The sequence below is a fragment of the Melaminivora jejuensis genome (assembly GCF_017811175.1).
Classification (GTDB): Bacteria; Pseudomonadota; Gammaproteobacteria; order Burkholderiales; family Burkholderiaceae_C; genus Melaminivora; species Melaminivora jejuensis.
In genome coordinates this window covers 561,917-673,032 of record NZ_JACWIJ010000002.1, presented here as the reverse complement: position 1 = coordinate 673,032, position 111,116 = coordinate 561,917, and the positions used below count along the sequence as shown (strand labels likewise).

Genomic DNA, 111,116 nt, shown 5'->3' with positions numbered 1-111,116 from the left:
AAGGACGTGGTGGACAAGATCCGCGCCGTGGCCACTGGCAACCGCGGAATGCACCAGAACGTCCCGACCACGCCCGTGGTCATCGAGTCGGCCAAAGTGGTCGATGCCAAGTAACCCTCCATCCCCGAACATTCCTTGAAAGGACACCCGCCATGAGCACCACCAACCCCGAAGTCGAGCTGCACGTCACCATTACCGAGGGCGACACCACCACCAATGGCGTCATCACCCTGGAGCTGGACGCCCAGCGCGCACCCAAGACGGTGCAGAACTTCATGAACTACGTGAACCAGGGCTTCTACGACGGCACCATCTTTCACCGTGTCATCAAGGGGTTCATGATCCAGGGCGGCGGCTTCACCCCTGACATGCAGCAAAAGCCCACCGAGGCGCCCATCGAGAACGAAGCGCAAAACGGTCTGGCCAACGACAAGTACACCGTCGCCATGGCGCGCACGGGCGACCCGCACAGCGCCACTGCGCAGTTCTTCATCAACACCGTGGACAACGCCTTCCTGAACCACACCTCGCCCTCGCCGCAGGGCTGGGGCTATGCCGTATTCGGCAAGGTGACCAAGGGCCAGGACGTGGTGGACGCCATCCGCAAGGTGCGTACCACCAGGAAGGGCTACCACGACGACGTGCCGTTCGACTCGGTGGTCATCGACAAGGCCGTCGCCGTCCAGGCCTGAGCGCCCTGCCCCGTCGTCTGCCCGCCATGCCTGCCCCCGCGCCCGCCATTGCCGAGCTGAGCGCCCCGGCGCACTGGCGCGCAGTGGACTGCCTGTCCGACCTGCACCTGGAGCCGGGCACGCCGGATGCGCTGGCGGCGCTGCTGCGGCATCTGCACGCCACGGCTGCCGATGCCGTGTTCATCCTGGGCGACCTGTTCGAGGTCTGGGTGGGCGACGATGCGCTGGATGAGCCGGGCGGCTTTGAAGCGCACTGCGCCGCCCTGCTGGGCCAGGCGGCGCGGCTGCGGCCCACCTTCTTCATGCACGGCAACCGGGATTTCCTGATCGGCCCGGCCTTTGCCGAGCGCACCGGCATCGCGCTGCTGGCCGACCCGACGCTGCTGCAGTTGGCCGGGCGGCGCTGGCTGCTGACGCATGGCGATGCGCTGTGCCTGGATGACGTGGCCTACCAGCGCTTTCGCGCCCTGGCACGCGATCCGGCCTGGCAGGCGCAGCTACTGGCTCGTCCCCTGCACGAGCGCCGCGCCACAGGCCGCAGCGCACGCGACGAGAGCGAGGCCAGGAAACAGGCTGGCACGGCAGTCCTGGCCGATGTCGATGCCCAGTCCGTGCAGGACTGGCTGCAGGCAGCCCGCGCCGACGCCCTGATCCACGGCCACACGCATCTGCCCGCCGACCATGCCCTGCCCGGCGGCGCCACGCGCCATGTGCTGACCGATTGGGATCTGACAGCCACCCCACCACGCGCCGGCGTGCTGCGCCTGGACGCCAGCGGCAGCTACCGCCTGCCGCTGGCCGGCTGATCCGCTCATCATGGCCGGCTGGCTGAACCGGCTGCTGCAGCGCGTACGCCGCAGCGTCGCGCCGGTGCCCGACATCCCGGCGCAGCTATGGCTGGACACCGTGGCGCGCTATCCCTTCATCGCCCGGCTGCCGCTGCACGACTTGGCCAAGCTGCGTGCGCTCAGCGCACTGTTCCTGCAGCGCAAGCAGTTCACCGGGGCGCATGGCCTGCAGGTCAGCGACGACATGGCGCTGGCCATCGCCGCCCAGGCCTGCCTGCCGCTGCTGCACTGGGGCGCGCCGCAGCAGGCGCTGCTGTGGTATGACGATTTCGTCGGCATCGTGGTGCATCCAGCCGAAGCCGTGGCGCGGCGCCGCGCAGTGGACGAAGCTGGTGTCGTACACCACTACCATGAGGTGCTGCAGGGCGAGGCCATGCAGGGCGGGCCGGTCATGCTGAGCTGGCCGGCAGTGGACGCAGCCGGCAGCGCGGCGGCTGGCGAGTACGCCACCAGCGTGGTCATCCACGAGTTCATGCACAAGATCGACATGCAGGGCGGCCAGGCCGATGGCTGCCCACCCCTGCCGCCGGGTTATCTGGGCACGGACAGCGTGCGCGCTGCCCGCGAGGCCTGGCACGCCGCCTGGCAGCCGGCCTATGAGCAATTTCGCGAGCAGGTCATCATTGCCGAGCGCTTCGGCGGCACCCGGCCCTGGCTGGATGCCTATGGCGCCACGGCACCGGCGGAATTTTTCGCCGTGGCCTGCGAGGCCTGGTTCGTACACCGCGAGCGCTTCAGCCAAGAGTTCCCGACACTGGCGCCGCTGCTGCAAGCCTTCTTCCAGCCCGCGCCGACTACTGCTGCACCTTGACGCCGGTGGCCACGCGCTGGCGCACTTGGACTAGCACGGCCTTGAGGCGCCGGGCGTTGTCCAGCCCCATGCGCAGCAGCAGCTTGTGGCCGCTGCTCAGGGCCTGCAGTTGCGGGTCAACAAACTCATAGCGCACCCAGGGCCGCAGCGATGGCACTTCGCCTTCGACGGGCGTGAGCTGCACGGCCAGCGGCTGCGCCGGCTCGGGCGCTGCCAGCAGATGATCCAGCACCTGCACCAGCCGGTCGTTGAAATGGCGGCCCGGATAGCCCAGCTCTTCATAGGCCGTCTGGAACAGTGGATACAGACGGGCATACAACTGCACTGCGGGATCCAGCGGCACGGCCTCAGCAAAGGTGATGAAGGCGCGGTAACGGTCGGCGTTGTCGGCAGCGATGGTCTGCGGCCCTTGTTGTGGTGTGTCATCGACGGCGAAGCGCCCCGGCGTGGGCTGCACCGGCCACAGCCGGGCCACCGCCTGGGGCCGGGCCAGGTTGTCCACCGTGACCACAGCACGGCGCGCGAAGCCGTCGGTCAGCAGGAAGGTGGCAACCTGCTGCGCACCCAGCAGGGCTGTCAACTCGTCCTGCACCCGGCTGTCGGCATCGGCGGGAGCCGGCAGATCGGCAGCCGGCGCCGCCAGTGCCTCCACGGGGTGGTGCTCCAGGGGCAGCAAATCCGCTTGGCTCTCTGGCGCAGCAGTGGGTGGCGGATCGGCGGGATCGGCAGGAGCCGTGGCTGTGGCCGGGCCGGCTGGGGCAGTCATGCCGGGAGCCAGGCCCGGGCGCCACCAGAGCCACCAGGCCACCGCTACAACAACCACAGTCAGCAGCAGCCAGCCGAGGGCGGGGAAAAGGGAAGAGCGGCGCGGCGGCACAAAGCCTGCGCTGCGTGATCGGGGTTGGGTCATGGGCACTCCAGGCAGACAGCTGGCGGCGGCACAGACAGGCCGCCCAGGTTGTCCATCGTGCGAGTGCGAAGCCTGCGTGGTGTTCCCGCAAGGCGCCATACAGACAAAAGGCCTTGCACCGAAATGATGCAAGGCCTTGATTTCATTGGTCGGAGCGGCGGGATTCGAACTCGCGACCCTCTGCTCCCAAAGCAGATGCGCTACCAGGCTGCGCTACGCTCCGACAGCTGGCATTCTAACCCGTCAAAACGCAGTGCCCAGCGAGCCAGCGCATTATTTTCCTGATCAACGCCGGTGGGGAGCATTGGGGCCGGGGCCGCGCCCGGGCAGGTGGCGGAAGGTGATGCGGCCCTTGGTCAGGTCGTAGGGCGACATTTCCAGCGAAACCTTGTCGCCGGCCAGGATGCGAATGTGGTGCTTGCGCATCTTGCCGCCGGTGTAGGCAATGAGCTGGTGCCCATTGTCCAGCGTCACGCGAAAGCGTGAGTCGGGCAGCACTTCAGTGACGCTGCCCTGCATCTCGATGAGTTCTTCTTTGGCCATGAATGATGATGATTCTGTGAAACGGTTTGCGGGAGAGCCCGAAGTCTGAAGCGCCCGTAGGCCGGGAACCACGCAGACCCTTCGCGGGCGCGAAGCACGGTGCAATGCAGGCTGGAAAAAACTCTGCACCCGCAGGTGCAGGGAGCCGGTGCGGCCCATGGCAGCGAAAGATGCTCCGGGCGCGCAGCCGCAGCAGCTTTCGTGGCAGCAGCAGGCGTGGCGCTGTGCTAAACCGGTCAATTGTAGCGCCTTGATCTGCAAGACGCCACGCTTGCCCTTATTGCGCCACGGCCCGCGCCAGCGCACGCACCAGATCCGTCTGGGTGATGATGCCCACCAGTTGGCCTTCTCGATCGACCACCGGGAAGTGATGGTGCCCGGCCTCGGAGAACAGCGGCACCAGCGCCATGACCGGCTGCTCGGTCTGCACCTGCTGCGCCGGTGTGCTCATCAGGTTGCGCACCTTCTCGGGTTGCCTGGGACGCCCCAGGATCAGCGAGCGCAAGCGCTGCCCCATGCCTTCGTGCGCATCCAGATTTGCCAGGCGCATGAAGTCGGCCATGGTGATGATGCCCACGACTTCACCGTGTTCGCCCACCACCGGCAGCGCCTTGATGGCCTCACGGCGCATGAGCTTCCAGGCATCGGCCAGCGCGATATCCGGTGCCACGGCATGTACGGGAGCCGACATGATGTCCTGGCAGCGCAGCTCCCCAAAAGTGCGCTGGAAGGCTGCCCGGCTGGCCAACTGCAGCAGGCCTTCCAGGTCGGCCCGGCTGATGTCCAGCACTTCGTCGTAGTGCGCCAGCGCGGCGTCCAGATCGGCCGAGGTGAAGGCGCCGCTGCCTGCCGAGGCGCTGCCTGCAGCAATCTTCTGGGCGTGCGGGTAGCTGCGCCCCGTCAGGTGGTTGTAGACGGTGGCCGTGAGCACCAGCACACCTACATTGAGCAGCAACGGCCCCGCAGCCGATAGCGTGGCCTCCGGTGGATGCAGCACGGCAAACAGCGCCATGGCTCCTCCGGGCGGATGCAGGCAGCGCAGCGTCAGCATGGCAGCGACTGCCAGCCCCACGGCCAGCGCGCAGGCCACGACCACATTGCCGATCCAGGCCGCGCAGCCGATGCCGATCAGGAAAGACAGCACGGTGCCGGCCAGCACCGGCCAAGGCTGGGCCAGGGGCTGGCAGGCACGGCAATCACCAAGGCCGCGCTGGCCCCTATGGACGCCACCAGCCAGGGCGCCGGCAGGGTGGTCTCCAGTTCATGCGCCAGCACTGCCACGGCGGCAACGCTCAGCGCGATACCGGCCACAATGCGCAGGCGCTCGCGCCAGGTGATGCCCACCGGTTGCGGAAAGAACAGCCGCAGCCATTGCAGGCAGCGGCGCACACGGGCGCGCACTGCGCCGCTGGAGGCAGGCACGCCGGTGAAACGAAAGGTGGGCATGGGAGCTTGCACCACCCGGCGGGCAATGCGAGTCAAACGCGAAAAACCCGCCATTATCTGCCTGCCCGGCAGTGTCTGCAGGGTTCCACAGAAAGCAGCCGGCCCGGCCTCTACAATCGCAGCACCCTCCACGAAGCCAATGCCGCCACGTGTCTGACCGCCTCGCCGTCCTGCCCCAATACCTGCTGCCGAAACAAGCCCTGACTGTCCTGGCCGGAAAATTTGCCTCGGCCCGCGCCGGCGCGCTGACCACGGCAGTCATTCGCCGCTTCGTGGCCCGTTACCGGGTGGACATGCACGAGGCTGCCGATCCGGACATTGCGAGCTACGCGACGTTCAATGATTTCTTCACCCGTGCCCTGCGCCCCGGCGTCCGGCCCATGGACGAAGCCGATGTCATCTGCCCGGTCGATGGCGCGGTCAGCCAACTGGGGGGCATCGAGGGCGACCAGATCTTCCAGGCCAAGGGTCATCACTACAGCACCACGGCGCTGCTGGCCGGCGACGAAAACCTGGCGGCTACTTTCCGGGACGGCAGTTTTGCCACCATCTACCTGAGCCCGCGTGACTACCATCGCATCCACATGCCCTGCGATGGAAGGCTACTGCGCATGGAATACGTGCCGGGTTCGCTGTTTTCCGTCAGTCAGGTGACGGCGCGCGGCGTGCCGGGCCTGTTTGCCCGCAACGAGCGCGTGGTCTGCCTGTTCGAGACTGCGCTGGGCCCCATGGCGCTGATACTGGTCGGGGCAACCATCGTCGGCAGCATGGCCACTGCCTGGCATGGGCAGGTGAATCCACCGCGCCCGGGCCGGCTGCGCCGCTGGGACTATGCCGATCAAAGAATCGTGCTCCAGCAGGGCCAGGAGATGGGGCGGTTCCTGCTCGGCTCCACGGTCGTACTGCTGTTCCAGCGTTCAGCAGTGCAGTTTGAACCGGGTTGGGAGGGGCAGCGCGCGGTGCGCCTGGGCGAGGCCATGGCACGGGCGCAGAGCCACGGCGTGCGTGACACGCCCTAGAAACGCGGGCCGGTCGATACTACGCGCCGGGTGGTGAAAACCGTCGGCTCTATCTCGATGAGCAGCGACTTGACCGGATCGGTGCGGCCCACCAGATACACCATCAGATCGTGGCGCCGCAGGGCGATGTGGCTGATCGTTTCCCACGAGCCACGGTGGCGCACGCGCGCGCCCGGCTTGTACAGCGGCATCCGAAAACGCTCGCTCCAGCCCCAGGGCGCCTCGGGGCTGTCGGCTATGGCAAGGGAGGAGGCAGGAGCATTCATGGCAATGATTTTACCGGCTGCCATGCCACCAGTCCCAGGACTGGGCAGGGTGCCGGGATATGTCCTGCAGAGCCCCCAGACAGCTTTTATATAATCGACCTCTTATGCTTCGCTGGCTGCTCACCCTGATCTCCCTGCAGTTCCTGCTGGGCCTGGGAGTGTCCGCATGGGCGAATACCGCGCATCCCGGCCCGGCATGGCCGATGGCGCACAGCACCGCGCAATGCGCAGCCAAGCCTCCAGCTCCGGTGCTGGAGGCGCCGTCTGCGTCTGCACAGATACCCGGCAGCCCTAGCGACAGCAGCACTGCCGACTCCACCGACAGCACTGTCGGCAGCGTCGATCTGCCCGATGACCTGGAGTTCCAGCGCACTGCCGCCACTGACGCAGCGCTGCGTTTTCCCTGTCCGACCCAGCCCGGACTCTGGCTGATCTCCCAGCCTGCGCATCGCCAACTGCGCCCACCACGCGCCTGAAAGGCCTGCCGGCCCTGTCGCCTTCTGGCGACAAGCAGCCTGGCCCCTGGCCCTTTGTTCGGCTGGACTGCCTGCCCCACTCATGGCGCGCAGACCCCGGCCCTCGCCTTGCCTGCCTTTCGGAGTTCCCATCATGCGATTGACCACACGCGGCAAACTTGCCGTCACTGCCCTGACCGACCTGGCCCTGCACTCGGGAGGCCAGCCCGTCGCCCTGCCTGCCATCAGCGCGCGCCAGAGCATCTCCCTGTCCCATCTGGAGGACATCTTCAGCGCCCTGCGCCGTGCCGGACTGGTGGCCAGCAGCCGCGGCCCGGGCGGCGGCTACCGGCTGACCTGCCCCCCCAGACATTGACGGTGGCACAAATCATCCAGGCCGCCGAGGCCGCCCTGCCGGCTCCCAGGCCACGCCGTCCCCAGCACGCCGCCAACACCGACATGACTGCCGAACTCTGGAGCAGCTTTCAGGGCCGGGTGATGGACTATCTGCAATCGGTCACCCTGGCCGATCTGCTAGCCCAGCAGCCACGCGCTTCGGTCTCAGTGGCCAGTCGGCGGGGCGCCTCCCGCACGCGCCCGGTGCGCCAGATTCCGGCGCAGGATGTGCCCAACTCGGTGTTCGCCCTGGGCCTGACACCATCTTGATGGGGTTGACCCATCGCCACAGCCGCCGCTGAAGAAACTCACTACCGTTGCCGACAGGCATCCATCGGGAAAAACCCTGAGATTACCTACAATCGCCCGCTTCATGGCCGGAACCCACCGCCCGGCTGGACAACAGTGGAGGTCGCAGGTCTTGTCCTCAGTGGTTCTTCAACAGCAGACGGCAACAGCAAGCCCGCAGACTCGGCCCAGCCTGGCCTACAACCCGGCGCTGGACGGCCTGCGCGCCGTTGCCATCGTGCTGGTCATCCTGTCGCACGCCCATGCACCACTGTTCGACGGAGCTTTCTACGGCGTCGATGTGTTCTTCGTGCTCAGCGGCTTTCTGATTTCCACGCTGCTGCTGATCGAGCTGGAGGGCACAGGCCGGCTGCACTACTGGCGCTTTTGCCGCCGCCGGCTGTTTCGCCTGACGCCGGCGCTGGCGCTGTTTCTGGGCACCTACTGCCTGCTGGCCCCCTCCATCTGGCCGGGTCTGGACGATGTCTATCAGGACGCCCTGGTATCGCTGCTGTACCTGGCAGACTACGGCATCGCCTTCTTCGACAGCCCCGGCACGCTGCTGCACATGTGGTCGCTGTCGGTGGAGGAGCATTTCTATCTGCTGTGGCCGCTGACACTCGCGCTGCTGGTGCGCTGGACGGCACCGGGCCGGCGCTGGCGCCCGATTGCCGCGCTGCTGCTGTTGGCCTGGGCCTGGCGCGTGCTGTGGGTGCTGCGCGGCCAGCAGTTCTACGAAATCTTCTTTCGCTTCGACACCCGCGCCACCGGCCTGCTCATGGGCGCCTTGCTGGCGGCGCTGGTGCGCGAGCAACCGGCGTGGTTCATCGCCCTGCGCGTGCGCCTGTCGCACGGCATGTGGTTCGTGCTGGCAGTGCCACTGCTCATGGCGCAGACCTGGGACGACATGAACGTGCTGGCCTGGGGCATCACCGTGGTCGAGTGCGCCACCGTCATCGTGTTGATGGCGGTGCTGCAGCGCCGCGGCACGGCATACGAGGCTCTCAGCGCCCCGGCGCTGGTCTGGCTGGGGCGCATGTCCTATGGCATCTATCTGTGGCACTACCCCATCGTGCGCCTGCTGCGCGCCGACCAGCCTTGGCCGGTGACGGTGCTGCTGGGCCTGGCGCTGTCATCGGCGCTGGCTGCGCTGTCGTACTACACCGTCGAGCGCTGGGCCTTGCGCTGGCGCGATGGGACGCGCCGCCCCACTCGCCCGGCGCAGCCAGCCCTCAGCGCGGATTGACGTAAACCATGGTGGCCTGCATCAGGGCGACCACCTTGGGCGCAGCCGCATCGCCGCCCTCTGCCGCATGGGCCAGCACCTCGCCGGTGACCACGGCCAACTGTCGCCCGGCATTGACCACCCGACCCACGGCGACAAAGCGCTGGCCGATGGCCGGGCGCAGGAAATTGGTCTTGAACTCCGCCGTCACGACCTCGCAGCCTACCGGCCCGCGGGTCAGCGCAGCGTAGCCGCAAGCACTGTCCACGATGCTGGTGATGGCGCCGGCATGGGCATAGCCATGCTGCTGCGACAGGCCGGGCGCGAAGGGCATGTCGATCTGCACTTCACCGTCCTGCACGCGCACCAGGCGCGCGCCCAGCGTGGCCATCAGGCCCTGGGCGTTGAAACTGGCGGCGATGCGCTGGTGGAGGTCGTTCATGGCGTACCGTTTTTGTGTTTTTTTGGGGGAGCGGGTCAGGTCAGGTTCAGCCCGCCGTCCAGCAGCAGGACTTCTCCGGTCAGATAGTCGCTGGCGGCCAGCAGGGCGATGGCCTGCGCCACGTCGGCCGGCTGGGCGGCGCGGCGCAGCGGGGCGCGGTCGCGCCACAGCGCCTGGGCCTGCGTCCAGTCGGCCGTCAGGGGCGTGTCGACCAGGCCGGGCGCCACGGCGTTCACCCGGATGCGCGGCGCCAGCGACAGCGCCAGCAGCCGCGTCATGTGGTTGAGCGCCGCCTTGGAAGTGGCGTAGGGAATGGACGCGCCCTTGGGCCGCACGCCAGCGTGCGAGCTGACGTTGATGACGCAACCGGCGCGCCCGCGCCCGGCCGCCGCCTCCAGCGCCGCACGCGCCTGGGCCACCAGACGGAACGGGGCGACCACGTTGACCTCGTGCAGCTCGTGCCAGAGGTCTGGTGTGGCAGCAAGCAGATCGTCGTGTGGCACCACGCGGCTGATGCCGGCGTTGTTCACCAGCACGTCCAGCCGGCCCCAGGCGGCCTCGGCCTCGCGCACCAGGCGCACGCGGTCGGCATCCACCGCCAGGTCGGCCTGGATGTAGACCGCGCGGCCCAGCTCGGCGGCCAGCGCCTGGCCGGCCTGCGCCGAGCTGCGGGAATGCACGATGACCGCGTAGCCCTCGTGCGCCAGGCGGCGCGCGGCGGCGGCGCCGATGCCCGACGTCGACCCGGTGACCAGGGCGACGGGCGCGGTGGCGCTCAATCGAGCAGCGACAGGTCGCGCACGGCGCCCTTGTCGGCGCTGGTGACCAGCTTGGCATAAGCCTTCAGCGCTGCGGACACCTTGCGCGGACGCGGCTCGGCGGGCTTCCAGCCCCGGGCGTCCTGCTCGGCGCGGCGGCGCGCCAGCTCCTCATCGCTCACCAGCACATCGATGGTGCGGCCCGGGATGTCGATGCGGATGCGGTCGCCATTGCGCACCAAGCCGATGGCGCCGCCCGCCGCTGCCTCGGGCGAGACGTGGCCGATGGACAGGCCGGACGTGCCGCCGGAAAAACGTCCATCCGTCAGTAGCGCGCAGCACTTGCCCAGACCCTTGGACTTGATGTAGCTGGTCGGATACAGCATTTCCTGCATCCCCGGCCCGCCCTTGGGGCCTTCGTAGCGCACCACCACCACATCGCCAGCCTTGACCTGATCGCTCAGGATGTGCTCGACGGCTTCGTCCTGCGACTCGACCACGTGCGCCGGGCCTTCGAAGACCAGGATGGACTCATCCACGCCCGCCGTCTTGACCACGCAGCCATCGAGCGCGATGTTGCCGTGCAGCACGGCCAGCCCGCCCTCCTTGCTGTAGGCGTGCTCATAGGAGCGGATGCAGCCATGCTCGCGATCCAGATCCAGGCTGGGCCAGCGGCTGTCCTGGCTGAAGGCGGTCTGCGTCGGGATGCCACCCGGGCCGGCCAGGTACATGCGCTGCACGGCCTCGTCCTGGGTGCGCGTGACATCCCACTGCTCCAGCGCCTCGCCCAGCGTCCTGGCGTGTACCGTGGGCACGTCGGTATGCAGCTTGCCGGCGCGGTCGAGTTCGCCCAGGATGGCCATGATGCCGCCAGCGCGGTGTACGTCCTCGATGTGGTATTTGTCGGTATTGGGCGCCACCTTGCACAGCTGCGGCACCTCCAGCGACAGGCGGTCGATGTCCTTCATGGTGAAGGCGATCTCCGCCTCCTGGGCAATAGCCAGCAGGTGCAGGATGGTGTTGGTGGAGCCGCCCATGGCGATGTCCAGCGTGATGGCATTCTCGAACGCCGGCAGGCCCACCGAGCGCGGCAGGATGCGCTCGTCGCCCTGCTCGTAGTACTGGCGGGCCAGCTCCACGATGCGCCGACCGGCGCGCTTGAACAGCTCCTCGCGGTCGGCGTGCGTGGCCAGCAGCGTGCCATTGCCCGGCAGCGACAGGCCCAGGGCCTCGGTCAGGCAGTTCATGGAGTTGGCGGTGAACATGCCCGAGCACGAGCCGCAGGTCGGGCAGGCCGAGCGCTCGACCTCGGCCAGGTCGGCATCGCTGACCTGCTCATCGGCGGCCATGACCATGGCATCCACCAGGTCGAGCTTCTTGGTGATGGTGATGGTGGCCTTGCCGGGCATGGCCAGCTGCGCCTTACCTGCCTCCATCGGCCCGCCGGAGATGAAGATGACCGGGATGTTCAGCCGCATGGCGGCCATCAACATGCCGGGGGTGATCTTGTCGCAGTTGGAGATGCACACCATGGCGTCGGCGCAGTGGGCATTCACCATGTACTCGACGCTGTCGGCGATGATTTCGCGGCTGGGCAGCGAGTACAACATGCCGTCGTGACCCATGGCGATGCCGTCATCGACGGCGATGGTGTTGAACTCCTTGGCCACGCCGCCGGCAGCCTCGATCTGGCGCGCCACCAGCTGTCCCAAGTCCTTCAGATGCACGTGGCCGGGCACAAACTGCGTGAACGAGTTGACCACTGCGATGATGGGTTTCTGGAAATCGGCATCCTTCATGCCGGTGGCACGCCACAGCGCGCGCGCGCCTGCCATGTTGCGGCCGGCAGTGGAGGTCTTGGAACGGTATTCGGGCATCGTGAAACCTGGACGGGAAAGAGGGCGAAACAAGCGGGGGAGCAGCCACCTGGCCGGGCCGGCATGTATGCGCTGGGCAGCAAGTGGCTGAACATGGCCCGCACCAGGCCTCTTGAGCCAGGGCGGGCAAAGCAAATGATTATGTCGCAGCACTCCGGTGGCACCGGCAACGCGGGCATACTGGCACGCCTGTCCGACCCGCCTGCCTCTGCCTTTGTTCAGCCCTGTCCAGCCATGACCCAGCAGCCCCGCGCCCAGCAGCCCATCGGCGTATTCGACAGCGGCATTGGCGGCCTGAGTGTGCTGGCAGCATTGCGCGAGGAGCTGCCGCACGAGCGCTTTGTCTATCTGGCCGACAGCGCCCACGCCCCTTATGGCGAAAAAGGCGATGCCTTCGTCATCCGCCGCACCCTGGTCATCGGACGCTGGCTGCAGCGCAAGTACGGCATCAAGGCGTTGGTCGTGGCCTGCAATACCGCCACTGCCGCTGCGGTAGAGCGGCTGCGCGCTGCCCTGCCAGCGCTGCCGATCATTGGCGTCGAGCCGGCCCTCAAGCCCGCCGCCGAGCGCACCCGCACCGGCCAGGTCGGCGTGCTCGCCACGCGCGGCACGGTACACAGCGCCCGCTTTGCCCGGCTGCGCGAGGCCCATGCGTCACGGGTGCGCTTTGCCGTACAGGCCTGCGACGGCCTGGCCCAGGCCATCGAGCAAAGCACGGTGCCGGCATGGTCGGCGCGAGAGGAAGCACACAGGCGCATTCGCGAGCTGTGTACACGCTATGTCGCGGCGCTGGGGAACTTCGGCAGTGGGGCCGGGAAAATCGATACCCTGGTGCTGGGCTGCACGCACTATGTCTTCGTGCGGCCTATGCTGCGTGAACTGGTGGGGCCTGATGTCCAGCTCATCGACACCGGCCCGGCAGTGGCGCGGCAGACGCGGCGCCTGCTGGCCGTGCAGCAGGCGCTGGCGCCCCAGCCCTGCACGGGCGATGCCTGCGATGCCACATCCGGCAATGCGCCGGTCTTGTTGCATACCACGGGCGCAGCAGGTGCCCTGCAGGCGGCTGTCGACCGCTGGCTGCAACTGCCCTCGGCCCACAGCAGCACCGTGGCAATCGCCTGATACCGAAAAAAGGATAAAAACCGGGTTTCCCCCTTTGCCAGCAAGCGGTGACAGCTCTTTTTTCAGGAGCAAAAGACCACCGGATCCACCTGTGCTGGGGCTGTCGCTGTCAGTGCAGATGCCGTGGGCGGCGACCGCCGCCATGCCCGGCATTGCCACCTGGACCGCCACTGCCGCGCGGTGGCTTGCCGATCTCCAGCGAATTGACCAGCGCGTCGAAGCGCTCGGTGAACAATTTGTCGATCTCACCGACCACGCCGCCGAGCTCGGCGCCGTCGAAGTGGCGCTCCATCAGGTTGACGACATCCTGCACCAGAAGGTCACGCTGCACCTGCATGATGGCTGCCGGCGTGGGGCCGACGAAGAGCAACAGGAAGTCATCGCGCGCGTCGGCCTCATCATCGGCTTCGTCCTCGTCGAACTCGGCATCGTAGAAGCTGACCTCGATGGCTGCGCCCTGCTGGGCCAGCTCGTTGAGGCCCATGCACATGTCGTCCAACGACTGGCGGAAATCATCGCCGCCGCGCACCGTCCAGCACATCTGCAGCACGCGCTCTTTGGGGTCGAACTGGATGCCGGGCTCGTCTTCGTAGGCGCTCTCGGCGCCATCGGCCAGCGAGCGGGCGCCAGCGTACTTCCACAGCGGCTTGAGAGCTTCCTGCAGCTGGTTGAAATCCACCTCCGGGCGCAGCTGCACCTGGCCGTGGACGTGAATCTCGAAGGGAGCGTTGTAATGTGACATGTGGATTCCAATGGTGCCCCGGGCCGGGATTGAACCGGCACGCCCCTTTGCAGGAAAGCGGCGGATTTTAAGTCCGCAGTGTCTACCAATTTCACCACCGGGGCGGCTGGCCTGCAGATGACTGGCCGGCGAAGTGACCAGCGTAACTGCCTGGGACAGGGGATGCAATGGCTCCCGCGTCGACTGGCAGACAACTGCTTGCAAGCAATAAAAAAGGGAAGCCTGAGCTTCCCTTTTGCATGACTGGAGCGGGAAATCGGTCTCGAACCGACGACCTCAACCTTGGCAAGGTTGCGCTCTACCAACTGAGCTATTCCCGCATATTTTCCTGATTGCCTGCTGATCGCAGCGCGCTCTGGAAAGACTGAAATTCTAGCACGTCTTTTTGCCCATTTTGCGAACCAGTCAAGATTATCTTTGCTGGCGCCGCATGGATGTGGCAAAAAACTGGAGGCGCGGGCCGGAGTCGAACCGGCCTCATCGGATTTGCAATCCGGTGCATAACCGCTTTGCTACCGCGCCAAACCTCACACTGTAAAAAAGGGGAGCCACAGCACCCCTTTTCACAAAACTGGAGCGGGAAATCGGTCTCGAACCGACGACCTCAACCTTGGCAAGGTTGCGCTCTACCAACTGAGCTATTCCCGCATTTACCGAAGCCTCACATTCTACAACGCTTGGCATCGATGGATGGAAGTTTAACGCATTTTTTGCCCTACATCGGGGAAAGCACCAAATTTTTCTCCCATCCCGACCACCAGTGCGCGTCAGTGAGGCACCGCGCCTGCGCCTCCGGCATGGCCGGAGACTGGTGCAGACACGGCTGCTGCGGCTTGGGCGGCCACCTCCTCCTCGGTCAAAGGCTCGGGCTTGCGCTCCAGGGCCACTTCCAGCACCTTGTCGATCCACTTGACGGGCACGATCTCCAGGCCGCTCTTGACGTTGTCCGGGATGTCCTGCAGATCCTTGACGTTCTCTTGCGGGATCAACACCGTCCTGATGCCCCCGCGCAGCGCCGCCAGGAGTTTTTCCTTGAGGCCACCGATAGCCGTGATCTCGCCGCGCAGCGTGATCTCGCCGGTCATGGCCACGTCGGCGCGCACCGGGATGCCCGTGAGCGCCGAGACGATGGCCGTGGCCATGGCGGCGCCGGCGCTGGGGCCATCCTTGGGCGTGGCGCCATCGGGTACGTGGATGTGCAGGTCGCGCTTGTCGAATGCCTCATCCTTGATGCCCAGCAGGCGCGCGCGGCTGCGCACCACCGTGCGTGCCGCCTCGACGGACTCCTTCATCACGTCGCCCAGCGAACCGGTGCGGGTGATGCTGCCCTTGCCCGGCATGGTGGCCACTTCGATGGTCAGCAAGTCGCCGCCGACTTCCGTCCAGGCCAGGCCCACGACCTGGCCGACCTGGTTGTCGTGCTCGGCGCGGCCATAGGTGTACTTGCGCACGCCCAGGTACTCATGCAGGTTCTCGGGCGTGACCTCGACCGGGCCGCTGGTCTGCTTGAGCTGCACGGCCTTGACCACCTTGCGGCAGATCTTGGACAACTCGCGCTCCAGCGAGCGCACGCCAGCCTCGCGGGTGTAGTAGCGCACGATGTCGCGCACGGCGGCCTCGGTGATTTCCAGCTCGCCCGCACGCACGCCGTTGTTCTCCATCTGCTTGGGCAGCAGATATTTCAACGCGATGTTGGTCTTCTCGTCCTCGGTGTAGCCCGACAGGCGGATGACTTCCATGCGATCGAGCAGCGCCGGCGGAATGTTCATGGAGTTCGATGTCGCCACGAACATGACGTCCGACAGGTCGAAGTCCACCTCGACATAGTGATCGCCGAACTTGTGGTTCTGCTCGGGGTCGAGCACCTCCAGCAGCGCGCTGGACGGGTCGCCCCGGAAATCCATGCCCAGCTTGTCGATCTCGTCGAGCAGGAACAGCGGGTTGCGCGTGCCGACCTTGTTCAGGTTCTGCAGCACCTTGCCGGGCATGGCACCGATGTAGGTGCGACGGTGGCCCCGGATTTCCGCCTCGTCGCGCATTCCGCCCAGCGCCATGCGCACGTACTTGCGGCCCGTGGCCTTGGCGATCGACCGGCCCAGCGAAGTCTTGCCTACGCCCGGCGGCCCGACCAGGCACAGAATGGGGGCCTTGAGCTTGTCCACGCGCTGCTGCACGGCCAGATACTCCAGGATGCGATCCTTGACTTTCTCCAGGCCATAGTGGTCTTCGTTGAGCACGTCCTCGGCCAGCGCCAGGTCGTGGCGCACCTTGGTCTTCTTGCTCCAGGGCAGGCCGACCAGCACATCGATGTAGTTGCGCACCACCGTCGCCTCGGCGGACATGGGCGACATCAGCTTGAGCTTCTTCAGCTCGGCTTCGGCCTTCTTGCGCGCCTCGGCGGGCATCTTGGCGGACTTGATCTTTTTCTCGATCTCCTCGATATCCGCGCCTTCCTCGCCCTCGCCCAGTTCCTTCTGGATGGCCTTGACCTGCTCGTTCAGGTAGAAATCGCGCTGGTTTTTCTCCATCTGGCGCTTGACACGTCCCCGGATGCGCTTGTCCACGTTGAGGATGTCCACCTCGCGTTCGAGCTGCTCAAACAGATTCTCCAGCCGCTCCTTGACGTCGGCCAGACCCAGCACGACCTGCTTGTTGTCCAGCTTGAGCGGCAGGTGCGCAGCGATGGTGTCGGCCAGGCGACCGGCATCCTCAATGCTGGCGATCGAAGCGAGGATTTCTGAAGGAATCTTCTTGTTCAGTTTGACGTACTGGTCGAACTGCTGCATCACCGCGCGGCGCAGCGCCTCGACTTCGCTGGTTGCGCCCGCCTCGGCCACTGGTAGTGGACGCAAGGTGGCAGTGAAAAGCGCTTCGCTTTCCTCGACCTGCACCACGGCAGCGCGCTGCTGGCCCTCGACCAGCACCTTCACGGTGCCGTCGGGCAGCTTGAGCATCTGCAAGATGGTGGAGACACAGCCGACCTCGAACAGATCAGCCACCTGCGGCTCGTCCTTGGCGGCAGTTTTCTGCGCCACCAGCATGATGCGGCGATCGGCCTCCATGGCCTGCTCCAGCGCCTTGATGCTCTTGGCGCGGCCCACGAACAGCGGGATCACCATGTGGGGAAAGACCACCACGTCGCGCAGGGGCAGCAGCGGCAGGTCTATGGGGGTATCGGGCAAAGGGGTGAGTCCGGACATTGCAATCCTTGAATAGCTCCATGGCATATGGGCCAGGAGCGAATGGTTTCAACCCGCAGCGGCTTGCGCTGCGGGATCTGCCGGCCTCCGGGACGGCGCCCGCGTCAGGCCTTCTTGGCGGCTTCGCGATAGACCAGCAGCGGCGCCTTGCCCTCTTCGATCGTGGCCTCGTCAACCACCACCTTCTCGACGTTGGAGGCGTTGGGCAAGTCGAACATGGTGCCGATCAGGGCGTGCTCCAGGATGGAGCGCAGACCGCGTGCGCCGGTCTTGCGCGCAATCGCCTTACGGGCGATGGCCTTGAGCGCCGTGGGGCGGATCTCCAGATCCACGCCTTCCATGGCCAGCAGCTTGCTGTACTGCTTGACCAGTGCATTCTTGGGTTCGGTCAGGATCTGCACCAGGGCGTCCTCGCCCAGCTCGGCCAGGGCCGTGACCACGGGCATCCGACCCACCAGCTCGGGGATCAGGCCGAACTTGATCAAATCCTCAGGCTCAATGTCCTGGAACAGCTCGGTCAACGAGCGCTGCGACTTGCTCTTGACCGCCGCGCCAAAGCCGATGCCGGAGGCCTCGGTGCGCGCCTCGATGACCTTGTCCAGGCCGGCGAAGGCACCGCCGCAGATGAACAGGATGTTGGTCGTGTCGATCTGCAGGAAGTCCTGGTTGGGGTGCTTGCGCCCGCCCTGCGGCGGCACGCTGGCCAGCGTGCCCTCGATGAGCTTCAGCAGCGCCTGTTGCACGCCCTCGCCCGAGACGTCGCGGGTGATGCTGGGGTTGTCGCTCTTCCTGCTGATCTTGTCGATCTCGTCGATATAGACGATGCCGCGCTGGGCACGCTCGACCTCGTAGTTGCAGCTTTGCAGCAGCTTGCTGATGATGTTTTCCACGTCCTCGCCGACGTAGCCGGCCTCGGTCAGCGTGGTGGCATCGGCCATGACGAAGGGCACATCGAGCTGGCGTGCCAGGGTTTGCGCCAGCAGCGTCTTGCCCGAGCCGGTCGGGCCGATCAGCAGGATGTTGCTCTTGGACAGCTCGACATCGTCCTTGCCCGCCTTGTCCTTGTGGCGCAGGCGCTTGTAGTGGTTATAGACGGCCACGGCCAGCGTGCGCTTGGCTTTTTCCTGGCCGATGACATAGCTGTCCAGATTGGCCTTGATCTCGGCAGGCGCGGGCAGGTCGCCGCGTGCGTCGCGCGCGCTCTCGCCCGGTGGCAATTCGTCGCGGATGATCTCATTGCACAGGTCGATGCACTCGTCGCAGATGAACACGGACGGCCCGGCGATCAACTTCTTCACCTCATGCTGGCTCTTGCCGCAAAAGGAGCAATACAGGGTCTTCTCGCTGGATGAGCCTTTTTTCTCGGCCATGAATGAAAGTGCCTCGCGACTGGGTAACTGGATAAAGCTGCCATCGATGATAGCGAAATAAAAACGGCGCTTCCCGTGCAGGAAACGCCGCATTCGGCGCAGGAAAAACCTGGCGCGTGTCTTCGCTCAGGGGCGCTTGGCGATGACTTGATCGACGATGCCGTAGTCCTTGGCTTCGCCCGCTGTCATGAAGTAGTCGCGCTCGGTGTCGGTCTTGATCTTGTCCAGAGGCTGTCCGGTGCGCTCGGCCAGGATGCGGTTCATCTGATCCTTGGTGCGCAGGATGTCGCGGGCATGGATCTCGATGTCGGTCGCCTGGCCGCGTGCGCCGCCCAGCACCTGGTGGATCATGATCTTCGAATTCGGCAGCGAGAAGCGCTTGCCCTTGGCGCCAGCGGCCAGCAGGAACGCCCCCATGCTGGCAGCAAAGCCGCAGCACAGCGTGGACACGTCGGGCTTGATGAACTGCATGGTGTCGTAGATGGCCATGCCCGCCGTGACGCTGCCGCCGGGCGAGTTGATGTAGAACGAGATGTCCTTGTCCGGGTTCTCGCTCTCCAGGAACAGCAACTGCGCCACCACCAGGTTGGCCGTCTGGTCGTTGACTTCGCCGACCAGGAAGATGACCCGCTCCTTGAGCAGGCGCGAATAGATGTCATAAGACCGCTCGCCGCGGCCCGACTGCTCGATGACCATGGGGATCATGCCCAGGGCCTGGGTGTCCAGTGCGCTCATGTGTCGTTTTCTCCGTTGCCGTACAGATTCACCAAAGGAAATGGGGCTTGTGCCGCAAAGCACAAGCCCCGCAAGCATGGCGCTGGCTGCCGTGTCGGCCAGCGTTCAGGCTGATCAGCCCTGCTGGCCCATCAGCTCGTCAAAGCCCAGCGCCTTGTCGTTGACGCGAGCCTTGGACATGACGTAGTCGGTCACATTGTTCTCGATGACCACGGCCTCGACCTCGCCCATGCGGTTGCGGTCGCTGTAGTACCAGCGCACCACATCCTCGGGCTGCTCGTAGCTGGCCGACAGCTCGTCGATGTGGGCCTTGACCTGCTCGGGCTTGGCCTGCAGTTCGTTGGACTTGACCAGCTCGGCCACCACCAGACCCAGGCGCACGCGGCGCTCGGCCTGCGGGCGGAAGATATCGTCGGGGATGTCGGCCTTGTCGGCGTCCTTGATGCCACGCTGCTTGAGGTCGGCGCGGGCAGCGTCGCGCAAGCGCTCGATCTCGGACTGCACAGCGGCGTTGGGCAGATCCAGCTCGGCCTTGGACAGCAGCGCCTCCATGGCGGCCTGCTTGTTGCGCGCCAGCAGGCGGAACTTGACCTCGCGCTCCAGGTTCTTCCTGATGTCGTCGCGCAGGGCCTGCACCGAACCGTCCTCGATGCCCAGGGACTTGACCATCTCCTCGTCCACCTCGGGCAGGTGCGCGGCCTCGATGTTCTTCACCGTAACCAGGAAGTCCGCCGTCTTGCCGGCCACCTCCTTGCCGTGGTAGTCCTCGGGGAAGGCCAGCGGGAAGGTCTTGCTCTCGCCCGCCTTCATGCCGCGCACGGCATCCTCGAACTCCTTGAGCATCTGGCCCTCGCCGACCAGGAACTGGAAGTCCTCAGCCTTGCCGCCAGCAAAGGGTTCGCCGTCGATCTTGCCCTCGAAGTCCACGCTGACGCGGTCGCCGTCTTCGGCAGGCTGGCCTTCGGCGCGCTGGCTGAAGGTGCGGCGCTGCTTGCGCAGGATGTCGATGGTCTTGTCGATGGCCTCGTCGGTCACCTCGGCGCTGGTGCGCTCGACCTCGGCCTCGGACAGATCGCCGATCTTGACCTCGGGGAAGACCTCGAACACGGCGTCGAAGCTGACCTCACCCTCGGGCGCGCCGTCCTTTTCGGTGATGCGCGGCTGGCCGGCCACGCGCAGCTGCGCCTCGCTGGCGGCCTGGGCAAAGGCCTCGCCCACTTTGTCGTTGAGCACCTCGTACTGCACCGAGTAGCCGTAGCGTTGCTGCACCACGCTCATGGGCACCTTGCCGGGGCGAAAGCCGTCCATCTTGACGGTGCGCGCCAGGCGCTTGAGGCGCGCCTCGACCTCGCTCTGGATGGCGGACAGGGGCAGGTTCAGCGTGATCTTGCGCTCAAGCTTTTCGAGGGTCTCAACATTTACGGCCATGGTGTTTCCTGGTGTCGGTTGCTTCGGATGCGTCGAAATAGGGGCCGTGACAGCGAGCCGCGCAGGCTCCTGGCCTGGTTGTGGCTGCAGCTTGGTCAGCGTGTCACGTTGGTGCGCGGGGGGGACTCGAACCCCCACAGTGTTGCCACCGTCAGGACCTAAACCTGGTGCGTCTACCAATTTCGCCACCCGCGCGGTTTTGGCCAGCCCGGTGCGCGCATGGGGCGCACATCTGCCCGGGCTGGCAGGTCAAACGGCAGATTTTACCCTGATGTTTCAGCCCGGCCCGGCAAGCCGCACGCGCAGGCCGGCCAGCCCACCCAGGCCCGACAATCGCCGGCGTGAAGACTTCGCCCCCAACCACGCCGGCCCCGCCCCTGGCCCCGCGCCGGTCTCGCACTACGAGAACTTCCCCGTCGCCTCGCTGCTGTGCCCGGCACCGCTGCGCGCGCCGATCGCCGCGCTGTACGCCTTTGCCCGCACCGCCGACGACCTGGCCGACGAGGGCACGGCCAGCAGCGCCGCACGTCTGGCCGACCTGCAGGCCTACCGCCGCGACCTGCAGGCCAGCGCCGCCGGCCAGGCCCCCAGCCCACGCTGGGCGCGCGTGTTCATCCCGCTGGCCGCCGTGCTGCGCAGCCACGCCCTGCCGCTGCCGCTGCTGCACGACCTGCTGGACGCCTTCGAGCAGGACGTCCGCATGACCGCCGCCGGCAGTACCCACGCCGACCGCGCGGCGCTGCTGGACTACTGCCGCCGCTCGGCCACCCCGGTCGGGCGGCTGCTGCTGCACCTGTACGGCGTGCAGGATCGGGCTGCGCTGGCGCAAAGCGACGCCATCTGCTCGGCGCTGCAGCTCATCAACTTCTGGCAAGACCTGAGCGTCGATCTGCCGCGCGGGCGGCACTATCTCAGCGATGCCGACTGCGCCGCCTTCGCCGTGCCGCGCACCGAACTGGCCGCGCAGCGGCGCAGCCCGGCCAGCGACGCGCTGATCCTGGACTGCGCCGCCTGGGCGCGTACGCTGATGCTGCAGGGCGCGCCGCTGGCGCGTGCCCTGCCCGGCCGCGCCGGCTGGGAGCTGCGCCTGGTCGTGCAAGGCGGCCTGCGCATCCTGGACAAGGTACAGGCCCTGGGCGGCGCCAGCCTGCTGCAGCGCCCAGTCCTGCGCGCGCCGGACTGGGCGCTGATGCTGCTGCGCGCCGCGCGCATGTAGCCGCCAGCCTCCCGCAACTCATTTATTGATAGCTATCAGCGCTTGCCTGGATTGAAAAAACCGGGATTTTTATCTGAAAACACCCGTCTCCAGGGCGCGTCGCGCCACATGGGACAATCCACGCCCGATGACTCCCCAGCAGTACGTTCAGCACAAGGCCGCCGCTTCGGGCAGCAGCTTTTACTACGCCTTCCTGTTCCTGCCGCGCGAGCGACGGGCGGCCATCACGGCGTTCTATGCCTTTTGCCGCGAGGTGGACGACGTGGTCGATGAGGTCAGCGACCCGGGCGTGGCCGCTGCCAAGCTCGACTGGTGGAGCGGCGAGGTCGCCAAGACCTTTGCCGGCGCGCCCAGCCACCCGGCCACCCAGGCGCTGGCGCCGCACATCACCCCTTTTGGCCTACAGCAGCGCCAGCTGCAGGCGGTGATCGACGGCTGCCGCATGGACTTGACGCAGACGCGCTACCTGGACTTTGCCGACCTGCAGCGCTACTGCCACTTGGTGGCCGGCGTGGTCGGCGAGGTGGCCGCGCGCATCTTCGGCCAGAGCCAGGAGGCGACGACCGAGTACGCACACCGGCTGGGCCTGGCCTTCCAGCTCACCAACATCATCCGCGACGTGGGCGAGGACGCCATGCGCGGGCGCGTCTATCTGCCCGTCAGCGAGCTGCAGCAGTTCGACGTGAAGATCAGCGAGATCACCCAGCGCCAGCACTCCGAGCGCTTTGCCGCGCTGATGCGCTTCCAGTGCGCGCGCGCGCAGCAGACCTACGACGAGGCGCTGGCGCTGCTGCCCGCAGCCGACCGGCGCGCGCAAAAGCCCGGCCTGATGATGGCCAGCATCTACCGCACGCTGCTGGCCGAGATCGAGGCCGACGGCTTTCGGGTGCTGCACCAGCGCACCAGCCTGACCCCTTGCGCAAGCTGTGGCTGGCCTGGAAGGTGCAGGCGCTGGGCCGGATGTAGGCCCGGCCACAGCACGGCGGACACAACGCAAATGACGATGAGGGTTGCCGTCATCGGCGCCGGCTGGGGCGGCATGGCCGCTGCCGTGCGCGCCGCCCAGGCCGGCCACGCCGTCACCGTGCTGGAGGCCAGCCGCAGCCTGGGCGGGCGCGCACGCACCGTGCCGGCCACGCTGGCCGACGGGCGCAGCGTGCAGCTGGACAACGGCCAGCACATCCTGATCGGCGCCTACACCGAGTGCCTGGACTTGCTGCAGACCATTGGCGTGTCGGCGCAGCAAGCCTTGCTGCGCCTGCCGCTGACGCTGCGCTTTGCCGACGGCAGCGGCCTGGCCCTGCCCGATGCCGCCCCGCCCTGGGACGCGCTGCTGGGCATCGCCCGCGCGCGCGGCTGGAGCGCTCGCGAGCGCCTGGCCCTGCTGGGGCGCGCGGCGCGCTGGCGCCTGTCCGGCTTTCGCTGCGCGCCGCAGGCCAGCGTGGCCGAGCTGTGCGCCGGCCTGCCGGCGCGACTGATGCACGAATTCATCGAGCCGCTGTGCGTCTCAGCCTTGAACACGCCGGCAGGGCAGGCCTGCGGCCAGACCTTCTTGCGCGTGCTGCACGACAGCCTGTTTGCCGGGCGCGGCGGCTCCAACCTGCTGGTGCCGCGCACCGACCTGGGCGCGCTGCTGCCCGAGCCGGCTGCCGACTGGCTGCGCGCACGCGGCCACAGCGTCCACCTGGGCCGGCGCGTGCAGACCCTGGCGCGCGCGCCCGGCGGCGCGGGCTGGCTGATCGATGGCGCCGGTACTGGTGTTGGTGCAGGCCAGGCGGGCGACGGCACGGCAAAGGACGGCGGCAGCGGCGCGGCCCACTTCGACGCCGTGCTGCTGGCCACCAGCAGCCAGGAAGCGGCCCGGCTGGCCGCCAGCGCGCAAGTCCCCGCCACCGAACGCCAGCCTCTGCAGACCTGGGCGCAGACAGCGCAGGCGCTGCGCTTTGGCGCCATTGCCACGGTCTATGCCGAGCTGCACCACTCACCGCAGTCCCTGCCGCAGCCCTCGCCGCAGTCCCCGGCCCAGGAGCGCACCGCCCTGCTGCCCGCCCCCATGCTGGCGCTGCGCAGCGGCCCGGCGCAATTCGCCTTCGATCGCGGCCAGCTCGACGGCACGCATGGGCTGCTGGCCTTTGTCGTCAGTGCCTTTGCCGGCGAGCGCGTCGCGCTGGAGCAGCAGGTATTGGCGCAGGCCAGCCGCGAACTCGCCCTGCCGCCGCTGCGCGTGCTGCAAACCGTGGTCGAGCGGCGGGCGACGTTCCTGTGTACGCCACAGCTGGCCCGCCCGCCGCAGGCCATCGCCCCCGGCCTGCTGGCCTGCGGCGACTACGTGGCCGGGCCGTATCCGGCGACGCTGGAAGGAGCGGTGCTGCACGGCGCGGCAGCCGTGGCGGCGCTGGGCCAGTGATTCACCTGAGGATTGCTACCCTTTAAATAGCTGCCAGCGCTTGCCCAGCAAGGGTTTCGACGGTATTTCATATCAATTACAGGCAGGTAGCCGGCGTCCACCGCCACACGCGCTGCCCGCCCTTGCCACTGCCCTCAGCGCACCTCCAGCACCTGCACCCAGCCATCGCCCAGGCGCACGGACAGCAGCAACAAGCTGTCCTCGACCTGCGTCCACATCGCCTGCCCGGCCCGATCAGCCGGGGCCGGCTGCAGCGCCAGCCGGGGCGTGAGCGCATAGCCCTGTCCGCCCAGCGTTGCCAGCGCCGTGCCGTCGGGCTGCACCTGCAGCGTGGCCTGGCCGTGCGCCGCGCGCAGCAGCGCCAGCAGGCCCAGCGTGCCGGTGTTCTCCAGCCGCCAAGTAGCCTTCCTGGCTCGTCCTGTTTTTGCAAAAAACCGCCAAAATCTTTGACAGTCAAGCGCTGACAGCTATTTTTTCAATAGCATACCCGGCACCTGCTGGAGCGCCGGCATACGGCCCAGCACGTCGGCCAGGGTCAGCAGCTCCAGCCCCGTGTGGTGCCAGAAGGCCTCCAGCGCCGGCTCGCGCGCCAGCAGCAGGCGCTGCACCAGCGGCTGCATGAAAGTCTCGCCCGGCTGCGCCAGCAGCACGTAGCGCGCGTCCTGGGTGTCGGGCGCGCCGGCGGCGGTTTCGTTGAGCTGCGCCACCCAGTCCAAGCTGGCCAGCGCGTCCAGCACCGGCACCAGCTGCAGCGCATCGACGCGCAGCGCGTGCGCCAGTTGCGCGGCGCTCAGGCCGTGGGCCGCGCCCTGGCGGGCGGCGTGCAACTGCTGCAGCGTCTCCACCGCCAGGGTGAACGTCCAGCCACGCCCGCCCGCCGAGCGCGCCACCCCGGCCAGCAGGCTGGGCAGGTAGGCCGCCACCACCGCGCCCAGCAGCACGATGACCCAGGCGACATAGACCCACAGCAGCAAGATGGGCAGGGTGACGAAGGTGCCGTAGAGCACCGAGTACGTCGGCACCGTCGCCAGATACAGCACCAGCACGTTCTTGGCCAGCGAGATGCCGCAGGCGACGAACACCCACCGGCCCAGGCGTGGCGCCACTGCACCTGGGTGTTGGGCACGTAGTGGTACAGCGCCGCCATGCCGCTGGTCAGCACGAAAAATTCGATGCCGTCGAACAGCAGCCGCGCCGCGCCGGGCAGGGCCGAGCCCAGGCCGCGCGAGGCTGCCGAGGCCACCGCGCCGGTCAGCGCCAGACTGCCGGCCAGCACCAGCGGCCCCAGCGTCAGCGTGGCCCAGTAGATCAGCACGCGCTGGCCCAGCGGGCGCAGACGGCGCACGCGCCAGATGTTGTTGAGCGTGCGGTCGATGGTCAGCACCAGGGTCAGCGCGGTCAGCGTCAGAAAGCTGAAGCCGGCCACGCCCAGGCTGCTGGCCTGCGCGGCGAACTGGGTGATGTAGTCCAGCACCTGGCGCGCGATGGTCAGGGGGATCAGGCTGTCGATCAGCCAGCGCTCCAGCACTTGCTGCATCCGCGCGAACATCGGGAAGGCCGTGAACACCGCCAGCGCCACGGTGGCCAGCGGCACCAGCGCCAGCAGCGTGGTGAAAGTGAGGCTGGCCGCTGTCAGGCCCAGGCGATCCTCGCGGTAGCGCTCGCGCAGCGTGTGTACCGTCGGGCGCCAGGGGAACTGCGACAGCTGCAGCAGCCAGGCTTCCAGGCGTTGCGCGCCGCGCTGTGGGGACAAGGACATGGCCGATATGATGCCAGCCCCATGCCTGCGCCTGCCTCCCCTGCTGCCTCCCCCGCTTCCGCCGCTGCCCCGGCTTCTTGTGCCCCCGTCGCCACCGATGTCGCCGCCACGCGCTGGCTGGCCGTGGGCAGTCTGCTGGGCCTGGTCGTGCTGTGTACGGCCTGGGAGCTGTGGCTGGCCCCGCTGCGCCCGGGCGGCTCCTGGCTGGCGCTGAAAGCCCTGCCGCTCGCCGTGCCGCTGGCCGGCCTGCTCAAGCGGCGCATGTACACCTACCGCTGGGTCAGCCTGCTGGTCTGGCTGTATTTCACCGAAGGCGTGGTGCGCGCCTGGAGCGATGCCGCCCCAGGCCGCTGGCTGGCGCTGGCCGAGATCGCCCTGTGCCTGCTGCTGTTTGCCGCCTGCGCGCTGCACGTGCGCCTGCGCCTGCGTGCCGGTCGTGCCGCCGCTGCCGCCTGAAGGCAGCCGCAGGGCGCATCGCCTGGACTGCCTGCGTTTCCTATTCCTCCACCTCCCTGCCCTGCCATGACCGCTGCTGCCCTGCTCGACACCCTGCGCCAGACCGTTGGCGCCGCCCACGTCCTGACCGAGGGCGATCTGACCGCCTGGGAGCAGGACTGGCGCCAGCGCGAGCGGGGCCGCGCCCTGGCCGTGGTGCGGCCAGCCGATACCGCCGAAGTCGCCGCCGTGGTGCGTGCCTGCGCGGCCAGCGGCACGCCCATCGTGCCCCAGGGCGGCAACACCGGCCTGTCGGTGGGCAGCACGCCCGACGCCAGCGGCGCAGCCATCGTGCTCAGCCTGGCGCGCCTGAACCGCGTGCGCGCCCTCGACCCGGCCAACCTGACGCTGACCGTGGAGGCCGGCTGCATCCTGCAGAGCGTGCAGCAGGCGGCGGCGCAGGCGGGCCTGCTGTTTCCACTGTCGCTGGCCGCCGAGGGTAGCTGCACCATCGGCGGCAACCTGGCGACGAATGCCGGCGGCACGCAGGTCGTGCGCTATGGCAATGCGCGCGAGCTGTGCCTGGGCCTGGAGGTGGTCACCGCCCAGGGCGAGGTCTGGGACGGCCTGTCGGGCCTGAGGAAGGACAACACCGGCTACGACCTGCGCAACCTGCTGATCGGCAGCGAGGGCACGCTGGGCATCATCACGGCGGCGACCATGAAGCTGTTTCCCCAGCCGGTCGCGCGCCTGACGGCCTGGGCGGCGGTGCCGTCCATGCAGGCCGCCGTGCAGTTGCTGATGCTGGCGCACCGGCATCTGGGCGCGGGGCTGACGGGCTTCGAGGTCATGAACCAGTTCTCGCTGTCGCTGGTGGCGCGCCACATGCCGCAGCTGCGCGTGCCTTTCGTGGGGCTGGCGGATGCGCCCTGGTGCGTGCTGCTGGAAAACAGCGACAGCGAAAGCGAGGAGCACGCCCGCGCCCGCTTCGAGCACCTGATGGAGCTGGCCTTCGAGGACGGCTGTGTGCTCGACGCCGTGGTGGCGGAGAGCATCGCCCAGGCGCGCGAGCTGTGGCATGTGCGCGAGAGCATCCCGCTGGCGCAGGCGCAGGAGGGGCTGAACATCAAGCACGACATCTCGGTGGCAGCCTCGCGCATCCCGGACTTCGTGGCGCACACCGACGCCCTGCTGGCGCGCGAGGTGCCGGGCGCGCGCCTGGTCACCTTCGGCCATCTGGGCGATGGCAATCTGCACTACAACGTGCAGGCACCCGAAGGCGGCGATGCGGCGGCATTCCTGCGCGAGCAGGAGCCGCGCGTCAACGAGCTGGTCTATGACGCAGTGGCGCAGCATGGCGGCTCGTTTTCTGCCGAGCACGGCGTGGGCCGGCTCAAGGCGCAGACGCTGGCGCACTACAAGTCGCCGGTGGCGCTGGGCATGATGCGCGCCGTCAAGGCAGCGCTTGATCCGCAGGGCATTCTGAACCCGGGTTGCTTGCTATTTAAATAATAGCTTCCATCGCTTTTCCAGCAAGGGTTTAGGCCGTTTTTCACTGAAATTCAGCGCACCCCTGCATTGCCCTGCATGGTGCGCACGTCGGTGGGCCAGTCGAGCTGGGCGCCTGGCGGGTCGGTGAATTCCTGGCTCTGGCCGGCGTGCTGCAGCCATACGCGCAGCAGATTCCTGTGCGGGTCGAAGGCAATGGCCGCCGTCTCGGCGCCGCCCTCGTGCTGGCGGTTGCCGGTGATGTACCAGACCTCGCCCTCCTGCGACAGCGGGCCACAGACTTGCAGGTTTTGCAGCAGCGTGTCGTATTCCTGCGGGCTCAGCAGGGTGCGCAGGCGCTCGGCCAGCGCGCCCTGGCGCAGGTAGTCCGTGCCGTCGTGCGGGTAGCGGCCCAGATGGGGTTGCAGGCTGATCAGGGCAGCGCCGGCGGTGGCGGTCATGGGTTGCGGCTCGGGCGCGGCTGGCGGCGCTGCCGGTGCCGGTGCCGAGGCGGCTGGCGGCTGCGGTGCAGCAGCGGGCGCATCGGCAGGCCTGTCGCCGCACGCAACCAGCAGGGCGGCTGCGGCTGCGGCCACGAAGGCGCGCCAAGGGTGCAAGAGGGTGTTGTGCTGGGCGGCATCGGTGGGAATCATGCGCATGGAGCTTTCAGTCGATTTTTCAGGCTTGGGGTTTTTTTGGGGGTTTTGCCGAAATCGATTGTCGATCGGCCTGCCTTCAGCCTGCGTGGGACAATCGCCGGTTTTTGCCTTGCCCGCCACTGCCGCATCTGCCGCACCTGCTGTTGCCTGCCCTATGACCACCCGCCCTGCCCCTCCCAGTACGAAGACTTCATGCGCCACGTCTTCGAGCATGGCTGCGCCAAGGGCGACCGTACCGGCACCGGCACGCGCAGCGTTTTCGGGCACCAGATGCGCTTCGATCTGCGCGCGGGCTTTCCGCTCGTCACCACCAAACGCGTGCATTTCAAGAGCGTGGCGCTGGAGCTGCTGTGGTTTCTGCGCGGCAGCAGCAACGCCCGCTGGCTGCAGGAGCGCGGCGTCAGCATCTGGGACGAGTGGGCTGACGAGAGCGGCGAGCTGGGCCCCATCTACGGCGTGCAGTGGCGCAGCTGGCCAACCCCGGACGGCGGCCACATCGACCAGATCGCCCAGGTCATCGACACTCTGCGCCGCAACCCCGATTCGCGCCGCATCCTGGTCAGCGCCTGGAACGTGGCCGAGCTTGACCAGATGGCCCTCATGCCTTGCCACGCGCTGTTCCAGTTCTATGTGGCAGGCGGGCGGCTGTCGTGCCAGCTGTACCAAAGAAGCGCCGACATCTTCCTGGGCGTGCCCTTCAACATCGCCAGCTATGCGCTGCTGACGCACATGGTGGCGCAGCAGTGCGACCTGGAGGTGGGCGACTTCATCTGGGTAGGCGGGGATTGCCATATTTATTCCAACCACTTCGAGCAGGTGCGCACGCAACTGGCGCGTACGCCCTACCCCTTCCCCGAGCTGCGCATCCGGCGCCGGCCCGCGTCCATCTTCGACTACGAATTCGAGGATTTCGAGCTCGCCGGCTACGAGCACCACCCGGCCATCAAGGCGCCGGTGGCCGTCTGAAGCCATCCCATCTTTGAGCACTCCATGGAAATCGCACTGATTTATGCCAGCTCGGCCAACGGCGTCATCGGCAAGGACGGCACCATGCCCTGGCACCTGCCCGAAGACCTGGCGCGCTTCAAGGCGCTGACGCTGGGCCAGCCGGTCATCATGGGCCGCAAGACCTGGGACTCGCTGCCGCCGCGCTTTCGGCCACTGCCGGGGCGCGCCAACATCGTGGTCACGCGCCAGGACGATTGGCAGGCGGACGGCGCGCTGCGCGCCGCCAGCCTGGATGCGGCGCTGGAGCTGGCGCGGCGCGAGGGCGCAGCCACGGCCTGGGTCATCGGCGGGGCGCAGCTTTTTGCGCTGGCCCTGCCGCTGGCCGAGCGCATCGAGGCTACCGAGATCGGGCGCGCCTTCGAGGGCGACACCTTCCTGGCGCCGCCCGCCCCTGCCCAGTGGCGGGAGGTCGAGCGCAGCCAGCACACCAGCGCCCAAGGGCTGCCCTTCAACTTCGTGCAGTACCGCCGCCGGGCCTGACGGATCCACCCCTGCTTTTTCATCATTTTTGATAGCTGCTCGCGCTTGTCCAGCAAGGGTTCAGCAAGGATTTGAGCCTCAAATATGCAGATCGCCACCTGGAACATCAATTCGCTCACCGTGCGTCTGCCGCAGGTGCTGGACTGGCTGGCCGCCAATCCACAGGTGGACGCCCTGGGCCTGCAGGAGCTGAAGCTGGTCGATGAGAAGTTTCCGCACGAGGCGTTCGGCGAGCTGGGCTATCAGGCCGTGAGCTTTGGCCAGAAGACCTACAACGGCGTGGCCATCGTCAGCCGCCTGCCCCTGGGCGAGGTGGTGCGCAACATCCCCGGCCACGGCGACGAGCAGGCGCGCATCATCGCCGCCACGCTGCAGGCGCCGGGCGGGCCGCTGCGCCTGGTCAATGCCTACTTCGTCAACGGCCAGGCGCCGGGCAGCGACAAGTTCGCCTACAAGCTGCAGTGGCTGCAGGCGCTGCACGACTGGCTGCGCGGCGAGCTGCAGCAGCACCCGCGCCTGGTGCTGATGGGCGACTTCAACGTCGCGCCCGAAGACCGCGACAGCTTCGATCCCGTGGGCCTGGCCGGCACCATCCATCACACGGACGAGGAGCGCGCGCACTTTGGCGCCCTGCTGGAGCTGGGCCTGAGCGACGCCTTTCGCCTGTTCGAGCAGCCGGACAAGAGCTTTTCCTGGTGGGACTACCGGATGCTGGGTTTTCAGAAGAACCGTGGCCTGCGCATCGACCACATCCTGGTCAGCGAAGCTTTGCGCGGCCATGTCACGGCCTGCCACATCGACCGCGCGCCGCGCAAGAACAAGCAGCCCAGCGACCATACGCCGGTGGTGGCAACGCTGGCCGGCTGAGGCTGCAGCACAGACGCAAGAAAGCCAGCCCGGTTGCCTGGGCTGGCTTTCTCTCGGGAGGCTGTGCGTCGCGCGTGGCGTCAAACGCCAGGCGCACAACGCTAGACCACGCTCACGAAGCGGCGTTGTAGCGGTCGCGCAGCGCCTTGATCTCGTCGTGGTTGCGCTGCACGCCCTGCGCCTGGCGCTCGACCAGGGCGCGGACGTTGGCCGGCAGGGCGGCCTTGAGCGCCTTGCGGTAGCGCGCCACGGCGCTGTCCTCGCCGCGCTCGACTTCGTTGAGCACGGCCTTGTCGTCGTTGGTGCTCATGGCCGTCTTGACCGAAACCCAGCCCCGGTGCAGCGCCCCGGTCATGGTGCCGCCAGACGAGGGCTCGCCCCCGTGGGCGCGGATCTCGCGCTCCAGCTCGGCAGCGGCGCCGGCGCACTCCTGGGCGTGGCGCAGCAGGAGCTGCTTGAGCTGCGGGTCATCGGCGCGCTCCGCCGAGGTGCGGAAGCCGTACTCGCCGTCGCGGCTGCACTCCAGCAGGTCATCGAGCACATCGACCACGTCGTCGTTGTCCACCGTGCCATGGAGCGTAGTGCCGTCGGTGGCGATGGGTGCGGCGCCAGCGCTGTTGCGCCGGGCGCGCTCCCAGGCGGCCTGAGTGGCCGGGCGGGCGTGCTCCCACTCCAGCGGGCTGGTGCCACGGGCAGCCCCCAGTCGCGCGACAGGCTGGGCTCGACGGCGGCAAAGTCGCCTTCATAGCGGTCGGCGGAACTCCAGCCCAGCTCATAGGCCGGGCGGTATTCATCGTAGGTGCGGCCCGATTGGTAGTAGGGCTCACGCTGGTAGCTTTCGCGCCAGTAGGCGTCCTCGACCGTGGGGTTGACCGATTCGGCCGCTGCCTTGCCGGCCAGGCCGCCGATCACCGCCCCGGCAATGCCGCCCACCGCTGCACCGATGGGGCCGCCGAACGAGCCGGCAGCAGCGCCGGCCACTGCGCCGCCGGCAGCGCCGACGCCGGTCCCCAGCGGATGGGAACCGGGTTCGTTGGTCAGGGGGTCGCGGTTGGCATCCTTGAAATCCGCCATGGAATATCTCCGGTTGGTTGAACGATGGAGACATTCTCAAAGGCGGCTTTCGCCGCTCGGGTCAGCATGGCCAGCGCCCAGGTGTAGGACGCAGGCCGGGCAGAGGCGGTCAGCGCTGTGCGCCGCACCCAGGCACAGCAGGGCAATTTGCTACTGTTTCAATAGCTGTCAGCGCTTGTCCTGCAAGGGTTTAGGCCGTTTTTCATTGAAAATCTTCGTGTCTGCCATGTACGCGCCGGAGCCAGCGGGAATCCACAGGCAGCACAAACGGCGGGACAAACGGTGGAACAAGCGGCACGGCACCCGCGCGCCTTGCTGGCTCACTTGTTCAAGCGGCCCAGTTCGCGGCGGATGCCGGCGACGTCGGCCTCGGCACGGGCCACACCGGCCTTGAGCTCCGCCGTGCGCTCGCTGTAGGCCTGCGGATTGTTCAGCTCCAGCGCGGTGCGCTGGGGTTCGCCGTTGTTGTAGTCGCGGCGCAGGTCGGCCAGGCGCGTCTCGGCCTTGCGCAACTCGTCTTCCAGGATGGCGCGGGCATCGGCGTCGCGCGCCCGCTGGTCGGCACTGGCCACGCGCGGAGCGCCGGGCGGCGAGGAGGTGCTGGCCGTGCCGGCTCCCGGGCTGGCCGCCGGCGCTGCCGAGGAGGGGCTTGCTGCGGGCGCTGCCGGGCGTGGCGCGCCCTGCAGCACGGTGACGTTGCCGCCTTCCACCAGCCGGCAGCCGCGCTCCTTGGCCTGGGTGGCGTTGTTGGTGTATTCGTTGCCGCAGCGGTAGATGCGATCCTGCGCGCTCACTGGTGCAGCCATCGCCGCCAGAGTTGCAAGCAGAACGATCAGGGTATGTCTCATGTAGGTGAATCCTTGCAGGCGGCGCGTATGCCGGGCACGGCGCGCCGGATGCCGGTGAGTATCCATGAATCGCTTCGCCCGGCGCACAAGCCCGGCCTACAGGGAGTAGTACATGTCGTATTCGACCGGGTGCGTGGCCATGCGCAGGCGCTGCACCTCGGCCATCTTGAGTTCGATGTAGGCGTCCAGCATTCCGTCGGAAAACACCCCACCCTTGGTCAGAAAGCCGCGATCCCTGTCCAGCGCCTCCAGCGCCTGATCGAGGCTGTGGCAGACGGTGGGCACGCGCCGGTCTTCCTCGGGCGGCAGGTGGTAGAGATCCTTGGTGGCGGCCTCGCCGGGGTGGATGCGGTTTTCCACGCCATCCAGGCCGGCCATCATCAGTGCCGAGAAGCACAGGTAGGGGTTGGCCAGCGGGTCGGGAAAGCGCGCCTCGATGCGCCGGCCCTTGGGGTTGGCGACGTAGGGGATGCGGATGGAGGCCGAGCGGTTGCGCGAGCTGTAGGCCAGCTTGACCGGCGCCTCGTAGCCGGGCACCAGGCGCTTGTAGCTGTTGGTGCCGGGGTTGGTGATGGCGTTGAGGGCGCGCGCGTGCTGGATCAGGCCGCCGATGTAGTACAGCGCGAAGTCCGACAGGCCGGCATAGCCGTCGCCGGCGAACAGGTTCTTGCCGTCCTTCCAGATGGACTGGTGGACGTGCATTCCCGAGCCGTTGTCGCCCGGATAGGGCTTGGGCATGAAAGTGGCCGTCTTGCCGTAGGTGTTGGCGACGTTCCAGATCACGTACTTCATGGTCTGCGTCCAGTCGGCGCGCTCGACCAAGGTGGAAAAGCGCGTGCCGATCTCGTTCTGGCCAGCGCCGCCCACTTCGTGATGCAAGACCTCGACGGGGATGCCCAGCTGTTCCAGCACCAGCGCCATCTCGGCGCGCATGTCCTGCGTGCTGTCCACCGGCGGCACGGGCATGTAGCCGCCCTTGTTGCCCGGGCGATGGCCACGGTTGCCGCCTTCCAGGCGCGCGCCGCTGTTCCAGGGCGCTTCGTACTCGTCGATTTCGTAGGAGGTGTGGCCGGGCTCGGTGTTCCAGCGCACACCGTCGAAGATGAAGAATTCCGGCTCGGGGCCGAAGTAGGCGGTGTCGCCCAGGCCGGAGGCTTTCAAATAGGCCTCGGCACGCCGGGCGATGGAGCGCGGGTCGCGGTCATAGGCCTTGCCGTCGCCGGGTTCGACCACATCGCACTGCAGAAACAGCGTGGTTTCCTCGAAGAAGGGGTCGATGTTGGCAGTGGCCGGGTCGGGCATGAGCTGCATATCCGACGCTTCGACGCCCTTCCAGCCGGGCATGGACGAGCCATCGAAGGCATGGCCCTGGTGGAATTTGTCTTCATCGAAATGCGACACCGGCACAGTGACATGGTGCTCTTTGCCCCGGGTATCGGAAAAACGCAAGTCCACGAACCGGACTTCGTTTTCCTCGATCATGTTCATCACGTCGGCAACGGTTTTGGCCATTCAATCTCTCCAGGGTGGGTCGGTTTGCCCTGTGCCTTGGCGTGGCATCAGGGAAAAACCGCATTTTCACGCCAGCAGCCTGCCGTTCAGGGCAGCGTGCGTGTCTGCAACAAAAAAGCCAGTGCGGGCTGGCTTCAACGCTCGCGTATCAGTTGCGGGCCGGTGTCCAGGCCCAACTGCAGCAAGGCATCATGCAGTTCGCGCCAGGCTGCCGGGACATGCTCGACCGCGCCCTTGACACCCAGCTCGATGTGCCGGCCATGCACGGGATGATCGACGCTGGGCAGGCTGAAGACCCTGACGCCGGGATGCGCGGCCTCGATGCGCTCCATCAGCGGCGTGAGAGCAGACTCCATGGCGGCATACAGGACGATGGAGTGCTCGCGCTGCGGTGCCTGGTAGAACCACTGCGCACAGGCGCCGTCCAGGACGGCCTCGATCATGGGCCAGGCCATGACGGGAAAGCCCGGCAGGAAATGCACCACGCCGCCGCCTGGGCCATCGCAGGAAAAACCGGGAATGCGGTTGTACGGGTTGTCGATGATGCGCGCGCCCTCGGGCAGGACGCCCATCTGCAGGCGCTGCAGGTTGTCGGCGCGCTCGGGCTCGAACGGCTGGCCTTGTTCTCGCGCCATGTCCTGCAGGCGTTGCACGATCAGGGCCTGCGCCTGGGGGTGCGGCAGCAATGGGCGGCCCAGGGCTGCAGCAGCACACTGGCGCGTGTGGTCGTCTGGCGTGGCGCCGATGCCGCCGCAGCAGAAAACGATGTCCGCCGCATCAAAGGCCCGGCGCAGTGTGGCAGTCAGCCGAGGCCGGTCGTCGCCCACATACTGGGCATGGGCAAGCGTCAGGCCGCGTGCGCCCAACAGTTCAATGACTTTGGCAAGGTGCTTGTCGGCACGCTTGCCCGAGAGGATTTCATCGCCGACGATGATGAGGCCAAAGGCGGGAATCATGGCGCGCAAGCATACCAATTCAAGACAGCAACTTGAGATCTGCCTCGCTGAGCCAGCGCCACTGGCCTGGCGGCAAATCCTGGGGTAACTCCAGCGCGCCAATACGCCGGCGGTGCAGGGATTCCACCCGGTTGCCAACGGCGGCAACCATGCGCTTGACCTGGTGGTATTTGCCTTCGGTCAAGGTGAGATCAAACATATTCGAGCTGCGCTGTACGCAGTCCTGGGCACGCACCGGACGCGGATCATCATCCAGCACGACGCCTTCGAGCAGACGCTGGATTTGCTGCCGCGTCACCTCATGCCGGGCAGTGACCTGATAGACCTTGGGAACGTGCTTGCGCGGCGAGGTCATGCGATGGATGAACTGGCCATCATCGCTAAGCAGGAGCAGACCGGTCGTGTCCTGATCCAGACGCCCGACCGCTTGCACTCCGGCAACAGCACTCTTGCTGGGCCGCTGCCGAAGCGGTGCGGGAAGCAGCGTGTAAATGCTGGGATGGGCGGAGGGCTTTTGCGAGCATTCAAAACCTGCAGGCTTGTGCAGCATCACATAAGCCTTGGCGTGGTATTGCCATTCAACACCTTGAACACAAAAACGCAGACCTTCGATATCAACCTCCTGCGCTGCGTCTTCGGACAACACCATGTCTGACATTCTCCGCTCTTGCACGGTGACCAGCCCCTGCTGGACAAGACCGGCACAAATGCGGCGCGTACCAAAGCCCTGAGAGTACAAAACGTCGTGTAGCTGCATGTGCTGATGAGGTCGATAAAAATGCTCCAAACGCACCAACGCCCTTCAATCGCGAGACTGAAGGGCGTGTTGTGTTGGTGAGTTGTGGGTTAGCCTGACGATGACCTACTTTCACACGGGTATCCGCACTATCATTGGCGCGAAGTCGTTTCACGGTCCTGTTCGGGATGGGAAGGGGTGGTTCCGACTTGCTATGGTCGTCAGGCTTTAAAGGGTAGCGTGCGGCTGATGTGGAGGTCAGTGGGCACGCGAGATTCACAGAAAGTCGGTTTGTCTCTGTTGAGGGAGACGTCAGCGTTTGTCTGGCTTGATTGCGTTGGCACAACTTGTGTGTGTTGTGGTCTTTGCTTGTGTTGATGTGCTGTGCTCATCAAAGTTATAGGGTCAAGCCGCACGGGCAATTAGTACTGGTTAGCTGCGTGCATTGCTGCACTTGCACACCCAGCCTATCAACGTCGTGGTCTACAACGACCCTTCAGGGGCTCGGGGGCCCCGGCAGATCTCATCTTGAAACGAGTTTCCCGCTTAGATGCTTTCAGCGGTTATCTCTTCCACACTTAGCTACTCGGCGATGCCACTGGCGTGACAACCGATACACCAGAGGTGTGTCCACTCCGGTCCTCTCGTACTAGGAGCAGGCTTCCTCAAATCTGCAGCGCCCACGGAAGATAGGGACCAAACTGTCTCACGACGTTTTAAACCCAGCTCACGTACCTCTTTAAATGGCGAACAGCCATACCCTTGGGACCGACTACAGCCCCAGGATGAGATGAGCCGACATCGAGGTGCCAAACACCGCCGTCGATATGAACTCTTGGGCGGTATCAGCCTGTTATCCCCAGAGTACCTTTTATCCGTTGAGCGATGGCCCTTCCATACAGAACCACCGGATCACTATGTCCTGCTTTCGCATCTGCTCGACTTGTCAGTCTCGCAGTTAAGCACGCTTATGCCATTGCACTATCGCCACGATGTCCGACCGTAGCTAGCGTACCTTCGAACTCCTCCGTTACGCTTTAGGAGGAGACCGCCCCAGTCAAACTGCCCACCATGCACTGTCCCCGATCCCGATAAGGGACCTGGGTTAGAACCTCAAACGCACCAGGGTGGTATTTCAAGGATGGCTCCATGTGAACTGGCGTCCACACTTCAAAGCCTCCCACCTATCCTACACAGATCCGTTCAAAGTCCAATACAAAGCTACAGTAAAGGTTCATGGGGTCTTTCCGTCTTTCCGCGGGGAGATTGCATCATCACAAACATTTCAACTTCGCTGAGTCTCAGGAGGAGACAGCGTGGCCATCGTTACGCCATTCGTGCAGGTCGGAACTTACCCGACAAGGAATTTCGCTACCTTAGGACCGTTATAGTTACGGCCGCCGTTTACTGGGACTTCAATCAAGAGCTTGCACCCCATCATTTAATCTTCCAGCACCGGGCAGGCGTCACACCCTATACGTCCACTTTCGTGTTTGCAGAGTGCTGTGTTTTTATTAAACAGTCGCAGCCACCGATTTATTGCAACCGCTTTGGGCTCCCCTTGTACAGGTTCACCTACTTGCGGCATACCTTCTCCCGAAGTTACGGTATCAATTTGCCGAGTTCCTTCTCCTGAGTTCTCTCAAGCGCCTTAGAATACTCATCTCGCGCACCAGTGTCGGTTTGCGGTACGGTCGTCAATAGCTGAAGCTTAGTGGCTTTTCCTGGAAGCAGGGTATCACTCACTTCGGCAGCAAGCTGCCTCGTTATCACCCCTCATCTCAGCCCGGCGGATTTGCCTACCAGGCACGACTACAGGCTTGAACCACCTATTCCAACAGGTGGCTGAGCTAACCTTCTCCGTCCCCACATCGCACTATTGAGCGGTACAGGAATATTGACCTGTTTCCCATCAGCTACGCATCTCTGCCTCGCCTTAGGGGCCGACTCACCCTACGCCGATGAACGTTGCGTAGGAAACCTTGCGCTTACGGCGAGCGGGCTTTTCACCCGCTTTAACGCTACTCATGTCAGCATTCGCACTTGTGATACCTCCAGCAGCCTTCCCAGGCCACCTTCACAGGCTTACACAACGCTCTCCTACCACGCACAGTAAACTGTGCATCCGCAGCTTCGGTAACTGGCTTGAGCCCCGTTACATCTTCCGCGCAGGACGACTCGATCAGTGAGCTATTACGCTTTCTTTAAATGATGGCTGCTTCTAAGCCAACATCCTGACTGTTTTAGCCTTCCCACTTCGTTTCCCACTTAGCCAATTTTAGGGACCTTAGCTGGCGGTCTGGGTTGTTTCCCTCTTGAGTCCGGACGTTAGCACCCGGTGCTCTGTCTCCCGCGCTGTACTCTTCGGTATTCGGAGTTTGCCTTGGTTTGGTAAGTCGCCATGACCCCTAGCCAAAACAGTGCTCTACCCCCGAAGGTAATACGCGAGGCACTACCTAAATAGTTTTCGGAGAGAACCAGCTATTTCCAAGTTTGTTTAGCCTTTCACCCCTATCCACAGCTCATCCGCTACTTTTGCAACAGTAGTCGGTTCGGACCTCCAGTACCTGTTACGGCACCTTCATCCTGGCCATGGATAGATCACTTGGTTTCGGGTCTACACCCAGCGACTGAAGTTCGCCCTGTTCGGACTCGGTTTCCCTGCGCCTCCCCTATTCGGTTAAGCTTGCCACTGAATGTAAGTCGCTGACCCATTATACAAAAGGTACGCAGTCACCCCAAAGGGCTCCTACTTTTTGTAAGCATGCGGTTTCAGGATCTATTTCACTCCCCTCCCGGGGTTCTTTTCGCCTTTCCCTCACGGTACTGGTTCACTATCGGTCGATGATGAGTATTTAGCCTTGGAGGATGGTCCCCCCATGTTCAGACAGGGTTTCTCGTGCCCCGCCCTACTTGTCTCTAGCCTAGTACCACCAAACGGTTTTCGCATACGGGGCTATCACCCACTATGGCCGGCCTTTCCATGCCGCTTTGCTAACCACTTGACTATCACTAGAAGGCTCTTGCAATTTCGCTCGCCACTACTTTCGCAATCTCGGTTGATGTCTTTTCCTCTGGGTACTTAGATGTTTCAGTTCCCCAGGTTCGCCTCCAAGCCCTATGTATTCAGACTTGGATACCCTTGCGGGTGGGTTTCCCCATTCAGATATCTCCGGATCAATGCTTATTTGCCAGCTCCCCGAAGCTTTTCGCAGGCTATCACGTCTTTCGTCGCCTATCATCGCCAAGGCATCCACCACATGCTCTTAGTCACTTGACCCTATAACTTTGACCTCTTGACCTTGCAGCCAAGAGCTCTCCATCACACCGGATCAAAGACCACTTGCGAGGTCTCGCACCTCGCGCGTTAAGTTGTGCCGTAATGCCAAATGTGCTTTTCCAAGTGCATTTCTGCCCTCGAGAACATTCGTCATTACTGAACTATCCAATTGTCCATTGAATCGTTCGCTTTGACGCAATCAAACTAGGTTGCTGATGGCACGGTGCATCCCTTGCAGGATGCTTTCCATCAGCAACGCTGATTTCGACTTTCTGTGAATTTTTAAGGAACAGCCGATTGAGGCGAACTATCTCGCTTCAACAACGAAGCAGCCTTTGTGCAAAGCCGCTTGGGTGTTGAGTGTTGTGTGTTTCAGGTCAGGTCAGGCGCTCGCTGCACCAAAGCAGGTGGTGGAGGATGACGGGATCGAACCGACGACCCCCTGCTTGCAAAGCAGGTGCTCTCCCAGCTGAGCTAATCCCCCGTGTGCCTTGGCCTGCCCAACCCTTGCGGGTTGGCGCTTGCACAGAAAGATCTAGATGGTGGGTCTAGTTGGACTCGAACCAACGACCCCCGCCTTATCAAGACGGTGCTCTAACCAGCTGAGCTACAGACCCGTTTGCCTTCGGCAGCATCTCTGCTGGCTCAGCATTCGGCCAACTGTCCTTTTCTGACAACCGATAAGTGTGGGCGTTCAATACAGTGCAAGTCCTGCTCTGGTGTTTCCAGAAAGGAGGTGATCCAGCCGCACCTTCCGATACGGCTACCTTGTTACGACTTCACCCCAGTCACGAACCCCGCCGTGGTAAGCGCCCTCCTTGCGGTTAGGCTACCCACTTCTGGCGAGACCCGCTCCCATGGTGTGACGGGCGGTGTGTACAAGACCCGGGAACGTATTCACCGCGACATTCTGATCCGCGATTACTAGCGATTCCGACTTCACGCAGTCGAGTTGCAGACTGCGATCCGGACTACGACTGGCTTTGTGGGATTGGCTCCCCCTCGCGGGTTGGCAACCCTCTGTACCAGCCATTGTATGACGTGTGTAGCCCCACCTATAAGGGCCATGAGGACTTGACGTCATCCCCACCTTCCTCCGGTTTGTCACCGGCAGTCCCATTAGAGTGCCCTTTCGTAGCAACTAATGGCAAGGGTTGCGCTCGTTGCGGGACTTAACCCAACATCTCACGACACGAGCTGACGACAGCCATGCAGCACCTGTGTGTCGGCTCTCTTTCGAGCACCCCCGCATCTCTGCAGGGTTCCGACCATGTCAAAGGTGGGTAAGGTTCTTCGCGTAGCATCGAATTAAACCACATCATCCACCGCTTGTGCGGGTCCCCGTCAATTCCTTTGAGTTTCAACCTTGCGGCCGTACTCCCCAGGCGGTCAACTTCACGCGTTAGCTTCGTTACTGAAGAAATAAATCCCCAACAACCAGTTGACATCGTTTAGGGCGTGGACTACCAGGGTATCTAATCCTGTTTGCTCCCCACGCTTTCGTGCATGAGCGTCAGTGCAGGCCCAGGGGATTGCCTTCGCCATCGGTGTTCCTCCGCATATCTACGCATTTCACTGCTACACGCGGAATTCCATCCCCCTCTGCCGCACTCCAGCCATGCAGTCACAATGGCAGTTCCCAGGTTGAGCCCGGGGATTTCACCACTGTCTTGCATGGCCGCCTGCGCACGCTTTACGCCCAGTAATTCCGATTAACGCTTGCACCCTACGTATTACCGCGGCTGCTGGCACGTAGTTAGCCGGTGCTTATTCTTACGGTACCGTCATGTTCCCCAGGTATTAACCGAAGACTTTTCGTTCCGTACAAAAGCAGTTTACAACCCGAAGGCCTTCGTCCTGCACGCGGCATGGCTGGATCAGGGTTGCCCCCATTGTCCAAAATTCCCCACTGCTGCCTCCCGTAGGAGTCTGGGCCGTGTCTCAGTCCCAGTGTGGCTGATCATCCTCTCAGACCAGCTACAGATCGCAGGCTTGGTAGGCTCTTATCCCACCAACTACCTAATCTGCCATCGGCCGCTCCAGGAGCGCAAGGCCCGAAGGTCCCCTGCTTTCATCCTGAGATCGTATGCGGTATTAGCAAAGCTTTCGCCTCGTTATCCCCCACTCTTGGGCACGTTCCGATGTATTACTCACCCGTTCGCCACTCGTCAGCAGACCGAAGTCCCTGTTACCGTTCGACTTGCATGTGTAAGGCATGCCGCCAGCGTTCAATCTGAGCCAGGATCAAACTCTACAGTTCGATCTTGAATGCACTCATCTGACGGAATTGAAAGATGAAAAATCATCCCTCAATACTGTTTCCATGAGCGTTTGCTTGAGGCCCGAAGACCTCGTTTTCAACAGGTCTGCCCTGCCATCAAACGCCCACGCTTATCGGCTGTGTGTTGTTAAAGCACTTGCAAGATGCGAAGCAGAACTTCTTTTCTTGCGAACCCCGCTGCGATCAGCGAAGCCTTGAACTATAACAGGTTTCAAAGTAACCTGTCAAACTTGAAGGTCTTTCGACCCGATCTTGCGATCGTCGCTTCCAACTAACTGCAGCGCCTTAGCACTGCCGCCCTGTCAGAAGCGAAGCCTTGAACTATACACCAGAAATCCAGGAAGCTGCAAGACTTGGAAGAAATTTTTGAAGGCCTGCAAAACAAACTCTCGGGACTTCTTCCCTTGCCGCACTGGCTTGCCGGTTCACCCGGCTGCTCCACTGCAGCAAGCCTGCTAGTATAGCTGGAAAAATCGGGGCGGGAAGAAATCTGGCAAAATTTTTGAAATTCCGTGTTTGCCAGGGCTGACCTCTCTCCCACTGACGCTACGGGTCAAGTGGCTCTGCCCCCTCAGAGCTGCCACTTCTCCAGCAGCTTGTCCGGCGCCAGATTGTCATAGCCTTCGAACGGCTGATGGATCCAGGGGTTGGTCGGCAAAAATTCGACCGAGTAGTCTGGCGTGAAGGTGGAAAAGCCCTTAGTCCAGATGACGGCGCTGCGCAGCTCGGTGATGGGTGCATAGTTGGTCTTGAGCATCTGGATGACCGCATTCAGGGTATGCCCAGAATCTGCCAGGTCATCGACCAGCAGTACGCGCCCGGCGAGCTCTCCCCTGGGCGTGGTGATGAAGCGCGCAATATCCAGATGCCCCTGCACTGTTCCCGCCTCGGCTCGGTAGGAGCTGGTGGACATGATGGCCAGCGGCTTGTCGAAGATGCGGCTCAGGATGTCGCCAGGGCGCAACCCCCCGCGCGCCAGGCACAGGATGGTGTCGAACTCCCAGCCCGACTGATGCACCTTGAGCGCCAGCTTCTCGATCAGGTTGTGGTATTCGTCATAGCTCACATACAGGTGCTTGCCGTCTTCAGTCAACATTGCGCGCTCCAAAATTAATAGCTACTCACGCTTGCCCATCAAGGGCAAACGCCGGTTTTCTCTTGAATCAGGCGTCCGCCTTGTAAGGGTCGCGCATCAGGATGGTGTGATCGCGATCGGGGCTGGTGGAGACCATGGCGATCGGCACCCCGGTGACCTGCTCGATACGCTCCAGGTAGCGGCGTGCGTTTGCCGGCAGATCTGCGTAGCGCGTGACGCCCACGGTGGTTTCGCTCCAGCCGGGGACTTGCTCGTAGATGGGCTTGCAGCGGGCGATTTCCTCGGCACCCATGGGCAGCAGGTCGATGCGCTCGCCGTCAAGCTCATAGCCCACACACAGGGACAGCTCCTGCAGACCATCGAGTACATCCAGCTTGGTGATGCACAGGCCGGACAAGCCGTTGACCTGTGCGCTGCGCTTGAGCAGCGCCGCATCGAACCAGCCACAGCGGCGGCTGCGCCCGGTGGTCACGCCGCGCTCGGCACCCACGGTGCTCATGTGGTAGCCGGGCGTGCCAGGGGTCTCCCAGTCCAGCTCGGTCGGGAACGGCCCGCCGCCCACCCGGGTGCAGTACGCCTTGGTGATGCCCAGGACATAGTGCAGCAGGCCAGGGCCGACGCCCGAGCCGGCAGCGGCATTGCCAGCCACGCAGTTGCTGGAGGTGACATAGGGATAGGTGCCGTGATCGACATCCAGCAAGGTGCCCTGGGCGCCCTCGAACAGCAAATTGCCGCCGCTGGCATGTGTCTCATTGAGCTCGCGCGACACATCCGCCATCATGGGGCGCAGCAGTTCGGCATGGCGCATGGCCTCCTCATATACCGGCTCGAACTGCACCCGGCCTTCGTGGAGATAGGGCTTGAGCGCGTCGCCAAACTGGAATTTTTCCGAACCCAGGAAGGTGGCCAGCACATGGTTGTGCAGCGCCAGCAGTTCACGCAGCTTGACGGCAAAACGCTGTGGATCCTTCAAGTCCTGCACCCGCAGGGCGCGGCGGGCAATCTTGTCCTCGTAGGCCGGGCCGATGCCCCGGCCTGTGGTGCCGATTTTTTCGGCGCCACTTTCCTCGCGGGCCGCTTCGCGCGCCACGTCCAGTGCGACATGAAAGGGCAGGATCAGCGGGCAGGCCTCGCTGACCCGCAGGCGCGAGCGCACTTCGACGCCAGCGCGCTCCAGCCCGGTGATTTCCTCGAACAGCTTGGCTGCGGACAGCACCACGCCATTGCCGATGTAGCACTTGACGCCCGGGCGCATGATGCCGCTGGGGATCAAGTGCAGCGCCGTCTTGACGCCATTGATGACCAGCGTGTGCCCGGCGTTGTGGCCTCCTTGGAAACGCACCACGCCCTGGGCGCTCTCCGTGAGCCAGTCCACCAGCTTGCCCTTGCCCTCATCGCCCCATTGCGTACCAACGACAACGACGTTGCGCCCTTTGCTTGCCTGCATGTCAAACCCGATCCAAAACAGAAAGAAAACGAATTCAGAACGTCAAAGTGGCCGCACCTGCCACTGACCACCTGTATGCACCAACTCCCGGTCGCAGAGGAATTCATCGACCTCGCTGCCATGCTCGGACAGCATGCATACCACGGTCTCGCCCTGCTGACGCAGTGCGGCGATGGCCTCGGCAATGCCGGCCTCGCCGGCCCAGGGCGCGCGGATGGCGGCGCGCAACGGACGCGGGGCCACCACACTCACGAGCTGCTTCACATCCAGACTGAAACCTGCCGCCGGGCGGTTGCGTCCGAAAGCGGCGCCGACCTCGTCGTAGCGCCCGCCGCGTACCAAGGCATCGCTGGCCCCCGGCGTGTAAATGCCGAAACGCGCCCCGCTGTAGTAGGCGTAACCGCGCAAATCGGCCAGATCGAAGGTCACGCGCGCACCTTCCACCCGGGCTGCGATGGCCTTCAAATCTGATAGCGCCTGCCGCAGGCTGGACGTGGGTTTGAGAGCTTTTTCAGCCTCATCCAGCACTTTTTCGTCACCATAGAGCTGCAGCAGCGCCAGCAGCCCCTGGCGCGAGGCCTGCGGGAAGTCGCGGGTCAGCCGCGTCAGCTCGCTGGCGTCCTTGGCGGCCAGCGCCGCGTGTACCTGGCTGAGATGGCTCAACCCAACCGGTACGCCGGCCAGCAGACTACGCACGATGCGCACATCAGCCAGATCGACGCTGACACCAGGCACCTGGGTCGCCCGCAGACACTGCAGGGCCAGCTGCACGGCCTCGATATCAGCTTCCAGGCCTGCATGGCCGTAAATCTCGGCGCCGAACTGCAGCGGCTCGCGCGTCGTGTGTGGCCTGTCCGGGCGTGCGTGCAGCACCGGGCCGCAGTAGCACAACCGAGTGACGCCACGGCGGTTGAGCAAATGGGCATCGATGCGAGCCACCTGCTGCGTCGTGTCGGCGCGCAGGCCCAGGGAGCGGCCAGACAGCTGATCGACCAGCTTGAAGGTCTGCAGATCCAGCGCTTCCCCGGCACCGCTGAGCAGCGATTCCAGATGTTCGAGCAGCGGTGGGATGACCAACTCATAGCCGTAGCTGCGCGCCGTGTCCAGCAGGCTGCGACGCAGTTCTTCGATGTGCCGGGCCTCGGAGGGCAGAACATCGGCAATGTGATCCGGCAAGACCCAGACAGACATGGAATAGGCAGACTGTTGAAAAGGAGATTTTACCGACAGGGCCAGGACAGCCCTGCCCGAGACGTCAGCGCAGGAGGCGTCAGAGCAGCCACAGCAGACCTACTCCGGCCAGGATGGACAGCAGCGCGCAAAAGCGTATCTGTCCGTCGCGCAGTTGGGCGATCTGCGAGAACATGCGCCGCCAGCCCGCCGGGGAGATGAAGGGCAACAGGCCCTCCAGCACCAGCACCATGCCCAGGGCGGCCCACAGGCTGGTGGCCCAGCTCATGGCTCAGCGACTACTGCTGCCAGCAGCCGCCGTGCCGCCCACGCCGCGCATGGCCTTGAAGAACTCCGAGGATGCCGGATCGACGACCATCACGTCGCCCTTGCGGTTGAAGCTGGCCTTGTAGGCCTCCAGGCTGCGGTAGAACTGCGCAAACTGCGCATCCCGGCCAAAGGCCTCGCCATAGGTGCGAGCCGCCTCGGCGTCGCCTTCGCCCTTGATCTTCTGCGCGTCGCGGTAGGCGTTGGCGATGGTGATCTCGCGCTGGCGGTCGGCGTCGGCGCGGATCTTCTCACCCTCGGCCGCCCCGGTGGAGCGCAGTTCATTGGCCACGCGCTTGCGCTCGGCCTCCATGCGGCGATAGACCGACTCGGTGATGGCTTCCACATAGTCCACGCGGGTGATGCGCACGTCCACCACGTCCACACCCCAGGGCTTGGCGCCGCGCACCGCTTCCAGTACCTCGCGCTTGACGTCCGACATCAGCGCATCGCGCTTGGTGGAGATCAGCTCACGCACCGTGCGGCGGTTGACTTCTTCTTGAAAGGCGTTGCGCACCACGCGGTTGAGCTGCAGCGCGCCGGCATTCTCGTCGAGGCCTACATTGCGGATGTACTCGGACGGGTCAGTGATGCGCCAGCGCACGTACCAGTCGATGACCACGCGCTGCTTTTCCGCCGTCAGCATGGACTCGGTGTCCGAGCTGTCCAGGGTGAGCAGGCGCTTGTCGATGTAGCGCACGTTCTGGAACGGTGGCGGCAGCTTGAAGTTCAGGCCCGGCTCGGTGATGACTTCCTTGATCTGGCCAAGGGCATAGACCACGCCGAACTGGCGCTGATCGACCACGAACAGCATGGAGCTGAGCAGGGCCAGCAGCACCAGGGCGCTGGTGGCGATGAAACCGATTCTGTTCACGCGACGATTCTCCTATCGGGTCTCACGCTCGCGCGAGCGGGCATCGCGCGCACGCGGGTCGCCTGCCAGCGCGCCGGCGGGCGGCAGAGTTGCCGGCGTCGATGGCGCGGCAGTCGCTGCTTCAGGATTGGCCACTGCACTGCCGCCCTGGGCCACGCTCTGCATGATCTTGTCCAGTGGCAAATACAGCAGGTTGGAGCCTTGGCGCGAGTCCACCATGACCTTGGTGACGTTGCTGTAGATCTGCTGCATGGTCTCCAGATACATGCGGTCGCGCGTGACCTGGGGGGCGCGCTGGTATTCGTTGAGCACCGAGGTGAAGCGCTGCGCATCACCCTGGGCCTGGGCCACGATGCGTGCCTTGTAGGCTGCGGCCTCCTCGCCCAGGCGCGAGGCGGTACCGACGGCGCGCGGCACTACATCGTTGGCGTAGGCCTGGGCCTCGTTCTTGGCGCGCTCGCGCTCCTGCCCGGCCTTGAGCACGTCGTCAAAGGCGGCCTGCACCTGCTCGGGCGGACGTACGCCGCCCTGCTGCAGATTGATGCCTACGACTTCGACGCCTACCTTGTAGCGATCCAGGATGGCCTGCATGAGATTGCGCACGCGCGGCGCGATCTGGTCGCGCTCCTCGGCCAGGGCGCTGTCCATGCGCATCTTGCCGACCACCTCGCGCACGGCGGTCTCGGCGGCCTGCACCACGGCATCGCCCGGGTTGCGGCTCTCGAACAGCCAAGCGCGCGCGTCGTTCAGGCGATACTGCACGGCGAATTTGATCTCGACGATGTTTTCGTCCTCGGTCAGCATGGCCGACTCGCGCAGGCCGGTGCTCTTGATGATGCTGTCGCGGCCCACGTCCACCGAGCGGATCTGCGTGACGAACACCAGTTCATGGCGCTGGATGGGATAGGGCAGGCGCCAGTTGAAGCCGGCATTGACCGTGCTCTTGTACTTGCCGAACTGCGTGATGACCGCCTGCTGGCCCTCCTGCACGATGAAAAAACCCGTGCCCAGCCAGATCAGCACGGCAATGGCCGCGATCAGACCCAGGCCGACGCCGGCATTCTTCATGTCGGGCTGGAAGTTGCCACCACCCACGGGTTGCCTGCCGCCGCCACCGCCGCGCCCGCCGAACATGCCGCTGAGCTTGCGGTTGAGGTCACGCCACAATTCATCCAGGTCTGGCGGCTGGCCGCCAGGGCCGCCCGGGCCACCACGGTTGCCGCGCGGCGGCTCGTTGCTCGGGCGCTCGGGTGGCTCGGGGCGGGAAGCGCCCTCGCTGCCGTCCTCGCCGCGTCCCCAGCGGGGGTCGTTGAGATTGAACATCCCCGGATGCGCGCCGGCAACAGGGCCTGGCGCCAGGAGCGGTTAGGAAAGTCCATGCGCTTGGGTTCTCTTGGTCTTGGAAATTTCGAAAAAACAGCCGGCATTGTGCCCAATCAGCCCGGCGTCCCCGGCAATTCAGTGCCTGCAGCAGGGGGCATCGGGGCACGCGCAGCCAAGGCCATGCGCGCCAGCTGCTCACGCAGCGCCGCCATGCCGGTGCCGCTGCGGGCGCTCACGAACAGGCGCGGCACGGGGCGGCCTTCGATCTCGTACTCGTCTTGCAGCACGATCGGCGCGCTGCCCGGCGCAATCGCATCGAGCTTGTTGAAGACCAGCAGCTGAGGGATGTCGGCAGCGCCGATCTCGTGCAGGACTTTTTGCACCTGCACAATCTGCTCGGGATAGCCGGGGTTGGAAGCATCGACCACATGCAGCAGCAGATCGGCATCGACGGCCTCCTGCAGCGTGGCCTCGAAGGCATCGACCAGGCCATGCGGCAGGTCGCGAATGAAGCCCACTGTGTCCGACAGCGACACCGTGCCCACCTCCGCACCCAGATAAAGCTGGCGCGTGGTGGTGTCCAGCGTGGCAAACAGCTGGTTGGCCGCATAGGCGCGCGCCTTGACCAGAGCATTGAACAGCGTGGACTTGCCGGCGTTGGTGTAGCCGACGATGGAGATGTTGACGGTCTCGCGGCGCTCGCGCTGGCGACGCTGGGTGCCGCGCTGGCGCTTGACCCGGATCAGGCGCTCGCGCGTGCGCTTGATGGCGTCATCGATCATGCGCCGGTCGAGTTCGATCTGGCGCTCGCCCGGGCCGCCGCGCGCGCCGATGCCGCCACGCTGGCGCTCCAGGTGCGACCAGCGGCGCACCAGGCGGGTGGAGAGGTACTGCAGCCGCGCCAGTTCGACCTGCAGCTTGCCTTCGTGGCTGCGCGCGCGCTGGGCGAAGATCTCCAGGATCAGCAGCGTGCGGTCGTTGACCGGCAAGCCGATATGGCGCTCCAGGTTGCGCTGCTGCGCCGGGCTCAGCGCCTGGTCGAACAACACCTCCTGGGCGCCATGCATCTGCGCCAGGGTACGGATCTCGTCGGCCTTGCCGCTGCCCACGAACAGGGCGGCATCGGGCACCTTGCGCTTGCAGGCCAGCCGGGCAACCGGGTCGAGACCAGCTGTCTGCGCCAGCAGACCCAGCTCTTCGAGTTCGCCGTCGAAGTGGGGCAGGCCAAAATCCACGCCAACCAGCAGGACTGGCGTGGGCGGGCCATCGGGAAAGTGTTCGGAAGTGCTCAAGACCGCAGGCGCCGGAAGGTCATGGCGCCGGGTAGGCGGCGCAGCCATGCACCGCCAGGCTGATGTTGATGATGTTCAGCGATTGTTGCCGTTGCCCGCTTCCGGGGTCTCGGCTGTGGTGAAGTTGACGGCGCGCCCCGGCACGATGGTCGAGATGGCGTGCTTGTAGACCATCTGCGTGACCGTGTTGCGCAGCAGCACGACGTATTGGTCGAAGGACTCGATCTGGCCCTGCAGCTTGATGCCGTTGACCAGGTAGATGGACACCGGCACATGCTCGCGGCGCAGCGCGTTCAGGAAGGGATCTTGCAGAAGCTGACCTTTGTTGCTCACGATATTCTCCGTGTTCAAGAGTGTTGTTGTGGTGCGGCACCTTACCACAGCCATGCTGGCCTGCCGGGCCTGGGGCTGCCCGGCTTCAGCTGCTGCCCTTGTCGGCAAAAGGATTGGCCTGCGTCTTCATCTCGATGCGCAGCGGCGTGCCCACCAAGTCGAACTCCTTGCGAAAACGCCCTTCCAGAAAGCGCTTGTAGGCATCGGTGACATGCTCCAGCGAGTTGCCATGCACCACGATGATGGGCGGATTCATGCCGCCCTGATGGGCATAGCGCAGCTTGGGCCGAAAGCTCCCCGAGCGCTTGGGCGCCTGAAACTGCACGGCTTCGAGCAGCACGCGCGTGAGTACCGGCGTGGGCATCTTGCGCGTGGCCGCCTTATAGGCCTGGGTCAGCGACGCCCACAGCGGCGCCAGGCCCTGGCGCTTTTGCGCCGAGATGAAATGCAGCGAGGCGAATTTCAAAAACGACAGTCGCGTCTCAATGGAGCGCTCCAGTTGCTGGCGCTCGTAGCTGTCCACGGCATCCCACTTGTTGACCGCCACCACCACGGCGCGGCCGCTCTCCAGGATATAGCCGGCAATGTGCGCGTCCTGGTCAGTCACGCCCTGCGTGGCGTCCAGCAGCAGCAGAACGACATGCGCCGACTCGATGGCCTGCAGCGTCTTGACCACGGAAAATTTCTCGATGGCCTCGAACACCCGGCCCTTGCGGCGCAGGCCGGCCGTGTCGATCAGCTCGAATTTCTGGCCGCCGCGCTCCAGCGGCACGCTGATGGCGTCGCGCGTGGTGCCGGGCAGGTCGAAGGCGACCAGGCGCTCCTCGCCCAGCCAGGCGTTGATCAGCGTGGACTTGCCGACGTTGGGCCGGCCCGCCACGGCCAAGCGGATGACGTCCGCCTCGCCGGCCTCGGCCTCGCCGGCCTCCTCAGGCTCGGGGATGTGCTCCAGTGCCTGGTCGAGCAGGCTGCGCACGCCCTGGCCGTGGGCGGCGGAGACCGGAAAGACCTCGCCCAGGCCCAGCTCGTAGAACTCGGCCAGCTGCATCCCGCCCTGCATACCTTCGGCCTTGTTGCCGGCCAGCACGCAGGGCTTGCCCAGGCGGCGCAGGTAGTTGGCAATGTCGTGATCCTGGGCCGAGACGCCGGCGCGCACATCGACCACGAAGACGACCACGTCCGCCTCGGCCACGGCCTGCTGCGTCTGGCGCGCCATCTCGCGAAAGATGCCGCTGCCCGCATCGGGCTCGAAGCCGCCGGTGTCGATGACAATGAACTCGCGCTTGCCCTGTCGGCCATTGCCGTAGTGGCGGTCGCGCGTGAGGCCGGCGAAGTCGGCCACGATCGCATCGCGCGAACGCGTCATGCGGTTGAACAGGGTGGATTTGCCCACGTTGGGCCGCCCCACCAGGGCGATGATGGGTTTCATCCCGGGCCTTTTCTCTCTTCAGTCGGTCGCGTCGCGCTCACTCGGGACGAAAACCGTACACCCCGCCCTTGCGCGTGACGACAACCAGGGTGTCGGCAGCCACCACCGGGGTGGCGGCAATGGGCGAGCCATCGGTGGCCAAGCGGTTCAGGGGCGCTGCATCCTCGCGCGACAGCAGGTGTACCAGCCCGCTCTCGTCGCCTACCACCACCGAGCGGCCCAGCAGCAGCGGCGCCGTCAGGCGGCGCCACTGCAGGCGGTCGCTGGCCCAGGCGCGCGTGCCGTCGGTGCGGCGCCAGGCGACCACGCTGCCATTGCCCTCGCTGCCGAACAGCATGGCGTCGTCGCCATCGATGCCCTCGCCGCCGCTGGCCGGCTGCGTCCAGGCCACCGTGCCGCGCGTGGTGTCGATGCAGCCCACGGCAGCCTGGAAGGCGCGCGCGCAGAGGCTGGAGCCGACGCGGCTGGTGTGGCCGACCATCTCGACCAGGCGCTCCACATCGTTGGTGCCTCGCGGACTGGCCAGGGGCGCCTCCCAGCGCACACTGCCGCTGTCCGGGTTGAGGCCGACCAGCCGCCCGGACAGGCCGGCCACCAGCGTGTCGCCCACGGCCATGAGCACCCCGCCCTGGCGCAGGATCAAAGGCTCGCCCGGGCGCTGCTGGCGCCACAGCTGGTAGCCCGTAGCGGCGTCAAAGGCCTGCACCGAGCGATCGGCAGCCAGCACAAAGATGCGTTCGCCGGCCACCAGCGGCGCCGTATAGGCTTGCGCCGGCAGCGGCTTGCGCCAGATTTCGCGCCCGCCCTCCAAGGCGATGAGCTCACCTGTCTTGGCAGTCACCGCCGTCCAGCGGCCATCGCTGCCCACGCCCGAAGCCAGCGGCACGCCCAGGCGCGTGCGCCAGACATCGGCGCCCGTGGCGGCGTTCAGCGCCACCACTTCGCCACCGGCAGAAGCCAGCAGCACCGTGCCATCCACCACGCGCACATCCAGGGCCACGCCCTGGGTGCTGCCGATCTGGCTCGTCCAGGCCTGGCGCACGCCCAGCACCGGCACGTTGGGGCCAAGTTCAGCCGGCTTGGGCCGCGACGAGCCGCCCCAGGGCATCATGTTGCCCAGCGACGAGCAGCCCCCCAAGGCCAGCAGGCAGGCCAGCAGCGCAGCCGGGCGCAGCATCCGGGTCGCCCTGGCCATCATTGCGCTGCCCCTGCAGAGGGCGCTGCCGCCACGGTCTGCACCTGCGCGCCGAGGGCGTTGAGCTTGGCTTCGACCAGGCGGCGGTAGTCGGCGCGCTCGTCGAGCTTGTCCCAGGCGCGGCGGTATTCCTCGATGGCCTGCGCCTTCTTGTCCTGCAGCTGCAGCACGTCGCCCTTGCGGTCGGCAGCCAGCGCGGCAAATTCCGCCGGCATGGCGGCCGAGACCTGCGCCAGCGCCTCGTCATAGGATTTCTGCTCGACCAGCAGGCCGGCCAGGCGCAAGCGGGCGATGGCGCGCAGGCCTTCGTCCTCTCCCTTGTCAGCCACCCAGGCCAGCATGGCCCGGGCATCGTCGGCCTTGTCGGCATCGACCAGGGCCTTGGCGGCCAGCAAGGCGGCCTGCGCGGCCTGCACGGTGCCGCCGTAGCCGGACTTGAGGTCGGCAAAGGCCTGCTGCACGCGCGCCGTGTCGCCGGCAAGCACCGCAATGTCCACCGCCTCGGCCAGCGCCGTGGCCTGCTGGGCCTGGCGGCTTTGCCACAGGCGCCAGCCGTTCCAGGCGGCAAAGGCGCCCATGACGACGATCAGCACCCAAGTGATCAGGTTGCCCCAGGTCTTCCAGAAGTGCTTGAGCTCCTCAAGCTGCTCCTGCTCTTGCAGGTCGAAATTGTTGGCCATGTGCGTACCGGTTCCTGTCGTTCTCAGCGCGAAGATTGTAGGGTGGCGGCCCAGTTGCTCAGCTCGGCCAGCGCTCGCTCGACCTGCTCGCCTGCCTGGCGCAGCGGCTTGACGGTGACCGCGCCGCGCGCCCACTCGTCCGGCCCGAAGACCAGCGCATGGCGCGCGCCGCTGGCGTCGGCCTTCTTGAACTGCGACTTCATGCTGCCCATGCCCTCGCCGGCTGCCGTGGGCGCGTGCATCTGCACCGCCACGCCCAGGGCGCGCAACTGCTGCAGGTGGGCCATGACCTGCGGCAAGATGGCTGCGTCGGGCACCACGGCGTAGGCGTCGGCCACGGCCTCGGGGGCAGCCAGGCCCTGCTCCTTGAGCAGCTCCAGCACGCGCTCCACGCCGATGGCCCAGCCCACGGCGGGGGCTGGCTTGCCGCCGATCTGCTCGATCAGATAGTCGTAGCGCCCGCCGCCGCAAACCGTCCCCTGCGAACCCAGGCGGTCGGTGATGAACTCGAACACCGTCAGGTTGTAGTAGTCCATGCCGCGCACCAGGCGCGGGTTGAGGCGCCAGGCCACGCCGTTGGCGTCCAGAATGGCCTTCACAGCCTCGAAGTGCGCCAGCGACGCCTCGCCCAGGAAGTCCATCAGCCGGGGTGCGCCTTCGACCAAGGCCTGCATGGCGGGGTTCTTTGTGTCCAGGATGCGCAGCGGGTTGCTGTACAGGCGTCGGCGCGCGTCCTCGTCGAGCTGCTCCTGGTGCTGCTCCAGGTATGCGATCAGCGCGGCGCGGTGGGCGCGGCGCTCCTCGGGCTGGCCCAGACTGTTGAGCTCCAGCCGCACATCCTGCAGGCCCAGCTCCTGCCATAGCGCGTGCGCCAGCAGAATCAGCTCGGCATCGGCGTGCGCGCCGGGAAAGCCCAGCGCCTCGGCGCCGATCTGGTGGAACTGCCGATAGCGCCCGCGCTGGGGCCGCTCGTGGCGGAACATCGGCCCCATGTAGTACAGCCGCTTGCCGCCGTCGTACAGCATGGAGTGCTCGACCACGGCGCGCACCACGCCGGCCGTGGCCTCGGGGCGCAAGGTGAGCTGCTCGCCGTTGAGCCGATCCTCGAAGGAGTACATCTCCTTTTCCACGATGTCGGTGACCTCGCCCAGGCCGCGCACGAACAGCGGCGTGGGTTCGACGATGGGCGTGCGGATGTTGCGGTACGCATGGCGCGCCATGAGCGAGCGCACCTTCTCTTCCAGCCACTCCCAGCGCGCCGACTCGGGCGGCAGGATGTCGTTCATGCCCTTGATGGCAACCAGTTTGTGCATCTTGTCGTTGTTCTCAAATATTGATGAAATCGGCCTCAAACTCTTGCCAGGCAAGCGCTGACAGCTATCATTTTTGAACTCAAGCAGAAGCACTGCCGAAGCGCCGAGCCACGTAGTCATCGACGATGGCCTGGAACTCCCGGGCGATGCCCTCGCCGCGCAGCGTCATGGCCTTTTCGCCGTCGATATAGACCGGGGCGGCAGGCGCCTCGCCCGTGCCCGGCAGGCTGATGCCGATGTCGGCGTGCCGGCTCTCGCCCGGGCCGTTGACGATGCAGCCCATGACGGCCACCTTCATCGCCTCGACGCCGGGGTAGCGCGCGCGCCACAGCGGCATCTGCGCGCGCAGGTAGTCGTCGATCTGCTTGGCCAGCTCCTGGAAGGTGGTGCTGGTGGTGCGCCCGCAGCCCGGGCAGGCCGTGACGCTGGGCACGAAGGCGCGCAGGCCCAGCGCCTGCAGGATTTCGGCGGCCACCACCACCTCCTGCGTGCGCGCCTCGCCCGGCTGGGGCGTGAGCGAGACGCGGATGGTGTCGCCTATGCCCTCTTGCAGCAAGATGGCCAGCGAAGCCGCCGAGGCCACCGTGCCCTTGGTGCCCATGCCGGCTTCGGTCAGGCCCAGGTGCAGCGCGTAGTCGCAGCGGCGGCTGAGTGCGCGATAGACGGCAATCAAGTCCTGCACGCCGCTGACCTTGCACGACAGGATGATCTGCTCGCCAGCGAGACCCATGCTCTCGGCCAGGCGCGCCGAATCGATGGCCGAGGTGATCAAGGCCTCGTACATGACCTGGCGCGCGTCCCAGGGCTGGGCGCGGCGGCTGTTGGCGTCCATCAGGCGGGCCAGCAGCTCCTGATCCAGGCTGCCCCAGTTGACGCCGATGCGCACCGCCTTGTCCCAGCGCACGGCTGCTTCGATCATCTGGCCGAACTGGCGGTCGCGCTTATCGCCCTTGCCGACGTTGCCGGGGTTGATGCGGTACTTGGACAGCGCCTGCGCGCAATCGGGGAATTCGCTCAGCAGCCGGTGGCCGTTGTAGTGAAAGTCGCCCACCAGCGGCACGTCGATGCCCATGCGGTCGAGCTGCTCGCGCACGTAGGGCACGGCCTGCGCCGCCTCGGGCGTGTTGACGGTGATGCGCACCAGCTCCGAGCCGGCCTGCGCCAGCTCCTTGACCTGAATGGCCGTGGCAATCGCGTCCACCGTGTCGGTGTTGGTCATGGACTGGATGCGCACCGGTGCATCGCCCCCTACCGTCACCACGCGGTTGCCCCAGACCACCCGCGCCTGGCGCGTGCGCCGTGGCAGCGGGGCGGCCAGCTCGATCGGCTGCTCCTCTTGAAACGGGTTCATGGCCTGGTTCATTTCACCTCGAAGCGGGCGACGTTGTCGCGCGCCAGCGTTTTCAAATCCATGGGCTGGCCGCGCACGATGACTTCGGTGGCATCGGCCCGGCCGATGACCACCGACCACGGCGCAGTGCCGGGCACCGCCACGCTCTCGCCAGCCTCCAAGGTCTTTTGCAGCACCACGGCGCCGCCGCTGCGCACCTGCACCCAGGACTGCTCGCGGGCGCGCAGCACCAGGTCGGCGTTGGGTGCAGCCGCCGGCGCGCTGGCGGCTGGCGCTGCAACAGTGGCGGCTGTCGCTGGCGCAGAGGCAGCGGGAACCGAACCGGAGGGGCAGCGGCGGCGTCGGATGCTGCTGGCACTGGCACTGGCACTGGCGCTGGCACTGGCGTTGGCGTTGGCGCAGCCGGCACCTCGGTCTGCGGTGCAGGTGCGGCAGGGCCAGGCGGCTGGCCTGCTGCCTCGGGCAATGCAAATTGTGCTGGCTGGCTTGGCGGCTCGGCTGTCAGCGCCGGCGCCTGGCTGGCCGTGCGCCCGGGCAGCAGCTGATCCAGGGTCAGGCCCGCCGGCCACACGATGATGGCCAGCGCCCCAAGCAGCAGCAGCGCCACGGCGGCCAGCAGCAGGCGCGAGCGCGGTGCCTCGCCGCCACCCGTGAAGCTGCCGCGCAGAGGCGTATCCCGGATCGAGGCATTGATGCCCTGGTGGATGCGCAGCGGCGCCGGCGCCCCACCAGGCAGCAGCGCCAGGATGGGGGCAGGGTCGTGCTTGAGCACGCGACAGGCACCAGCGGCCAGCGCACGCATGAAGACGTGATCCTTGAAGTCCTCGTAGCGATCGGCCTCCAGCGCCTCCAGCCGCTCCACCGGCACCTTGAGCGTGGTCGCCAGCGCGGCGATGTGCATACCCGCAGCCTGGCGCATCTGGCGCAGGAGCTGGCCGGCACTGCTGCCAGCCCCGGCGGGGCTTGCTGCGCCGCCATCCTCGCCCTCTCCTGGTGGCGCAGTGAACTCACTCATCGAAGTTCCCCTTGTCCAGCGCCCTGACCTGGCGCGAGTCTGGGAAGCGCTTGCGCAGCTGCTCGGCCAGCTGGCGCATGGCCAATGTGTCGCCCAGAGCGCGCTCGATCCTGATGCCCAGCCAGAGGGATTCGGCGCTGCCGAATTCGCCGTTGTTCACGCGGCGCGCGTAGAACTGCGCACGCCCGATGTCGCCCCGGGCGAAGATGATCGATGCCAGGTGATAGCCAATCACCGGATTGCCAGCGTCGATCTCGTAGGCGCGCAGCAGCGTCTGCTCGGCCAGCTCGACCTGGCCGGCGCGCTGCTGGCATACGCCCAGCGACATCAGCGTCTTGCTGCGGCTGGTGTAGCCGGGGATGGCCAGCGCACGCTCGAACAGCTCGCCGGCCTGCTCGTAGTGTTCGCGCTGGCACTGCAGCCAGCCCAGGTTGTGCAGGATGTCGGGGTCGCGCGGCTTCATGTCCTGGGCGCGGCGCAGGCTGTGCTCGGCCTTGGCCATGTCGCCCTGCGCCATGTGCGCCAGCCCGCGCACGTGGTAGGCATCGGCATTGTCGGGGTCGGCGGCCAGCGCCTGGCGCACCTCTTCGAGCGCCACCTGGGGCTGGCCATGCTGCAGATAGTTGACCGCCAGCTCCAGGCGGATCCTGGCGCGCCGGCGCGCCTCGGTCTCGTTCTGGCCGGCTGCAGCACTGTCCAGGCCGGCCTCGCTGTCCCGGGCGAGTGATGAACAGCCAGCCAGGCTGGCCATGCAGGCCAGCAGACAGGCTCCCGCCAGCAAGCGCCAGCGCCCTGCCCCGTTGCTCAAGATCATGAACTGCCTCCCCTGCTGCTCTTTGGTCTTTGGATGTCGTGCTCCCGGCGTCATGGCGCCGGGACTATCGGTATGGTGCGCAATCTGGCCATGCGCTCACCCACACGGGTGCGATCCTGCACGTCGCCGGCCAGCTGGCCGCAGGCGGCGTCGATGTCGTCGCCGCGCGTCTTGCGCACAGTGGTGACGATGCCGGCGTCGCTCAGTATCTTGGCGAAAGTTGCCACGGCGGCATTGCTGGAGCGGCGCAGGCCCGAGGCTGGAAACGGGTTGAACGGAATCAGGTTGAACTTGCAGGCCACACGTGTGCCGGCGCTGCCGTTGACCAGGGCAATCAACTGGCGCGCGTGCTCGGGCTGGTCGTTGACGCCATCGAGCATGCAGTATTCGAAAGTGATGAAATCGCGCGGCGCGTGCTCCAGGTAGCGCCGGCAGGCAGCCAACAGCTCGGCCAGCGGGTATTTGCGGTTCAGCGGTACCAGGTTGTCGCGCAGCGCGTCTTGCGGGGCGTGCAGTGATACCGCCAGCGCCACCGGGCAGTCCTGCGCCAGCCGGTCGATCATGGGCACCACGCCCGAGGTCGAGACCGTGACGCGGCGGCGCGACAGACCATATGCGTGGTCGTCCAGCATGACGCGCAGCGCCGGCACCAGGGCCGAGTAGTTCTGCAGCGGCTCGCCCATGCCCATCATGACCACGTTGGAGATGATGCGTTCACTGCGCCCGAGGCGCTGGCGCAGGGCGTGCTCGGCGAACCACAGCTGGGCGATGATCTCGCCGGTGGTCAGGTTGCGGCTGAAGCCCTGGTGGCCGGTGGAGCAGAAGCGGCAGCCCACGGCGCAGCCGGCCTGCGAGGAAATGCACAGCGTGCCGCGGTCGTCCTCGGGGATGAAGACGGTCTCCACCGCATTGCCGCCGCCGACATCGAACAGCCATTTGACGGTGCCGTCCGCCGAGGTGTGCTCGCTGATGGCGGGCAGGGCCGCAACGTGCGCGCAACCCTTGAGCTTTTCGCGCAGCGACTTGGCCAGATCGCTCATCTGGTCGAAGTCGGCCACGCCGCGCTGGTGGATCCAGCGAAACAGCTGCGTGGCACGAAAGCGCTTCTCGCCGAGCTGGCCGCAGAAGGCGGCAATACCGTCGAGATCCAGTTCCAGAAGACTTGTGGTCATAGCGCTTTCAGTGCCACGCGGCAGAACCCGCATGGCAGGGTCTTGCCGACCCCGCCAGCTGCGGGCGCTGCATCAGCGGGCGTAGATGTTCAGGCCGGGGAAGAAGAAGGCGATTTCGACCTGCGCGGTCTCGGCAGCGTCCGAGCCATGCACGGCGTTGGCGTCGATGCTGTCGGCGAAATCGGCGCGGATGGTGCCGGCAGCAGCCTGCTTGGGGTCGGTGGCGCCCATCAGCTCACGGTTCTTCAGGATGGCGTTCTCGCCCTCCAGCACCTGCACCATGACCGGGCCGGAGATCATGAAATCCACCAGATCCTTGAAGAAGGGGCGCTCCTTATGCACGCCGTAGAACTGCTCGGCCTCGGCGCGCGAGAGGTGGATCATGCGGGCGGCGGCAATCTTCAGGCCGGCGGCCTCGAAGCGGGCGTAGATCTGGCCAATGACGTTTTTGGCAACGGCGTCGGGCTTGATGATGGATAGGGTGCGTTCGACGGTCATGATGGATTTTTCCTTGAGTAGGGTGTTTCGGATGTTTCGTTGATTTTTTGCCAACCTGGCAAAACGGCGGATTTTAACTTTTGTGCGGACGGCTATCGGCCCCCGCGCCGCTGCCCCGGGCGGCCCCGCTGTTTTTGCTGCTGGCGCTGGCGCATCAGGCTGTCGGCGCCGATGTAGCCGACCGAGGTTTTCATGGGGTCGGGCTGGCTGGAGGGCTGAGGCCTGGGTGCGGCCCGAGGCGGGCGTGCCGGAGCGCCGCCCGAGCGGTCGGGACTGCGGCCGCGCCGGCCACCTGCGTTCGGAGCGCGCGGTACCTGCGGCGGCGTGTAGTCCACAGCCTGCATCAGCGCCTGGATGTCGCGCTCGTCCAGCTCCAGCCAGGCGCCGCGCTTGAGGCCGCGTGGCAGCACCATGGCACCGTAGCGGATGCGGATCAAGCGGCTGACGGCGTGGCCTACGGCCTCGAACATGCGCCGCACCTCGCGGTTGCGCCCCTCGGAGATGGTCACGCGGTACCAGCAATTGGCGCCCTCGCCGCCACCGTCCTCGATGGAGCCGAAGGCCGCCGCGCCATCGTCGAGCTGCACGCCATCGAGCAGGCGCTGGCGCTCCTCGTCGCTGAGCGCCCCCAGCACGCGCACGGCGTATTCGCGCGTCAGGCCAAAGCGCGGATGCATCAGCCGGTTGGCCAACTCGCCCGAGCTGGTCAGCAGCAGCAGGCCTTCGGTATTCAGATCAAGACGGCCCACGGATTGCCACTTGCCGTGGGCCAGGCGTGGCAGCTTGCGAAACACCGTGGGGCGGTTTTGCGGATCGTCGTGCGTGACCACCTCGCCCGTGGGCTTGTGGTAGGCCAGCACCCGCGCCGGCGGCGGCGCGATGCGAAAGCGGATGGGCTTGCCGTTGACCTTGATCTGGTCACCGTACTGCACGCGCTGGCCGATGTGCGCCGGCTCGTTGTTGACCGAGATGCGTCCTTCCAGGATCAGCTGCTCCATCTCCAGGCGCGAACCCATGCCGGCCTGTGCCAGCACCTTGTGCAGCTTGGGACTCTCCGCATGGGGCTGAAGGACGCGCTTGGGCAGCTCGACCACGCCGCTGTCGGCATCCTGGTCGAGCTGGCCGGACACCACGTCGGCGAAGCGGTAGCCGTCGCCCAGCTCATCCACTCTGGGCTGGGCTGGGGGCAGCGTGCCCTGGAGCGCTTTCTGGCCCAGGGTTTCCTGGGCGGGCGCGGCTGCGTCGCGGGACGTGCGGGCCGCTGCCGGCTGGCGCGCACGGCTGGACGGCTGGGAGCGCTCCTGGCGACCTTGGCGATCCTGTTGGGCAGGCTGAGTCCGGCGCGGGCGCTTGGCGGGGGGGTCATGGGGTTTCTTCCTTTGCGACAGCGCCAGGGCCATCGTCGTTGTTGGCGTTGTCGGGTTGCCCGGACAGCATATCGAGCGCCTCGGCGGAGCTGGTGGCGCTGACCAATGGCGGCAGCTGATCAAGCGAGTGCAGGCCCAGATCGTCCAGGAACTGCCGCGTGGTGGCAAGCAGCGCGGGCCGGCCCACGGTTTCGCGGTGGCCGATGACCTCCACCCAGCCCCGGTCTTCGAGCTGTTTGATGATCAGACTGTTGACGGTGACGCCGCGAATGTCCTCGATATCGCCGCGCGTGACCGGCTGGCGGTAGGCAATGATGGCCAGCGTCTCCAGCACCGCGCGCGAGTAGCGCGGCGGCTTTTCCGGCTGCAGCCGCTCCAGATAAGGGCGCATCTCGGGCCGGCTCTGAAAGCGCCAGCCGCTGGCCACGGCCACCAGTTCCACCCCGCGTTGCGTCCACTCCTGCTGCAGCTGCAGCAACAGCGCCTTGATGGAATCGGCACTCAGCACGTCGTCGAACAGCAGGCGCAGCTCGCGCACTGGCACCGGCTGGCCAGCGCAGATCAGTGCGGTCTCAAGGATACGTTTGGCGTCCACCGGGTTCATGGCAGCTGGCGACTGGCAAGGCAGGGGCAGCACATGTGTTCAACGACATGGCGGCAATGCAGAAAAAAGAAAGGGTGGAGTCAGGCGGGCACCTTCCCAGGTGTCGCGGGCGCCGGCGGCTTCGGCGCGGTGCCAGGCGCAAGGCTCAGGCGGCAAAGGCGCGATTGTAGGCGCTGGCGTCCAACCCCCAGGCTGCGAGGGCCTGGCCCATGTCCGGCGGCAGGGCGGCGCGCAGCGTCAGCGCCTGTCCGGTCATGGGGTGGACGAAGGCCAGGCGGAAGGCGTGCAGTGCCTGGCGCTGCAAGCCGCCACCGGCACTGCCGCCATACAGCGCATCGGCCACCAGCGGATGGCGCAGCGACGCCATGTGGACACGAATCTGGTGCGTGCGCCCGGTATGCAGCGTACAGCGCACCAGGCTGACCTGTTCGTTGCCCGCCAGCAGCTCGAAATCCGTGCGTGCCGGCTTGCCCGGATGCTGGGCCAGATCGACCGCCGCCATGCGCAGCCGGTTGCGCGGATCGCGCCCTATGGCGGCCTGCACGCTTTGCTGCGTCGGGCCGCGCCAGGCGCCCCAGGCCAGCGCCAGGTATTGGCGGCTGACCTGGCGTGCCGCAATCATCTGCACCAGCGCGTCCATGGCTGCGCGGCTGCGCGCCACGACCATCAGGCCGCTGGTGTCCTTGTCCAGGCGATGCACGATGCCGGCGCGCGGCACCTGCGCGGCGCGCGCATCGCGCCCCAGCAGGGCGTTGAGCAGCGTGCCGCTCCAGTTGCCCGGTGCCGGATGCACGACCAGTCCGGCAGGCTTGTTGACCACCAGCAGGTGCTCATCCTCATGCACCACGTCCAGCGGCAGGTTTTCTGGCCGGAAGGCCTGGCTTTGCAGCGTCGGGCGCAACTCGATGTCGATGCAATCGCCGGCATGGACGCGCGCTGCCGGCTTGAGCGCCGGGCGGCCTTGCACCTGCACGGCGCCCTGGACCAATAGCTGCTGCAGGTAGCTGCGCGAGAACTCGGGCACCAGCTGCGCCAGCGCCTTGTCCAGGCGCTGCTGGTGCAGCGCCTCGGGTATGGTCAGCGCGCGCAGCTCGGGCGCGGCGCCGACATCGTCAGCACCGCCGACGCCTTCTTCCTCCTCGCCTGTATCCAGGGGCAGGCCCGGCGTCTCGCTCACAGGGCCAGCGCTCAACGGGCTGGCAGATAGCGCGCCGGATCGACCGGCTTGCCCTGGCGGCGCACCTCGAAATGCAGCTTCACCCGATCGGCATCAGTGCTGCCCATCTCGGCAATCTTCTGGCCACGGCGCACGTTCTGGTCTTCCTTGACCAGCAGCGTCTGGTTGTGCGCGTAGGCCGTCAGATAGGTGTTGTTGTGCTTGAGGATGATCAGGTTGCCGTAGCCGCGCAGGCCGGCGCCGGCATAGACCACCCGGCCATCGGCAGCGGCGACCACCGGATCGCCCGCCTTGCCGGCGATGTCCAGGCCCTTGTTGCGGGCCTCGTCGAAGCCGGCGATCAGCGCGCCCGATGAAGGCCAGATGAAGCTGACCGTATCCGCACCCGCCGCTGCCTGCGTGTCGGGCGCAGCACCTGCCGGCGGCAGCGGCGTGCCCGCAGCAGCCGATGCGCCCGGCTTGGGCGCTGCCCCCTCCGGCGCCACAGTCGGTGGCGCGATGGGCCGCGTGACCACGCCGGTATCGCCGGCCACCGCCTGCGGGGAGGCTGGAGGCACGACGCGCAGCACCTGCCCGATCTCGATCAGGTTGGCGTTTTCCAGGTTGTTCCAGCGCGCCAGATCCTTCCAGCTCTGGCCGTTTTCCAGGCCGATGCGGATCAGCGTGTCACCCGCCTTGACGGTGTAGTAGCCCGGCTTGCCGGCGTTTTCCCAACCCGGGGGGCCGCGATGCTCGGAATCTGCGGGCACCACCGTGGCCGGCACGCCGGTGCCGGCAAAAGTACCCCGATCCTCCACCGGCGCCCGGTTCACCGGAGTGCCACAACCCGCCACAAACGCAGCAGCGGCTGCCGCCACGACGACCAGCTTCAGAGTTTCGCAAGCACGCAAGACCGACACCGACATAGACAGCACTTCCCTTCAGGCAATCCCTGATTTTAGGGGGACGAAATGCACACTCTCCAGCACCGACTGTTTCAGGCCCTGCGCCGTGCGATCGACCACCAGCAGCACTTGCTGCCCGCCCGCCCCCGCCATGGGCGCGACCAGGCGGCCGCCGACAGCCAGCTGCTCACACCAGGCCGGCGGCAGCGCATCGCCTCCGGCGGCGGCAATGATGCCGGCATAGGGCGCCCCGCGCGGGTAGCCCAACATCCCGTCGCCCAGGATCAGATGCACATTGTTCAGCCGCAGCGGCCGCAGGTTCTCGCGCGCCTTCTCGTGCAGGCCGCGCAGGCGCTCGATGGTATGGACTTCGCGCGCTACGCAGGCCAGCACGGCGGCCTGGTAGCCGCAGCCGGTGCCGATCTCCAGCACCCGGCCCAGCCCGCCCTGGCCGCGCACGCATTCGGCCTCCAGCAGCAGCTGCACCATGCGCGCCACGACGCTGGGCTTGGAGATGGTCTGCGCCAAGCCGATGGGCAGACTGGTGTCCTCGTAGGCCTGGTTGGCCAGGGCGCTGTCCACGAAGCGGTGCCGCTGCACCGTGCCCATGGCCTGTAGGACGGCCTGGGCATCCACCCCGCCTGCCGCCAGGCGCTGCACCATGCGCGCGCGCACGGCAGCCGAGTCCAGGCCCACTCCCTGCGGCATGGGCGGCGCCGGTGCCGGGCGCCAACTGCCGGCAGCGGGCGCGGCAGCGGGCGTGGCGCGCGGCGGCTGCAGGCCATCGATGCGGGCCGGAAAACCGGGGCGGCGCGGCTGCATCAGCGCACCTCGGGCGGCTGCGCCGTTGCCATCTGGCGCACCGTCTGCGCCCAGTAGCCCAGGCCGTCGTGGTCGGTCAGGTCGATCTTCAGCGGCGTGACCGCAACATGGCCGTTGGCCGTGGCGTGGAAGTCCGTGCCCTCGGCATCGTCCTTGGCCGCGCCGGCGCCGCCGATCCAGTACATGAGCTCGCCGCGCGGGCTTTGCTGCTCGATGACGCGCTCGGCGGCGTGGCGCCGGCCCAGGCGGCACAGGCGCAGCGGGCGCAGCGCCTGCAGCGGCAGGTTGGGGATGTTGACGTTGAGCAGCCAGGGCGCCTCACCCACCAGGCTCTGGCGCTGCATCTGCTCGACCATCCGGCGCGCCGTCTGCGCCGCCGCCTCCAGCTCGCCCCAGCCCTTGTCCACCTGCGAGAAGGCAATCGACGGAATGCCGAACAGATAGCCCTCCATGGCCGCGCCCACGGTGCCGGAGTAGATCGTGTCGTCGCCCATGTTGGCGCCGTTGTTGATGCCCGAGACCACCAGATCGGGCCGGTAGCCCAGCAGCCCCGTCAGGGCGATATGCACGCAGTCGGCAGGCGTGCCGTTGACGTAGCGAAAGCCGTTGGCCGCGCGCTGCACGTACAGCGGCGAGTGCAGGGTCAGCGCGTTGGACTTGGCGCTGTTGTTGTGCTCGGGCGCCACGACCTCGACATCGGCAATGGCCTTGAGGGCATCGTGCAGGGCGACGATGCCGGGCGCCTGGTAGCCATCGTCGTTGGAAATCAGGATTTTCATGAAACTCGCGAAAAAGATCGCGGCATTGTAGGAGCCGCCCGACGCCGCCCGCACCGAAGCCGGCGGGTCGCGCAAGGGACAAGAAGCCCATCCGCGCCACTCCTATCATTTGATCCGGCTCAACACCCCTCACACCGAATTCCATAGGAGATCACACATGCACGCCTGGCTTTGCAGCGACCCGACCGGGGTCGAAGCCCTGACCTGGACTGAACAGCCCACCCCGCGCCCAAGGCCGGCGAGGTACTGGTCGAGATCCACGCCGCCAGCCTGAACTTTCCCGACCTGCTGATGGTGCAGAACAAGTACCAGATCAAGCCGCCGCTGCCCTTCGTGCCCGGCGCCGAGTGGGCCGGCGTGGTGCAGGCGGTGGGCGAAGGCGTGCAGCACCTGCGGCCCGGCCAAAGCGTCGCCTGCCTGAGCGGCACCGGCGGCTTTGCTACCCATGTCATAGCGCCTGCCGCACGCTGTATGCCGCTTCCAGACGGTTTTCCTGCTGTCGATGCCGCCGCTTTCATCATGACTTACGCTACCTCGCACCACGCGCTGATGGATCGCGCCGCGCTGCGCGCCGGCGAGACGGTGCTGGTGCTGGGCGCTGCCGGCGGCGTGGGCAGCGCCGCCATCCAGATCGCCAAGGCAGCCGGCGCGCGCGTGATCGCCGCCGCCTCCAGCGAAGAAAAATGCAATCTGTGCCTGAAGATCGGCGCCGATGCCGTCATCGACTACAGCCGCCAGGATTTGCGCGAGGCCGTCAAGGCGCTATCCGAGGGCAAGGGCCCGGACGTGATCTACGACCCCGTGGGCGGCGAGCTGGCCGAGCCGGCGTTTCGCTCCATCGCCTGGCGCGGGCGCTACCTGGTGGTGGGCTTTGCCGCCGGCCCCATCCCGGCGCTGCCGCTGAATCTGCCGCTGCTCAAGGGCGCCAGCATCGTCGGCGTCTTCTGGGGCGAATTTGCCAAGCGCGAGCCCAAGGCCAACGCCGCCATGATGGCCGAGCTGGCCCAGTGGTACGGCCAGGGCCGCATCAAGCCGGTCATCGACCGCACCATGCCCATGAGCCAGTTGCCGGCAGCGTTTGCGCACATGGCGTCGCGCTCGGTCATGGGCAAGCTGGTGCTGGTGAACTGACCCGGTGCGCGGCAAGCCTCGGCCTTCAGGCCGGGGCAGGACGGCGCGGACGGCATAGCCGTCCTCAAACAACTGTAGATTTAGCCAGCCATGCAACGCCTGCAAGCCTTCAAATACGAACTGCGCCCAGACGGCCAGCAAGCACGCCAGATGGTGCGTTTTGCTGGCTCCTGCCGCTTCGTGTTCAACAAGGCGCTGGCGTTGCACAAAGAACGCTACGAGCGGGGCGAGAAGAAGCTCGGCTATGCAGCCCTGTGCAAGCTGCTCACCGAGTGGCGGGGACAAGCTGACCTGGACTGGGGGAATGCTGATTGCCGTGCCGCCGCACAACACCAGCAGAACCTGCCCCGAGTGTGGCTGCGTGAGCGCGGACAACCGCAAAACGCAGGCCGTGTTCAGGTGCGTCGAATGCGGGCGCGAAGGCCATGCCGATCACACCGGCGCGATCAACATACTGAGGCGGGGACACCGCGTAGCAGCCTGTGGAGAGGACGTCAGCCGCGCAAGGCCCGCAAGGGCCAAGCGTGCAGCCTCGGCGAAGCAGGAACCCGCTGAGGCGACTGGTTCAGGCGTTGCGCCTGCAATGAGCGCGGTAGGAATCCCACGCCTTTAGGCGGGGAGGATGTCAAACCGACAAGGGCTTGCGGCCTGGGCCGGGCCGGCCTGCTGCTCTGTCACACTGCGGGCTTTCAGACACCCGTCGTCCATGCAGATGGCCGCCCATAAGAGTCTCAACCCCTCCGACATCGCCCGCGAAACCCTGCGCCAGCTGGCCCAGCGCCGGCTGGCGCCCACGCCGCAGAACTATCAGGCGCTGTACGACGAAATCGCCGGCAGTCCCAGCCTGGCGCCGTTTCCGCAGTTACAGCTACGCGCCATCCAGCGCGTACTGCCGGCGCAGACGCCCGAGCAAAAGCGCCTGCTCGACCAGTTCGAGCGCGCCGTCACCGAGCACCACTGGCCCAGTCTGCAAAGCACGCTGGTGGGCTATGCCAATTTGGCCATCCCCTCCACTGTCGCCACCGTCGCCGACGAGCTGGACGACGCAGCCCAGCAGCCCCTGCCCCCCGCCTGGGCGAGGAGCTGGCGCGGCTGGTGGACAACCTGCTGCCCGCCCTGGGCGAGGAAGACGCGCGCCTGCAGGAGATGGCCGCCGACCTGAGCGGCCTGCTGCGCAGCCCGCTGCCACGCACCGGCCCGCTGCAGGCCCGGCTGGCCGATTTCAGCCACCGCCTGTCCTTTGCCGCGCAGGATCAGGGCGCCCTGCGCACCAGCCTGCTGGCGCTGCTGCGCCTGACGTTCGAGAACATCGCCGCGCTGTCGCTGGACGACGAGTGGCTGCACGGCCAGATCGAAGCCCTGGTGGCCGCCTCCACCCCGCCGCTGAACCTGCGCCGGCTCGATGAGATCGAGATCCGCCTGAAGGACGTGATCTACAAGCAGACCGACGCTAAGGAGCACATGCTGCAGGCCCAGGCCCAGCTGCGCGAGCTGCTGGCCACCTTCATCGAGCGGCTGGCGCGCATGGACGAGTCCAGCAGCAGCTACCACCAGCAGCTGGAGCAGTACGCCGAGCGCATCAGCCAGGCCACCCGGCCCCAGGAGATCGCGCCGCTGCTGCAGGAGGTCATCGAAGCCACCCAGGCCATGGCCTTGAACAGCCGCATCGTGCATGGGGAGCTGCACGAGCTGCGCATCAGGGTCGAGGAGCGCCACGCCGAGGTCGAGCAACTGCGCCAGGAGCTCGACCGCGCCAGCGCCCTGGCACGCCACGATGCGCTGACCGGCTCGCTCAACCGCAAGGGCCTGGACGAAGCCCTGGCGCGTGAGATGGCGCGCGCGCAGCGCCAGGGCAGTCCGCTGTGCCTGGCATTGCTGGACATCGACAATTTCAAGGCCATCAACGACCGCCTCGGCCACGCCGCCGGCGACGAGGCGCTGGCGCACCTGGCGCAAGTGACCCGCCAGGTGCTGCGCCCGCAGGATCAGCTGGCGCGCTACGGCGGCGAGGAGTTCGTCATCGTGCTGCCCGACACCACGCCAGACGCTGCCGGCGACATCATGCGCCGCCTGCAGCGCGAGCTGACCACGCGCTACTTCCTGAAGGACGGCGAACGCGTGCTCATCACCTTCAGCGCCGGCGTCACCCGCGTGCAGGACGAGGCTGACATGCAAGACGCCCTGCGCCGCGCCGACGACGCCATGTACCTGGCCAAGCGCAGCGGCAAGAACCGGGTCATCACGGCCTGAGGGAAGGCGGGCCGGCCCGGCCCTGACCCAGGCCCGCTGCGACACCGCAGAAATACCAGCCAAAAGCGGTGTAAACCCAATACAGTCAAGCGCTGGCAGCTATCAAAAAAACAGATTCATGGACACCACCAACCTCAGCGCCCATACGCCCATGATGGCCCAATATCTGGCCATCAAGGCGCAGCATCCGGACACCCTGCTGCTGTACCGCATGGGCGATTTCTACGAGCTGTTCTACGCCGACGCCGAGCGCGCCGCGCAGCTGCTGGACATCACGCTGACCCAGCGCGGCCAGTCTGCCGGGCAGCCGGTGCTGATGGCCGGCGTGCCGTTTCACGCGCTGGAGCAGCACCTGGCGCGGCTGGTGCGCCTGGGCGAGTCGGTGGCGATTGCCGAGCAGGTCGGCGAGGTCGGCGCCGGCAAGGGGCCGGTGGAGCGCAAGGTGGTGCGCGTGGTCACCCCCGGCACGCTCACGGACAGCGAATTGCTGTCCGACAAGACCGAAGCCGTGCTGCTGGCGCTGCACCAGGGCGCACGCGGGCGCTGCGGCCTGGCCTGGATGAGCGTGACGCACGGCCTGGTGCAGCTGGCCGAGTGCCGCCAGGACGAGTTGGGTGACTGGCTGGCGCGCCTGACACCCAGCGAGCTGCTGCACGCCAGCGGCCTCGGCCCTGGCCTGCAGGAGCTGCTGGCCGGCCTGCGCCAGTCGGGCCGGCTGGCCTGCCCGGTCGCCAGCCGGCCCGACTGGCAGTTCGACGCCGGCCTGGGCGAGCGCAAACTGCTGCAGGCGCTGGGCGCGGCCAGTCTGCAGGCCTGGCAGGCCGACGGTCTGGCGCAGGCCCACGCCGCCGCCGCCGCGCTGCTGCACTACGCCGAGCACACCCAGGGCGGCGCCAGCGTGCCCATCCACGGCGTGCGCGTGCAGCGCCCGCAGGAGCTGATCGACCTGCCGCCCAGCACCCGGCGCAACCTGGAACTGGTCAAGACGCTGCGCGGCGAGGACGGGCCGACGCTGCTGTCGCTGCTGGACACCTGCATGACCGGCATGGGCAGCCGTCTGCTGCGCGCCTGGCTGCTGGAGCCGCAGCGCGAGCGCAGCGCAGCGCGCCAGCGGCTGGCCGCCACGGCGGCGCTGCAAGGCTCCCTGGCCGGGCGCAGTCGCTGGCAGGACTTGCGTGCCGAGCTGCGCGGCGTATGCGACGTGCAGCGCATCACCGCCCGCATTGCCCTGCAGCAGGTGCGCCCGCGCGAGCTGCTGGCGCTAGCCCAGTCGCTACAAAAATCAGAGCTTCTGGCGCTTGCCACACAAGGGCTGGAGCCGTATTTGACTGAAATTTCAGAACAGTTGCAGCCGCCTGCAGCGTGCGTGCAGCTGCTGCGCGCCGCCATCGCCGCCGAGGCGCCGGCGCTGCTGCAGGCCGGCGGCGTGATTGCGCCGGGCTTCGATGCCGAACTCGATGAGCTGCGCACCATCCGCGACCACTGCGACGACTTCCTGCTGCAGCTCGAAGCACGCGAGCGCGAACGCACCGGCATCCCCAATCTGCGCGTGCAGTTCAACCGGGTACACGGTTTTTACATCGAAGTCACCGCCAGCCACGCCGACAAGGTGCCGCCCGAGTGGCGCCGGCGCCAGACGCTGAAGAACGCCGAGCGCTACATCACGCCCGAGCTGAAGGCCTTCGAGGACAAGGCGCTATCGGCGCAGGAGCGCGCCCTGGCGCGCGAGAAATGGCTGTACGAGCAGCTGCTGCAGCAACTGCAGCCGCACGTGCCGCAGCTGGCCCGCCTGGGCTTGGCGCTGGCGGCGCTGGACGTGCTGTGTACCCTGGCCGAGCGCGCGCTGACGCTGTCGTGGTGCGCGCCGCAGTTCGTGCCCGAGCCGTGCATCGAGATCGAGGCCGGGCGCCATCCGGTGGTCGAGGCACGGCTGGCCGAGACATCAAACGGCGCCTTCATCGCCAACCACACGCGCTTGAGTGCCAGCACGCGGATGCAGATCATCACCGGCCCCAACATGGGCGGCAAATCGACCTACATGCGCCAGGTGGCGCTGATCGTGCTGCTGGCCAGCATGGGCAGCCATGTGCCGGCAACGAGCTGCCGCCTGGGGCCGATCGATGCCATTCACACGCGCATCGGCGCCGCCGACGACCTGGCCAACGCCCAGTCCACCTTCATGCTGGAGATGACCGAGGCGGCGCAGATCCTGCACAGCGCCACGGCGCAGTCGCTGGTGCTGATGGACGAGATCGGGCGCGGCACCAGTACCTTCGACGGTCTGGCGCTGGCCAGCGGCATCGCCGCGCATCTGCACGACAAAACGCGCGCCTTCACCCTGTTTGCCACGCACTACTTCGAGCTGACCGAGCTGGCGACGCGCCATCCGCACGCCGTGAACGTACACGTGGGCGCAGCCGAATCGGGCCATGACATCGTGTTCCTGCACGAGATCCAGCCCGGCCCGGCCAGCCGCAGCCACGGCGTGCAGGTGGCGCGCCTGGCCGGTGTGCCGGCCCCGGTGCTGCAGCACGCGCGCCGCGTGCTGGCCGAGCTGGAAGAGCGAGCCGGGCGTGACGATTTGCAGATCGACCTGTTTGCCAGCCCGGTGCAGCCCGATGCTACCGAAGCTCCGCCGCAAGCCGCCCTGCCCCATGCCGTGCAGCGCCTGCTGGCCGAGCTCGACCCCGACAGCCTGAGCCCGCGCCAGGCGCTGGAGGCGCTGTATCAGCTCAAGCAACTGGCGCAGCAGTCGCAGCAGACGCAGCAGGTGGCGCGGGATGCGGGCTGAAGCACCGGTGGGCACGGCAGCGGCTGCCACTTCCAGCCCCGCCCCGGCGCTCGCGGCCCCTGGCCAGCCCGCCCTGCCCTGGCGCGCCGCGCTGGCCGCAGCGGCGCTGTATGCACTGGTCTGGTCGCTGCTGCCGCCGCTGCTGGAATCGAGCTTCCCACTGGACGTGGTGGAGAGCCTCACCTGGGGCCGCGAGTGGCAGTGGGGCTATTACAAGCACCCGCCGCTGTCGCCCTGGGCGCTGCATGTGTTTCACCGGGCGTTTGGCGATGTCGGGCCGTTCCTGCTCAGCCAAACCTGCATTGCGGCGACGCTGTGGCTGGTCTGGCTGACGGGCCGGCGGCTGGTGGACAGGCAGCGCGCCTTCATCGGCACGGCGCTGACCCTGGGCGTGGTCTTCTACACCCGCCCGGCGCTGGAGTTCAACCACAACATCGCCCAGATGCCGCTGTGGGCGGCGCTGGCCTGGGCCATGCTGGCGGCGCTGCAGGACGGGCGGCTGCGCCAGTGGCTGCTGCTGGGCCTGCTGGCCGGCCTGGGGATGCTGACCAAGTATTCGATGGCCATCATCCTGGCCTGCCTGGCGCTGTACCTGCTGGCCAGCCCGGCGCGGCGCACCCTGCTGCGGCCCGGGCCGTGGCTGGCGCTGCTGGTGCTGGCGCTGGTGCTGGCGCCGCACCTGTGGTGGCTGCAGCAAAGCGGCTGGCTGCCCATGAGCTACGCCAGCGAGCGCTCGGCCACCAGCAGCCGCCACCCGCATCTGGCGGCACTAGGCTTTCTGGGGGTGCAGGTGCTCAACCACGTGCCGCTGCTGGTGATCGCCCTGGTGGCGGCGCTGCGCGCGCGCACCCGGGTGATGGCCAGTCCCGAGCAGGAAAGCGGGCGGGCCGGTCTGGTGCAGCCCCCGTCCAAACTGCACACGGCCTGGCCCGGCTATCTGCTGACCATCGCCTTGCTGCCGGGCCTGCTGGTCACGCTGCTAGGCCTGGTGCTGGGCCTGCGCATCCGCGACATGTGGGGCGTGCCCATGTGGGCCTTCAGCGGCCTGCTGCTGGCCGCCTGGCTGCCGCATCGCTGGCTGGCCGCCATGCGCGCGCCGCTGCTGCGCGGCGTACTGGTTTGGCTGGCGCTGGCCACGCTGCTGTCGCTGGGCTGGCTGGCCTGGGGCGCGCAGTGGCGCGGGCGCCCCGCGCGCACCGACTGGCCGCAGGCCGCGCTGGCGGCGCAGGCGCAGGCGCAGTGGGCCGGGCTGTCGCATTGCCCGCTGCGCGTGGTGGCTGGCAACTACTGGCTGGCCGGGCTGGTGGCAGTGCCTGCTGGGCCGCAAACTTCGGTGCTGATCACCGGCGACGCGCGCTATTCGCCCTGGGTCACGCGCGCGCGGCTGCTGGAGCAAGGCGCCCTGTGGCTGCGCGAGGGCAATGAGGCGGACGAGCCGCCGGCGCCGCTGGACGGCATCGCAGCCGGCCCGGACGGTTCACCGGATGAGGCAGCAGGCATGGTGACCCGGGACGGCACCTGGCAACTGCCCTGGCCGCACGCTCCGGCCGGGCCGCCGCTGGTGCTGCATTGGCGTATTTATGTGCCGGCAGCCTGCGCGCGCGTTGCTGCAGGCGATCAGGGGCAGCAGTCCAGCGCGTCGGCGTCGGCATCCTGAGCGCTGGCCGGCGGCAGCGGATACTGCACCGTGCCATCGTGCGCCACGACCGCCCCGGGCGTGAGCCTGACCGGCTCCACCCGCCCCGGCGCCATGATGTGGAAGACCGCCTCGCCACGCGCCACCAGCCAGTCGGCCACGATGCGCCGGTGGCAGCGCCACCACACGGCCTCCGAGCACATGAAGGCCACGCGCTCGCGCCGGCCCAGGGCGATCAGCTCCTGCAGCCCTTGGGCAAACGGCGGCGTGAGCGCGTAGTCGGCGTAGCGATGGAAGCTGGCATTGGTCCAGAAGCCATTGACCTCGCGCGCCACGCCCCCGACCTTGCCCCGCAACCCGCCCAGGCGCGCCAGATGCACATAGGCCACGCCGTGCAGCGCCAGCGCGGCGGGCATGGCGTCCTCGTTGAACTGCGGATTGGCGCGCGAGCGCGCAATCTTGCGGATGTCCACCACGCGCTGCACGCCTGCCTGCTGCAGCAGCAGCAGGAACTCTTCCAGGCTGCGGCTGGAGTGGCCAATGGTGAAGAACGGCAGGTGCTCGCTCATGGGATGCCTGCGCTCGCGCTCAGGAAATCCGGTGCAGCGCACTGCCCTTGTGCGCCGCGATGTGGTCGGTCTTGTCGCTCTTGATCTCGTACTGGGGCTCGTCCGGGCTAGCGCGGTGGGTATGGCCCTTGTAGTCAAAATCGCGGGTATGCACGGTGACAATCGTGCCCGACACGTGGCCCGCCTCGGAATTCCAGCGCACGTGGTCGCCCACCTTGAACTTCTCAGTCATCCCTGATCCTCCTGTGTCGCTGCCCGCCAGTCTTGCGCCGCACCGTGCCGCGCCTCTGAACGCCTATCAGCACGACCTGGTGCATCCGCCGCAGCCGGCCAGCCAGCCCGCCTGAGCCGTTCGCTGCCCGTCCTGCAGAACGGCAGACAGGCCCCTTGCGCTGCGGCCCGCCACTGCAGCACCGGCGCGCAGACCTTGCGCGACGTTCTTGCGATCCAGATGTCTTGTGGAGTCTCTCGCCATGTCCGAGACCCTTGTTCACCCGTGCCTGACCTGTGGGGCCTGCTGCCACCACTACCGCGTCGAGTTTTCCGTCTATGAACTGGCCAGCATGGGGGGCAGTGTGCCCGATGCCCTGGCGCACGAAGTCAGCGGAAACCGCTGGCGCATGAACGGCACTGCCGCGCGTCCCGTGCGCTGCGTGGCCCTGAGCGGGCTGTGCGGGCAGGAGTCGATCTGCAGCATCTACGAGGCCCGGCCCAGCGCCTGCCGCGCCTTCGAGATGGGCAGCGAACGCTGCGCCCAGGCCCGCGCCGCGCACGGCCTGCCCGGGCTGACCCTGCCGTGGCCGCAGGGTGATGGCCTGACGCCTGTTGTGCCGCCCGAGCTGCCGCTAGCCGCCTGAAGCGGACGATGCCTGCCCACCATGTCCGACGACTGCCTGAACTGCGGCGCCTGCTGCGCCAGCTTCCGCGTGGATTTCTCCGTGTGCGAGACCGAGGAGCTGGGCGGCTGCGTGCCCACTGGCCTGGCCGTGGAGGTCAACCAGCACACGGCCCGGATGCGCGGCACTGACCACGCCCAGCCCCGCTGCGCAGCGCTGACCGGCCAGGTCGGCCAGCGCGCTGCCTGCGCCATCTACGAGTGGCGCCCTTCGCCCTGCCGCGAGTTCGAGCCAGGCAGCGCCGCCTGCCAGCGCGCGCGGGCGCGGCACGGCCTGCCCGTTTTGCCCGACCTGTGAATCATGTGAATGATTTTGGCCTCAAAACCAATACTGGCAAGCGCTTTCAGCTATTGATTGAATAGCAAATTTATTGCCGCTGCAGAACAGCGGCAGGCACAGGCTCAGGCCCGCTCACTGCTTGACGGCCTCGATCTGCGCCACGATGCGCACCTTCTTTGGAAAACCAAAGTCCAGGCCGTAATCGACGCCAAAGGCCGTGCGGTCGATGGTCGTCTCGAAGTCGCCGCCGCAGACCTCGGCCTTGAGCATGGGGCTGTCGTAGCAGGTGAACTGGTGCGCCTTGAAAGTGGCTGGCCGGGTCTTGCCCTTGATGGTCATGCTGCCGCTGACCGACACCAACTTGTCGCCCTTGAACTTGAACTGCTCGCCCACGAAGCGCGCCGTCGGAAACTGCGCGGCGTCGAAAATTTCCGCACTGCGCAGGTGCTCATCAAACGGCGGCGTGCCGGTGTTGATGGAGTCGATGTGGAAGGTGATGTCCACCTTGCCAGTCCGGGCCACCTTGTCGTAGAGCACAAAGCCTTCCTTCTTCTCGAAGCGGCCCCGGTTCACGCTGGCGCCGAAGTGCCCGATCTCGAAGGTGGCGAAGGTGTGTGTCGGGTCGATGGCATAGCTGGCCGGCTCGGCCTGGGCGGCGGTGGCAAGGGCGGTGGCAGCAAGCGCCAAAGCCAGGGCATGAATTCGCATGGGTCAATCCTCGGTGAAGTTGCAGGGCAGGCAATGGATGAAGGAAAAGCCTGAAAAGAGCCTGAGAGCGTGTTTACGATCCCCGCGCGGGTGCGCGAGCGCGGCCTCGGGCGGTCTGCGGCGTTGCAAATCCTCGCGATAGCACGGGCTATCGCTGCGGTTTGCGCCTGGCAACCCATCCCGATCCGCACCCGCGCCCCTGCGCGCGGAGATCGTAAACACGCTCTGAGAAACAGCCTCATGACAGAGCGCAAAGCCTGGCGCAAGTTTCAGTCGCCCGGGCCGCACGCCCTGAAAAGTGGCAAAGCGCCATGGCACACCAGCGCCCGCACGTCAGCGCTGGTCGGCACGCGCATGTCATCATCCCGGCTGACGACGTCTGTCCATTGCGCCCTCTCCTCTTTTTTTGCCATGACTTCCACCGTCCCTTCCACAACTTCGCTTCAACCTGCCGCCGCAGGCACCCACTACGCCACCGTCTATGGCACCGAGGACATCCTGGTATCGCTGTGCAACTCGGTCACCCGCGTACTGTCGGTGGCCATGCAGGGGCCGGTGCATTACTCGGCCATGGTGCAGCGCATCACCAAGACCTGCCTCAAGCCCGACATCGGCTGTTTCGTGCTGTTCGACGGGGGCTTTTCCGGCCTGGTCATCCTGAATTTTTCTGCCGATGCGGCCATGGAGGTCTATGAGCGCTACATGCTCAGCATGGGCATGTCGAGCGACGACCTGGCATCCTCCTTCACTTCCGACGAGGTCAGCAACGTGCTGGGCGAGCTGATGAACCAGGTAGTGGGTGATTTCGTGAGCAAGATCCGGCGCGAGCTGCAGACGCATATCCGCCAGAACCAGCCCAAGATGCTGGTGCTGAACCAGCCGGTCGTGCTGAGCGTGGACGCCAACCTGGATCAGCCCGAGGCGCGCCGCGTCACCTTCTACACGAACAACAACAACATCTTCTACCTGGAGCTGGCCATGGATCGCACCCAGTTCGTCAAGGTCTGCGACTTTGAGCCACAGGCAGCCCCGGATCCGGACGCGCTGATGGAGCAGGTGGCCGGCAGCGACGCCGCCCCTTCTCCCGCCAGCGGCCCCGATGACGAGACCGAGGCCCTGCTGCGCTCCCTGGGCATGTGACATGCGTCTGGGCGCCAGCCCTGGCCAACGCTGCCGGCAGGACTGGCACTTCCTACAGTCCCAGCGACCAATGTCCGACGCAACCGGGCTGGGGCGCGCCTAGGCTGCGGGCTATCCACATCAGCACCGGAGAGCTGCCATGCCGCAAGCAGCCTGGAGCGCCAAGCGCGAACGCCAATACGAGCACATCAAGGACAGCGCCCAAAAGCGCGGAGAGAGCGAAAAACGGGCCGAGGAAATAGCGGCCCGCACTGTGAACAAGGAACGCGCCCAGCACGGCGAGGCCAGGTCTGCCAATCCCAAGACCCTCAAGGACACCCCTGCCCCGGTACGTGGCGGTCAGCGTTCGCACAGTGGTGCCCAAGGCCGCACGCGCGAGCAACTCTATGAGGAAGCACGGCGCAAGAACATTGCCGGTCGCTCGAAGATGAACAAGGCCGAGCTGGCCGAGGCCGTAGCTGATTGAACGGCAGCAGCGATCGCCCGCGCGCTTTGTCCCTCGCACCCACCGGTGCCGCATACAATGCACGGCTGTCCCATGGAGACTTGGGTGAGTGGTTTAAACCAGCAGTCTTGAAAACTGCCGACGGGCAACCGTCCGTGAGTTCGAATCTCACAGTCTCCGCCAGAATATAGCCCAAGTGATTGATTTACTTGGGCTTTTTTTTGGATTTTTGAATCTACCCACGTTTTTACCCATGTTGAAAACATCGGTAGCATCGGATGTGCAACGCAGTTCAACGAGGTCGCCCCCTTCGAGTGCACGAGGCTGAAGCCTTGCCTGCCATGGGCGACACCCGAGCTGGAGGTCGGCAGGTGCCATGCAGCCTGGACTGCTCTGCAGTGAGCCACCTCCTTGTGCCGTCATGGATCGCCAAGCCAGCCTCCTTTCGAAAAAGGAGCCTGTCCGAGCATCTTTCGACCGGCCAAATTTGGCCGGTCGCCTGGCGACGATCGTTTTCAGCAAGTCGCCCGGCAACTGTCAGCCTCATGCGTCGGCGTTGATCGCCTCGGCTGGTTCGGCATACACTCCCGGGCGTTGTGCCCCTCTCTTGGCTTCGATGTTGAAGCTCGCCCTCAAGAAAGAGAGAGAACATGCACACCCACGCGATCTCCCCCATCCACGCCCTGCTGGCCCTGCCCGAAATCGGCTCCCAGGGCATCGAGCGCAGCGTCATCTTTCCCCAGCTTCCGGCAGCCACCCAAGCAGCCATCCGCGCGGCCGCCAACGAAACCGACAAGCGCCAACTGGCAGCTCAGGCAGGTGACGCTCTGCCCGTCATCCTGGAGATGTACGGGCACTACATCACCCAGCCACAACAGCGCTGCCGCGCCGGCCTGGCCTTCCCCACCCTCACTGACTTGGGGAATTTCCCTCTGCCTGGCGTCCTGCACACGCACGACCGCTCATGGCTGCGCACCGGCCAGCAAATCACAGCCATCGAGCTCACCCAGGCGTCCTCGCCTGCCCGCTGCTGGCAGATCCTCGTTCGCTACGCAGACGGTGAGCAGCGCTTGGCTGCCGGCAGCGACGGTGAAAGTTGTTTTTCATCCTCCGCCGACGCAATGGCGCTCGCGCAACACGTCAGAGCTGCGGCGTTCATTCTGGGTAACCTGATCGACTGAAAAAACGCAAGTCCACCGTCAGTCCGGCATCTCCAGCAACATGGGCGCAGGTGCCGGGCATCTTCGCTTGAGCGGCTGACTGAAGCGTTCCATGCACCGCAGGCAGATGGCAACGCAGACGAGCTTGAGCAAGAACAGATAGAAGTCCAGTTGCCGCTCGAAGCGAATGCGCTCTGTTTGCCAAAGCCCGCCAGCCAGGTATGCGCGCCCTCCACCGCCCAGCGATGGCACGTTGGCAGCTGGCTGTTGTGCACGCCACACCGTGCGGTGCGCGCCGGCCCCCATTGGCGCAGGCGACGCCGGCACGTCATGCCCCTGCCAAAGCGCAGCTCCTGGGGCAGCTCTTCCCAGGGGATGCCGGTCATTGGGACGGACAAGTTGCCGCGGAAGACGGCGCGATCATTCAACCGAGGATTGCTTTCCTTGGATGAGGGCTGGGCAGCAAGCACCAGCGGCTCCAGCTCTTCCCAGGGTTTTTGGCTGATCAAAGCGCGCCTCATCAGGGCAGAAACTACGAGCCTTCGTACAGGTTCCTGGTTTTGTTGACCACTCTTGGGGCTGAGAGGATGCCACCTGTCCAAGCTTGGGGCGTGCGACCCGGGTGGCCAAGGGTGGGCGAGGTGGGGAGTAAGAGGGACGACCGGCCAAATTTGGCCGGTCGCTCGGAATCTGACCCCAGGCACAGGCGGGGAAGCAATCGAAAGCCCGCCTTGGATGCTGTCCAGGCACTGGCTATCGCATCGGTTGCCCGAGCGCGGCAAGCGGTTGCCATCACGCAGCACCGGCTAAATTTGGCCGGTCGTCACGGCATCAACCTTGATCCTCGGGCTGCACCGGCTGCCGTCAGCCCGATCGGAGGCCGCTTTTGTGGTCAGCGCAGGCTCAAGTGTCGAAAGATGGCTTCTTTGCGTCGGCTTTTGACCGGCCAAATTTGGCCGGTCGTCCCTTTTACGCCCCTCCCCGCCCGCCCTTGGCCACCCGGGCCGCACGCCCCAGGACTGAGAACGTGTTCACGGTCTTCTGAGTAATAGAGCCAAGAATGCCAGATGGACGAACTGCAAACTGGTGTTGAGCCAGCGCTCGCAGTTCTTCCAAAGGCGCCGGTTCTTCTCCCGCCACGCAAAGCTGCGCTCGACGATCCAGCGCTTGGGCAAGACTTTGAAGGTGTGCATCTCGCTCCTCTTGGCGATCCACACCGTTGCGTGATCACCCAAAATCTCTCGTACGCCCTGCGCAAAGGGCTGGCCCACGTAGCCGTTATCGCCCAGCAACCGCCTGCGGGCGGTTTTTTGTTTCAGCATGACTCCAGCCCGGTACTTCGCTGGACTGCGCCATAGCTCGATACAGCAGGTTTATCAAGAACTTACGCGCGTCCATCATATGCCGGTGCTTTCTGAAACTTGACCCGGTTTTCCTTCGCGCCGCTCCTATCTGGCTCTTGGAATTCGGGTCGTTCCAAGGAGTCATCATGGCTAAGATCAAGCTCACCAAGACCGCCGTAGAGTCAGCGCAACCCCAGGCCAAGGACATCGAACTACGGGATACCGTGGTGCCGGGCTTCCTGTGCAAGATTACCCCGAAGGGCCGCCGGGTGTTCATGCTCCAGTACCGCACAAACTCCGGGCAGCCTCGCAAGCCTTCGCTGGGCCTGTTCGGGGAACTGACCGTGGAGCAGGCCCGCGTCATGGCGCAGGACTGGCTGGCCGAGGTTCGCCGGGGCGGCGACCCCGGCGGTGCCAAGGCCGAAGCGCGCAAGGCGCCCACGGTCGAAGCGTTGTGCAAGAAGTTCATGGAGGACTACTCCAAGAAGCGCAACAAGCCCAGCACGCAGCGTGGCTATCAGGCCGTCATCGACCGCTGCATCGTCCCGCTGCTGGGCCGCAAGAAGGTGCATGAGGTGAAGCGGCCCGATATTGCCGGGCTGATGGAAAAGCTGGCCTACAAGCCGACCGAGGCGAACAAGACCTTCGGTGTGCTGCGCAAGATGTTCAACATGGCCGAAGTGTGGGGCTACCGCCCGGATGGCACGAATCCGTGCCGCCACGTCCCAATGTATCCGCCGGGCAAGGAAACCCGGCTCATCGTGGACGAGGAAATGGTGAGGATCTTTCGCCAGTTGGAGAAGCTGGAGGCGGAAGGGCTGGAGAACTACGTCATTCCGCTGGCGATCCGGCTGCAATTCGAGTTTGCCGCCCGGCGCTCCGAAATCTGCCCGCTCGAATGGAGCTGGCTGGACTTCGAGAACCGGCGTGTGGTGTGGCCCGACAGCAAGGTCGGTGGCATTTCAAAGCCCATGAGCGAGGAAGCGTATCGGCTGCTTTCGACGACACCGCGCAGGGAGGACTGCCCCTATGTCCTGCCGTCGCCGAACGACCCGGCCAAGCACCTGACCTTTGGCGAGCACTATGGCGGCTGGTGCCGGGTGCTCAAGGCCGCCAGCGTCCCGCACGTCGGCACGCACGGCATCCGCCATCGCTCGACCACTGACATTGCCAATTCGGGCGTGCCGACCAAGGTAGGCATGAAGCTGACGGGCCACAAGACCGTGGCGATGTTCATGCACTACGTCCACACCGAGGACAAGCCGGTACGCGATGCGGCCGAGCTGGTGGCCAGCCGGCGTCAGGCCATCACGGGCGCGCGCCAGCTTGCGGAGGCGGCAGTATGAACACGCGCCGGTCATCCGTGGCATCGCCCGCAGCGCCGTCGGCGCTGCTGGGCGACATTCGGGTACTGATTGAGGCGGCGCGGCAACGCGCCGCCTCGGCGGTGAATAGCGAGCTGACGATGCTCTACTGGCGTATCGGCCAGCGTATCCGCACGCAAGTCCTGGAGGGCCGGCGAGCCGACTACGGCGAGGAAGTATTGCCTACCCTGGCGGCGCAGTTGGTGAAGGAGTACGGCAGCAGTTTTGCGGTCAAGAACCTGCGCCGCATGGTGCAGTTTGCCGCCACCTTCCCCGAGGAGCAGATTGTCGTATCACTGATACGACAATTGAGTTGGACGCACTTCATTGCTCTGATCCCGCTGAAAGATCCGCTCCAGCGGGACTACTACGCGCAGATGGCCAGCGCCGAACGCTGGAGCGTGCGGACGTTGCGCGAGCGCATCAACTCGATGCTGTACGAGCGCACAGCGCTGTCCAAGAAGCCGGGCGAGACGATTGCGCAGGAGCTGGCGACGATGCGCGACGCGCAGCGCATGTCGCCCGCCTTGGTCATGCGCGACCCATACATCCTCGACTTCCTGGGGCTGCGGGACACTTGGCAGGAAGGCGACTTGGAGGCGGCGATCATCCGCGAAATGGAGTCGTTCTTGCTGGAGCTAGGCGCGGGGTTCAGCTTCGTGGCCCGACAGAAGCGCATCCCGATTGACGACGAGGATTTCCACCTCGACCTGCTGTTCTACAACCGCAAGCTGCGACGGCTGGTGGCGGTGGAGTTGAAGGTCGGTGACTTCAAGGCGGCCTACAAGGGACAGATGGAGCTTTATCTTCGCTGGCTCGACAAGCATGAACGCGAGCCGGAGGAAGCCTCGCCATTAGGGATCATCCTTTGCACCGGCAAGAAGCGTGAGCAGATCGAGTTGCTGGAGCTGGACAAGTCGGGCATCCACGTTGCCGAATACCTGACCGCCTTGCCTCCGAGGGGCGTGCTGGTGGAGCGGCTGCAACAGGCAACGCAGCGGGCGCAGTTGCAGATCGAGCAGCGCAAGACAGACAACGGGTAGTTCTGTCCCAAGCATTCGGGCGTCCCGGCGTGCCGCCGTCGGGTTCGCGGGCTGCGCCCCGCGCTTCGTGCCGAATCGCGGCCATCCGGCTTTGGCCCCTGCCGCCTCCGGCCCTGCCGGGCCTGCGCGCTCCGCTTGCCCCAAAGGCCGACTGTGTGCAGTGGGCGGGGTGTAGGCGGTCTTGCTGTTTCCTTCACCGTATCACGGCGTTCTCGCCGTCAAGGGCGGCGCGCGCTTGTGCGCGCTTGCGTCCTGGCGGCCGTCTGCGACCCCTGACGGCTTGCGCTGCGCCGTGCTGGCGACGGTTCCGGGCAATTCCGCCCGAGCAACCGGAGCACGATCATGTCGCAACTATCCTTTTCCTCGTTCGATACCTCGCTGATGGTGCGCGATGCACAAGGCCGCTACCTGCTGGCGACGACCGACCAGATTCTGGAGGCCGCGCGCCAGGCCATCGAGCAGAAGATGCAGCGTGGTGCCTCGTTCAGTTCGCCAGCGGCGGTCAAGGAGTACCTGCGCGCCAAGCTGGCCGGCTTCGAGCACGAAGTCTTCGCAGTGCTGTTCCTGGATACGCAGCATCGCCTGATCGAATACAGCGAGCTTTTTCGAGGCACCATCGACAGTGCATCGGTGTATCCGCGCGAGCTGGTCAAGGAGGCGCTGCGGCTCAATGCGGCAGCGGTCATCGTTTCGCACAACCACCCGAGCGGCAATCCCGAGCCGAGCGGTGCCGACAAGGTGCTGACTCAGCGGCTCAGGGAGGCACTGGCGCTGGTGGATGTCCGCACGCTGGATCACGTCATCGTGGCAGGCGGCAGCACCATATCCTTCGCCGAACGCGGTCTGATTTGACCGAGGGGGCTTCGGCCCCCTTTTTGCTGCGATGGCGGTTCTCAGATCGCTGTTTGATTGACGCGCCGGCTCAGGGCGTCGGCGCTTTCCTTGCGCTCGCTATAGCGATCTACTAGATATGGCATCACGTCGCGCGTGAGCAGCGTGAACTTCATCAGCTCTTCCATCACATCCACGATGCGGTCGTAATAGGCCGAGGGCTTCATGCGTCCCGCTTCATCGAACTCCTGGTATGCCTTGGCGACCGAAGACTGGTTAGGGACGGTCAGCATCCGCATCCAGCGACCCAACACGCGCATCTGGTTGACGGCATTGAAGGACTGCGAGCCCCCCGAAACCTGCATAACCGCCAGCGTCTTGCCCTGGGTTGGGCGCACGGCGCCGACCGATAGCGGAATCCAGTCGATCTGGGTCTTCATCAGGCCGGTCATTGCGCCGTGGCGCTCGGGCGAACTCCACACCATGCTTTCGGCCCATTGCACCAGCTCGTGCAGTTCCCTGACCTTCGGGTGATCGTGAGGCGCATCGTCCACCAACGGCAGACCCGAGGGGTTGAACATCCGTGTCTCACCGCCGAGCGCGCTCAGAATGCGTGCCGCTTCTTCGGCAGCCAGGCGGCTGAACGAGCGCACGCGTAGCGAGCCGTAGAGCAACAGAAAGCGCGGTGCGTGGGTGGCACGCTCGGGCGCCATCAGCCGCTGGGCATCGGGTTGCTGGAACAGCGCGGTGTCGATATTGGGTAGGTCGATTCTGGATTCAGACACGATGACCTTCCGCATTCACGACGGCTTCGCCGTCTTCCTTACAGAACGCACCGCGCTGCGGCTGGGGCAGGATGTCCAGCACTGTTTCCGAAGGTCGGCACAGCAGTATGCCCAGCGGCGTGACCACGATGGGGCGGTTGATGAGGATGGGGTGCTGGAGCATGAAGCCGATCAATTGCTCGTCGTTCCACTTGGAATCATCCAGGCCGAGTTCGGCGTAGGGCGTGCCCTTCTCGCGCAGCACCGCGCGCACTGGTACGCCCATCGCGGCAATCAGGCGTTGCAGCGTTTCGCGGTCGGGTGGCGTCTTCAGATATTCGATGACCACAGGCTCCTCGCCGCTGTTGCGGATCAGGCCAAGAACATTGCGCGATGTGCCGCAAGCGGGGTTGTGATAGATGGTGATCTGGCTCATGCCATTGCCTCGGTTCAGGAGTTGGTGGTGCTGGTGGAATACGTGCTGGTTCGTGTGAGCCGCGATCGGCGGCCCAGCCGCAGTAGCGATGCCAGGCCGGCGGAGTCCATCACGACGCTGGGAAGCGTGAGCGCGTGCGGTTGGCAAAGGCCACCAGCGACAGCATCACCGGCACCTCGACCAGTACGCCGACCACGGTGGCCAGCGCCGCGCCCGAGTTCAGGCCAAACAGGCCAATGGCCACAGCCACAGCCAGCTCGAAGAAGTTGGACGTTCCGATCAGCGCGCAGGGTGCGGCAATCGGGTGCGGCAGGCGCCACGCCCAGGCCCAGGCATAGCCCAGGGCGAAGATGGCGTAGGACTGGATGAGGATGGGCAAGGCCATCAGCGCAATCAGCGTGGGCTGGGCCAGGATCACCGGGCCTTGAAAACCGAACAGCAGCACCACGGTAAGCAGCAGACCGAGCATGGATATAGGCTTGATGCGTGCGGTGAAGTCCGAGACTGCCACCTCACCACCCTGGGCAGTTAGGCGCTTGCGCGTCCACCAGCCGGCGATCAGCGGTAGCACGATGTAGAGCACCACCGACAGCATCAAAGTCTCCCAAGGGATGGCGATCTCGGTCACGCCCAGCAGCAAGGCGACGATCGGGGCGAATGCGACCACCATCACCAGATCGTTCACTGAGACCTGCACCAACGTGTAGTTTGGGTCGCCCTTGGTCATCTGCGACCAGACGAAGACCATGGCAGTGCATGGCGCGGCGCCCAGCAGGATCAGACCGGCGATGTATTGCTGAGCATCGTCCGGGTTGATCAGGTCAGCCAACAGATACTCAAAGAACAGCACCGCCAACACGGCCATGGTGAAGGGTTTGATCAGCCAGTTGATTGCCAGCGTGATCACCAGCCCCTTCGGTCGCCGACCCACGGCTTTGAGCGAGCCTAGGTCGATGGCGATCATCATCGGGTACACCATGGCCCAAATGAGTATGGCGACGATGAGGTTGACCGAGGCGTATTCGATGGCCGCCAATGCACTGAACAGTTCTGGCATCAGGTTTCCCAGAGCCAAGCCGGCCAGAATGCACAGCGCGACCCAGAGCGTCAGGTAGCGCTCGAACACGCCTATGGGCGAGGGCGCGCGGTTCATGACGCTTTCCTTTTTGCCAAAGCCCGCAGATGCTCCACCCCCACCGGTTCCTCGGTCAGAAGCGGCACCACGGCATGGCGCCGGGCGTGTTGTGTGGCCACGGCGTCGATTTCCCGCAATTCGTTGCGTGCACGCTGGCGTAGCAGCGGGGAGTGTGGGTGCGCGGCCGCCACGCTGTTGTTGATGACCCAGGCCCACGGTTCTATGCCCGCGCGGCGCAGGTCGTCTTGCAGATTGGCCGCTTCCAGCACGGGCGTGGTTTCGGCCAGGGTGACGATGAGCACCTTGGTCTGCCTGGGGTCTTGCAACTGCATCATCGGCGTCGTGAAGTGAACGCCCGTCTCGCCCATCTGCCGGGCGATGTCGCGATGGTATGCGCCAGTGGCGTCGAGCAGCAGCAAGGTGTGACCCGTGGGCGCGGTGTCCATCACTACGAACTTCCTGCTCCCTTCGCGGATGGCGCGGGAGAACGCCTGGAACACCGCGATTTCCTCGGTGCAGGGCGAGCGCAGGTCTTCTTCCAGCAGAGCGCGGCCTTCGGCATCGAGCTGCGCCCCCTTGGTGTCCATCACATGCTGGCGGTAGCGCGCCGTGGCTTCCTGGGGGTCGATGCGGCTGAGTGCCAGATTGGGCACCGAACCTTCCAGCGTATCGGCCAGGTGCGCAGCCGGGTCGGAGGTGGTCAGATGCACGGGTAGTCCCCGGCCCGCCAGCTCCACGGCGATGGCGGCGGCCAGCGTGGTCTTGCCCACGCCACCCTTGCCCATCACCATGACCAGCCCGTGCCCATCGACGGCGATCTCATCGACCAGGGCGGACAAGTCTGGCGCATTGATCTGGTCGGGCAGTTCGATGGCATCGGCGTCATGCTTGGCGTCGGTATCGACCAGCAGGTGGCGCAGGGCATCGAGGCCGACGAGGTTGAACGGCTTGAGCGCGATCTGATCCCGAGGCAACGCCTGGAGTGCCGGCGGAATGGCGGCCAGCGTGGCCTGCTCTCTTTCGTAGATGGCAGCGGCAAGCGTATCGTTTTCGGCCTCGCCAGCAGGGAAGACGCCGTTGATGACCAGATGCTGGCGTGTCAGCCCAATGGCGGCCAGTTCTTCATGGGTGCGTGCCGCCTCGCGCAGTGTGGGGCGCTGCGCGCGGGCCACCAGCACCAGGCGGGTAAGCAGCGGGTCGGCCAGGGCGGCGACCGCGTCCTTGTATTGGGCGCGTTGTTTTTCCAGGCCCGCCAAAGGGCCCAGACACGACGCATCGCCCTTGCCCTCTTCCAGGAAGCCGCTCCATGCGCCCGGCAGTTGCAGCAGGCGGATGGTGTGGCCGGTGGGGGCAGTGTCAAAAATGATGTGTTCGTAATCCTGCGTCAGCGCCGTATCGGTCAGCAAGGCCGTGAACTCGTCGAAGGCGGCGATTTCCGTGGTGCAGGCGCCCGACAGAGATTCTTCGATGCCGCGCACCACCTCGTCGGGCAGCACGCCCCGCACAGGCCCAGCGATGCGGTCACGGTACGCTTGCGCCGCTGCCTGCGGGTCGATTTCCAGTGCCCACAGGTTCGCCACGGCGGCAATCGCCGTGATGCGGTTGCCGATGCGCTCGCCGAAAACCTGCCCCACGTTGGAAGCTGGGTCGGTGCTGACGAGGAGCACGCGCTTGCCCTGGGCCGCCAGTTGCACGGCCGTTGCGCAGGCGATGGAGGTCTTGCCGACGCCCCCTTTGCCGGTGAAGAAAAGGAATCGAGGCGGCTGGGTCAGAAAGTGCATGAAATCTCCTCGTTCAGCAGCAGCGGTTGCCAGAGCAGCAAGCGCCTTGGGTTGGGGAGGTTTCGGGCGCCTCGATGTCAGCCCAGCGGGTCAATTCGCTGCGGTTGGGATAGCGACCGGCCAAGGCCACCTCGCCATCGACCAGAACCAGGGGCAGCGCCTCTTGGCCCGAGCGTTCCAGAAAGCCTTTCACAGTCGGGTTTTCGGCGAAAGTAAGGGGCTGTTGTGCCAGGTTGAAGCGTTCGATCTGAGCACCGTTTTGTTTGGCCCAATCCACGTCGGCGGCAAAGTTCACTAAGTTTTGATCTACTTCAACGCCGCATACGCCTGTGCTGCAACACAGCGCCGGGTCGAAAATCTGGATGTTTGGCATGGGGTGTCCTTTCAAATCTGGTTGTTGATGAAGTGACGCTCTTCACTCTTGGCCGATATTTCGCAACTCGCGTTGCAGCGACATGGCGTCCAGGCGTTGCAGCGGCAGCGAGAGAAACAGCTCGATGCGGCGACGCAGGGTCAGCGCGGCATCCTTGAACGCCTTGAGCCGTTGTTCTTCGCTGCCTTCGACGGCTGCCGGATCGGGTACGCCCCAATGGGCCGATACCGGCTTGCCCGGCCACAGCGGGCACGCCTCACCGGCGGCGTTGTCGCAGACGGTGAAGATGAAATCGAACACCGGTGCATCCGGCGCCACGAACTCGTCCCAGCTTTTGCTGCGGTAGCCGGTCGTCGGCATGTGCAGCCGCTCCAGCGTGGCGAGCGCCAGCGGATGCACTTCGCCCTTCGGCTGGCTGCCCGCCGAGTAGGCCCGAAAGCGCCCTTGGCCCAGCTTGTTGAGGATGCCTTCAGCGAGAATGGAACGTGCGGAATTGCCCGTGCAGATGAACAGTGCGTTGTATGTGCTCTCCGTGGTCATGGCGTGCTTTCTCAACAGCAGGAAGAACGGGGGCTTGCTGTACAGCAAGCCGGTGCGGTGATCGGTGTCGTGACTGAGGCTGCCTCATGGAAGACTGGGATGCTGCCCAGCGTGTGGAAGTGCTCCCATGCCACACCTTGCGGGTCGGTGATCCAGTGCTTCTCGCTGCGTGCGTAACAGCAGGTCGTAGTGCCTTCGTCGAGCAGCGCCATGTCGGCGGCCTGCGCGCGTGCCTTGAGGGCGGCCAGTTCCTCAGCGTCGTCGGTCTGGATACCCAGGTGGTCGATGCCTGGCCTGTTGCCGCGCGTGGAAATGGCGAAGTTCACCGGCGGGTCTTCGAGCATCCACTTCGCGTAATCGCTTTCGACGCGCGTGGGTTGCGCGGCGAAGAGTTGGGAATAAAAGCCGATGCTGCGGGGCAGGTCATTGACATGCAGATGGACGTGGAAGCGCTTCATGGATAGTTCCTTTCAGCAGGAGGCACAGGTGGCAGAGGATTCCGTGACTTCGCATGTGCCGCCCTGGCAGCAGTGTTCGGTCATGTAGCCGAGCAGGTTGTTCATCTGCGCGAAGTCGGCGCGATAGATCAGGTTGCGGCCTTGCTGCTCGATGGTGACGAGGCCAGCGTGGGCCAATTCCTTCAAGTGGAAGGACAGGGAATTGCGTGCCACGTCGAGCAGATCGGCCAGCACGCTGGGCGTCATCCCCTCGGGGCCGGCGACAACTAGGGCGCGGAACACACGCAGCCGCTGGGTATGGGCCAAGGCGCCGAGGGCGGAAACAGCTTGATTTTCGTTCATGGTTCGATAATACAACATTTATTGAATAGTCGCGCAAGTGGTAAGCGCGTAGAACCTCATGGCGTCCCGGCGCGCTGTCGTGCTGCGCATCGAGCCGCCTGCGGCGTCTCGCCCCTGACGGGCTTCCATCGTTCCCTCGCTCCGCTCGGCTGACGCCTCCGGCCCGGCTTCCAGCTTCGGGCCTGCGCGCTTCGCTTGCCGTGCGGTCGGCACAGATGGGCGACCGTTGCCTGTCCAGCCGTCTCCCCTGACTTCATCACCTTGTCCGCGACTGTAGCCCGCGACCGTATGCCTTCAAGGCGCGCAGGGCCGTGTCCTCGGCTGCGCCTGCGGGCCGCACCAACCCCGCGCTTGTCTCCTTGATGGCCTCCGTCCGCGCGCTCCCTTTCGTCGCGGGCGATGAACTCAGGAAAGACGGTGGCAACAGGGCCAACCGGGTTCCTCGTGCCGACCGCACCAAACAGCCGAAAGGCTGGGCTCCGAATCTTGGAATCCGGTGTGCGGTGTGAACAGCAAACCTCTTTTTGTCAGGAGAAAGACCATGCAACTCGCATCCCGTTTCGCCTCCCATTCCCCGGCGCTGCGCAGCGACCACCCCCTGTCCGACGACCAAATCCGCAGGGTGGCCCCGTCCATCTTCGCGGACGCGCCGCATGAGAGCCGCTCCGAGCGGTACAGCTACATTCCCACCGCCGCCGTGCTGACCGAACTGCGCAAGGAAGGTTTCCAGCCCTTCATGGTGACGCAGACCCGCGTGCGCGATGAAGGCAAGCGCGAGCACACCAAACACATGATTCGCCTGCGCCATGCCAGCCAGATCAATGGCGCGGAAGCCAATGAAATCGTGCTGCTGAACTCGCACGACGGTACCAGCAGCTCTCAGATGCTGGCCGGCATGTTCCGCTTCGTTTGCAGCAATGGCCTTGTCTGCGGCGACACCGTGGCCGATGTGCGCGTGCCCCACAAGGGCGACGTGGCCGGGCATGTCATCGAAGGCGCGTTTGAGGTGCTGAGTGGCTTCGAGCGGGTGAAGGAATCCCGCGACCTGATGCGCGGCATCACGCTGGACGATGGCGAAGCCGAAGTGTTTGCCCGCGCCGCGCTGGCCCTCAAGTACGACGACCCGGACAAGCCCGCACGCGTCGGCGGGGCCGAAAGCACCGACTTCGCAGGGGTGGCGCTCGCGAGGCCAGGCCCGAAAACCGCGCCAACACTGGGGGAACGGGCAAAAAAAATCCCAACCGATGAGGGTTGGGATTTCGGGTATTGGTGGCGGAACACGGAACCGAACCCGCGTCCGAGTATGAGGTTCTTTAGAAAAGCACTGATCTTGAGGGTGCTCGCCTCTATCAAATGGCCGTTTTGCATCGCGAAAAATACAGGCTGGGTCGGCGCAGGGTTGCCGCAGTCCCAAAATGGGACTAAACTGCGACCCATGCGAGTGATTGCCGCGTCCACCCTTCGAGCCTTCTGGGAGCGCCATCCCGACGCGGAGCAGCCGCTGAAGGCTTGGTACGAAGAAGCCACGAGTGCGACTTGGTCTCAGCCCGCAGACATCAAGTCGCAGTACCGCAGCACCAGCGTGCTGAAGAACCGTCGCGTGGTCTTCAACATCAAAGGCAATGACTACCGGCTGATCGTGGCGATTGCATACAAGTTGCAGATCGTCTACGTGAAGTTCGTCGGCACCCACAAGGATTACGACGCCGCCGACGCAGAAACCGTTGAAATGGCCTGACCGGCCACGGAGGAAAACATGGACATCCGCCCCATCCACACCGAAGCAGACTACAAGGCCACGCTCAAAGAGATTTCGGCCTTGATGGAGTCCGACCCTGATCTGGGCACGCCGGAGGGTGATCGCCTGGATATCCTCGCCACGCTGGTGCAAGCCTACGAGGCCAAGCACGTGCCCATCACCGCGCCTGATCCGGTGGAAGCCATCAAATTCCGGATGGATCAGAGCGGTCTGTCCGTCAAAGATCTTGAGCCGATCATCGGCAAAAGCAACCGCGTCTACGAAGTCCTGAGCCGCAAGCGCCCGCTGACGCTGGCCATGATCCGACGACTGCACAAGAGCCTAGGCATCCCGGCCGATGTGCTGATTGCGGAAACGGCCGCAGGTTGACATCCTCCCCGCCCTAAAGAGCGGGGATTCCTGCTGCCAGACGGCGATGCCCCGCCGCGAGAATGTTTCTTGCGGCATTCACGTCGCGGTCGTGTACCGCGCTGCAGTCGCTGCAAACCCATTCTCTTATTCGCAAACCTGCTCTACCTTTCGGACTGCTGGCGGGAATGCTCCCGCAGCACGAGCAAGTCTGGGTTGTGTACTTTTCGTCCACGATTTCAAAGACGACACCGGCCTGATGGCACTTGTAATCCAACATCGTCTTGAGCGATGACCATCCCGCATCCAGCGTGCTCTTGGCCATCCTGGTTTTGACCAGCTTGGCGCTGGCCACATCGCCTACAAAGATCGCGCCATAGTCTCGCACCATGGCGGCGCTGAACTTGTGCAGCATGTCCTTGCGCTGGTTGGCAATTTTTGCGTGGATGGCACGTACGCGCTGTTTTTTGTGTGCCCGCTGGGCGATGCCCAGCTGGCATTCGAGTCTGCGGTAAAAGCGCCCTTCGATGCGTTCGCCCGTGGAGGCCACCGCCGCCTCTTTCAGCCCCAGGTCGATACCGATACTGGCCGTGCCCGCGCTGGCCTTGGCCTGTACCTTGACGACGACATTCAAGTACCAGCGGCCCCGGCTGTCTTGGCTGAAGCTGCCTGCACGTAGCTCGTAATCCATCAGGCCGTAGCTGTCCCAGAGGCTGAATTTCTGGCCAGCAAAGGCAATTTGCCCCGCTTTGTATTGCAAGGCCCGCGCCTTGAATGGAATCCAGCCCAGGCTGTATTTGCTGGACTTCGGGTTGGAGACGCGCCAGCGCAGCTTGGCCTTCTTGAACTGCTTGCGTGCCTTGGCATAGTCCTCGCAGACCTGCTGCACGGTGGGCGAGCCAATCAACACACCATCGCACTTGCTGAATCCGTTGGTCAGCTTTTGCAGGTCGTAGCCCGAGAGCCATTCGCGGCGCTCTCGGATGGCTCGGTGGCTGGTTTCATTGCAGAAATTCCAGACCTGATTGACCTCACGCGCCATCGCGGCCAGCACGCGAGCGTGCTTGTCCTTGATGCGCAGGCGCAGGGTCTTGGTGCAATCCATGCCTTGAATTATCATTGGTCTATTAAATTAAGGCAAGAAAAAGTATGGGCCGACCACGCAAGCTAGATAGCGATTTACGCCACGGAAGACATTGCGTGTTCGTGCTTCATGTTCACTTGATATTCGTAACCAAGTATCGGCGCAACGTATTCAGGAAAGAGCATCTCGATGCCATGCAATTGATCCTGGCAAGCGTGTGTAAGGATTTTGATGCCCAGCTGGTGGAGTTCAACGGCGAGCGGGAACTTCTCAAAACCCATCCGCTCTCTTCCTGACCCGAGAAGCCTGACCCGCCCCTTGCCATGATCACGCCCCGTAGCGCCCTGAAGTTCGATCTGTTCGCCGAGGCCTCGCGCCAGCACAAGAGAGACGAGGTGGGCGATCCGCTGCAGGTGATCGCGCGGCACATCGACTTCGGAGCCCTGGCCGGGCTGGTGGATGCCTTGATCGAGCGTGGCGATGGCCGCAAGGGCGGGCGGCCCGCCTACCCCACCGAGGTGATGGTGCGCATCCTGGTCTTGAAGCGCCTGTACAACCTGTCCGATGAACAGATGGAGTACCAGTTGCTGGATCGGGCGAGCTACCAGCGCTTTTGCCTGCTGCAGGATGCGATGAACGTGCCGGACTGCAACACGATCTGGCGCTTCGGCGAGCGGCTGGGCGTGGATGGGGCCACGGTGCTGTTCCAGGCAGTGGATGCGCAACTGCACCGCCATGGCTACATGGCCCGGGGCGGACAAGCCATCGATGCTACGCTGGTGCCCGCGCTGCGCCAGCGCCTGGACAGGCAGGAGCGCGAGGCCCTGGCCGAAGGCAGAACGCCCGATTGGAGTGAAGCCGAGCGCCGGCAAAGGGATGTGGATGCCACACACACGAAAAAGCACGGCAAAAGCTACTTCGGCTACAAGCTCAGCGTGAGCGTGGACCTCAAGCATGGCTTCATCCGTCGCATCGCCACGGGCACAGCCAGCGAGCACGACGGACACCACTTCGACGAGGTGCTGGACATGCACAACACCGGGCGCAGCGTGCACACGGACAAGGCCTATGCGAGCCGGCAGCGTCGGCAGATGCTGCAAGTGCTGGGCTTCGTGGACGCGATGCAGCGCCGGGCCCAGCCGGGCCAGCCCCTGAGCGAGTGCCAGAAGCGGCGCAACCAGCGCATTGCCAGCAAGCGTGCCCGGGTCGAACATGCGTTTGCCGGCATCCGGCACATGGGCGGCAAGTTCGTGCGCACGATCGGGCAGGCGCGCGCCACGGTGGCGATGACGATGATGGCTGCCTGCTACAACATGAAGCGCTTGGCCTCGTTCCTTGAGCGAGGCGTGGATGCGTTCTTCAAACCGGCAACCACCAAGGCACAGGTGCGCCTGCAAACGGCGAAAGCCTGAGCCATCGGGGCTGCAAGGCCCCTCAATGCACGAGGTGCAGACCGCCGTAAGGCCTCATCGCGCATTCAAAACGGCTGGCGTCCAATCGTGCCTATTCGGATCCGTCAATCATGGGGTTGTGAGAGGTTCCCGAGCATGACCATGTGCATTTGCTGATCAACTACCCGCCCAAGGTGGCTCTGTCCAATCTGGTTGCCTCGCTCAAGGGGTGTCGGCAAGGCTGCTGCGCCAGCAGTTTGGGGATTTCCATCCATGGCTCAAGCGCAGGGGCGTTCTCTGGTCGCCGTCCTACTTTGCTTCAAGCTGTGGCGGGGCTTCGATAGACGTTCTTCGGCAGTACATCGAAGAGCAACAAACGCCCCATTAGGCCGCCTGCGGCGTCCGCGCTCTCAACCCCGGCCTGAACGCCGAGGCTTCCCGCGCATTTGGTGATCATCGAGCACTGAGCTTGGCTTCCACGGTGAACAGCGTTGTCATGGGTCATCTGCTGAGGAGAAGAAGATGCACTACCCCGTGATGACTGAACGGCAACTTGCCTTCCGCTGGAAGATCAGCCTGAAAACCCTGCGGCGCTGGCGCCTTGATGGCGAGGGGCCAGTCTGGCACAAATTGTTTCAACACGTCCGTTACCACGAGGCGGACGTTCTCGAGTTCGAACGCCAGAGCGCCTAGCACTGGACGGCGATCTTTGGAGATGGTGAGCGTGTCCCGCGCGCTGTGACTCATCCCCCGAAGGCCGAAGGCGACCCTCAACCTTCCGATGCCACCGAGCCCGAACTGCAGTACATCAGTGTCAAGGAGATCGTCGAGGCGACCAGCCTGCCTGCGCACCTGTTCACTGACCGAATCGAGCGAGAGCGCAAGCGCATCCCACATCTGCTGCTGGTCAGGAACCTGCGTTTTTCGATGGATGCCATCCTGCAATGGGAACTGGCGAACAGCGTTCGGGGTGGCGTACCGGAAGCTGTGGTGCAAATCGTCGAACCAGAGCCTGAACCGGACGCCTCGGGTCGTGTGCCGCGCTGGCATGAACTCGTGAGGGAGCAGGACGGAGAACGGTGCGATTCCGTTCGGTAGCCTGAACAGATGTCCCTTCTTTTGGCCCAAAGTCCACCGTTTCGGCCATTTGTCCCTTGAAGGCGGAACACGGAACCGAACCCGCGTCTGCAATCCGAACCAGATAGTAACGCCTTGGCCTTGAGGGCGTGGATTCGACGATTTGGCCAAATCAGTCCGCCAGTTCGTAACCCGTGCTGCGCCCTCCACCCGGTGTTTTCTGGAGGACACCAAGTTCAAGAAGCTGCGTGATGTCGCGCAGCGCCGTGTCGGGCGAGCACTTGGCGATGGCCGCCCACTTGCTGCTGGTCAGCTTGCCGTCAAAGTCATCGAGCAGACGGTTGAGTAACTTCACCTGCCGCTCGTTCAGCGGCATGCCTGCCCAGCGTTGCCAGAAGCGCGCCTTGATCAGTACGGCATCCAATGTCGTCTGCGCACTGGCAATGGCGCGCCCAAGCGTGCCGAGGAACCACGACAACCAGCCGGTGACATCAAGCGTGCCCTTCTGCGTGCGTTCCAGGACGTCGTAGTAGTCCTTGCGCTCGCGTTGAATCTGGGCCGACAGGCTGTAGAAACGTTGCGGACTCCCGTCGGCGCGGGCCAGAAACAGGTCGCCCACGGCGCGGGCGATGCGTCCGTTGCCGTCATCGAAGGGGTGCAACGTGACGAACCAGAGATGTGCAAGGCCTGCTTTGACCAGTTCCGGCAAGTCGTTCTGTTCGTTCGCCCACTGCACGAAACGCGCTGTTTCCTCAGCCAGCGCACTAGCGGGCGGTGCCTGGAAGTGAACCTTGCGCCGACCTACTGGGCCGGACACCACCTGCATGGGTCCATCGCCATCATCGCGCCACTGGCCGATGGCGATTTTGTTCATGCCCGAGTACCCGGTCGGGAACAGCGCTGCGTGCCACCCAAACAGGCGCTCGGCGGTCAGCGGATCTGCACCACGTGACGTGGCATCAAGCACCATCTCGACCACACCCTCGACATGCCGGTCTACCGGGGCCACTGCGCCGATGTCCACGCCTAGACGCCGAGCAATGGACGAGCGCACGGACTCCACGTTTAGCACTTCGCCTTCAATTTCGCTGGTCTTGACCACGTCTTCGGTCAACGCGGCCAGACTGGCCTGATCGCGCAACGCCATGCCCACATCGGCCATTCGCCCCAGCAGGAGCCCCTGAGCACGACTGACGTCGGTCAGTGGCCCGGTCAACGCCGAAAGGTCGTAACGCCACTGCGGCCAATCATCTGCCTGCCAGATGTAGAGCTTTTCTCCGTCATTCATGCGGAGATTACACACCCAATTCGCCGCAGAGGCAATACATTCCACGCATTAAATGCGGAGAATAAACACCCATTCACCGCACGCCTGGGTGCACCGAATCGCTAAGGATTTGTCCGTAAATTAAAATTCTCCCGAGTCGCCCGTGATGCGACGAAGGAGCGATAAATGGCCAAGGCGCATGCCAATTCGTGGGAGGTAACGGACGAGTTCTGGAAACTGGTAGAGCCGCTGGTGCCACAGCCAGTGCGCGATCCAGGCAAGCACTACGAACGCGCAGCCGGGGCGGGCCGCCCCGCAAAACCGCCACGGCTGGTGTTCGAGGCCATCATGTATGTGCTGCGCACAGGCTGCCAGTGGAAGGCGCTGCCGGCTGAACGCTTTGGCAGCGCCAGCGCGATCCATCACAAGTTCATGCTGTGGTCCAAGGCCGGGTTCTTCGAGAACCTGTGGAAGGCAGGGCTGGCCGAATACGACGACTGTGAAGGCATCGCCTGGCGCTGGCAGAGCATCGACGGCGCCATGTTCAAGGCGCCCTTGGCGCAGCAAGCTGTGGGGCGCAACCCGACGGATCGGGGAAAAAAAAGGCAGCAAGCGTCACCTGCTGGTGGACGGGCGTGGCGTCCCGTTGTCGCTCGTCGTGACCGGGGCGAACGCGCACGACGTGACGCAACTTGAGGCCGTGTTGTCTTGCTGCATGGTCAAACGCCCCACGCCCAAGCAGCGGCGCAGCAAGCACCTATGTGCTGATGCGGGCTACCGGGGCAAGAACGCCATGAAGATCATTGTGGCCCACGGCTATATCCCGCATGTGGTGGGCCGCAAAAGCGAGGCAGAGCACAAAAAGCGTGATCCGAAGAAAAAAGCGCGCCGTTGGGTTGTGCAGGCTTGCCATGGCTGGTTCAACCGGTTCAGGAAATTACTGGTGCGCTACGAGAAGCTGGAGCACACGTTCCTCGCACTCAACCATCTCGCCGCCGCCATCATCGCGCTGCGGAAAATCCACCTGCCCGTTAATATTATTTACGGATAAATCCTAAGTGGCCCGCTCGTTGGTTTGGCTTGCCGACGAAATACATACGGCTGGTGTCACCATACCAGCCGTCCTTGATGACCGCCACGTCAATGTTGACGATGTCGCCGTCTTTCAGAATTTGCCCTACAGAAGGGATGCCATGGCAAACCACATGATTGAGCGACGCGCAAATGGTTTTCGGGAACCCCTGGTAGCCGACGTTGGCCGGGATTTCTTTCAGCACATCGACGATGTAGCGATGGCAAAGACGATCCAGTTCATCGGTGCTGATCCCAGGCTGAACGTGTTCGGCAATCATCGCCAAGACTTCGGGCTCCTCGTCGATTCGTGTGGATCCCAACACCCACAATTGGCCCCTGGGGCAACACTGAGTAGATCAGAAGAAAGATGCAAACCGACATGAGCGCAGGAGCAGGGATCGAGGCGTTGTTCACCACGGCACTGGGCCTGCAGCCGCCCTGGGAGGTGGTGCAGGTGCAGCTTGAGACGGCCCGCCGGCGCATCGACTTTGAAGTGCACTGCAGCGCCAAGCGCCTGGCTTGCCCGCACTGCGGCCTGGCCGAGCAAGGCATCCACGACCGGCTGCGCCGCTGCTGGCGCCACCTGGACTTCTTTCAATACGAAGCCTGGCTGCACGCCGACGTGCCGCGCGTGGCCTGCTCGGGCTGCGGCAAGACGGCGCAGGCGCCTGTTGCCTGGGCCCGGGAGGGATCGGGTTTTACGGCCTTGTTTGAAGCGCTGGCGCTGTCGCTGTGCGCGCAGATGCCGGTGCGCCAGGCGGCTGAGCTGCTGCGCTGCTCGGACAAACAGCTGTGGCTGCGCATCGAGCACTACGTCGGGTGCGCTCGCCACGGCGACGACATGAGCGGCGTGCGCCGCATCGGCATCGATGAGACCAGCCTGCGCAAGGGGCACAACTACATCACCGTGGTGCATGAGCTGGAGGCCAAGCGGCTGCTGTTTGCCACCGAAGGGCGCGACCATGAAACGGTGCACGCCTTCGTGCAGGACTTGCAGGCGCACCAGGGCGATCCCGCCAAGATCGAGCATGTCTGCCAGGACATGAGCGGCGCCTACCTCAAGGGGGTGAGCCAGGTGCTGCCCCAGGCGGCCATCAGCTACGACCGCTTTCACGTGGTGGCCCTGGCCGGCCAGGCCATGGACGAGGTGCGCACCAGCGAGTGGCGCAGCCACCCCAAGGCGGTCACGGAGCTCTTTGGTGACAAGGACAGCGAAACCCGCAAGGGCTTGATGTGGGGCATGCGCAAGAACCCGCAGGGCTGGACGGCCAGGCAAGCCGCCGCCATGCACTGGCTGCAGCGCTCGCATCTTCAGTCTGCCCGTGCCTGGCGCATGAAGATGAGTTTGCGTGAGGTGTACGCCAGGGCGCGTGAACACAACGACTCGGGCAGCGCGCAGCTTGAGCTCAGGCGCTGGCTCAGCTGGGCCAGGCGAAGCCGCCTGAAGCCCTTTGTGCGTCTGGCCAAGACCATCACCGAACACTTCGATGGCGTCGTGCGGGGGATGCTGGACAACCGCTCCAACGCCTATGTGGAGGCCATGAACGGGCTGCTGCAGCAGGTCAAGCGGGCGGCCCGGGGCTTTCGCACAGCCAAGAACTTCATCGCGATTGCGCATCTGCGCATGGGCCGGCTCAAGGATTTGCCGCAAAGCCCATTCAAGATGGCTGAGCCTGGCAATGACACGGGCTACCGCCATGTGTAGTGCCTGTCAGATTCCACACGAATCGACGAGGAGCCATTTTTGATTACTCGAACTCAAAATTTATTCTTCATACGGTCTCTTTACAAATCCATGAGTGAATGATTATTTTTCTGTCAGACTTCATTTGTATCGAAAGGCCATTGCACGAAATTGATCTCATCCACTAGGAACGACGACTCTTGATTCAACGCAGGGCTTCGTCACGAAACCCTGCCTGTCGGCTGTCATTCCCGCGGTTTGCGCATCAAAACGAAAGCCGCGGGAATCACAAACAGCGACAGTAACGGCGCCGTCACCATCCCGCCGAGCATCGGGGCTGCGATACGGCTCATGACTTCGGAACCCGTGCCACTGCTCCAGACAATGGGAACTAGGCCAGCCAGGATGACCGCTACAGTCATGGCCTTGGGCCGCACACGCAGCACGGCGCCATCTCGGATCGCGTCGAGTAGTTCTTCCCGCGTCGGGCTTCGCCCATCGGGGCAACGTTCCGCTAAGGCGTGCTTCAGATAGATGAGCATCACCACGCCGAACTCCGCCGCGACACCTGCCAGCGCGATGAATCCCACGCCGGTGGCGATGGACAGGTTGTAGTTCAACAGGTACAGGAACCAGATGCCCCCGTGAGCGCGAAGGGCAAGGTCGCCATGATCAAGGCCGCTTCGTCCACACGCGCGAAGGTCAGGTACAACAGAATGAAGATGATCAACAGGGTGGCGGGCACCACGACCTTCAGGCGTGCATTGGCCCGCTCCATGTATTCGAACTGCCCGGAGTAGGTGATGCTCACCCCCGGCTCCAGCTTGACCTGCCGTCCGATCGCACCGCGCAATTCGTTGGCCACCGAGGCAAGGTCACGGCCGCGCACATCGACGTAGACCCAACCGGAGGGACGTGCGTTCTCGCTCTTGAGCATGGGCGGACCATCGGTGATGACGATGCGCGCCACCGTGCCCAGCGTGATCTGCTGCCCCATGGGGGTGAAGATGGGCAGTTGCTTCAGCCTTTCCGGTGAATCCCTCCATTCACGCGCGTATCGCAGATTGATCGGGAAGCGCGCCAGCCCCTCCACGGTCTCCGAGACGTTTTCACCACCGACGGCGCCGGCAACGACCGCCTGCACATCGGCCACGTTCAGCCCATAGCGTCCAGCCGCCAGGCGGTCGATCTGCACGTCCACATACCGGCCGCCGGTCAGCCGCTCCGCCAACGAGGACGACACGCCTGGAACACCCTTCGCGACCTGCTCCACCTCTGCCGCGATGCGATCGATCACATGCAGGTCGCTGCCTGTCACCTTGACGCCGATCGGGCTCTTGATGCCCGTGGCCAGCATGTCGATGCGGTTGCGGATCGGCGGAATCCAGATGTTGGACAGGCCGGGAATCTTCACGGCCCGGTCCAGCTCCTCGACAAGTTTCTCGGGCGTCATGCCGGCACGCCACTGCTCCCTCGGCCTGAGCTTCACCGAGGTTTCGAACATTTCCAGCGGCGCGGGGTCGGTCGCGGTCTCCGCACGGCCCGCCTTGCCGAACACACGCTCGACCTCGGGCACGGTCTTGATCATGCGGTTGCTGAGCTGCAGCAGCTCCGTGGCGCGTTGCGCCGACAGTCCCGGCAAGGCCGACGGCATATAGAGCAGATCCCCCTCATCCAGCCGGGGCAGGAATTCGCCTCCAAGCCGGGCCAGCGGCCAGGCCGTGGTCGCCAGTGTCAGCACCGCGACCAGCAAGGTTGCCTTGGGCCAGCGCAGCACCCACTCCAGGCTGGGCCGGTAAACCGCGATCAGCATGCGGGTGATGGGATTCTTCTGCTCATCAGGAATGCGTCCGCGAATCCAATAGCCCATGAGCACCGGGATCAGCGTCACCGACAGCCCGGCCGCCGCCGCCATGGCATAGGTCTTGGTGAACGCCAGCGGCCCGAACAGACGCCCCTCCTGGGCTTCGAGGGTAAAGACGGGGATGAAGGACAGCGTGATGATCAGCAGCGAGAAGAACAGCGCCGGACCGACTTCCTCCGCGGCCCGCGTGATCACCTCCCACCGCTCCTTGCCCTGCAATGGCTGACCGGGGTGCGCGTGCTGCCAGGCTTCAAGCTTCTTGTGCGCGTTCTCTATCATGACCACGGCTGCATCCACCATCGCGCCTATGGCAATGGCGATGCCGCCCAGCGACATGATGTTGGCGTTGATGCCCTGGTACCGCATGACGAGGAAGGCCATCATCACCCCCAGCGGCAGCGAGATGATGGCCACCAGCGCCGAGCGCAGGTGCCACAGGAACAGCACGCAGACCAGCGCCACGACCAGAAACTCCTCCCCCAGCTTGATGGTGAGGTTGCGGATGGCGCGCTCAATCAGCGCACTGCGGTCGTAGGTGGTGACGATCTCCACCCCTGCGGCAGGCTGGCCTGCAGCTCGCCCAGCTTGGCCTTGACGGCGGCAATCGTCTCCTGGGCATTCTTGCCCGAACGCAGGATGACCACGCCGCCGGCGACCTCGCCCTCGCCATCGAGTTCGGCGATGCCGCGCCGCATCTCCGGCCCGATCTGCAGCGTGGCCACGTCGCCCAGGCGCACCGGCACGCCGCCGCGCGCCACCAGCGGCACGGCACGGAAATCATCCAGGGTTTTCAGGTAGCCGCTGGCGCGCACCATGTATTCGGCCCCCGACAGCTCCAGCACGGAGCCGCCAGTTTCCTGATTGGCGGCCACCAGCGCCGCGCGCACCTGCTCCTGGCTCAGTCCGTAGGAGGCGAGCTTGACCGGGTCGAGCACCACCTGGTACTGCTTGACCATGCCGCCCACCGAAGCTACCTCTGCCACATTGGGCAGGCTCTTGAACTCGAACTTCAGAAACCAGTCCTGCAGCGCGCGCAACTGCGCCAGATCATTCTTGCCCGTGCGATCCACCAACGCGTACTGGAAGATCCAGCCCACCCCCGTAGCATCGGGCCCCAAGGCCGGCTTAGCCGTGGCCGGCAGGCGTCCCTGAACCTGGTTCAGGTACTCCAGCACCCGCGAGCGCGCCCAGTACAGGTCGGTGCCATCCTCGAACAGGACATAGACGAACGAGTCCCCGAAAAACGAAAAGCCGCGCACCGTCTTGGCCCCCGGCACCGACAGCATGGTCGTTGCCAGGGGATAGGTGACCTGGTTTTCCACGATCTGCGGCGCCTGGCCGGGGTAGCTGGTACGGATGATGACCTGCACGTCGGACAGGTCCGGCAAGGCATCCACGGGCGTGCTGCGCACGCCCCACACCCCCAAGCCGTAAGCATGGCCGTGGCCAGCAGCACCAGAAAGCGGTTCGCCACCGACCAGCGGATCAATTTGGCAATCATGGCTTGATCCCTTCGATGGCGGTGATCACGTAGTCCTCTCCCTGCTTGGAGAAGGTAAAGCGCACCTGTTGCTTGGGTGCCAGGCCTGCGGCGAGGCGGGGGTCGGCCAGCTTGAAGCCCATGGTCATGGCGGGCCACTTGAGGGCGGGGATGGCGTCATGCGCCAGCGTCAGCTCGGCAGTGGAGACTTCTTCCACCACACCGCGCACCGTGTAGGCCGGGGCCGCGCCATGCGCCCCATGCTCCGGCGTCGCCCCCGGCGATGCGGGCAACAGGCCGCGCAGGCTGGCCTCGGAGTCGATCAGGAACTGTGCCGAGGCCACCACCTGCTGCCCCGCCTCCAGTCCACCTTGCACCACGAGTTGGTCGCCGATCTCCGCCCCAGCTGCACCTCCACGGGGTGGAATTTGCCAGGGCCATCGACCACATAGGCCAGGGCGCGCTTGCCGGTGCGGATGACGGCTTCGCTGGGAACCAGCAGTGCGGGCTGCTCGCGGCCCTGGAGCGTGATCTGGCCGGACATGCCGGCCTTCAGGCGCTGGCCGGGGTTGGCCAGTTCCAGCCGCACGCGCACCGTGCGCGTGTCGCTGTTGGCCTGCGGCAGGATGCTCACGATGCGCGCCCGCAGCACCTCGCCGGGAAACGCCGCCAGGCGCACCTGGGCTTCTTGCCCCAGTTGCAGCGGGCCGCTTTGCGCCTCGGGTACTGCGGCCTCGATCCAGACGGTGCCCAGGCCATTCACGCGCGCCAGGCTTGCGCCCGCAGAGATAGTCATGCCCTGGCGCACCATGAGCTCGGCCACCAGCCCGCCCTGGGGCGTGGTCACGGTGTAGACGCCCCTGGGCTCGCCCGTGCGCTCCACCTGGGCCACCAGGGCCTGCGGCATGCCCAGCAGCAGCAGCCTTTGCCGGGCGGCCGCCGTCAGCGACTCATCCTTGAGCGCACGCACCGCCAGAAATTCGCGCTGCGCCGCCACCCATTCCGGCAGCAGCAGATCCGCCAGCGGCGCGCCGGCCGCGATCACATCGCCCGGCGCGCGCGCATAGACCCGCTCCACAAAGCCGGCGGAGCGCGCCTGCACGATGCTGACATCGCGGTCGTTGAGCAGCACCGTTCCCACCGCGTCCACATCGGAGCCTATGGCGCGCTGCACCACCTCGGCCGTGCGCAGACCCAGCGCCTGCACGGTCTGGGCCGATACGCTCAGGCCCACGCTGTCCTGGGCATCCTCGTCGGCATACTTGGGTACCAGATCCATGTCCATGAAAGGAGACTTGCCGGGCTTGTCGAACTTCTGCGTCGGCGACATGGGGTCGTACCAGTACAGCACCTTGCGCTCGGCCGCCGCGCCGGCTTGGGGCACTGTCGTATTCCCAGCGTGTGTGGTATCGGTGCGCCATTGGGCCAGGCCCCAGCCCGCGGCCACGCCGATAGCGATCAGCGTCAGGCCCGCGAGGGATTTTTTCAGAGAGTTGTTCATGGTGATGGGCTCCACTAATCGGCGATCAGGCTGTTCAGGCGCGTCGTCACGCCATCGCGCTGGGCTTGCAGGTCAATCAGGCGCAGGCGTGCCTCCAGCACCTGGGCGCGCGCGCCGAGCACGGCGCTGAGGTCGCCCTTGGCGGAGCGGTAATTGCTCAGCGCAAGCTCCGCGCGCCCCTGCGCCAACTGCAGCCCGGTGGACTGCAGGCGCTCGATCTGGCTGTCCAGGGCCTGTAGTTCGGCCGCGCTGTCGTCGAGCTCCTGCAGGTGCTTGCGGGTCACGTCTTCCTGTTCAGCCTCCAGGCGCTCCAGCTCGCGCTGCTTGGCCTGGATCATCGGGGTCTGGCGCCGCTCCTTCTGCCAGGGCAGGTCGAAGGTCAACTGGAACGACACCATGTCGCCCCAGCGACGATCGCGTCGGGTATAGGCAACTTCCCAAGACCAATCGCCACGCGCCTCCGACTGCGCCTCGTGGGACTCCGCCCGTGCCATGCTTTGCATGGTCGGGTACAGCGCCAGCTCGGCATGGCTGGACAGCTCGGCGCGCAACTGCGCAACGGGATGGATGAGCGGACCGGTGCCGCCCTGCAGCGATTCGTCGGCGCGCGGCCCGACCCAGCGCCGCAGCATGGCTCGTGCCTTGGACCGGTCGCGCTGCAGGTCGTCGCGCCGGTCCGACAGCGCCAGCGCCTCCTGCTGCGCGGTCAGCAGGTCGCCCGCCTGAGCCGATCCGCCCGCCACCCGCGCGAGTAGGCTGTCTTGCAGGCGCCGGTTCTCGGCCAGCAGTTCCGCGAGCAGTTGATCACGCTGTTCCACGGCCTGCGCGGCAATCCACGCCAGGCCGAGCTCCTGCCGTATCTGCAGGCGTTGCAAGACCAGCGCCGCGCGCTCGCGTTCCACGCGCGCCTGGGCGCTGGCCACCTTGGCCGCACGCTTGGCTTGGTTGGGAACCTCCTGCATCAGGGCCAGGCGCTGCCCGGTCATGGATTCGCGCGTCAGGCTCCAGCGGTCCATGCCGCTGATGGGGAAGCTTTCGAGGCCGATGGAAAGCTTGGGGTCCGGCAGCGTGCCGGCGGCCTTCTGCGCGGACTCGACCGCATCGATCTGCAATCGCTGCGCGGAAACGCGCGGGCTTTGCTGTTCAGCGATTTCCCTCGCTTCGACAAAGCTGAGCGCGTAGGCCCCGCTGGCGGCGAGCATGCTGCCGGCCAGGGCGATGCTCAAAACGCTCAGTCGATGCGTCCATGTGCGGCACGAGGTCGCACGCACTACGCCACGGCCAGGCGCGGGGCGACGCTCGCCGGGAGCGCCGGAGGAAGAAATAAGCATGATGGTCCTCGAAATTGATAGCCACGAAGTCACGTGTTCTGCCGTGCCAATGCACGGCCGGCACGACTTGGTGTGTCAATTACGCAGGACTTGGAAAGTGAGATGGAAGGGGAAAGAGCCCGTTCGGTGGTCGAGCCACGCCGGATCAGCCCTGGCGTCGGTCGATGATTGCGGGTCGGGCACCACTGGAAGCAGGTAGGCAATCCAGACCGCATGCGCCGCCGCAGTAGATGGAATGTCCAGTCCTTGCGGAGACGGCGCGGGCTTGCCGTCACCGCTGCAATGGGCACGGCACAACTGCGGAGACTCGTCGTCCATCGTCCCTGGCATGGCATGGCAGTCCGGCATGGCGGACATGCCGGCGGCTTCGTCCATGGCCATGCCCGCCATCTGCATCGATGCCGCGTGCGTATCCGCATCCAGCTTGGGGCAGGCATACATCGCCAGCGCCATCTGCGAGAACAACAAGGTCACGACGAGGCCGCCGACGATTCGGCGGCCCCACTGTGTGACGATGCGTCGGATGGAAACCATGGTGGGATGTTCGCTGTGCTGGATGTGTGACAACTTGCCGCGGATCAGAGAGCCGTCCCGGGAAGGAAGTGCCTTCATGGCCCATCTACCCGCAGGCGGCCCAGTCACCGCGCATGCGAGGTCACCGAATCCCTGGATTCATTTCACCGGAATCCAACTTGTCGGCGCGTCTCGATCTCGGCCAGTCCGAGAACGCGAGCACGTACAGTGCGATCAGGTTGACCATGGGGACGATCATCAGCAGGCCGAGCCAGCCGGAAAAGCCCGCCTTGGCAAAGATCTTCCAAAACGGCAGCACGATCACCACCGCACCCAGCAGCATCGTCAGCCAGTGGGCACCCAACCACCACCCCATATCGTTCATATACATTCCGTTCATCATGATCGGTAACCTCTCTTTGATTGTTTCGATGCGGGTTAACCTCGTGCGCGCCGCAGCCGCAGCGCGTTGAAGATGACAGAGGCCGAGCTCAGGCTCATGGCCAGCGCTGCAATCAATGGAGACAGCAACCAGCCCGTGATGGGATAAAGCACGCCGGCGGCGATGGGCACGCCGATACCGTTGTAGATGAAGGCGAACAACAGGTTCTGGCGCATGTTGCGCACGGTGTCGATGGAGATGTCGCGCGCGGCGGCGATGCCGCGCAGATCGCCCTTGACCAGGGTGATCTGGCCGCTGTTCATGGCCACGTCGGTGCCGGTGCCCATAGCGATGCCCACGTCGGCCTTGGCCAGGGCAGGTGCGTCGTTGATGCCGTCGCCGGCCATGGCGACGACGTGCCCCTCCTTCTGCAGCCGCTCCACCAAGGCCAGTTTGTCGGCCGGCTTGACTTCGCCATGCACTTCGTCGATGCGGAGCTTGGCGCCCACCGCCCGGGCCGTGGTCAGGCCGTCGCCCGTCGCCATGACGATGCGCAGGCCACTGTCGTGCAGCGTCTTGATGGCGTCGGCCGTGGTGGCCTTGATCGGGTCGGTGACGGCCAGGATGCCTGCCAGCCGCCCGTCCACGGCCAGGTGCATCACGCTGCCACCCTCGCTGCGCAGGCGCTCTGCGTCCGCCTTGAGCGCATCGGTGGCCACGTTCTCCTGCTGCATCAAGGCGGTGTTGCCCAGCACCAGATGCTTGCCTTCGACCGTGCCGCGCACGCCGATGCCGCTGCCCGATTCGAAGTCGTCGGCCTTGGTCAGGCTCAGCCCTTTGTCCCGCGCGGCGCGGACGATGGCATCCGCCAGCGGGTGCTCGCTGCCCTGATCCAGACTGGCCGCCAGGCGCAGCACCTCATCCGGCGTGTAGCCCGGGTCGGCGACGGCGGTGTCGAAGGCCGGCTTGCCTTCGGTCAGGGTGCCGGTCTTGTCCACGATCAGCGTATCCACTTCGCGCATTTTTTCGATGGCGCCGGCATCGCGGAATAGAATCCCCTGCGTTGCCGCGCGGCCGGTGGCGACCATCACGGACATCGGGGTCGCCAGGCCCAGCGCGCAAGGGCAGGCAATGATCAGCACCGCCACGGCGTTGATCAGGCCGAACACCCAGCTCGGCTCGGGGCCGAAGAATCCCCAGACGAAGAAGGTCGCGATTGCGATCAGCACCACCACGACCACGAACTTGCCGGCCACCACGTCGGCCATGCGCTGCATCGGCGCCTTGGAGCGCTGGGCATTGGCCACCATCTGCACGATCTGCGACAGCATGGTGGCGGCGCCGACCTTCTCCGAGCGCATCACCAGTGCGCCGCTGGTGTTCATCGTGGCGCCGATCAGGCCATCGCCGGCGCGCTTGGTCACCGGCACGGGCTCGCCGGTGAGCATGGATTCATCGACGGCACTGCTGCCCTCGGTCACCACGCCATCGACGGGCACTTTCTCGCCGGGCCGCACGCGCAGCAGGTCGCCGACGTGAACATGGTTCAAAGGCACGTCCTCCTCGCTGCCGTCGGTATTGATGCGGCGCGCCGTCTTGGGGGCCAGGCCGAGCAGAGCCTTGATGGCCGCCGAAGTCTGCGAGCGCGCCTTCAATTCGATGATCTGACCCAGCATGGTCAGCGAGATGATGACGACCGCCGCCTCGAAATAGACGGCGACGCGGCCGTGGGCGATAAACGAGTCGGGAAACACGCCGGGCGCGAGGGTGGCGACCACGCTGTAAACAAAGGCGGCGCCGGTGCCTAGGCCGATCAGCGTCCACATATTGGGGCTGCGGTTGACGATGGACTGCCAGCAGCGGACAAAGAATGGCCATCCCGTCCACAACACTACCGGCAGCGACAGCACCAGCTCGACCCAGGTCTGGGCCTTCATGTCGAACCAGCCGAGGCGGTGGCCGAACATGGCCAGGATGGTGACCACCACGGTCAGCGGCAGCGTCCACCAGAAGCGGTGCTGGAAATCGATTAGTTCGCTGTTGTCCTCCTCATCCAGCGGAATCACCGCTTCGAGCGACATGCCGCATTTCGGGCAATTGCCGGGATGATCCTGCTGCACTTCCGGGTGCATGGGGCAGGTGTAGATGGTGCCCGCCGGGGCCTCCATGGGCACCGCGGCAGAAGTTGCCGGGGTCTGTTCGCCTGCGGTATGGCCGTGGTGATGCAGGTGTTGGTTCATGCCCATGCCTTTGTTGAGTTATCTCGATTCTTGACCTTGCCATCGCGGCAAGGTCAAGTCCCTTTCCTTGTGGACGCATTCGGTCCGCATTGGCCCATGCCCCGATGGCTATCGGGACAAAGACTGGCGGTACTGGACATTGATTTCGTCGTGGCGGCGCCGTATCTCTGGCGGCCATTGCGCCTTGATCCATGACAGCACGGCCACGATCTCGTCGTCGCTCAATACTCCACCATAGATGGGCATCGCCGTACGGTAGTCGGGCTGATTGATCAATTGGGCCAGTCCCTGCTTAGTGATGGCGAACAGTTGCTCGTCGGGATGGTGCCAAGTGTGGCCGCTGGGATCGTGCGGCGGCGCAGGAAGCAAGTCATCCGATCCACGATCACGCCAGTTGGGCTGGCCCTCGCCCTTGGCCCCATGGCAAGCCGCACACTGCTGCGCGTAGATGCGGGCGCCGACGCGCAGCACCTGGGGATCATCGGGACGCAGGCTGTGCAGCGGCGTCGCCTGCCGCTCACCGGCGCGCAGGGAAAAGTAACCCGCCCCTGCGACCAGCAGCAAGGCCAGCAATCCTACGGCCCCCAGGATCAGCGGTTTCAACGTCATCGCAACTTCCTTGATTTCATGCTGATGGTCACATTCTGGTCATCGGATGCGTCGCTCAAGACTGGACCCATGCGCCCCAGCGCGGAATGAAACGCGGGACATGCTGCGCATACTCCTGCCAAGCCTGTCCAAAACGACGTCCGCTTTCCTGCTCCTCGTTGTGCGCCAGGCGGGCATACATCACCACAAGCACCGGGAACATCAACAGCGTCAGCAAGGTCGGCCATTGCAGGAGAAAGCCGAACATGATCAGCACGAAGGCGATGTACTGCGGATGCCGCACCCGAGCGTAAACACCGGTGCGCGCCAGCCGCCCCTGCCGCTGGGCCTCGTAGAGCACGGGCCAAGCCGCGGCCAGCAGCCAGAAGCCACCGCCAATGAACAGGTAGCTGAGAATGTGGAACGGCCCAAGGTGCGGATCACCGCCCCAGCCGAACAGCAGCTCCAGCAGGTGACCGGCGTTGTGGTTCAGCAGGTCCACACCCGGGAGCTTCTGGCCCAGCCAGCCCGACAGGAAGTAGATGGTCAGCGGGAAGCCATACATCTCCACGAACAGCGCCACGATGAACGCTGTGAACGCCCCGAAACTGCGCCAGTCGCGCGCGCTGGCCGGCTTGAAGAAGCTGAAGGCGAACATAACGAAGATCGCCACGTTGAGCACCACCAGAGTCCACAGGCCATACGACGATCCCGTGTGCTCCATGGCGTCAGCCCCTGTCGGAGTTTTGTCCAGTGCCCTGGCCAGTGGTTCCGGAGCCACCACCGTGGCCGCCATGACCACCATGGCCTTTGTGCATGAAGACATGCATCAGCGGGCAGGCCAGCAGGAAGGCATAGGGCCACCATTGCGCCAGGTGGGCACGGTGTTCGGTCCATAGGAAGTACCCGGCGACGGCGCCGAACACGAGCAGGCCGATGGCATAGCGCGAGCGCCAGAACCCGCCGGTCTGCACACTCTGCGGATGGGATGCATGGTCATGGGTCATGACGGCCTCCTCACTTTGTGCCGGGAGTGGGGGTTTGCGGCATGGACATTCGATCCATCATCATCTGCATCATCGACTCCATCATGGCCATGCGCTTTTCCATCATCTGCGGGTCGTGCTGCATGCCAGCCATACCGGCGGGTGGGTTGCCCGATGCCATCTGGCCGTGCATCGACTTCATCATGCGCATGCCGTCCTGCATGGTCTTCATGTGTTCGGCCATCAACGCCTGGCGCTCCTGGGGCGTCTTGGCGGCTGCCATCTTCTCGTGCATGGCCTGCATGGCCCGCATGTGCCGATCCATGGCGGCCATGTCGCCCGAGCCCATGGGCTGGCCGGGCGATGGCAATGCCGCCGAAGGAGCCGGTGCCGCGGTAGCTGCTGGGGCGGCAGCGTCCGCCGGGTGGTGGTCCTTGTGCTCGTCGGAGCCTTGTGCCAGCACACCCATGGAGGCGGCGGCGACACAGAAACCGATCAGGGAATGGCGAATGTGAATCATGATGCTTCCTTCTGGCCGTGGATGGACTCGGGCAGCCGCGTCCGGCGGCATGGTGCGGTTGTGACCTTGCTCAGCGCACGGGCTGGATGTCGGTGACGATCATCTTCCCGCCTTCCTGGATGACCATGAATTTGACCTTGTCGCCGGGCTTAAGGTTGGTGAGCTGGCCCTTGTCACGAACGGTAAAGACCATGGTCATTCCGGGCATGTCCAGATTCTTGATGTCCCATGCTTGAGGGTGATCTTGCTGTTGTCCAGATCGACCTTCTTGACCTCGCCATCGGTCATGGAGTCCGATGCAGGCGCCGCGACCTGACCTGTACTGGGACTGACCTGGGCATGGCCCGCCATCGGCAGGGCAACGCCCATAGCCAGGGCGGAGATGGTGAGCAGACGTTGGATGGTTTTCATGGTGACCTCTGGGTAAATGGATGGATCTATGGCTGGGCCGGCTGTAGTCGGCGTTTCAGGCCATCACTTGCGGCCCACCTTGATGGCGCCCTTCATACCGGCCTCATAGTGGCCAGGCATCAGGCAGGCGAAGTTCACGGCTCCCGCCTTGGTGAACTGCCAGACGATTTCACCCTGCTTTCCCGGTGCGAGCGTGACCTTGCCGGGTTCGTCGTGCTCCATGTCCGGGAACTTCTTCATCTGTTCCAGGTGCTCCAGCAGTTCCTTCTCAGTGCCCAGGCTGAGTTCGTGCTTGACCTGGCCGACATTCTTGACAACGAAGCGTACGGTTTCGCCCTGTTTGACCTGAATGTTTGAGGGCGTGTAACGCATGTTGTCGCTCATTTCGATGGTGATGGTGCGACTGGCCTTGGTGGCGACACCAGGCTTGCCAATGGCCGTCTCGCCACCCTCATCATGGCCGTGACCGCCCGCATGGTTGCCGCTGGCGAAGGCCGCCCCCGATGTGGCCAGTGCAGCCATGGCGAAGAATTGCGAGATGGTGGTTCGTGTGAATTTCATGGGTGGTCTCTCGTTGAAAATGGAAGGGGAAACTCAATGCTCGCCATGCGAAGTGGGCTTGCGTACCTTGACTTCGGTCGGCGTTGCCGGCTTGCGTGCGCGCGGCATAGATTGGCCGCCCTCGGCGCTGAAGCGCGCCGGCTCGGCCATGAGGCCGGTGTACTCATGCGCCACCGTGCCTGCCGGATGCTTGTACCAGCCCGGATCCTTGTAGTCGCCCGGCTTCTGGTCACGGCGTACCTTGAGCACGCTGAACATGCCGCCCATCTCCACCGAGCCGAACGGCCCCTGGCCGGTCATCATGGGCACGGTGTTGTCTGGAATGGGCATTTCCATCTCCGTCATGTCGGCCATGCCGCGCTCGCCCATGACCATGTAGTCCGGAATCAGCTTGTTGACTTTCTTGGCAAGGCCGCTGTGATCCACGCCGATCATGGTTGGCACGTCGTGGCCCATGGCGTTCATGGTGTGGTGGCTCTTGTGGCAGTGGAAGGCCCAATCGCCTTCCTCGTCGGCGACGAACTCGATCTGGCGCATCTGCCCCACTGCCACGTCGGTGGTCACCTCGGGCCAGCGTGCGCTTTTGGGCGTCGGGCCGCCATCGGTACCCGTGACCACAAACTCGTGGCCATGCACGTGCATCGGGTGATTGGTCATAGTGAGATTGCCCATGCGAATGCGCACCTTGTCGTTGAGGCGCACGTTCAGAGAGTCAATGCCGGGAAACACGCGGCTGTTCCATGTCCACAAATTGAAATCCGTCATTTCCGCGACCTTGGGCGTGGCGGCGCCCGGCTCAATGTCATACGCGCTGAGCAGGAAGCAGAAATCCCGCTGCACCTCGTCGATCAGCGGGTGCTTGGCTTTCGGGTGCGTGACCCAGAAGCCCATCATCCCCATGGCCATTTGCACCATTTCGTCGCCGTGCGGGTGGTACATGAACGTGCCGGGGCGGCGCGCCACGAACTCGTAGACAAAGGTCTTGCCGGCCGGAATGGCCGGCTGCGTCAGACCGGTTACGCCATCCATGCCGTTGGGCAGGCGCTGGCCGTGCCAGTGAACACTGGTGTGCTCGGGCAGCCTATTGGTCACGAAGATG

Annotated in this window: 103 protein-coding genes, 9 tRNA genes, 3 rRNA genes and 15 pseudogenes (2 of these 130 running past the window's edge); 44 read left to right on the top strand and 86 right to left on the bottom strand. The window is 65.4% G+C overall.

Annotated elements, in window-relative coordinates; translation table 11 throughout:
* The 4 genes in view from IDM45_RS03485 to IDM45_RS03470 are tightly spaced (at most 38 nt apart) and all read left to right on the top strand, a layout consistent with a single transcriptional unit that may run on beyond the window.
* Positions 1-114: the end of a peptidylprolyl isomerase gene (locus IDM45_RS03485; protein ID WP_232653485.1), read on the top strand. Its footprint begins 423 nt before the window's first position; the window shows 114 of its 537 coding nt (coding positions 424-537); the start codon falls outside the window, past its left edge; its stop codon occupies positions 112-114.
* 38 nt (positions 115-152) lie between these two features.
* On the top strand, positions 153-692 hold the full coding sequence (locus IDM45_RS03480; protein WP_209421627.1) for a peptidylprolyl isomerase: 540 nt from the start codon (positions 153-155) through the stop codon (positions 690-692).
* 26 nt (positions 693-718) lie between these two features.
* On the top strand, positions 719-1,498 hold the full coding sequence (locus tag IDM45_RS03475) for a UDP-2,3-diacylglucosamine diphosphatase (RefSeq protein WP_209421625.1): 780 nt from the start codon (positions 719-721) through the stop codon (positions 1,496-1,498).
* A gap of 10 nt (positions 1,499-1,508) precedes the next feature.
* Positions 1,509-2,351: a M90 family metallopeptidase gene (locus IDM45_RS03470; protein ID WP_209421624.1), complete on the top strand. Its 843-nt coding sequence runs from the start codon at positions 1,509-1,511 to the stop codon at positions 2,349-2,351.
* Here the strand turns inward: IDM45_RS03470 and IDM45_RS03465 are convergent.
* The 5 genes from IDM45_RS03465 to IDM45_RS17500 all read right to left on the bottom strand — a co-directional run bounded on the left by IDM45_RS03465 (position 2,335) and on the right by IDM45_RS17500 (position 5,250).
* Positions 2,335-3,117, bottom strand: coding sequence for a DUF3014 domain-containing protein (locus IDM45_RS03465; protein WP_209421623.1), 783 nt, complete (start codon positions 3,115-3,117; stop codon positions 2,335-2,337). The two genes, IDM45_RS03470 and IDM45_RS03465, sit on opposite strands and share 17 nt — an antisense overlap.
* Positions 3,118-3,407: 290 nt before the next feature.
* Positions 3,408-3,484, bottom strand: a tRNA-Pro gene (locus tag IDM45_RS03460).
* A gap of 62 nt (positions 3,485-3,546) precedes the next feature.
* Positions 3,547-3,804: a translation initiation factor IF-1 gene (gene infA, locus IDM45_RS03455; RefSeq protein WP_209421621.1), complete on the bottom strand. Its 258-nt coding sequence runs from the start codon at positions 3,802-3,804 to the stop codon at positions 3,547-3,549.
* A gap of 277 nt (positions 3,805-4,081) precedes the next feature.
* The gene (locus tag IDM45_RS03450) at positions 4,082-4,948 is read right to left on the bottom strand and encodes a CBS domain-containing protein (protein ID WP_232653488.1); all 867 of its coding nucleotides are present in this window, start codon (positions 4,946-4,948) and stop codon (positions 4,082-4,084) included.
* Positions 4,933-5,250: an HPP family protein gene (locus IDM45_RS17500; protein WP_232653490.1), complete on the bottom strand. Its 318-nt coding sequence runs from the start codon at positions 5,248-5,250 to the stop codon at positions 4,933-4,935. The genes IDM45_RS03450 and IDM45_RS17500 overlap by 16 nt, the downstream gene beginning before the upstream one ends.
* Positions 5,251-5,399: 149 nt before the next feature.
* Between IDM45_RS17500 and asd the strand changes: the two genes are divergently transcribed.
* On the top strand, positions 5,400-6,269 hold the full coding sequence (gene asd, locus IDM45_RS03445) for an archaetidylserine decarboxylase (RefSeq protein WP_209421619.1): 870 nt from the start codon (positions 5,400-5,402) through the stop codon (positions 6,267-6,269).
* On the opposite strand, the gene IDM45_RS03440 is transcribed toward asd, so the two are convergent.
* Positions 6,266-6,535: a hypothetical protein gene (locus IDM45_RS03440; protein WP_209421617.1), complete on the bottom strand. Its 270-nt coding sequence runs from the start codon at positions 6,533-6,535 to the stop codon at positions 6,266-6,268. The two genes, asd and IDM45_RS03440, sit on opposite strands and share 4 nt — an antisense overlap.
* A gap of 104 nt (positions 6,536-6,639) precedes the next feature.
* On the opposite strand from IDM45_RS03440, the gene IDM45_RS03435 reads away from it, so the two are divergent.
* The 4 genes from IDM45_RS03435 (at position 6,640) to IDM45_RS03425 (ending at position 8,920) form a co-directional block, all read left to right on the top strand.
* On the top strand, positions 6,640-7,011 hold the full coding sequence (locus IDM45_RS03435) for a hypothetical protein (RefSeq protein WP_209421615.1): 372 nt from the start codon (positions 6,640-6,642) through the stop codon (positions 7,009-7,011).
* A gap of 133 nt (positions 7,012-7,144) precedes the next feature.
* The gene (locus IDM45_RS17495) at positions 7,145-7,366 is read left to right on the top strand and encodes an Rrf2 family transcriptional regulator (RefSeq protein WP_233457469.1); all 222 of its coding nucleotides are present in this window, start codon (positions 7,145-7,147) and stop codon (positions 7,364-7,366) included.
* Positions 7,363-7,656, top strand: coding sequence for a hypothetical protein (locus tag IDM45_RS17490; protein ID WP_233457468.1), 294 nt, complete (start codon positions 7,363-7,365; stop codon positions 7,654-7,656). Before IDM45_RS17495 ends, IDM45_RS17490 begins: the two co-directional genes overlap by 4 nt.
* Positions 7,657-7,807: 151 nt before the next feature.
* Complete coding sequence (locus tag IDM45_RS03425) at positions 7,808-8,920, top strand: acyltransferase family protein (RefSeq protein WP_232653495.1); 1,113 nt, start codon at positions 7,808-7,810, stop codon at positions 8,918-8,920.
* On the opposite strand, the gene IDM45_RS03420 is transcribed toward IDM45_RS03425, so the two are convergent.
* The 3 genes from IDM45_RS03420 to ilvD are packed head-to-tail and all read right to left on the bottom strand — an operon-like array spanning position 8,907 to position 11,976.
* Positions 8,907-9,341 (bottom strand): PaaI family thioesterase, encoded by a 435-nt coding sequence (locus IDM45_RS03420; RefSeq protein WP_209421613.1) that lies wholly within the window; start codon positions 9,339-9,341, stop codon positions 8,907-8,909. The genes IDM45_RS03425 and IDM45_RS03420 overlap by 14 nt on opposite strands.
* A gap of 35 nt (positions 9,342-9,376) precedes the next feature.
* Positions 9,377-10,120 carry an SDR family NAD(P)-dependent oxidoreductase gene (locus tag IDM45_RS03415; protein ID WP_209421612.1) on the bottom strand — a complete coding sequence of 248 codons (744 nt, stop codon included), beginning with the start codon at positions 10,118-10,120 and terminating at the stop codon, positions 9,377-9,379.
* Complete coding sequence (gene ilvD, locus IDM45_RS03410; RefSeq protein ID WP_209421611.1) at positions 10,117-11,976, bottom strand: dihydroxy-acid dehydratase; 1,860 nt, start codon at positions 11,974-11,976, stop codon at positions 10,117-10,119. Before ilvD ends, IDM45_RS03415 begins: the two co-directional genes overlap by 4 nt.
* Before the next feature lie 234 nt (positions 11,977-12,210).
* Here ilvD and murI point away from each other — a divergent pair, with 234 nt between their 5' ends.
* A complete protein-coding gene (gene murI / locus IDM45_RS03405; RefSeq protein WP_209421610.1) occupies positions 12,211-13,098 on the top strand; it encodes a glutamate racemase in 888 nt (295 codons plus the stop codon).
* 109 nt (positions 13,099-13,207) lie between these two features.
* On the opposite strand, the gene IDM45_RS03400 is transcribed toward murI, so the two are convergent.
* The 10 genes from IDM45_RS03400 to IDM45_RS03355 all read right to left on the bottom strand — a co-directional run bounded on the left by IDM45_RS03400 (position 13,208) and on the right by IDM45_RS03355 (position 20,768).
* Positions 13,208-13,840 (bottom strand): DUF6806 family protein, encoded by a 633-nt coding sequence (locus IDM45_RS03400; RefSeq protein ID WP_209421609.1) that lies wholly within the window; start codon positions 13,838-13,840, stop codon positions 13,208-13,210.
* Between the two features lie 11 nt (positions 13,841-13,851).
* Positions 13,852-13,944: transfer RNA gene (locus tag IDM45_RS03395), tRNA-Leu, on the bottom strand.
* A 140-nt stretch (positions 13,945-14,084) separates the two neighbouring features.
* Positions 14,085-14,160, bottom strand: a tRNA-Gly gene (locus IDM45_RS03390).
* Positions 14,161-14,288: 128 nt separating this feature from the next.
* Positions 14,289-14,362, bottom strand: a tRNA-Cys gene (locus IDM45_RS03385).
* A gap of 50 nt (positions 14,363-14,412) precedes the next feature.
* Positions 14,413-14,488: transfer RNA gene (locus IDM45_RS03380), tRNA-Gly, on the bottom strand.
* Positions 14,489-14,607: 119 nt separating this feature from the next.
* Entirely contained in the window at positions 14,608-17,040 is a 2,433-nt protein-coding gene (gene lon / locus IDM45_RS03375; protein ID WP_209421608.1) for an endopeptidase La, read from the bottom strand.
* A gap of 104 nt (positions 17,041-17,144) precedes the next feature.
* Complete coding sequence (gene clpX, locus IDM45_RS03370; protein WP_209421607.1) at positions 17,145-18,410, bottom strand: ATP-dependent Clp protease ATP-binding subunit ClpX; 1,266 nt, start codon at positions 18,408-18,410, stop codon at positions 17,145-17,147.
* A gap of 126 nt (positions 18,411-18,536) precedes the next feature.
* Entirely contained in the window at positions 18,537-19,145 is a 609-nt protein-coding gene (gene clpP / locus IDM45_RS03365) for an ATP-dependent Clp endopeptidase proteolytic subunit ClpP (protein WP_209421606.1), read from the bottom strand.
* Between the two features lie 114 nt (positions 19,146-19,259).
* Positions 19,260-20,573: a trigger factor gene (gene tig / locus IDM45_RS03360; protein WP_209421605.1), complete on the bottom strand. Its 1,314-nt coding sequence runs from the start codon at positions 20,571-20,573 to the stop codon at positions 19,260-19,262.
* Between the two features lie 109 nt (positions 20,574-20,682).
* Positions 20,683-20,768, bottom strand: a tRNA-Leu gene (locus IDM45_RS03355).
* Between the two features lie 76 nt (positions 20,769-20,844).
* Between IDM45_RS03355 and hpnC the strand changes: the two genes are divergently transcribed.
* The 3 genes and pseudogenes from hpnC to hpnE all read left to right on the top strand — a co-directional run bounded on the left by hpnC (position 20,845) and on the right by hpnE (position 24,196).
* Positions 20,845-21,789 carry a squalene synthase HpnC gene (gene hpnC / locus IDM45_RS03350; RefSeq protein ID WP_209421604.1) on the top strand — a complete coding sequence of 315 codons (945 nt, stop codon included), beginning with the start codon at positions 20,845-20,847 and terminating at the stop codon, positions 21,787-21,789.
* A 127-nt stretch (positions 21,790-21,916) separates the two neighbouring features.
* Positions 21,917-22,755 (top strand): annotated as a pseudogene (gene hpnD / locus IDM45_RS03345) (presqualene diphosphate synthase HpnD).
* Positions 22,756-22,792: 37 nt separating this feature from the next.
* Complete coding sequence (gene hpnE / locus IDM45_RS03340; protein ID WP_209423983.1) at positions 22,793-24,196, top strand: hydroxysqualene dehydroxylase HpnE; 1,404 nt, start codon at positions 22,793-22,795, stop codon at positions 24,194-24,196.
* A 134-nt stretch (positions 24,197-24,330) separates the two neighbouring features.
* Here hpnE and IDM45_RS03335 read toward each other — a convergent pair whose 3' ends face one another.
* Together IDM45_RS03335 and IDM45_RS03330 are read right to left on the bottom strand one after the other, a co-directional pair.
* Positions 24,331-24,519, bottom strand: coding sequence for a hypothetical protein (locus tag IDM45_RS03335; protein ID WP_209421603.1), 189 nt, complete (start codon positions 24,517-24,519; stop codon positions 24,331-24,333).
* 144 nt (positions 24,520-24,663) lie between these two features.
* A pseudogene (locus IDM45_RS03330) lies at positions 24,664-25,955 on the bottom strand (YihY family inner membrane protein).
* Positions 25,956-25,976: 21 nt separating this feature from the next.
* Between IDM45_RS03330 and IDM45_RS03325 the strand changes: the two are divergent.
* Both IDM45_RS03325 and IDM45_RS03320 read left to right on the top strand, forming a co-directional pair.
* Complete coding sequence (locus tag IDM45_RS03325) at positions 25,977-26,411, top strand: DUF2069 domain-containing protein (RefSeq protein ID WP_232653500.1); 435 nt, start codon at positions 25,977-25,979, stop codon at positions 26,409-26,411.
* Between the two features lie 66 nt (positions 26,412-26,477).
* Entirely contained in the window at positions 26,478-27,902 is a 1,425-nt protein-coding gene (locus IDM45_RS03320) for an FAD-binding oxidoreductase (RefSeq protein WP_209421602.1), read from the top strand.
* A gap of 50 nt (positions 27,903-27,952) precedes the next feature.
* Here the strand turns inward: IDM45_RS03320 and IDM45_RS03315 are convergent, their stop codons facing one another.
* Positions 27,953-28,537 (bottom strand): hypothetical protein, encoded by a 585-nt coding sequence (locus tag IDM45_RS03315; RefSeq protein ID WP_232653501.1) that lies wholly within the window; start codon positions 28,535-28,537, stop codon positions 27,953-27,955.
* 147 nt (positions 28,538-28,684) lie between these two features.
* Here IDM45_RS03315 and IDM45_RS03310 point away from each other — a divergent pair, with 147 nt between their 5' ends.
* From IDM45_RS03310 to xth, 3 genes are all read left to right on the top strand, one after another.
* Positions 28,685-29,503: a thymidylate synthase gene (locus tag IDM45_RS03310; protein ID WP_267912124.1), complete on the top strand. Its 819-nt coding sequence runs from the start codon at positions 28,685-28,687 to the stop codon at positions 29,501-29,503.
* A 24-nt stretch (positions 29,504-29,527) separates the two neighbouring features.
* The gene (locus IDM45_RS03305) at positions 29,528-30,025 is read left to right on the top strand and encodes a dihydrofolate reductase (protein WP_209421600.1); all 498 of its coding nucleotides are present in this window, start codon (positions 29,528-29,530) and stop codon (positions 30,023-30,025) included.
* An 84-nt stretch (positions 30,026-30,109) separates the two neighbouring features.
* Positions 30,110-30,892: an exodeoxyribonuclease III gene (xth, locus tag IDM45_RS03300; protein WP_209421599.1), complete on the top strand. Its 783-nt coding sequence runs from the start codon at positions 30,110-30,112 to the stop codon at positions 30,890-30,892.
* Between the two features lie 112 nt (positions 30,893-31,004).
* On the opposite strand, the pseudogene IDM45_RS03295 reads toward xth, so the two are convergent.
* From IDM45_RS03295 to surE, 34 genes and pseudogenes are all read right to left on the bottom strand, one after another.
* Positions 31,005-31,966, bottom strand: a pseudogene (locus tag IDM45_RS03295) (ferritin-like domain-containing protein).
* A 320-nt stretch (positions 31,967-32,286) separates the two neighbouring features.
* On the bottom strand, positions 32,287-32,814 hold the full coding sequence (locus IDM45_RS03290; protein WP_209421598.1) for a hypothetical protein: 528 nt from the start codon (positions 32,812-32,814) through the stop codon (positions 32,287-32,289).
* A 96-nt stretch (positions 32,815-32,910) separates the two neighbouring features.
* Positions 32,911-34,326 carry a type I glutamate--ammonia ligase gene (gene glnA / locus IDM45_RS03285; protein WP_209421597.1) on the bottom strand — a complete coding sequence of 472 codons (1,416 nt, stop codon included), beginning with the start codon at positions 34,324-34,326 and terminating at the stop codon, positions 32,911-32,913.
* 134 nt (positions 34,327-34,460) lie between these two features.
* Entirely contained in the window at positions 34,461-35,282 is an 822-nt protein-coding gene (locus IDM45_RS03280; RefSeq protein WP_209421596.1) for a competence/damage-inducible protein A, read from the bottom strand.
* A 19-nt stretch (positions 35,283-35,301) separates the two neighbouring features.
* Positions 35,302-36,039 carry a 16S rRNA pseudouridine(516) synthase gene (locus tag IDM45_RS03275; RefSeq protein ID WP_209421595.1) on the bottom strand — a complete coding sequence of 246 codons (738 nt, stop codon included), beginning with the start codon at positions 36,037-36,039 and terminating at the stop codon, positions 35,302-35,304.
* A gap of 92 nt (positions 36,040-36,131) precedes the next feature.
* Positions 36,132-36,244: ribosomal RNA gene (gene rrf, locus IDM45_RS03270) — 5S ribosomal RNA — on the bottom strand.
* A 175-nt stretch (positions 36,245-36,419) separates the two neighbouring features.
* Positions 36,420-39,298, bottom strand: a 23S ribosomal RNA gene (locus tag IDM45_RS03265).
* A gap of 408 nt (positions 39,299-39,706) precedes the next feature.
* Positions 39,707-39,782: transfer RNA gene (locus tag IDM45_RS03260), tRNA-Ala, on the bottom strand.
* 56 nt (positions 39,783-39,838) lie between these two features.
* A tRNA-Ile gene (locus tag IDM45_RS03255) sits at positions 39,839-39,915 on the bottom strand.
* Positions 39,916-40,027: 112 nt separating this feature from the next.
* A 16S ribosomal RNA gene (locus IDM45_RS03250) occupies positions 40,028-41,558 on the bottom strand.
* Together the 16S, 23S and 5S rRNA genes with 2 tRNA genes alongside form the textbook arrangement of a ribosomal RNA operon.
* A gap of 592 nt (positions 41,559-42,150) precedes the next feature.
* The gene (locus tag IDM45_RS03245) at positions 42,151-42,675 is read right to left on the bottom strand and encodes a phosphoribosyltransferase (protein WP_209421594.1); all 525 of its coding nucleotides are present in this window, start codon (positions 42,673-42,675) and stop codon (positions 42,151-42,153) included.
* A gap of 67 nt (positions 42,676-42,742) precedes the next feature.
* On the bottom strand, positions 42,743-44,122 hold the full coding sequence (locus tag IDM45_RS03240; protein WP_209421593.1) for an adenylosuccinate synthase: 1,380 nt from the start codon (positions 44,120-44,122) through the stop codon (positions 42,743-42,745).
* Positions 44,123-44,164: 42 nt separating this feature from the next.
* Positions 44,165-45,313, bottom strand: a complete 1,149-nt coding sequence (locus tag IDM45_RS03235; RefSeq protein WP_209421592.1) for an ATP phosphoribosyltransferase regulatory subunit — start codon at positions 45,311-45,313, stop codon at positions 44,165-44,167.
* A gap of 79 nt (positions 45,314-45,392) precedes the next feature.
* On the bottom strand, positions 45,393-45,581 hold the full coding sequence (locus tag IDM45_RS03230; RefSeq protein ID WP_209421591.1) for a DUF2065 domain-containing protein: 189 nt from the start codon (positions 45,579-45,581) through the stop codon (positions 45,393-45,395).
* Between the two features lie 3 nt (positions 45,582-45,584).
* A complete protein-coding gene (hflC, locus tag IDM45_RS03225) occupies positions 45,585-46,493 on the bottom strand; it encodes a protease modulator HflC (protein ID WP_209421590.1) in 909 nt (302 codons plus the stop codon).
* A gap of 12 nt (positions 46,494-46,505) precedes the next feature.
* Positions 46,506-47,872: pseudogene (gene hflK, locus IDM45_RS03220) on the bottom strand (FtsH protease activity modulator HflK).
* A 57-nt stretch (positions 47,873-47,929) separates the two neighbouring features.
* Positions 47,930-49,108, bottom strand: a complete 1,179-nt coding sequence (gene hflX, locus IDM45_RS03215) for a GTPase HflX (protein ID WP_232653505.1) — start codon at positions 49,106-49,108, stop codon at positions 47,930-47,932.
* A 75-nt stretch (positions 49,109-49,183) separates the two neighbouring features.
* Positions 49,184-49,441: an RNA chaperone Hfq gene (hfq, locus tag IDM45_RS03210; RefSeq protein WP_408631646.1), complete on the bottom strand. Its 258-nt coding sequence runs from the start codon at positions 49,439-49,441 to the stop codon at positions 49,184-49,186.
* An 85-nt stretch (positions 49,442-49,526) separates the two neighbouring features.
* Positions 49,527-50,870, bottom strand: a complete 1,344-nt coding sequence (der, locus tag IDM45_RS03205; RefSeq protein ID WP_209421586.1) for a ribosome biogenesis GTPase Der — start codon at positions 50,868-50,870, stop codon at positions 49,527-49,529.
* A gap of 37 nt (positions 50,871-50,907) precedes the next feature.
* Complete coding sequence (gene bamB, locus IDM45_RS03200; RefSeq protein WP_408631647.1) at positions 50,908-52,065, bottom strand: outer membrane protein assembly factor BamB; 1,158 nt, start codon at positions 52,063-52,065, stop codon at positions 50,908-50,910.
* Entirely contained in the window at positions 52,065-52,745 is a 681-nt protein-coding gene (locus tag IDM45_RS03195) for a tetratricopeptide repeat protein (RefSeq protein ID WP_209421584.1), read from the bottom strand. The genes bamB and IDM45_RS03195 overlap by 1 nt, the downstream gene beginning before the upstream one ends.
* A 23-nt stretch (positions 52,746-52,768) precedes the next feature.
* Entirely contained in the window at positions 52,769-54,058 is a 1,290-nt protein-coding gene (hisS, locus tag IDM45_RS03190; protein WP_209421583.1) for a histidine--tRNA ligase, read from the bottom strand.
* Positions 54,059-54,137: 79 nt separating this feature from the next.
* Positions 54,138-55,409: a flavodoxin-dependent (E)-4-hydroxy-3-methylbut-2-enyl-diphosphate synthase gene (gene ispG / locus IDM45_RS03185; RefSeq protein ID WP_232653506.1), complete on the bottom strand. Its 1,272-nt coding sequence runs from the start codon at positions 55,407-55,409 to the stop codon at positions 54,138-54,140.
* Between the two features lie 8 nt (positions 55,410-55,417).
* Positions 55,418-55,585, bottom strand: a complete 168-nt coding sequence (locus IDM45_RS17485; RefSeq protein WP_325168941.1) for a DUF4115 domain-containing protein — start codon at positions 55,583-55,585, stop codon at positions 55,418-55,420.
* 629 nt (positions 55,586-56,214) lie between these two features.
* A pseudogene (locus IDM45_RS17480) lies at positions 56,215-56,310 on the bottom strand (helix-turn-helix domain-containing protein); the annotation flags it as partial.
* Between the two features lie 106 nt (positions 56,311-56,416).
* Positions 56,417-57,238, bottom strand: a complete 822-nt coding sequence (pilW, locus tag IDM45_RS03175) for a type IV pilus biogenesis/stability protein PilW (protein WP_209421581.1) — start codon at positions 57,236-57,238, stop codon at positions 56,417-56,419.
* A gap of 50 nt (positions 57,239-57,288) precedes the next feature.
* Complete coding sequence (gene rlmN, locus IDM45_RS03170) at positions 57,289-58,410, bottom strand: dual-specificity RNA methyltransferase RlmN (RefSeq protein WP_209421580.1); 1,122 nt, start codon at positions 58,408-58,410, stop codon at positions 57,289-57,291.
* A gap of 72 nt (positions 58,411-58,482) precedes the next feature.
* Positions 58,483-58,908, bottom strand: coding sequence for a nucleoside-diphosphate kinase (gene ndk / locus IDM45_RS03165; RefSeq protein ID WP_209421579.1), 426 nt, complete (start codon positions 58,906-58,908; stop codon positions 58,483-58,485).
* A 92-nt stretch (positions 58,909-59,000) separates the two neighbouring features.
* Positions 59,001-60,308: a pseudouridine synthase gene (locus tag IDM45_RS03160; RefSeq protein WP_209421578.1), complete on the bottom strand. Its 1,308-nt coding sequence runs from the start codon at positions 60,306-60,308 to the stop codon at positions 59,001-59,003.
* Entirely contained in the window at positions 60,271-60,879 is a 609-nt protein-coding gene (gene scpB / locus IDM45_RS03155) for an SMC-Scp complex subunit ScpB (RefSeq protein ID WP_209421577.1), read from the bottom strand. The genes IDM45_RS03160 and scpB overlap by 38 nt, the downstream gene beginning before the upstream one ends.
* A 145-nt stretch (positions 60,880-61,024) precedes the next feature.
* Positions 61,025-62,071, bottom strand: coding sequence for an RluA family pseudouridine synthase (locus tag IDM45_RS03150; protein ID WP_209421576.1), 1,047 nt, complete (start codon positions 62,069-62,071; stop codon positions 61,025-61,027).
* Positions 62,068-62,961 (bottom strand): peptidoglycan DD-metalloendopeptidase family protein, encoded by an 894-nt coding sequence (locus tag IDM45_RS03145; RefSeq protein WP_209421575.1) that lies wholly within the window; start codon positions 62,959-62,961, stop codon positions 62,068-62,070. Before IDM45_RS03145 ends, IDM45_RS03150 begins: the two co-directional genes overlap by 4 nt.
* Before the next feature lie 15 nt (positions 62,962-62,976).
* Positions 62,977-63,762 (bottom strand): protein-L-isoaspartate(D-aspartate) O-methyltransferase, encoded by a 786-nt coding sequence (locus tag IDM45_RS03140; protein WP_209421574.1) that lies wholly within the window; start codon positions 63,760-63,762, stop codon positions 62,977-62,979.
* On the bottom strand, positions 63,762-64,541 hold the full coding sequence (gene surE, locus IDM45_RS03135) for a 5'/3'-nucleotidase SurE (RefSeq protein ID WP_209421573.1): 780 nt from the start codon (positions 64,539-64,541) through the stop codon (positions 63,762-63,764). Before surE ends, IDM45_RS03140 begins: the two co-directional genes overlap by 1 nt.
* A gap of 157 nt (positions 64,542-64,698) precedes the next feature.
* On the opposite strand from surE, the pseudogene IDM45_RS03130 reads away from it, so the two are divergent.
* The 7 genes and pseudogenes from IDM45_RS03130 (at position 64,699) to IDM45_RS03105 (ending at position 72,370) form a co-directional block, all read left to right on the top strand.
* Positions 64,699-65,672: pseudogene (locus IDM45_RS03130) on the top strand (NADPH:quinone oxidoreductase family protein).
* A 90-nt stretch (positions 65,673-65,762) separates the two neighbouring features.
* Positions 65,763-65,846 (top strand): annotated as a pseudogene (locus tag IDM45_RS18220) (helix-turn-helix domain-containing protein); the annotation flags it as partial.
* Positions 65,847-65,916: 70 nt separating this feature from the next.
* Positions 65,917-66,285, top strand: a complete 369-nt coding sequence (locus tag IDM45_RS17470; RefSeq protein ID WP_411828434.1) for a zinc ribbon domain-containing protein — start codon at positions 65,917-65,919, stop codon at positions 66,283-66,285.
* A gap of 93 nt (positions 66,286-66,378) precedes the next feature.
* Positions 66,379-66,834, top strand: coding sequence for a hypothetical protein (locus tag IDM45_RS18060; protein WP_325168940.1), 456 nt, complete (start codon positions 66,379-66,381; stop codon positions 66,832-66,834).
* Positions 66,768-67,922, top strand: coding sequence for a GGDEF domain-containing protein (locus tag IDM45_RS03115; protein WP_325168939.1), 1,155 nt, complete (start codon positions 66,768-66,770; stop codon positions 67,920-67,922). The genes IDM45_RS18060 and IDM45_RS03115 overlap by 67 nt, the downstream gene beginning before the upstream one ends.
* 118 nt (positions 67,923-68,040) lie before the next feature.
* Positions 68,041-70,713: a DNA mismatch repair protein MutS gene (gene mutS, locus IDM45_RS03110; protein WP_209421572.1), complete on the top strand. Its 2,673-nt coding sequence runs from the start codon at positions 68,041-68,043 to the stop codon at positions 70,711-70,713.
* Positions 70,703-72,370: a glycosyltransferase family 39 protein gene (locus IDM45_RS03105; RefSeq protein ID WP_209421571.1), complete on the top strand. Its 1,668-nt coding sequence runs from the start codon at positions 70,703-70,705 to the stop codon at positions 72,368-72,370. The genes mutS and IDM45_RS03105 overlap by 11 nt, the downstream gene beginning before the upstream one ends.
* On the opposite strand, the gene IDM45_RS03100 is transcribed toward IDM45_RS03105, so the two are convergent.
* Together IDM45_RS03100 and IDM45_RS03095 are read right to left on the bottom strand one after the other, a co-directional pair.
* The gene (locus tag IDM45_RS03100) at positions 72,331-72,918 is read right to left on the bottom strand and encodes a DUF488 domain-containing protein (protein WP_209421570.1); all 588 of its coding nucleotides are present in this window, start codon (positions 72,916-72,918) and stop codon (positions 72,331-72,333) included. The two genes, IDM45_RS03105 and IDM45_RS03100, sit on opposite strands and share 40 nt — an antisense overlap.
* A 19-nt stretch (positions 72,919-72,937) precedes the next feature.
* Positions 72,938-73,150 carry a hypervirulence associated TUDOR domain-containing protein gene (locus IDM45_RS03095; RefSeq protein WP_209421569.1) on the bottom strand — a complete coding sequence of 71 codons (213 nt, stop codon included), beginning with the start codon at positions 73,148-73,150 and terminating at the stop codon, positions 72,938-72,940.
* Between the two features lie 241 nt (positions 73,151-73,391).
* On the opposite strand from IDM45_RS03095, the gene IDM45_RS03090 reads away from it, so the two are divergent.
* Together IDM45_RS03090 and IDM45_RS03085 are read left to right on the top strand one after the other, a co-directional pair.
* Positions 73,392-73,775 (top strand): YkgJ family cysteine cluster protein, encoded by a 384-nt coding sequence (locus IDM45_RS03090; protein WP_209421568.1) that lies wholly within the window; start codon positions 73,392-73,394, stop codon positions 73,773-73,775.
* 21 nt (positions 73,776-73,796) lie between these two features.
* Positions 73,797-74,111, top strand: coding sequence for a YkgJ family cysteine cluster protein (locus tag IDM45_RS03085; RefSeq protein ID WP_209421567.1), 315 nt, complete (start codon positions 73,797-73,799; stop codon positions 74,109-74,111).
* Positions 74,112-74,225: 114 nt separating this feature from the next.
* On the opposite strand, the gene IDM45_RS03080 is transcribed toward IDM45_RS03085, so the two are convergent.
* Entirely contained in the window at positions 74,226-74,801 is a 576-nt protein-coding gene (locus IDM45_RS03080; RefSeq protein WP_209421566.1) for a YceI family protein, read from the bottom strand.
* Between the two features lie 411 nt (positions 74,802-75,212).
* On the opposite strand from IDM45_RS03080, the gene IDM45_RS03075 reads away from it, so the two are divergent.
* The 4 genes from IDM45_RS03075 to IDM45_RS03060 all read left to right on the top strand — a co-directional run bounded on the left by IDM45_RS03075 (position 75,213) and on the right by IDM45_RS03060 (position 77,567).
* Positions 75,213-75,941: a DUF3334 family protein gene (locus IDM45_RS03075; RefSeq protein ID WP_209421565.1), complete on the top strand. Its 729-nt coding sequence runs from the start codon at positions 75,213-75,215 to the stop codon at positions 75,939-75,941.
* Between the two features lie 139 nt (positions 75,942-76,080).
* Positions 76,081-76,407 carry a plasmid stabilization protein gene (locus IDM45_RS03070; protein WP_209421564.1) on the top strand — a complete coding sequence of 109 codons (327 nt, stop codon included), beginning with the start codon at positions 76,081-76,083 and terminating at the stop codon, positions 76,405-76,407.
* 74 nt (positions 76,408-76,481) lie between these two features.
* A tRNA-Ser gene (locus IDM45_RS03065) sits at positions 76,482-76,569 on the top strand.
* A 467-nt stretch (positions 76,570-77,036) separates the two neighbouring features.
* Positions 77,037-77,567, top strand: a complete 531-nt coding sequence (locus tag IDM45_RS03060; protein WP_209421563.1) for a hypothetical protein — start codon at positions 77,037-77,039, stop codon at positions 77,565-77,567.
* Between the two features lie 81 nt (positions 77,568-77,648).
* Here the strand turns inward: IDM45_RS03060 and IDM45_RS18215 are convergent.
* A pseudogene (locus IDM45_RS18215) lies at positions 77,649-78,067 on the bottom strand (transposase); the annotation flags it as partial.
* A gap of 510 nt (positions 78,068-78,577) precedes the next feature.
* Positions 78,578-78,838, bottom strand: a pseudogene (locus IDM45_RS03050) (transposase); the annotation flags it as partial.
* 197 nt (positions 78,839-79,035) lie between these two features.
* Between IDM45_RS03050 and IDM45_RS03045 the strand changes: the two are divergent.
* The 3 genes from IDM45_RS03045 to radC all read left to right on the top strand — a co-directional run bounded on the left by IDM45_RS03045 (position 79,036) and on the right by radC (position 82,148).
* Positions 79,036-80,235: a tyrosine-type recombinase/integrase gene (locus IDM45_RS03045; RefSeq protein ID WP_209421562.1), complete on the top strand. Its 1,200-nt coding sequence runs from the start codon at positions 79,036-79,038 to the stop codon at positions 80,233-80,235.
* Positions 80,232-81,296, top strand: a complete 1,065-nt coding sequence (locus IDM45_RS03040) for a PDDEXK nuclease domain-containing protein (protein WP_037039054.1) — start codon at positions 80,232-80,234, stop codon at positions 81,294-81,296. The genes IDM45_RS03045 and IDM45_RS03040 overlap by 4 nt, the downstream gene beginning before the upstream one ends.
* A gap of 342 nt (positions 81,297-81,638) precedes the next feature.
* The gene (gene radC, locus IDM45_RS03035; protein WP_037039057.1) at positions 81,639-82,148 is read left to right on the top strand and encodes a RadC family protein; all 510 of its coding nucleotides are present in this window, start codon (positions 81,639-81,641) and stop codon (positions 82,146-82,148) included.
* A 41-nt stretch (positions 82,149-82,189) separates the two neighbouring features.
* On the opposite strand, the gene arsH is transcribed toward radC, so the two are convergent.
* The 8 genes from arsH to IDM45_RS02995 form a co-directional block, all read right to left on the bottom strand.
* A complete protein-coding gene (gene arsH, locus IDM45_RS03030; RefSeq protein ID WP_269783617.1) occupies positions 82,190-82,912 on the bottom strand; it encodes an arsenical resistance protein ArsH in 723 nt (240 codons plus the stop codon).
* A complete protein-coding gene (gene arsC, locus IDM45_RS03025) occupies positions 82,905-83,327 on the bottom strand; it encodes an arsenate reductase (glutaredoxin) (protein ID WP_037039059.1) in 423 nt (140 codons plus the stop codon). Before arsC ends, arsH begins: the two co-directional genes overlap by 8 nt.
* A gap of 109 nt (positions 83,328-83,436) precedes the next feature.
* Positions 83,437-84,480, bottom strand: a complete 1,044-nt coding sequence (arsB, locus tag IDM45_RS03020) for an ACR3 family arsenite efflux transporter (RefSeq protein WP_209421560.1) — start codon at positions 84,478-84,480, stop codon at positions 83,437-83,439.
* Positions 84,477-86,243, bottom strand: coding sequence for an arsenical pump-driving ATPase (gene arsA, locus IDM45_RS03015; RefSeq protein WP_037039062.1), 1,767 nt, complete (start codon positions 86,241-86,243; stop codon positions 84,477-84,479). Before arsA ends, arsB begins: the two co-directional genes overlap by 4 nt.
* Before the next feature lie 13 nt (positions 86,244-86,256).
* Positions 86,257-86,616, bottom strand: a complete 360-nt coding sequence (gene arsD, locus IDM45_RS03010; protein WP_037039064.1) for an arsenite efflux transporter metallochaperone ArsD — start codon at positions 86,614-86,616, stop codon at positions 86,257-86,259.
* A gap of 42 nt (positions 86,617-86,658) precedes the next feature.
* Complete coding sequence (locus tag IDM45_RS03005) at positions 86,659-87,156, bottom strand: arsenate reductase ArsC (protein ID WP_037039133.1); 498 nt, start codon at positions 87,154-87,156, stop codon at positions 86,659-86,661.
* 11 nt (positions 87,157-87,167) lie between these two features.
* On the bottom strand, positions 87,168-87,614 hold the full coding sequence (locus IDM45_RS03000) for an ArsI/CadI family heavy metal resistance metalloenzyme (protein WP_209421559.1): 447 nt from the start codon (positions 87,612-87,614) through the stop codon (positions 87,168-87,170).
* A gap of 12 nt (positions 87,615-87,626) precedes the next feature.
* Positions 87,627-87,974 (bottom strand): ArsR/SmtB family transcription factor, encoded by a 348-nt coding sequence (locus tag IDM45_RS02995; protein ID WP_456299371.1) that lies wholly within the window; start codon positions 87,972-87,974, stop codon positions 87,627-87,629.
* Positions 87,975-88,497: 523 nt separating this feature from the next.
* On the opposite strand from IDM45_RS02995, the pseudogene IDM45_RS02990 reads away from it, so the two are divergent.
* From IDM45_RS02990 to IDM45_RS02980, 3 genes and pseudogenes are all read left to right on the top strand, one after another.
* Positions 88,498-89,100 (top strand): annotated as a pseudogene (locus IDM45_RS02990) (DUF932 domain-containing protein); the annotation flags it as partial.
* Positions 89,101-89,391: 291 nt separating this feature from the next.
* Complete coding sequence (locus tag IDM45_RS02985; RefSeq protein ID WP_209423980.1) at positions 89,392-89,694, top strand: type II toxin-antitoxin system HigB family toxin; 303 nt, start codon at positions 89,392-89,394, stop codon at positions 89,692-89,694.
* Between the two features lie 18 nt (positions 89,695-89,712).
* Entirely contained in the window at positions 89,713-90,084 is a 372-nt protein-coding gene (locus tag IDM45_RS02980; RefSeq protein WP_031672505.1) for a helix-turn-helix domain-containing protein, read from the top strand.
* A 13-nt stretch (positions 90,085-90,097) separates the two neighbouring features.
* On the opposite strand, the gene IDM45_RS02975 is transcribed toward IDM45_RS02980, so the two are convergent.
* On the bottom strand, positions 90,098-91,168 hold the full coding sequence (locus IDM45_RS02975) for an RNA-guided endonuclease InsQ/TnpB family protein (RefSeq protein ID WP_232653521.1): 1,071 nt from the start codon (positions 91,166-91,168) through the stop codon (positions 90,098-90,100).
* Between the two features lie 44 nt (positions 91,169-91,212).
* Between IDM45_RS02975 and IDM45_RS02970 the strand changes: the two are divergent.
* From IDM45_RS02970 to IDM45_RS02950, 5 genes and pseudogenes are all read left to right on the top strand, one after another.
* Positions 91,213-91,431: pseudogene (locus IDM45_RS02970) on the top strand (transposase); the annotation flags it as partial.
* A gap of 42 nt (positions 91,432-91,473) precedes the next feature.
* Positions 91,474-92,559, top strand: coding sequence for an IS5 family transposase (locus tag IDM45_RS02965; protein WP_209423978.1), 1,086 nt, complete (start codon positions 91,474-91,476; stop codon positions 92,557-92,559).
* A 131-nt stretch (positions 92,560-92,690) separates the two neighbouring features.
* A pseudogene (tnpA, locus tag IDM45_RS02960) lies at positions 92,691-92,926 on the top strand (IS200/IS605 family transposase); the annotation flags it as partial.
* 134 nt (positions 92,927-93,060) lie between these two features.
* Positions 93,061-93,231, top strand: a complete 171-nt coding sequence (locus IDM45_RS02955) for a helix-turn-helix domain-containing protein (protein WP_209421557.1) — start codon at positions 93,061-93,063, stop codon at positions 93,229-93,231.
* Between the two features lie 45 nt (positions 93,232-93,276).
* Entirely contained in the window at positions 93,277-93,636 is a 360-nt protein-coding gene (locus IDM45_RS02950; RefSeq protein ID WP_209421556.1) for a hypothetical protein, read from the top strand.
* A gap of 151 nt (positions 93,637-93,787) precedes the next feature.
* Here IDM45_RS02950 and IDM45_RS02945 read toward each other — a convergent pair whose 3' ends face one another.
* Complete coding sequence (locus tag IDM45_RS02945; RefSeq protein WP_209421555.1) at positions 93,788-94,903, bottom strand: Fic family protein; 1,116 nt, start codon at positions 94,901-94,903, stop codon at positions 93,788-93,790.
* Positions 94,904-95,068: 165 nt separating this feature from the next.
* On the opposite strand from IDM45_RS02945, the gene IDM45_RS02940 reads away from it, so the two are divergent.
* Positions 95,069-95,933 (top strand): IS5 family transposase gene (locus IDM45_RS02940; RefSeq protein WP_209421554.1). Its coding sequence is split into 2 segments (ribosomal slippage): positions 95,069-95,487 and positions 95,486-95,933, totalling 867 coding nucleotides; the frame shifts between segments, so codons are not numbered across the junction.
* Positions 95,934-95,937: 4 nt separating this feature from the next.
* On the opposite strand, the pseudogene IDM45_RS02935 reads toward IDM45_RS02940, so the two are convergent.
* A pseudogene (locus IDM45_RS02935) lies at positions 95,938-96,285 on the bottom strand (M24 family metallopeptidase); the annotation flags it as partial.
* A gap of 50 nt (positions 96,286-96,335) precedes the next feature.
* Here IDM45_RS02935 and IDM45_RS02930 point away from each other — a divergent pair.
* Complete coding sequence (locus tag IDM45_RS02930) at positions 96,336-97,661, top strand: ISL3 family transposase (RefSeq protein ID WP_209421553.1); 1,326 nt, start codon at positions 96,336-96,338, stop codon at positions 97,659-97,661.
* A gap of 224 nt (positions 97,662-97,885) precedes the next feature.
* Here IDM45_RS02930 and IDM45_RS02925 read toward each other — a convergent pair.
* The 14 genes and pseudogenes from IDM45_RS02925 to IDM45_RS02865 all read right to left on the bottom strand — a co-directional run.
* Positions 97,886-101,005, bottom strand: a pseudogene (locus IDM45_RS02925) (efflux RND transporter permease subunit).
* Positions 101,002-101,331, bottom strand: a complete 330-nt coding sequence (locus IDM45_RS18305; protein ID WP_459213488.1) for a copper-binding protein — start codon at positions 101,329-101,331, stop codon at positions 101,002-101,004. Before IDM45_RS18305 ends, IDM45_RS02925 begins: the two are co-directional and overlap by 4 nt.
* Entirely contained in the window at positions 101,307-102,485 is a 1,179-nt protein-coding gene (locus IDM45_RS02920) for an efflux RND transporter periplasmic adaptor subunit (protein ID WP_233457466.1), read from the bottom strand. The genes IDM45_RS18305 and IDM45_RS02920 overlap by 25 nt, the downstream gene beginning before the upstream one ends.
* A 14-nt stretch (positions 102,486-102,499) precedes the next feature.
* A complete protein-coding gene (locus IDM45_RS02915) occupies positions 102,500-103,816 on the bottom strand; it encodes a TolC family protein (RefSeq protein ID WP_209421552.1) in 1,317 nt (438 codons plus the stop codon).
* A gap of 75 nt (positions 103,817-103,891) precedes the next feature.
* Positions 103,892-104,428 carry a hypothetical protein gene (locus IDM45_RS02910; protein WP_232653532.1) on the bottom strand — a complete coding sequence of 179 codons (537 nt, stop codon included), beginning with the start codon at positions 104,426-104,428 and terminating at the stop codon, positions 103,892-103,894.
* A gap of 43 nt (positions 104,429-104,471) precedes the next feature.
* Entirely contained in the window at positions 104,472-104,732 is a 261-nt protein-coding gene (locus tag IDM45_RS02905; RefSeq protein ID WP_232653534.1) for a hypothetical protein, read from the bottom strand.
* Between the two features lie 35 nt (positions 104,733-104,767).
* Positions 104,768-106,879, bottom strand: a complete 2,112-nt coding sequence (locus IDM45_RS02900; protein WP_209423974.1) for a copper-transporting P-type ATPase — start codon at positions 106,877-106,879, stop codon at positions 104,768-104,770.
* A 180-nt stretch (positions 106,880-107,059) separates the two neighbouring features.
* The gene (locus IDM45_RS02895) at positions 107,060-107,560 is read right to left on the bottom strand and encodes a c-type cytochrome (protein WP_209421551.1); all 501 of its coding nucleotides are present in this window, start codon (positions 107,558-107,560) and stop codon (positions 107,060-107,062) included.
* Positions 107,561-107,615: 55 nt separating this feature from the next.
* A complete protein-coding gene (locus IDM45_RS02890) occupies positions 107,616-108,263 on the bottom strand; it encodes a methyltransferase family protein (protein ID WP_209421550.1) in 648 nt (215 codons plus the stop codon).
* 4 nt (positions 108,264-108,267) lie between these two features.
* Positions 108,268-108,546 (bottom strand): DUF2933 domain-containing protein, encoded by a 279-nt coding sequence (locus tag IDM45_RS02885; RefSeq protein WP_209421549.1) that lies wholly within the window; start codon positions 108,544-108,546, stop codon positions 108,268-108,270.
* A 10-nt stretch (positions 108,547-108,556) separates the two neighbouring features.
* Positions 108,557-109,045: a hypothetical protein gene (locus tag IDM45_RS02880; RefSeq protein WP_209421548.1), complete on the bottom strand. Its 489-nt coding sequence runs from the start codon at positions 109,043-109,045 to the stop codon at positions 108,557-108,559.
* A 70-nt stretch (positions 109,046-109,115) separates the two neighbouring features.
* Positions 109,116-109,456: pseudogene (locus IDM45_RS02875) on the bottom strand (copper-binding protein).
* Between the two features lie 63 nt (positions 109,457-109,519).
* Positions 109,520-110,017, bottom strand: a complete 498-nt coding sequence (locus IDM45_RS02870; RefSeq protein ID WP_209421547.1) for a cupredoxin domain-containing protein — start codon at positions 110,015-110,017, stop codon at positions 109,520-109,522.
* A 33-nt stretch (positions 110,018-110,050) separates the two neighbouring features.
* Positions 110,051-111,116, bottom strand: partial view of a multicopper oxidase family protein gene (locus tag IDM45_RS02865; RefSeq protein WP_209421546.1) — the 3' portion only. The gene runs 347 nt beyond the window's last position; only the last 1,066 of its 1,413 coding nucleotides appear in the window; its start codon lies beyond the right edge, outside the window — the gene reads right to left on this strand; its stop codon occupies positions 110,051-110,053.

What these genes read in the sequence shown, in the direction of transcription:
- IDM45_RS03140 (WP_209421574.1), bottom strand. Translation starts at nt 63,762, where the DNA reads ATGCAGCCGCGCCGCCCCGGTTTTCCGGCCCGCATCGATGGCCTGCAG.
- IDM45_RS02975 (WP_232653521.1), bottom strand. Translation starts at nt 91,168, where the DNA reads ATGGATTGCACCAAGACCCTGCGCCTGCGCATCAAGGACAAGCACGCT.
- ndk (WP_209421579.1), bottom strand. Translation starts at nt 58,908, where the DNA reads ATGACCGTCGAACGCACCCTATCCATCATCAAGCCCGACGCCGTTGCC.
- arsC (WP_037039059.1), bottom strand. Translation starts at nt 83,327, where the DNA reads ATGAGCCAGATCACCATCTATCACAACCCCGCTTGCGGCACATCGCGC.
- IDM45_RS02915 (WP_209421552.1), bottom strand. Translation starts at nt 103,816, where the DNA reads ATGCTTATTTCTTCCTCCGGCGCTCCCGGCGAGCGTCGCCCCGCGCCT.
- IDM45_RS03435 (WP_209421615.1), top strand. Translation starts at nt 6,640, where the DNA reads ATGCTTCGCTGGCTGCTCACCCTGATCTCCCTGCAGTTCCTGCTGGGC.
- arsD (WP_037039064.1), bottom strand. Translation starts at nt 86,616, where the DNA reads ATGCCAAACATCCAGATTTTCGACCCGGCGCTGTGTTGCAGCACAGGC.
- IDM45_RS03305 (WP_209421600.1), top strand. Translation starts at nt 29,528, where the DNA reads ATGGAAATCGCACTGATTTATGCCAGCTCGGCCAACGGCGTCATCGGC.
- IDM45_RS03315 (WP_232653501.1), bottom strand. Translation starts at nt 28,537, where the DNA reads ATGCGCATGATTCCCACCGATGCCGCCCAGCACAACACCCTCTTGCAC.
- pilW (WP_209421581.1), bottom strand. Translation starts at nt 57,238, where the DNA reads ATGATCTTGAGCAACGGGGCAGGGCGCTGGCGCTTGCTGGCGGGAGCC.
- IDM45_RS03045 (WP_209421562.1), top strand. Translation starts at nt 79,036, where the DNA reads ATGGCTAAGATCAAGCTCACCAAGACCGCCGTAGAGTCAGCGCAACCC.
- IDM45_RS03005 (WP_037039133.1), bottom strand. Translation starts at nt 87,156, where the DNA reads ATGACCACGGAGAGCACATACAACGCACTGTTCATCTGCACGGGCAAT.
- IDM45_RS02870 (WP_209421547.1), bottom strand. Translation starts at nt 110,017, where the DNA reads ATGAAATTCACACGAACCACCATCTCGCAATTCTTCGCCATGGCTGCA.
- IDM45_RS03290 (WP_209421598.1), bottom strand. Translation starts at nt 32,814, where the DNA reads ATGAGACATACCCTGATCGTTCTGCTTGCAACTCTGGCGGCGATGGCT.
- IDM45_RS03060 (WP_209421563.1), top strand. Translation starts at nt 77,037, where the DNA reads ATGCACACCCACGCGATCTCCCCCATCCACGCCCTGCTGGCCCTGCCC.
- IDM45_RS18060 (WP_325168940.1), top strand. Translation starts at nt 66,379, where the DNA reads ATGCAGATGGCCGCCCATAAGAGTCTCAACCCCTCCGACATCGCCCGC.
- IDM45_RS03090 (WP_209421568.1), top strand. Translation starts at nt 73,392, where the DNA reads ATGTCCGAGACCCTTGTTCACCCGTGCCTGACCTGTGGGGCCTGCTGC.
- clpX (WP_209421607.1), bottom strand. Translation starts at nt 18,410, where the DNA reads ATGGCCGAGAAAAAAGGCTCATCCAGCGAGAAGACCCTGTATTGCTCC.
- xth (WP_209421599.1), top strand. Translation starts at nt 30,110, where the DNA reads ATGCAGATCGCCACCTGGAACATCAATTCGCTCACCGTGCGTCTGCCG.
- IDM45_RS02930 (WP_209421553.1), top strand. Translation starts at nt 96,336, where the DNA reads ATGAGCGCAGGAGCAGGGATCGAGGCGTTGTTCACCACGGCACTGGGC.
- IDM45_RS02945 (WP_209421555.1), bottom strand. Translation starts at nt 94,903, where the DNA reads ATGAATGACGGAGAAAAGCTCTACATCTGGCAGGCAGATGATTGGCCG.
- hpnC (WP_209421604.1), top strand. Translation starts at nt 20,845, where the DNA reads ATGTTTCAGCCCGGCCCGGCAAGCCGCACGCGCAGGCCGGCCAGCCCA.
- ispG (WP_232653506.1), bottom strand. Translation starts at nt 55,409, where the DNA reads ATGAACCCGTTTCAAGAGGAGCAGCCGATCGAGCTGGCCGCCCCGCTG.
- IDM45_RS03235 (WP_209421592.1), bottom strand. Translation starts at nt 45,313, where the DNA reads ATGTCTGTCTGGGTCTTGCCGGATCACATTGCCGATGTTCTGCCCTCC.
- scpB (WP_209421577.1), bottom strand. Translation starts at nt 60,879, where the DNA reads ATGAACCCGGTGGACGCCAAACGTATCCTTGAGACCGCACTGATCTGC.
- arsB (WP_209421560.1), bottom strand. Translation starts at nt 84,480, where the DNA reads ATGAACCGCGCGCCCTCGCCCATAGGCGTGTTCGAGCGCTACCTGACG.
- hisS (WP_209421583.1), bottom strand. Translation starts at nt 54,058, where the DNA reads ATGCACAAACTGGTTGCCATCAAGGGCATGAACGACATCCTGCCGCCC.
- der (WP_209421586.1), bottom strand. Translation starts at nt 50,870, where the DNA reads ATGAAACCCATCATCGCCCTGGTGGGGCGGCCCAACGTGGGCAAATCC.
- IDM45_RS02995 (WP_456299371.1), bottom strand. Translation starts at nt 87,974, where the DNA reads ATGTTGTATTATCGAACCATGAACGAAAATCAAGCTGTTTCCGCCCTC.
- hpnE (WP_209423983.1), top strand. Translation starts at nt 22,793, where the DNA reads ATGAGGGTTGCCGTCATCGGCGCCGGCTGGGGCGGCATGGCCGCTGCC.
- IDM45_RS02910 (WP_232653532.1), bottom strand. Translation starts at nt 104,428, where the DNA reads ATGAAGGCACTTCCTTCCCGGGACGGCTCTCTGATCCGCGGCAAGTTG.
- IDM45_RS03040 (WP_037039054.1), top strand. Translation starts at nt 80,232, where the DNA reads ATGAACACGCGCCGGTCATCCGTGGCATCGCCCGCAGCGCCGTCGGCG.
- IDM45_RS03145 (WP_209421575.1), bottom strand. Translation starts at nt 62,961, where the DNA reads ATGTCGGTGTCGGTCTTGCGTGCTTGCGAAACTCTGAAGCTGGTCGTC.
- bamB (WP_408631647.1), bottom strand. Translation starts at nt 52,065, where the DNA reads ATGGCCAGGGCGACCCGGATGCTGCGCCCGGCTGCGCTGCTGGCCTGC.
- IDM45_RS02905 (WP_232653534.1), bottom strand. Translation starts at nt 104,732, where the DNA reads ATGATGAACGGAATGTATATGAACGATATGGGGTGGTGGTTGGGTGCC.
- IDM45_RS03085 (WP_209421567.1), top strand. Translation starts at nt 73,797, where the DNA reads ATGTCCGACGACTGCCTGAACTGCGGCGCCTGCTGCGCCAGCTTCCGC.
- IDM45_RS02895 (WP_209421551.1), bottom strand. Translation starts at nt 107,560, where the DNA reads ATGACGTTGAAACCGCTGATCCTGGGGGCCGTAGGATTGCTGGCCTTG.
- IDM45_RS03105 (WP_209421571.1), top strand. Translation starts at nt 70,703, where the DNA reads ATGCGGGCTGAAGCACCGGTGGGCACGGCAGCGGCTGCCACTTCCAGC.
- IDM45_RS02955 (WP_209421557.1), top strand. Translation starts at nt 93,061, where the DNA reads ATGCACTACCCCGTGATGACTGAACGGCAACTTGCCTTCCGCTGGAAG.
- IDM45_RS02890 (WP_209421550.1), bottom strand. Translation starts at nt 108,263, where the DNA reads ATGGAGCACACGGGATCGTCGTATGGCCTGTGGACTCTGGTGGTGCTC.
- IDM45_RS17470 (WP_411828434.1), top strand. Translation starts at nt 65,917, where the DNA reads ATGCAGCCCTGTGCAAGCTGCTCACCGAGTGGCGGGGACAAGCTGACC.
- lon (WP_209421608.1), bottom strand. Translation starts at nt 17,040, where the DNA reads ATGTCCGGACTCACCCCTTTGCCCGATACCCCCATAGACCTGCCGCTG.
- IDM45_RS02980 (WP_031672505.1), top strand. Translation starts at nt 89,713, where the DNA reads ATGGACATCCGCCCCATCCACACCGAAGCAGACTACAAGGCCACGCTC.
- IDM45_RS03100 (WP_209421570.1), bottom strand. Translation starts at nt 72,918, where the DNA reads ATGAGCGAGCACCTGCCGTTCTTCACCATTGGCCACTCCAGCCGCAGC.
- murI (WP_209421610.1), top strand. Translation starts at nt 12,211, where the DNA reads ATGACCCAGCAGCCCCGCGCCCAGCAGCCCATCGGCGTATTCGACAGC.
- clpP (WP_209421606.1), bottom strand. Translation starts at nt 19,145, where the DNA reads ATGAGCGCACTGGACACCCAGGCCCTGGGCATGATCCCCATGGTCATC.
- IDM45_RS03075 (WP_209421565.1), top strand. Translation starts at nt 75,213, where the DNA reads ATGACTTCCACCGTCCCTTCCACAACTTCGCTTCAACCTGCCGCCGCA.
- IDM45_RS03420 (WP_209421613.1), bottom strand. Translation starts at nt 9,341, where the DNA reads ATGAACGACCTCCACCAGCGCATCGCCGCCAGTTTCAACGCCCAGGGC.
- tig (WP_209421605.1), bottom strand. Translation starts at nt 20,573, where the DNA reads ATGGCCGTAAATGTTGAGACCCTCGAAAAGCTTGAGCGCAAGATCACG.
- radC (WP_037039057.1), top strand. Translation starts at nt 81,639, where the DNA reads ATGTCGCAACTATCCTTTTCCTCGTTCGATACCTCGCTGATGGTGCGC.
- mutS (WP_209421572.1), top strand. Translation starts at nt 68,041, where the DNA reads ATGGACACCACCAACCTCAGCGCCCATACGCCCATGATGGCCCAATAT.
- IDM45_RS03480 (WP_209421627.1), top strand. Translation starts at nt 153, where the DNA reads ATGAGCACCACCAACCCCGAAGTCGAGCTGCACGTCACCATTACCGAG.
- arsA (WP_037039062.1), bottom strand. Translation starts at nt 86,243, where the DNA reads ATGCACTTTCTGACCCAGCCGCCTCGATTCCTTTTCTTCACCGGCAAA.
- IDM45_RS03280 (WP_209421596.1), bottom strand. Translation starts at nt 35,282, where the DNA reads ATGATTCCCGCCTTTGGCCTCATCATCGTCGGCGATGAAATCCTCTCG.
- IDM45_RS03160 (WP_209421578.1), bottom strand. Translation starts at nt 60,308, where the DNA reads ATGGCCCTGGCGCTGTCGCAAAGGAAGAAACCCCATGACCCCCCCGCC.
- IDM45_RS03275 (WP_209421595.1), bottom strand. Translation starts at nt 36,039, where the DNA reads ATGCAGCTACACGACGTTTTGTACTCTCAGGGCTTTGGTACGCGCCGC.
- IDM45_RS03095 (WP_209421569.1), bottom strand. Translation starts at nt 73,150, where the DNA reads ATGACTGAGAAGTTCAAGGTGGGCGACCACGTGCGCTGGAATTCCGAG.
- IDM45_RS03470 (WP_209421624.1), top strand. Translation starts at nt 1,509, where the DNA reads ATGGCCGGCTGGCTGAACCGGCTGCTGCAGCGCGTACGCCGCAGCGTC.
- infA (WP_209421621.1), bottom strand. Translation starts at nt 3,804, where the DNA reads ATGGCCAAAGAAGAACTCATCGAGATGCAGGGCAGCGTCACTGAAGTG.
- ilvD (WP_209421611.1), bottom strand. Translation starts at nt 11,976, where the DNA reads ATGCCCGAATACCGTTCCAAGACCTCCACTGCCGGCCGCAACATGGCA.
- IDM45_RS17500 (WP_232653490.1), bottom strand. Translation starts at nt 5,250, where the DNA reads ATGCCCACCTTTCGTTTCACCGGCGTGCCTGCCTCCAGCGGCGCAGTG.
- IDM45_RS03440 (WP_209421617.1), bottom strand. Translation starts at nt 6,535, where the DNA reads ATGAATGCTCCTGCCTCCTCCCTTGCCATAGCCGACAGCCCCGAGGCG.
- IDM45_RS03195 (WP_209421584.1), bottom strand. Translation starts at nt 52,745, where the DNA reads ATGGCCAACAATTTCGACCTGCAAGAGCAGGAGCAGCTTGAGGAGCTC.
- IDM45_RS03230 (WP_209421591.1), bottom strand. Translation starts at nt 45,581, where the DNA reads ATGAGCTGGGCCACCAGCCTGTGGGCCGCCCTGGGCATGGTGCTGGTG.
- IDM45_RS02920 (WP_233457466.1), bottom strand. Translation starts at nt 102,485, where the DNA reads ATGAACAACTCTCTGAAAAAATCCCTCGCGGGCCTGACGCTGATCGCT.
- glnA (WP_209421597.1), bottom strand. Translation starts at nt 34,326, where the DNA reads ATGGCCAAAACCGTTGCCGACGTGATGAACATGATCGAGGAAAACGAA.
- IDM45_RS03080 (WP_209421566.1), bottom strand. Translation starts at nt 74,801, where the DNA reads ATGCGAATTCATGCCCTGGCTTTGGCGCTTGCTGCCACCGCCCTTGCC.
- IDM45_RS02900 (WP_209423974.1), bottom strand. Translation starts at nt 106,879, where the DNA reads ATGGAGGCCCCGGCGGGCACCATCTACACCTGCCCCATGCACCCGGAA.
- IDM45_RS02880 (WP_209421548.1), bottom strand. Translation starts at nt 109,045, where the DNA reads ATGATTCACATTCGCCATTCCCTGATCGGTTTCTGTGTCGCCGCCGCC.
- IDM45_RS03240 (WP_209421593.1), bottom strand. Translation starts at nt 44,122, where the DNA reads ATGCAGGCAAGCAAAGGGCGCAACGTCGTTGTCGTTGGTACGCAATGG.
- IDM45_RS02985 (WP_209423980.1), top strand. Translation starts at nt 89,392, where the DNA reads ATGCGAGTGATTGCCGCGTCCACCCTTCGAGCCTTCTGGGAGCGCCAT.
- IDM45_RS03465 (WP_209421623.1), bottom strand. Translation starts at nt 3,117, where the DNA reads ATGACTGCCCCAGCCGGCCCGGCCACAGCCACGGCTCCTGCCGATCCC.
- IDM45_RS03070 (WP_209421564.1), top strand. Translation starts at nt 76,081, where the DNA reads ATGCCGCAAGCAGCCTGGAGCGCCAAGCGCGAACGCCAATACGAGCAC.
- IDM45_RS03320 (WP_209421602.1), top strand. Translation starts at nt 26,478, where the DNA reads ATGACCGCTGCTGCCCTGCTCGACACCCTGCGCCAGACCGTTGGCGCC.
- IDM45_RS03325 (WP_232653500.1), top strand. Translation starts at nt 25,977, where the DNA reads ATGCCTGCGCCTGCCTCCCCTGCTGCCTCCCCCGCTTCCGCCGCTGCC.
- IDM45_RS02885 (WP_209421549.1), bottom strand. Translation starts at nt 108,546, where the DNA reads ATGACCCATGACCATGCATCCCATCCGCAGAGTGTGCAGACCGGCGGG.
- IDM45_RS17495 (WP_233457469.1), top strand. Translation starts at nt 7,145, where the DNA reads ATGCGATTGACCACACGCGGCAAACTTGCCGTCACTGCCCTGACCGAC.
- IDM45_RS03400 (WP_209421609.1), bottom strand. Translation starts at nt 13,840, where the DNA reads ATGTCACATTACAACGCTCCCTTCGAGATTCACGTCCACGGCCAGGTG.
- IDM45_RS03245 (WP_209421594.1), bottom strand. Translation starts at nt 42,675, where the DNA reads ATGTTGACTGAAGACGGCAAGCACCTGTATGTGAGCTATGACGAATAC.
- IDM45_RS03000 (WP_209421559.1), bottom strand. Translation starts at nt 87,614, where the DNA reads ATGAAGCGCTTCCACGTCCATCTGCATGTCAATGACCTGCCCCGCAGC.
- rlmN (WP_209421580.1), bottom strand. Translation starts at nt 58,410, where the DNA reads ATGACCACAAGTCTTCTGGAACTGGATCTCGACGGTATTGCCGCCTTC.
- surE (WP_209421573.1), bottom strand. Translation starts at nt 64,541, where the DNA reads ATGAAAATCCTGATTTCCAACGACGATGGCTACCAGGCGCCCGGCATC.
- IDM45_RS03475 (WP_209421625.1), top strand. Translation starts at nt 719, where the DNA reads ATGCCTGCCCCCGCGCCCGCCATTGCCGAGCTGAGCGCCCCGGCGCAC.